The sequence below is a fragment of the Streptomyces sp. CB02923 genome (assembly GCF_001905005.1).
Classification (GTDB): Bacteria; Actinomycetota; Actinomycetes; order Streptomycetales; family Streptomycetaceae; genus Streptomyces.
The window spans coordinates 1,096,092-1,210,684 of the sequence record NZ_LWKZ01000012.1 but is presented as its reverse complement, the minus strand read 5'-3'; the positions used below and the strand labels follow the sequence as shown (position 1 = coordinate 1,210,684).

Sequence of the window (114,593 nt, the reverse complement as noted above, 5' to 3'; positions counted from 1 at the left end):
GGAAGCCCGCGGCGGCCAGCCCGCCGATGACGGTCGTGCCCGTCCAGCCGGGGCTCGGGTGCGCGGCGACGCCGACCGGCTTGACGATGACCACGATGTCGTCGTCGTCATGGACGATCTCCATGCCCTCGACGGGCTCGGCGACGATCTCCACCGGCGGCGCGGCCTGCGGCATCTCCACTTCCAGCCAGGCGCCGCCGTGCACCCGCTCGGACTTCATGACTTCGGCGCCGTCCACCCGGACCTTCCCGCCGGCCGCCAGCTCGGCGGCCTTCGTACGGGAGAAGCCGAACATACGGGCCAGCGCGGCGTCTACGCGCTCGCCCTCCAGGCCGTCCGGTACGGGCAGGGTGCGGATCTCGGGAATCGTGCTCACATCACCGAGTATGTCAGCCCGCTGTGACACTCCCGCCGGCCCCGGTCGCCCGGCCGGCCCCGTACCCGTCCGTCAGTCCTTGTGGACCGTGCCGTCCGGGTCCAGGCCGCGGAAGGACAGGATCACGATCAGGATGCCACCGCAGACGATCGCCGAGTCCGCGAGATTGAAGACCGCGAAATGGGCGGGTGCGATGAAGTCCACCACCGCGCCCTCGAAGACGCCCGGCGTACGGAAGATCCGGTCGGTGAGGTTGCCGAAGGCGCCGCCCAGCAGCAGGCCGAGCGCGATGCCCCACGGGAGGCTGTACAGCTTGCGGGCGATCCGGATGATCACCACGATCACGATCGCCGCGATGATGGTGAGGAAGATCGTCAACGCCTCGCCGATGCTGAAGGCGGCACCGCGGTTGCGGATCACCTCCAGGCGCAGCAGCGAACCGATCACCTCGATGGGGGCGTGGTGCTCCAGCTTCGCGACCACCAGCGCCTTGCTGCCCAGGTCGAGGAGGTAGACGAAGGCCGCGACCAGGAACAGCGTGCCGATCCGCCGCTTGCCCCTGCCCTTGGCCCCGGCCGCGGTGGCGCCCGCCTCGCCGCCGGCCGCGTCCTCGCCCCGGGGCTCGTCGCCCCGGGCCCCGTCCCGCTCGCGCGGCGCCGTCCCCTCGGCGTTCCCCCCGGATCCCGGTACCGCCGCCGTCCCCGGCTCGGAATCCGGCCCGGTCTCCGGCGTACCGGTGATGCGCTCCGCCTCTGCCACGTTGTGAGCCCCTCAGCCCGTAGAATCCCGCACGCCAGGCCGCCCCCGGCTGAGCACGAGGGTACGGCACAGGCGTACGGATGCTGCGGGGACGGGTGCCACCGCCCACGGGCGATTCTCCCGCCCGACGGCCGGGCCTGCCCGCCTGACCGCCACACGTGCTACCTGCGTTCCTGCCGCTGCTTGCACTCCACACACAGCGTCGCCCGGGGGAACGCCTGCATCCGGGCCTTGCCGATCGGCTTGCCGCAGTTCTCGCACAGGCCGTACGTGCCCGCGTCCAGCCGCTCCAGCGCGCGCTCGGTCTGCAGCAGCATCTCGCGCGCGTTGGAGGCCAGCGCCATCTCGTGTTCGCGGGTGATGTTCTTGCTGCCGGTGTCCGCCTCGTCGCCGGTGCCTTCGCCGGAATCCCGCATCAGCCCGGCGAGCGCGTCCTCGGACGCCTCGATCTCCGTACGCAGCCGGGCGACCTCCGCGTGCAGTTCCGTACGGGCCTCGGCGACCTCACCCGGCGTCCACGGGTCCTCGCCGGGCCGTACGGCCAGCTCGCCGGGGGCCGCGGCACGCGCCTTGGGCACCGCGCCCGTCGTCCCGTCCTGCTCCGCCTCGGCGGCCGGTGCCCCGCCCGGAGTCTGCTTCTCCACCACCGTCTTGGCTCCCGTCTTCTTCGCGGGCACCGCCTTCTCGGCAGGTGCGGTCTTCCTGGCCGCCTTCCGGGGCGCGGCCTTCCGGGCCGCGGGTCCGCCGTCCGGAGGGGACTCCCCGGCCTCCTCCACCGCCTTCTTCGCCGCGGCCTTCTTCCCGGTCGCCTTCTTGGCCGTCTTCTTCGCCGTCTTCTTCGCCGTCTTCTCGGCCGACTTCTCGGCCGCGGGCGGATGCTCCGGCTCCGTGGCCGGGGTGTCCGGCGCGGCCTGCGCACTCATCGCCGTGGCGGCGGACACCCGCTTCTTCGCCGCGGTTCCCGGCTTCCCGGCCGCGGCCTTCCCGGCATCCGCCGTGCTCTTCTTCGCGGCGGTCTTCTTCGCCACCATGGCCGCGGCCCCTTCACGATGTGATCATGCTCGCGAATCGTGACCGGAACGATAAATCGCCTCAAGGCACGCGGCAACGGGACGCACCGCCCTTTCCGGCCCGGTCTCCCCCACGGCAGCCGGGTCTGCATCCGTTGTGCCCCCTGCTCGCGCGGTGAACCGCCAGCCCACGGCCCGCGCGGACCCCGTCACCGGCCGCCCGCCCCCCGCGCGCCGACTCCCGCGCCCTGCGTATCGCCATTCGGGTCACGCCCTCGGCACCCGCTACCTCACTCGGCGCAGCCCGCAAAACCGGTCGGCCCGCACCGCCGGTGCCCCGTACACTGTGGGGGTCCCCCTGCTCCGGGACACCTCCCGGCCTCGGGCCGGGGGAGAAGCCGGGAGCGCGGGGCCAGCGAAAGGCGCGGATGGGACGAGTAGCGTCGTACGCAGCCATGAGCGAGCCGGGGACGGTGCGAGCCCGGAGGCGTGCGCGACGTGAAGATCAGCCCGGAGCCGCCGGAAGAAAGCCCACGGGCGGCCCGCGAGCGGCCCGCAGGCGAGTAGAACCGGCCTCGCGACCCCAATGAGGGGGCGGTGGAGCACGCACCGCCAAGGAGGGTGGTACCGCGGGAGCCCAGGCTCTCGTCCCTCCGGACGGAGAACGCAGCAGGTGTCCGCCGGAGGAACGCCCCGATGTCACAGTCTCAGTACCGCCAGGTACCCGCCCAGGTAGACCTGCCCGCCCTTGAGCACGCGGTGCTCGATTTCTGGCGCGAGCAGAAGGTCTTCGCCCGTACCCTCCAGCAGTCCGAGGGCCGGCCCGAATGGGTCTTCTACGAAGGCCCGCCGACCGCCAACGGCATGCCCGGTGCCCACCACATCGAGGCCCGCGTCTTCAAGGACGTCTTCCCCCGCTTCCGCACGATGCGGGGCTACCACGTCGGCCGCAAGGCCGGCTGGGACTGCCACGGCCTGCCGGTCGAGCTGGCCGTCGAGAAGGAACTGGGCTTCAACGGCAAGAAGGACATCGAGGCGTACGGCATCGCCGAGTTCAACGCCAAGTGCCGCGAGTCGGTGACCCGCCACACCGACGCCTTCGCCGACCTCACCACCCGGATGGGGTACTGGACGGACCTGGACGACCCGTACCGCACCATGGACCCCGACTACATCCAGTCGGTCTGGTGGTCCCTCAAGCAGATCTTCGACAAGGGCCTGCTCGCGCAGGACCACCGCGTCGCCCCCTGGTGCCCCCGCTGCGGCACCGGCCTGTCCGACCACGAACTGGCCCAGGGCTACGAAACGGTCGTGGACCCCTCCGTCTTCGTCCGCCTCCCCCTCACCTCGGGCCCGCTGGCCGGCGAAGCGGCCCTCCTCATCTGGACGACCACCCCCTGGACGCTGGTCTCCAACACGGCGGTCGCCGCCCACCCCGACGTCACCTACGTCGTCGCCACCGACGGCCGGGAAAACCTCGTCGTCGCCGAGCCCCTGCTCGAAAAGGCCCTCGGCGAGGGCTGGACCGCGACCGGCCGGACCTTCACCGGCCGCGACATGGAGCGCTGGGCCTACCGCCGCCCCTTCGACCTCGTCGAGCTGGAAGACGCCAACTTCGTCGTCAACGCCGACTACGTCACCACCGAGGACGGTACGGGCCTGGTCCACCAGGCCCCGGCCTTCGGTGAGGACGACCTCAAGACCTGCCGCGGCTACGGCCTGCCGGTCGTCAACCCGGTGCGCCCCGACGGCACCTTCGAGGAGGACCTCGCCCTCGTCGGCGGCCAGTTCTTCAAGAAGGCCGACGAGCACCTCGTCACGGACCTCGACGCCCGCGGCCTGCTCTTCCGCCACGTCGCCTACGAGCACAGCTACCCGCACTGCTGGCGCTGCCACACCGCCCTGCTCTACTACGCCCAGCCGTCCTGGTACATCCGCACCACCGCGGTCAAGGACGCCCTGCTGCGCGAGAACGAGCACACCAACTGGTTCCCCGAGTCGGTCAAGCACGGCCGCTTCGGCGACTGGCTCAACAACAACATCGACTGGGCCCTCTCCCGCAACCGCTACTGGGGCACCCCGCTCCCCATCTGGCGCTGCGCCGAAGACCACCTCACCTGCGTGGGCTCCCTCGCCGAGCTCACCGACCTCACCGGCACCGACCAGTCCGGCCTCGACCCCCACCGCCCCTACATCGACGCCGTCACCTTCCCCTGCCCCACGTGCCAGGGCACCGCGACGCGCGTCCCCGAGGTCATCGACGCCTGGTACGACTCCGGCTCCATGCCCTTCGCGCAGTGGGGCTACCCGTACAAGAACAAGGAACTGTTCGAGAAGCGCTACCCCGCGCAGTTCATCTCCGAGGCGATCGACCAGACCCGCGGCTGGTTCTACACCCTCATGGCCGTCGGCACCCTCGTCTTCGACAAGTCGTCCTACGAGAACGTCGTCTGCCTGGGCCACATCCTCGCCGAGGACGGCCGCAAGATGTCCAAGCACCTGGGCAACACCCTGGACCCGATCCCGCTGATGGACCAGCACGGCGCCGACGCCGTCCGCTGGTTCATGGCGGCCGGCGGCTCCCCCTGGGCGGCCCGCCGCGTAGGCCACGGCACCATCCAGGAAGTGGTCCGCAAGACCCTCCTCACCTACTGGAACACGGTCGCCTTCCAGGCCCTGTACGCCCGCACCTCCAGCTGGGTCCCCAGCGCCGAAGACCCCACCCCGGCCGACCGCCCGCTCCTCGACCGCTGGCTCCTGTCCGAACTCCACGCCCTCACCGAAGGCGTCACCGAAGCCCTCGAAACCTTCGACACCCAGCGCGCCGGCAAGCTCCTCTCCTCCTTCGTCGACGACCTCTCCAACTGGTACGTACGCCGCTCCCGCCGCCGCTTCTGGCAGGGCGACAAGGCGGCCCTGCGCACGCTCCACGAGGTCATCGAAACGGTCACCCGCCTGATGGCCCCCATCACCCCGTTCATCACCGAACGCGTGTGGCAGGACCTGGTCGTCCCGGTCACCCCCGACGCCCCCGACTCGGTCCACCTCTCCACCTGGCCCGAAGCCGACCCCACTCTCATCGACCCGGCTCTCTCCACGCACATGCAGCTGGTGCGCCGCCTGGTCGAACTGGGCCGCGCCACCCGCGCGGAATCCGGCGTCAAGACCCGCCAGCCCCTCTCCCGCGCCCTGGTCGCCGCAGCCGGCTTCGAAGCCCTCTCCCCCGAACTGCGCACCCAGATCACCGAGGAACTGAACGTCTCCACCCTCGCCACCCTCTCCGAGGTGGGCGGCTCCCTGGTCGACACCACGGCCAAGGCCAACTTCCGGGCCCTGGGCAAGCGCTTCGGCAAGGGCGTCCAGGCAGTGGCCAAGGCCATCGCCGCCACCGACGCGGCAGCCCTCTCCCTCGCCCTGCGCGAGGGCACGGCGACCATCACCGTCGACGACGAGACGCTTCCCCTCTCCCCCGACGAGGTCATCATCACCGAGACCCCGCGCGAGGGCTGGTCGGTGGCCTCCGACGCAGGCGCCACCGTGGCCCTCGACCTGGAGATCACCCCCGACCTGCGCCGCGCGGGCCTGGCCCGCGACGCCATCCGCCTCATCCAGGAGGCCCGCAAGAACAGCGGCCTGGACGTGGCCGACCGTATCGCTCTGCGCTGGCAGACCACCGACGAAGAGGTCCGCACAGCACTGACCGACCACCACACCCTCATCTCGGACGAGGTCCTGGCCACGGACTTCGCCTACGGCGAGGCCGACGCCACATACGGCCCGGCCTTCGAGGACGAGGCCCTCAACCTCACCTTCCACCTCCGAAAGACCGAGGCGTAAGCCCCAAGCGCGAACAACACCGAGCGGCCCCCGACGCACCAGGCGTCGGGGGCCGTTCGCGTACAAGCCGGTCAGCAATCCCGTAGCACACCAACCCAAAACGCACGGATAGCCGCAATCCGGCCGGGCTCGGGTCCACGCAGGGGTCTCCCCGCAGAGCAGCCGGGTATCTGGGTTCACAATGTGGTCACCGTTGACGTACACGGTGTCGAGGAGTGACCCCTGCGGGGGCCCGAGCCCACCACCCACCGGACAGACGGCGCAGAACGCGCACCCCAACCGGGCCAACCGGGCCCACGCAAAAGACCGGGCCCCCGGGGATAACCCCAGGGGCCCAGCCCTGATTGCCGACTACGCACTACGCGCGACGACTACGCGCGAAGCGCGGCTCCGCTCAGTTGTCGTCCTCGTCGATGAGGAACCCACGCATCGGCGACGGCGCCTGCTGCATCGGCTGCTGCCCCTGCGGCCGCACCGGAGCCATCGGCTGCGTCATCGCCGGCGACATCTGCTGCTGCCCGCCGTAGGACGGAGCACTCGCGGAGCCACCACCGTGACCACCCATCGACTGCCCGCCACCCATGGTGTGGTTGCCCCCCATGGACCCGGCACCGGCCGACGCCATCGACGGCGACGGCGGCAGCGAGGCGGTCGCCGGCGTCCGCGGCGGCGCCAGCGAGTCGTCGGCCTGGTTCTCCAGCTGGCGCAGCTGGCTCTCCAGGTAGGACTTCAGCCGCGTACGGTACTCGCGCTCGAAGCCGCGCAGGTCCTCGACCTTGCGCTCCAGCGTGGCGCGGGCCGACTCCAGCGACCCCATCGCGACGCGGTGCTTCTCCTGCGCGTCCCGCTCCAGCGCATCCGCCTTGGCGCGGGCATCCCGCTCCAGACCCTCGGCCCGGCTGCGCGCCTCACCAACGATCTTGTTGGCTTCGGAGCGGGCCTCCGCAATCGCCTGGTCGGCGGTCTGCTGCGCGAGCGAGAGCACACGAGCGGCGCTGTCGCCGCCCGGACCCTGACCCGGCTGCGGCAGCTGCGGGCCGCCGTGACCACCGGGGCCACCGGGACCGCCCATCGGGCCGCCGAGCGGACCGCCGGGCCCCATCGGGCCGGGGCCGTGCGGGCCCTGCGGACCAGGACCGTGGCCACCGGGGCCGGCCGGCAGCTGCGGGGCCCCTCCGGTCAGCTGCGGCGGGCCGCCCAACTGCTGCTGTTGCTGCTGTTGCTGCGGCGGCACCGGCTGCGGACCGGATATGGCGGCGGGCACGGGAGCCCCGGGCCTGCCCTGCTGGTGCTGTTGCTGCTGGTCCTGCTGCTGCTGGTCCTGCTGCTTGCGCATGTTCTGCTGCTGGTTCTGCGCGGCGGCTCGCGTCGCGGCGGCCAGCTTGGCGCGCAGGTCCTCGTTCTCCCGCAGCAGACGGGTCAGTTCGGCTTCGACCTCATCGAGGAAGGCATCGACCTCGTCCTCGTCATAGCCTTCTCGGAGGCGGACGGTCGTGAACTGCTTGTTCCGCACGTCCTCGGGGGTCAACGGCATCTCTACTTCACCTCAACGTAGTCGTCGGCAATCGGCAAGACCGTATCGTTCACACCAACAACACCGACCTCACGACGGTGATCAGGATGTAGACGATGATCATCAATACGAAGAAGGACAGGTCGAGCGCCACGCCCCCGAGACGCAGCGGCGGAATGACCCGCCGCAAGAGCTTGAGTGGCGGATCAGTGACAGTGTAGGTGGCCTCCAGAACGACCACCATTGGCTTGCCGGGTTGCCATGAACGGGCGAACTGGAAGACATAGTCCATCACCAGCCGGAAGATCAACACGATCAGGAAGCAGTACAACGCGATGTAGATCACCTGTCCAGCGATACTCATCCGCGCTGTCCTCTCCCCTTGCCATGCTGTCGTGTTGGGCGTTTCGGCCCGGTGTGCCCGGTGTTGCGTCTCAGCTCTGGTTGAAGAACCCGCCCTCTGCGATACGGGCCTTGTCCTCCGCCGTGACATCGACGTTAGCAGGCGACAACAGGAACACCTTCTGCGTCACCCGCTCGATGCTGCCGTGCAGGCCGAAGACGAGACCGGCCGCAAAGTCGACAAGTCGCTTCGCGTCCGTGTCGTCCATCTCCGTGAGATTCATGATCACCGGAGTGCCCTCACGGAAGTGTTCCCCGATGGTACGGGCTTCGTTGTAGGTCCGGGGGTGCAGCGTGGTGATGCGGTAGGGCTCCCGCTCGGACACAACCTTGGGCATGATCACCGGTGCGTTCTTCTCCAGATTCGGACGGTCGGGTGTGATGGACGCCACGGGGGCGATTCGGGCGGGTCGTCCGCTTTCGGCGGCCAGGGGCGCGGACTCACGCTGAGCGGGTGGCTGGGCGACTCGGACGGGTTCGTCCCGTTCCGGGTGCGGCTCGGTGGGTACTTGGGTCTGCGGTCGCCGCCCCCGTTCGGGCTCCGGGTCAAGCTCGGGCTCGAACTCGTCGTCGGGGTCGAACCCCCGGCCGTCGTACCCATCGTCCTCCACGAGGCCGAGGTAGACCGCCATCTTGCGCATCGCGCCGGCCATTCTCTGCGTCCTCCGCTCTGTGGTGGATCGGCTCCGTCACCGGGTGCCTTGGATCCACGCGGTCTGCCCTCCTTTTGGGGGCAATGACCATATTTTGTGCTGTGGTCCGACTTGCTTGGCGACGTTACCCGAGCCGTGGTCGGACTCCGAGTACCGCAGTGCCGACGCGCACATGTGTCGCCCCGGCAGCCACGGCTTCATCGAGGTCCGCGCTCATCCCTGCTGACACCATGTTCGCAGCAGGATGGTTCACGCGCAGGCCGGATGAGATTTCCATCAAACGCTCGAAAGCGGCACCGGGCCGCCCGGCGAACGGGCCGGTCAGCGGAGCCACCGTCATCAGACCGCCCAGGCGCAGACCTTCGGCGTCCGCGATGGCGTCGGCCAGCGCGGCGACCCCGGCCGGGGCCACCCCGCCACGCTCCCCCGTCTCCCCCCGGGTGTCACCCGACTCGGCGTCAAGTGCCACCTGGAGCAGGCAGCGGAGCTCGCGGCCGGCCCGTACCGCTTCCTTCGACAGTGCGGTGACCAGCTTGGCGCGGTCGACCGACTGCACAATATCGGCGTAATTGGCCACAGACCGCACTTTGTTGGTCTGCAACTGACCGACGAAGTGCCAGGTAAGGGGCAGATCCGAGCAGGCGGCGGCCTTCGGCGCCGCGTCCTGGTCGCGGTTCTCCGCCACCTGCCGGACGCCGAGTTCGGCGAGCAGCCGGACGTCGCTCGCCGGGTAGGTCTTCGTGACCACGATGAGCGTCACGTCTTCACGCTTGCGGCCGGCCTTGTCGCACGCGGTGGAGATTCGTTCCTCCACGCGCGCCAGGTTGTCCGCCAGTTCGGTCCTACGATCCGTCACAGCTCAGCATCCCAGCCATACATAGCTCGCGAGCCGCCCGGTGGTGCGGTCGCGCCGGTACGAGAAGTGGTCCGCCGACTCCAGCGTGCAGATGTGGGAATGTTCACGCATCTGCACGCCGTACGCGGCGAGTTGGGCACGGACCCCGGCGGCCATGTCCACCGCGGGGGTGCCCCACGAGGTGGTGGCCCACGCCGCGGGCACCACCGCGGCGACCTCGTCGCGCATCGCCGCGGGCACCTCGTAGCAGCGTCCGCAGACCGCGGGCCCGGTACGGGCGGTGATACGGGCCGGGTCGGCGCCCAGCGCGGTCATCGCCTCGACGGTGGCCGGAACCACTCCGGCCACCAGGCCCGGACGCCCCGCGTGCGCGGCGCCGGTGACTCCGGCGACCGGGTCGGCGAGGAGCACCGGGGTGCAGTCGGCGGTCAGGACCGCGAGGGCCAGGCCCCGCCGGGCCGTCACCACCGCGTCCACACAGGGGACCTCGGTGTCGTCGCGCCACGGCCCGTCGACCACGGCCACGTCCCGGCCGTGCACCTGGTTCATCCACACGACCGAGGCTGGGTCCAGGCCCAGCGCCTTGGCCGCCAGTTCGCGATTGGTCCGTACCGCTCCGGGGTCGTCGCCGACGGCGCCCCCGAGGTTGAGCTCGGCATACGGAGCGGCGCTCACCCCGCCCCACCGGTCGGTGAAGGCGAAGTGCGCGCCGCTCGTGTCGTTCGTCAGCACCGGGTGCTGTTGCCCTATCACGTCGGGACTTCGGTCACTTCAGGAAGTCGGGGACGTCCAGTTCCTCGGCCGCGGTGTCCGAGTACGGACGGGCCGGCGGAACCTGCGGCGAGGCGGTCGGGGGCGGCGGCACCTCGCCGAGCGGGGACGGGTCGGCCGGGGCCGGCTCCTCGTCCCGTACGGGCACCGAACCCAGGCCGCCGAAGGACGACGACCGGGGCTCGGCCTGCGGGGCCGGGCGGCTGGCGGCCGGAGCCGGTTCCTCGCGCTTGCCGTTGTTCTGGTTACCGAGCACGGTCTGCTGACGGGCCGGCGGCTGGCCGCCGTCGAAGCCCGCGGCGATGACGGTCACCCGGACCTCGTCGCCGAGCGCGTCGTCGATGACGGCGCCGAAGATGATGTTCGCCTCGGGGTGAGCCGCCTCGCTGACCAGTTGCGCGGCCTCGTTGATCTCGAAGAGACCGAGGTCGGAGCCGCCGGAGATGGAGAGCAGCACGCCGCGGGCGCCGTCGATGGACGCCTCCAGGAGCGGCGAGGAGATCGCCATCTCCGCGGCGGCCACCGCGCGGTCGTCGCCGCGCGCCGAGCCGATGCCCATGAGGGCCGAGCCGGCCTCCGACATCACGGACTTGACGTCGGCGAAGTCGAGGTTGATCAGACCCGGGGTGGTGATCAGGTCGGTGATGCCCTGGACACCCGACAGCAGTACCTGGTCCGCGGACTTGAACGCGTCGAGCACGCTCACCTGGCGGTCCGAGATGGACAGCAGTCGGTCATTGGGGATCACGATGAGGGTGTCGACCTCGTCGCGGAGGCCGGCGATGCCGTCCTCGGCCTGGTTCGCGCGGCGACGGCCCTCGAAGGTGAACGGTCGGGTGACCACACCGATCGTCAGGGCGCCGAGCGAGCGGGCGATGTTGGCGACGACGGGGGCGCCGCCGGTGCCGGTGCCGCCGCCCTCTCCCGCGGTCACGAAGACCATGTCGGCCCCCTTGAGGACCTCCTCGATCTCCTCGCGGTGGTCTTCGGCCGCCTTGCGGCCGACATCGGGGTTGGCGCCTGCGCCCAGACCACGCGTGAGTTCCCGGCCGACGTCCAGTTTGACGTCGGCGTCGCTCATCAGCAGGGCCTGTGCATCGGTGTTGATCGCGATGAACTCGACGCCCTTGAGCCCGACCTCGATCATCCGGTTGATGGCGTTCACGCCACCGCCGCCGATGCCGACGACCTTGATGACTGCGAGGTAGTTCTGCGGTGCTGCCACGTCGAAGGCCTCTCGCCTCGAGTTACGTGTCGTCGCCGCACCGGGGGGTGCGGTCGCCGACTGATGCCGATGGGACGGTTCGTAGTGCCGACCCGAACCCTAACGCTGAAGTTTAGGGTTACCAGTGCCTGTGTTCCTGGGACTCTTTGGAACGAGACACTAAGTCGACAAGTGGCGCACGTTCAACGAACACGCCGAACCTCCCGTTTTTCTTTTCACCCTATGTGATCACCCATAGTGGTAGCCATCCAGGGTGCTGGCCTGCGGGTACACACGTCAACTCCCGGACACCGCGGGTGCGGTGGGGACACTCACATCGAAGTGGCGCGCGTCACGCGCCGCTTTCAGCGCCGCGGCGAGCACCTTGGCCTTCGCCGTACTGCGTTCGTCACTCCCCCATACGACGGTACGGCCGCCCGTCAGCTTCAGGGTGATGGCGTCGAAGGAACGCACCTCGACGGTACGAACCTCCTGGTGGAGCGGTTTCGGGAGGGCGGTGACGACGGTGCCGGCCGCGCGCCGGAGGCGGTCGGCGCCGAACCGCCGCAGACCCGGGCTGTCCCGTACGGCCATTTCCAGAAGCGGAACGCCCTTCGGAGCGGTGGCGACCGTGGCGAAACGCGTCCCTTCGGCGTCCACTTCGACGAACTTTCCGCCCGTTTGAATAACGAGTTCCGGCTGCCTTTCGGTCACTTTCAGGCTGACCGTGTGCGGCCAGGAGCGCATGACGGCAACGGACTTGATACGCGGAAGTTTCGCGCGCAAGCGGCCGGCGACGGCCCCCTTGTCCATGGAGGCGAGGGGTGTGTCCATCGGTACCGCGGCGGCCCGTACGACCTCATCGGCCGTCAGCACACCGATACCGCTCACCTCTACGTGTTCCGTGCGCAGCCAGGTGGAGCCGTACAGGGCCCAGGTACCGAAACCGGCCAGCAGTACGGCGCCCGCCGATGTGATGATCAGGCTGCGGCGGGGCGGTACGCGGAACCGGGCCCGCAGGCCGGACCAGCCGCCCGACGGGCCGGACGCGCCCCGCTTTCCGGGCTCATCGGCTCCGCCTCCGGCACCGGACCCGCCGGACTTCCCGGACCTTCCGGGTTTCCAGGACTTCTCGGGCTTTCCGGAAGAGGGCGGGCCGGAGCGCGCGGACTTCTTCTCACCGCGCCGGGCGGTCGTCGGTCCGGCCACACTCCCTCTCCTTCCGGCCGCCGCCCCGGGGTACGCCCCGGGGCAGCACGGCCGCACCGTCCGTCAGCGGCCCGCGACCGCCTCGTACACCATGCCGACCAGAAGCTCGTCCGCGTCCCTGCGGCCGAACTCGGATGCCGCGCGGGACATCTCGTACAGCCGGTGCGGGTCGGCGAGCACCGGCAGCACCTGGCCCTGCACCCACTCCGGCGTCAGCTGCGCGTCGTCGACGAGCAGCCCGCCGCCGGCGTTGACCAGCGGCTGGGCGTTCAGCCGCTGTTCGCCGTTGCCGATGGGCAGCGGTACGTAGGCGGCCGGCAGCCCGACGGCGGACAGTTCGGCGACGGTCATCGCGCCCGCGCGGCAGAGCATCATGTCGGCCGCGGCGTACGCGAGGTCCATCCGGTCCACGTACGGTACCGGCACATACGGGGGCATCCCCGGCATGTTGTCCACATGCGGCATTTCGTTCTTCGGGCCGACCGCGTGCAGCACCTGGATTCCGGAGCGCTGAAGAGCGGGTACGGCGGCCTGGATGACCTCGTTGAGCCGCCGGGCCCCCTGCGAGCCGCCGGAGACCAGCAGCGTCGGCAGGTTGGGGTCCAGCCCGAAGGCGGCCCGCGCCTCGGGGCGGACCGCCGCCCGGTCGAGGGTCGCGATCGTGCGGCGCAGCGGGATGCCCACGTACCGGGCGTCCCGCAGCTTGCTGTCCGGGGTGCTGACCGCGACGTACTTGGCGTAGCGCGAGCCGATCTTGTTGGCCAGCCCGGGGCGGGCATTGGCCTCGTGCACGATGATCGGCACCCCGCGCCGCTTGGCGGCCAGGTAACCGGGCAGCGCGACATAGCCGCCGAACCCGACGACGCAGTCCGCCTTCGTGCGCTCCAGGATCTGCTCGGCGGCCTTGATCGTGCCGCGCAGCCGCCCGGGGACGGTGATCAGTTCGGGCGTGGGCTTGCGCGGCAGCGGTACGGCCGGGATCAGCCCGAGCTCGTAGCCCCGCTCCGGCACCAGCCGGGTCTCCAGCCCCTTCTCCGTGCCGAGTGCCGTGATCCCCACGGTCGGGTCCTGCCTGCGCAGGGCGTCCGCGAGGGCGAGCGCGGGCTCGATGTGGCCGGCGGTCCCCCCACCGGCGAGTACGACATGCACCGAAATTCACCGCTCTCCGGACGGTCGCTTCTTGACGCGCCGTCTCATCGTCTTCCGTCTCACCCCAGCCGGTTTCCTTCCGAAAACAGGCTGCCGCATGGCCAGTGCCGCCCGTGCAGCGGGCTCGTCACGCGCGAAGGCGATCAGCAGACCGATGGCGAACATCGTCGGCAGCAGGGCGGAGCCCCCGAAGGAGAACAGCGGCAGCGGGACCCCGGCGATCGGCAACAGACCGAGCACCGCACCGATATTGATCACGGCCTGGGCCGTGATCCAGGTGGTCACGCCTCCCGCTGCGTACCTCACGAAGGGATCCTCCGTGCGTCCGGCCACGCGGATACCCGCATAGCCTAGAGCCGCGAAGAGGGCGAGCACCGACAGCGTCCCCGCAAGCCCCAGTTCCTCCCCGGTGATGGCGAAGATGAAGTCGGTGTGCGGTTCAGGGAGTTCACCCCATTTTTCCATACTGGCGCCGAGTCCCGAACCGAAGAAGCCGCCGGAGGCCAGTGCGTAGATGCCGTGCACGGCCTGCCAGCACTGGTCCTGCGGTCCGGGATCGGTCGCGCCGATGCAGGCGAGCCGGGCCATCCGGTTGGCGCTGGTCTTGATCAGCAGCGCCCCTATGACGACCGCCGCGCCGAGCACGCCCACGAAGAGCCGGGTCGGGGCGCCGGCCAGCCACAGCAGACCGAAGAGGATCGCGGTGAGAATGATCGCGGTGCCCATGTCGCCGCCGAGCATGATCAGGCCGAGCAGCAGGAAGGCCACCGGGATCAGCGGCACCAGCAGGTGCTTCCACTGCATGAGCAGCTTCTTGTCCTGTTTGCGCGCCAGCAGGTCGGCCCCCCACAGGACCAGCGCCAGCTTGCCGAACTCGCTGGGCTGCATCTGGAAGGGGCCGCCCAGGTTGATCCAGTTCTGGTTGCCGTTGACCGCGACCCCTATCCCGGGGATCTGCACCAGGGTCATCAGGAAGACGGAGACGGCCAGCAGCGGGTAGGACAGCGTCCGGTGGACCCGTACCGTCATCCGGGCCGCCACCAGCATCAGGATGCCGCCGAGCACCGCCGCGAACAGCTGCTTGCGGAAGAAGTACGTCGGTGCCAGGCCGAGCTGGAGCGCCTTGATCTGGGAGGCCGAGTAGACCATCACCAGACCGAGCACGGTGATCAGCAGGCTGCCGCCGACCACCAGGTAGTAGGCGGTCAGCGGCCGGTCCCAGGCCCGGCGGACCTGGGTGTACAGGCCGCGCGGGCCGCGGGTGGCGCCGCCGCGCTGCGGGCGCGGGGCGGGACCGGTGCGCCGCGGGCGCGGCGGCGCGGCCTTCGCCGGTCGGGCCGTCATCCTCGTCCCCTCCACGGGTGCGCTGCGCCGTGCGTCCTCGACGGCGGCGGGGACGTACGGACTACTGTTCCCGGTCGGCCAGCGTGCGGACCGCGTCGGCGAAGGCCTCGCCCCGCTTGTTGTAGTTCAGGTACATGTCCATCGAGGCGCAGGCCGGGGCCAGCAGGACCGTATCGCCCGGCCGGGCCAGGCGCGCCGCTTCCCGTACGGCCTCGGACATCGCCCCAGTGTCGGTCCGGTCGAGGTCGACCACCGGGACATCCGGGGCGTGTCGCGCCAGGGCCTCCCGAATGAGCGCCCGGTCGGCGCCGATGAGGACCGCGCCGCGCAGCCGGTCAGCGGACTTCCGGACGAGTTCGTCGAAGGTGGCGCCCTTGGCCAGGCCGCCGGCGATCCAGACGATGTGCTCGTACGCCGCCAACGACGCCTCGGTGGCGTGGGTGTTGGTGGCCTTGGAGTCGTCGACGTAGGCGACCCCGGCGACGTCCGCGACGTGTTCGATGCGGTGCGCGTCCGGGTGGAAGGCGCGCAGGCCGTCGCGTACGGACTGGGGGCGCACGCCGAAGGCGCGGGCCAGGGCCGCGGCGGCGAGCGCGTTGGCGATGTTGTGCGGGGCGGCGGGCGTCACGTCCGAGATCTCGGCGAGTTCCTGCGCGTGCTGCTGCCGGTTCTCGACGAAGGCGCGGTCGACGAGGATGCCCTCGACGACGCCCAGCTGGGACGGGCCCGGGGTGCCGAGGGTGAAGCCGATGGCCCGGCAGCCCTCCTCGACGTCGGCCTCGCGCACCAGGTCCTCGGTCGCCGGGTCCGCGGCGTTGTAGACGCAGGCCACGGTGTTGCCCTCGTAGATGCGGCCCTTGTCGGCGGCGTACGCCTCCATGGAGCCGTGCCAGTCGAGGTGGTCCGGGGCGAGGTTGAGGACCACGGCGGAGTGGGCGCGTACGGAGGGCGCCCAGTGCAGCTGGTAGCTGGAGAGTTCGACGGCGAGCACGTCGTACGTGCCGCCCGGCTCCAGCACCACGTCCACCAGCGGCACGCCGATGTTGCCGACGGCCGCGGTGCGCAGCCCTTCGGCCTCCAGGATGGCGGCCAGCATCCGTACGGTCGTGGTCTTGCCGTTGGTGCCGGTGACCGCGAGCCAGGGCGGGGAGTCCGGGCCGCGCATCCGCCAGGCCAGCTCCACGTCGCCCCACACGGGGACGCCGGCCGCCTCGGCGGCCTCGAAGAGCGGGCTGGTGGGCTTCCAGCCGGGGGTGGTGACGACGAGGTCGGTGCCCGCGGGGAGGGTGTCGCCGTCGCCGAGGCGGACGGTGATGCCCAGCTCCCGGAGGGGCGCCGCCTGGGCACGCTCGCGTTCGCCGTCGCTGCCGTTAACGACGGTGACGACGGCGCCGAGGCCGGCCAGGGCGCGGGCGGCGGGTACGCCGCTCACGCCGAGACCGGCGACGGTCACGTGCTGTCCGGCGAGGTCGGGGCCGGTCACTTGGCGGCCTGCCAGCCGCCGTAGAAGAGGCCCAGGCCGACGATCACACACATGCCCTGGATGATCCAGAACCGGACCACGACAAGGACTTCGGACCACCCCTTGAGTTCGAAGTGGTGCTGGAGTGGCGCCATCCGGAAGACCCGCTTGCCGGTGAGCCGGAAGGATCCGACCTGGATGACCACGGACATGGTGATCAGGACGAACAGACCGCCGAGGACGGCCATCAGCAGCTCCGTGCGGGAGCAGATGGCCAGGCCCGCCAGCGCGCCGCCCAGGGCCAGCGAGCCGGTGTCGCCCATGAAGATCTTGGCGGGCGAGGTGTTCCACCACAGGAAGCCGAAGCAGGCGCCCATCAGGGCGGAGGCGACGACCGCGAGGTCGAGCGGGTCGCGGACCTCGTAACAGGCGGGTCCGGCGCTGATCGCGTTGGCGCAGGACTCCTGGTACTGCCAGATGCCGATGAAGGTGTACGCGCCGAAGACCATCACCGAGGCGCCGGTGGCCAGGCCGTCGAGGCCGTCGGTGAGGTTCACGCCGTTGGACATCGCCAGGATCATGAACAGTGCCCAGATGACGAAGAGCACCGGGCCGATCTGCCAGCCGAAGTCCTGGGTGAAGGACAGCCGGTCGGAGGCCGGGGTCTGGCCGCGCATGTCGGCGAACTGGAGCGAGAGCACCGCGAAGGCGATGCCGACGATCAGCTGGCCGGCCATCTTGGCCTTGGCCCGCAGGCCCAGCGAACGCTGCTTGACGATCTTGATGTAGTCGTCGAGGAAGCCCACCAGGCCCATGCCGGCCATCAGGAACAGCACCAGGACGCCGGAGAAGCTCGGGTCGCTGCTGGTGATGACCTTGGTCAGCGCGTAGGCGATGAGCGTGGCCAGGATGAAGGCGATGCCACCCATGGTGGGCGTACCGCGCTTGCTGTGGTGGTCGCGCGGGCCGTCGTCACGGATGAACTGCCCGTAGCCCTTCCTGGCCAGCAGCTTGATCAGCAGCGGGGTGCCGATCAGCGTCAGGAAGAGACCGATCATTCCGGAGAAGAGGATCTGCTTCATCGGGTGGCGGCCCCGCCCTCGACACCGTCGTCGCTCAGCAATGCCGCGGCGACCCGCTCCAGGCCGACCGACCTGGACGCCTTCACCAGCACGACGTCACCCGGGCGCAGCTCGCTGCGCAACAGGTCGACCGCCGCCTGCGCGTCGGACACGTGCACCGACTCCTCACCCCACGAACCCTCGTTCTTGGCGCCCATGTCGAGCCAGGCCGCTTCCCTGCCGCCGACCGCCACGAGCTTGCTGACGTTGAGCCGGACGACCAGGCGTCCGACCGCGTCGTGTTCGGCGAGTGACTCCCCGCCGAGCTCGGCCATCTCACCGAGCACCGCCCACGTACGGCCTCCCGTTCCCTTGGAGGCTTCGCCCATCGCCACGAGCGCGCGAAGCGCCGCCCGCGTGGATTCCGGGTTCGCGTTGTAGGCGTCGTTGACGACCGTCACACCGTCCGCGCGCTCGGTGACCTCCATCCGCCAGCGGGAGAGCGTGCCGGCTTCGGAGAGCGCGACGGCGATCTCGTCCACGGACATGCCCAACTCATGGGCGACGGCGGCCGCGGCAAGCGCGTTCGACACGTGGTGCTCACCGTACAGCCGCATGGTCACGTCGCTGCACCCGGAGGGTGTGTGAAGCGTGAAGGAGGGCTGCCCGAGCGCGGTGAGCCGGACATTCTCGGCACGTACGGCGGCCTCGGCGGACTCGCCGAAGAAGACCGTGCGGGCCTTCGTACGGGAGGCCATGGCACGTACGTACGGGTCGTCCGCGTTGAGCACGGCGATGCCGCCCTCCTCCGCGGTGGGCAGCGACTCGACCAGCTCGCCCTTGGCCTGGGCGATCTGCTCGCGGCCGCCGAACTCGCCGATGTGCGCGGAGCCGACGTTGAGCACCACGCCGACGCGCGGCGGAACCAGGTCGGCGAGGTAGCGGATGTGGCCGATACCGCGGGCGCCCATCTCCAGGACGAGGAACTTCGTGCCGTCGTCCGCGCGCAGCGCGGTCACCGGCAGCCCGATCTCGTTGTTGAGGTTGCCCACCGGGCACACGGTCGGCCCCCGGCGTTCCAGGAGCTGGCCGATCAGGTCCTTGGTGCTGGTCTTGCCGGCCGAGCCGGTCAGCCCGACGACGCTGGTGCCCAGGCGGCCGACGACGGCGCGGGCCAGCGCGCCGAGGGCGGCGACCACGTCGTCCACGACGATCGCGGGGACGCCGACGGGGCGGGCGGCGAGGACCGCCGCCGCGCCCGCCTCTACGGCGCGCTCCGCGTAGTCGTGGCCGTCCACGCGTTCGCCGGCGAAGGCGGCGAAGAGGCTGCCGGGGCGCACCTCACGGGAGTCGAACACGACCGGGCCGGTGACCTGGGCCGCCGGGTCCGGTATGTCGTGCTGCTGCCCGCCGACGATGCTCGCGATCTCGGCGAGGGACAGAGAGATCACTTCTCACCCCCGGCCGTGGGCAGGAAGTGCCGTTCGAAGGGTTTTGCGCGCATGGCGGTGTGTCATCCCTGGTGGTTCGGCTGCTGCGGTGTCAACGAAGCCTCGATGGCCCGGCGCAGCACCTGACGGTCGTCGAAGGAGCGGACCACTCCGGCGATGTCCTGGCCCTGCTCGTGGCCCTTGCCCGCGACGATCACGGTGTCGCCGGGCTCGGCGCGGGCGACGGCGGCCGCGATGGCGGTGGCCCGCTCCTCCTCGACCAGCACGGTGCCACGCTCGTGGACGGGCACCTCGGCGGCGCCCGCGAGCATGGTGGCGAGAATCGCGAGGGGGTCCTCGCCACGAGGGTTGTCGGAGGTCAGTACGGCGGTGTCGGCGAGACGGGCGATGGCCGCGCCCATCGGCTTGCGCTTGTGCGGGTCGCGGTCGCCGCCGCAGCCCAGCACGGCGTGGATGCGGCCCTCGGTGACCTTGCGCAGGGCGCGCAGGACCGATTCGACCGCGTCGGTCTTGTGGGCGTAGTCGACGACCGCCAGGTAGTCCTGGCCAGCATCGACGCGCTCCAGGCGGCCGGGAACGCCGGGCACCGCGGCGACGCCGTCGGCGGCGGTCTGCGGGTCCACGCCGGCCACGACCAGCGCCGTGACGGCGGCCAGCGCGTTGGCGACGTTGAACGGGCCCGGGAGGGGCGAGGCGGCCCGTACGGACACGCCGTCGGGGCCCAGCACGGTGAAGGTGGAGCCGAGCGTGCCGACCTCGACGTCGGCGGCGCGCCAGTCGGCGTCCGGGTGCCCCTCGGCGGAGAACGTGGTGACCGGCACCTCGGACTCGCCGGCGGCCAGCCGCTTGCCGTACTCGTCGTCGAGGTTGACCACGCCGGCCTTGCTGCGCGCCTTGGTGAACAGCTGCGCCTTGGCCTGGAAGTAGTCCTCCATCCCGGAGTGGAACTCCATGTGCTCCGGGCTGAGGTTGTTGAAGATCGCCACGTCGAAGACGCAGCCGTCGACACGGCCGAGGACCAGCGCGTGGCTGGAGACCTCCATCGTCACCGCGCGCACATCGCGCTCGCGCATGACGGAGAACAGTGCCTGGAGGTCGGTGGCCTCGGGGGTGGTGCGCTCCGACTTCAGGCGCTCGTCGCCGATCCGGGACTCGACCGTACCGATCAGGCCGGTCAGGCCCGCCCGTCGCCCACCACCGTCCTTCAGTGGGTGCGCTTCGCGCAGCTCCTCCTGAGCGGACTTCTCGGCCGCGGCACGCAGGCCGCCGTCGACGAGGTACGCGGTGGTGGTCTTGCCGGAGGTGCCGGTGATACCGATCTGGAGGAGGTCCTTGCCCGGGTCCCCGTAGATCGAGACGGCGAGCGCCCCCATCCGGGCCCGCGGCTCGTCCACGACCAGGACGGGCAGGCCCGTCGCGGCGGCGCGCTCGTGGCCCGCCGGGTCGGTCAGGACCGCCGCGGCGCCGAGGTCGGCGGCCTGGTTGGCGAAGTCGGCACCGTGGAAGCGGGCGCCGGGCAGCGCGGCGTAGACGTCGCCGGGGCGCACGGCCCGGGAGTCGTGGGTGATGCCGGTGACGGCGGCGTCGGCCGCGGCCGGCACCGTGGTGCCCAACTGCTCGGCGAGGTCCGCGACGGGGGTGGCGCGTACCCACTCTGGGCGGGGCGCTCCCGGAAATTTCCCGGGGGCGTCCTTCTGGGCGTTGTGGGACTGATCAGCGTGTGACACGGCGGTGAGCGTACCGGGCGCGGCGGCCTCGGGGCGAAGTGAGGGCCGCGAGCTGGAGCGGTTCCCGGGGTCGGGGGTGATGGTCGTCACGGCGGTGCTGCCTCGTTTTCATTCGCCTGGCTTGAAGGTGACGGGCAGGCGCGGGGGCTGGGCGCCGCTCGGCGGGACCTGCAGCGTCTTGAGCGCGAACTCCATGACCTGCTGGTAGATGGGGCCGCACACCTGGCCGCCGAAGTAGCTTCCCTTGGTCGGGTTCTGGACGGCGCAGTAGACGGTGATACGGGGCTGGTCGGCGGGGGCGAACCCGGCGAAGGAGGCGGTGTACCCGTGGTAACGGCCGGTCTTGGGGTCCACCCGGTTGGACGTGCCGGTCTTGCCGCCGACCCGGTATCCGTCGATCTTCGCCTTGGCTCCGGTGCCCTCCTTGTCGTCGACCACCGATTCGAGCATGGTGGCCAGCGTTTTGGCGGTCTTCTCGCTCACCACCCGGTTCTTCTTCGGCTTCGGCGCCGGCTGGTAGTGGCCGTCCGGCCCCGTACTGCCGCGTACGAGCGTGGGGGCGACGCGCTCGCCGCCGTTGGCGATGGCCGAGTAGACCGAGGCGGCCTGGACGGCGTTCAGCGACAGGCCCTGCCCGAAGGGGATCGTGTACTGCTGCGAGGTGCTCCACTTCTGCGGCTGTGCGAGCAGTCCCGCCGTCTCGCCGGGGAAGCCGAGCCCGGTGGGCTGTCCGATCCCGAATCTGCGCAGGTAGGAATAGAGCACCTGGTTGGCTTCCGGACGAGTTTTGCCGAGCTGTTCGGTGGCCAGGATGGTGCCGATGTTGCTGGATTTGGCCAGGACGCCGTTGAGGGTCAGGTGCCAGGTGGGGTGGTCGATGTCGTCCGAGAAGAGGCGGTCGCCGCGGTGCAGCCGGTTGGGGACGGTGACGCGGGTGGCCGGGGTCGCCGCGCCCTCCTCCAGGACGGCGGCCATCGACATGAGCTTGCTGGTGGAGCCGGGTTCGAAGGCGTCGGTGACGGCGGCGTTGCCCAGCGCGTCCGGGTCGGCCTTCGCGATGTCGTTGGGGTCGAAGCCGGGGGCGTTGGCCAGGGCCAGGATCTCGCCGGTCCTCGTGTCCTGGACGACGACGTAGCCCCGGTCCGCCTGCGACGCGGCGACCTGCTTGGTGATGGCCTGCTGGGCCATCCACTGGATGTCGCGGTCCAGCGTCAGCTCGATGTCGGTGCCCGGGACGGCCGGGTGCTCCTGGGCGCCCGCGGTGGGCACGCGCCGCCCGCCGGACTGGGCGTAGACGAGTTTGCCGTCCTTGCCCGCCAGCTGCCGGTCGAGCCGGGCCTCCAGGCCGCCGCCGCCCCGGCCCTCGTTGTTGACGAAACCGAGGACCCCGGAGGCGAGGTCCTTGTTCGGATAGACGCGCTTGCTGTGCTTGTCCGCGAAGATCCCGACCAGGACGTTGGGGCGCGGCTCGCTCTTGGGGGCCTTGGCCGCCTTGGCGTCCAGGGTCTTGCGCAGGTCCTTGATCTGCTTCCAGACCTGCGGGGTCTGCTGCCGGGACAGCCGTACGTAGCGCGAGCCGGGCGTGGCCAGCTTCTTGGCCAGGGCGGCCCGGTCCTCGTGCAGGACCGGCGCGAGCAGCGCGGCGGCCTGCTGCGGGGCGTCCTTCACCTTGATCTTGTCGGGCGCGAGCAGGCTGGGGTCGGCGGTGATGTCGTACGCGTCGACCGTGGTCGCCAGGTCCACGCCGTCCCGGTCGGTGATGGCGCCGCGCTCGGCGGCCAGCTTGACCGGGACGTACCGGTTGACGTTGGCCTTGGCCGCGTACGCGCCGGCGTCCACGGCCTGCACCTGGAACAGCCGGACGACGAAGACCAGCATGATCAGGGTCAGGGCGAGGGAGACCAGGCGCAGCCGGGGGCGCGGACTGCCGAGGCGCAGGGCCGGCGCGGCGGGACGGCGGCGGGGGGCGCGCTTGGTGGTGGTGGGGCGCGCGGAGGCCGGACTGCTCTTGGAGGCAGGGCGGCTCTGGGCCGTACCGCGCTGGGACTGCCCCGCACGGCCGCCGGCCGGGGCGGGGCGGGGGACACGGCGGCGGGGGGCGGGGGGGCTGGTGGTCTTGGTGCCCGGGGTCTTGGCGGTGGTGGTCTTGGCGGTGGGGGCCTTGGCGCCGGTGGTCTTGGTGCCCGGGGCTTTGGCGCCGGTGGCTTTGGCGGCTGTGCCGGGGCGGGAAGCGGGGGTGGAGGCCTTCGGGCCGGAGGCTGCCGGTTTGGAGCCTGTCGGCTTGGAGGCTGCCGGTTTCTTGGAATCTGCCGGTTTGGAGCCTTTCGGCCCGGCGCCGGAGCCGCTGCCGGAGCGCGGGCCCTTGGGGTCGGTCATGCGGCGTCCTCCTCCGGTGCTGCCATGCGGGCGGGGCTCCCGGAGGCGGCCGGGGGCACGAGGGCCGGGAGTCCGGAGGCGGCCGGGAGCACGGGCTCAGCGGGTGCGGATGCGGGCGCCGTGGCGGGTCCCGTGGCGGCCCCCGGAGCGGCCCCCGGCAGTGGCAGGGCTTCGGCGTTCTCGTACGTCATTGGGTCACCTGCCGGAAGTCGTCGGGGCGGGCAGCGGGCGGCCGGGGGCGGACACAGCGGGCATCGGGTGGTCGGGCAGCGGACGATCGGGGAGCGGATGGCCGGGGAGCGGATGGCCGGGCGGCGCCGCGGCCGGGGCGGCGGGCGCGCTCATCGGCCCCGCGCCGCCCGGAGCCGCGCTCGGCCTGCCGCGTACCGTGCCGTCCGGCTCCAGGAACGCCGGGCTGCCGCCCGGGACCATGCCCAGCTCGCGGGCGCGCTCGTCCAGCGCGCCCGGCGCCGAGTAGGCGTCCACCTCCTGCTGGAGTGCCTGCTGCTCGTCCGTCAGCTCGTTGGTCCGCTTCTCCAGCTTGCTCAGTTCGAAGGAGCCCTGGTTGAGCGCGGAATTGAGCAGCAGCAGCGCGATCAGGCCGGAGCCGAGCAGCACCACGACGAGGAGCACGAACGGCGTACGCGCCGCCGTGCCCCCCGTCCCGGGGGCGAACAGGCCCGAGAGCCGTCCAGGCCCCCCGCGCGTCCGCCCCGGCCGGTTCACGCGATGTCCTCGCGGATGCGCTCGGCGCCACGCAGCCTGGCGGGGGCCGCGCGCCGGTTCTCGGCGATCTCCTCCTCGGTCGGCAGCTCGGCGCCGCGGGTGAGCAGCTTCAGGCGCGGCTGGTACTGCTCGGGGACGACGGGCAGGCCGGGCGGCGCGGTGTTGGCCGCGCCCGCCGCGAAGACCTGCTTGACGATCCGGTCCTCCAGCGACTGGTACGCGAGCACGGCGATCCGGCCGCCCACCGCGAGGGCCCGTACGGCGGCGGGCACGGCGTTCTCCACGGCGGCCAGTTCGGCGTTGACCTCGATGCGCAGCGCCTGGAACGTGCGCTTGGCGGGGTTGCCGCCGGTGCGCTTGGCGGCCTGCGGCAGGGCGTCGCGGATCAGCTCCACCAGCCGCGCGCTGTGGGTGAAGGGCTCCTTGGCGCGCTCCTTCACGACGGCCTCGACGATCCGCTTGGCCTGCTTCTCCTCGCCGTACGCACGCAGGATGCGGACCAGTTCGCCGGGCGGGTAGGTGTTGAGGACCTCGGCGGCGCTCATGCCGGTCGTCTGGTCCATGCGCATGTCGAGCGGCGCGTCCTGCGCGTACGCGAAGCCGCGGTCGGTCTCGTCGAGCTGCATCGAGGAGACACCGAGGTCGAACAGGACGCCCTGGACGCGCGCGACACCGAGGCGCTCCAGGACCTGCGGGAGCTCGTCGTAGACGGCGTGTACGAGGGTCGCGCGGTCCCCGTAGGGGGCCAGGCGCTCCCCCGCCAGCTTCAGTGCCGACGGGTCGCGGTCGAGGGCGATCAGACGTGCTGCCGGGAACGTGGCGAGCAGCGCCTCACTGTGCCCTCCGAGGCCGAGCGTGCAGTCGACGACGACCGCGCCGGGCTCGGCGAGCGAGGGGGCGAGCATGTCCAGACACCGCTGGAGCATGACGGGTACGTGGCGATCGTTGCTGCTCATGCGCCTTCCGATGGGGTGGGCGGCAGGTGGGTCCCCCCGGCCGCTGGCTGGGGGAATGCCGCACGTACCGCTTGGTCCCCGCCCGCTCTGAAGGGGAAGTGGCCCTCCGACGACGGGGAAGTGCCGTCGGCGGACCGGTTGGAGCGGGAGGAGGCCGAGCCGTACGTGCAGATCGCACGCGAAAGATTCGGGATCCAAGGAGAGCGTCACGCCTCCCACTTCGCGCCACTTTAGTCCACTGCCGCGCGGGGTCAATCAACCGGTTCCGCGCGTCCCGCACCGGCCGCCGGGGCGTTTTCGACGAATTTTCGAGGGGCTCCGGAGAGCCGTGGGACGGCCGGGGCCGAGGCCCACAGCGAGGGTGAAATGACCGCTTTCACCCGTTCGGCGGCGGCCGGTGGGGCGTGTGGAAAACCTCACAGGGCGCCGTAGTGCCCCCTATGCCCGCCCCGACGTGCAGCCTTACCCGCCGGTGCCCCTTACCGTGTTGCTATGTCGATACCTGCCTCGAAGCCGCTGCCCCCGTCCACCGACAGCGCCGCGGCCCCCGCGGGCGACACGGTCACCGACCGCCTCGTCGAAGCGAACCAGCAGTACGCCGCCGCCTTCACCGACCCGGGCATGGACGCCCGGCCCGTCCTCAAGGTCGCCGTCGTGGCGTGCATGGACGCGCGCCTGGACCTGCACGACGCGCTGGGCCTGGAGCTCGGCGACTGCCACACCATCCGCAACGCGGGCGGCGTCGTCACCGACGACATCATCCGCTCCCTGACGATCAGCCAGCGGGCGCTGGGCACCCGCTCGGTCGTGCTCATCCACCACACGGGCTGCGGGCTGCTCAGCCTGACCGAGGACTTCCGCCACGACCTGGCGGCCGAGGTCGGACAGCGGCCCACCTGGGCCGTCGAGGCGTTCAAGGACCTCGACGAGGACGTCCGGCAGTCCATGCAGCGGGTCCGGACCTCGCCCTTCCTCCTGCACAAGGACGACATCCGGGGCTTCGTCTTCGATGTGACGACGGGTCTGCTGCGGGAGATCGACCCGCAGTAAGCGCCGTGGGTGCCGAGGGTGCCGCATGCCGACGTGGGGCCGGGCGGGCCGTCCGCCCGGCTCTGCGGCGTTCCCGGGCGGCGTTCCCGGGCGGCGCGGCCGGGTGGCGTTCCCGGGCGGTGCGGCCTGTCGGCACGGCTTCCTGCGCGCGGTGCGGCGGGCTGCCGCCGGGCGCGGAGCCCGGCCGGGGTGGGGCCCCGGGTGCGGGGTACCCGGGACGGGGACCGCGAGGCGGATGCGCCGCAGTCATCGAGGTGGCGGGCGGCGCGCGAGTTATCCACAGGCCATGACGCGAAGCCGCGTGGGCGGCGAGAATGCGTGAGTGACGTTGCCACGGCCGGGCGGCCGGGCGGCACATGACGGGGAGGGCCGGTCCGTACGGAGGACATGTGCCCGCAAAGGGGTGTCCCGTGCTCTGCGGAGCGCTGGATAAGGGCCGAGGAGGGCCGGGTGACGACCTATGACAAGCGAGCGAGCCTTGGAGGTCCCCTCGCGCGAGCGGAACCAGGCGCAAGGGGAGATCTGACCGCCACCGCGGAGCGGGTCCGCAGGTCGGTGGAGGGGGTGATCGAGGGCAAGCCGGAGGTCGTGCGGCTCTCGCTGACCGTGCTGCTCGCGGAGGGCCATCTGCTCATCGAGGACGTGCCGGGCGTGGGCAAGACGATGCTCGCCAAGGCGCTGGCCCGGTCCATCGACTGTTCGGTGCGGCGTATCCAGTTCACTCCCGACCTGCTGCCGTCGGACATCACCGGCGTGAGCGTCTTCGACCAGCAGCGGCGGGACTTCGAGTTCAAGCCCGGCGCGGTCTTCGCCCAGATCGTCATCGGTGACGAGATCAACCGCGCCTCGCCCAAGACCCAGTCGGCGCTGCTGGAGTCGATGGAGGAGCGCCAGGTCACGATGGACGGGCAGACCTACGAGCTGCCCGCGCCGTTCATGGTCGTCGCCACCCAGAACCCGGTCGAGATGGAGGGCACGTACCCCCTGCCGGAGGCGCAGCGGGACCGTTTCATGGCGCGGGTCTCGATCGGGTACCCGAGCCCGGACGCCGAGCTGCAGATGCTGGACGTGCACGGCGCCGCCTCCCCCCTGGAAGACCTCCAGCCGGTCGCGCACGCCGACGAGATACTGAAGCTGATCGACGCGGTGCGCACGGTCCATGTCGCCGAACCGGTGCGCAGATACGCGGTGGATCTGGTGGGTGCCACCCGCAACCACCCCGAGCTGCGGCTGGGCGCCTCGCCGCGGGCGACGCTGCATCTGCTGCGCGCGGCGAAGGCCTCGGCGGCGCTGGCCGGCCGGGAGTACGCCCTCCCGGACGATGTGCAGGCACTCGCCGTGGCGGTGCTGGCCCACCGGCTGCTGCCGACCGCGCAGGCCCAGTTGAACCGCCGTACGGCCGAGCAGGTCGTCGCCGAGATCCTGCGCCGTACGCCGGTTCCCGACCCCTCGGCGCAGCAGTGGCCCCGGCCGCCCGCGCACCAGCCGCCCGGCGTCCGGGGGTACTGATGACGGCCGGGGGGATCGAGGAGGCGCCGGACCGCGGCGGGCTGCGGGTCGCCTTCGCGGGGCTCACGACGCGCGGCCGGTCCTTCCTGGCGGCGGGCATGGCGGCCGCCGTGTGCGCGTACGCCCTCGGGCAGACGGATCTGCTCCGGGTCGGGCTGCTGCTGGCCGCGCTGCCCCTGGTGTGCGCGGTCGTGCTGCACCGCACCCGCTACCAGGTCGCGGGCAGCCGCACCCTCTCCCCCGCCCGGGTGCCGGCGGCCGCCGAGTCGCGCGTACTGCTGCGCGTGGAGAACGTCTCGCGGCTGCCCACCGGAGTCCTGATGCTCCAGGACCGGGTGCCGTACGTGCTCGGCCCGCGGCCGCGGTTCGTGCTGGACCGGGTCGAGGCGGGCGGGCGCCGGGAGGTGTCCTACCGGGTCCGTTCCGACCTGCGTGGGCGCTACCCCCTGGGGCCCTTGCAGCTGCGGCTGTCCGATCCGTTCGGCATGTGCGAGCTGACCCGCTCCTTCAGCGACCACGACACGCTGACGGTCGTGCCGCGGGTCGAACCGCTGCCGCCGGTGGGCCTGACGGGCGAGGCTTCCGGGTACGGCGACGGGCGGCAGCGCGCGCTCGCGCTGGCCGGTGAGGACGACGTCATCCCGCGCGGCTACCGGCACGGCGACGACCTGCGCCGTGTCCACTGGCGCTCCACCGCGCGCTACGGCGAACTGATGGTCCGCAGGGAGGAGCAGCCGCAGAAGGCGCGCTGCACCGTTCTTCTGGACACCCGGCGCACGGCTTACCAGGGCTCCGGGCCGGATTCGGCGTTCGAATGGGCGGTGACGGGCGCCGCGTCGGCGGCGGTCCATCTGCTGGAGCGTGGCTTCTCGGTGCGCTTCCTGACCGACACCGGCACGTCCGTACCGGGCGCCGACGGGGCCGGCGGCTGGGCGGGCGGCACCGAGTCCGCCGACACCGCCGGGCTGCTGCTGGACACCCTGGCCGTGGTGGAGCAGTCCGGCGAAGCGGGCCTGGCCCGCGCGTACGACGTCCTGCGCAACGGCAACGAGGGGCTGCTCGTCGCGTTCTTCGGCGACCTGGACGAGGAACAGGCCGCGGTGGCCGGACGGATGCGGCAGCGCAGCGGCACGGCGGTCGCGTTCGTCCTGGACGACGACGCCTGGTCGCGCGGCCCCGGCGGGCCGCGGGCCGCCGGCGGCGAGGCCCGGCCGGCGCTCGACGCGCGTCTGCGCATGCTGCGCGAGGCGGGCTGGAAGGCGCTGCCGGTGTCGCCGGGCGATGCGCTGGCGGCGCTGTGGCGGCAGGCGGACCAGGTGGCCGGGGTACGGCAAGGCCCCGCGGGCGGCGGCGGGCCGGCCCCCATGGGTGGGACTTCCGCGGGGTCCGGGGCTGCCGGGCCGGTCGCGGCACCGGGAAGCGGAGCGATGACATGAGCGGGCGGGCACGGCTGACGGTGTGCGCGGCGGTGGCGACGCTGTGCGCGTCCAGCGCGCTGCTGCCGCTGGTGGAGCCGGTCGGCTGGATGATGCAGGCGGCGGTTCTGCTGGTGGTCGTGTCCGGAGCGGGCGCGCTGGCCCGCCGGGTGCCGTTGGCGCGGCCGCTGACCGTCGTGGCGCAGGCCGTCGTGGCGCTGCTGCTGCTCACCGTGCTCTTCGCGCACGACGAGGCGACAGCCGGCGTGCTGCCCGGCCCTGACGTGTTCCGGGAGCTCGGCGAGCTGGCACAGGAGGGCGTCGCCGACGTCAGCCGCTATGCCATACCGGCTCCGGTGACGGCGGGTATCCGCCTGCTGATGGTCGGCGGGGTGCTGCTGGTCGGCCTCGTGGTGGACACGCTGGCCGTGACGTACCGCAGTGCGGCGCCCGCCGGGCTGCCGCTGCTCGCGCTGTATTCGGTGGCGGCGGGCCTCTCCCAAGGCGGCGCGGGCTGGCTGTGGTTCCTGGTGGCGGGAGCGGGTTATCTGCTGCTGCTCCTGGCCGAGGGGCGGGACCGGCTCTCGCAGTGGGGCCGGGTGTTCGGCGGTCGGAGCCCTGGACGCCCGCCGGTCGCCGACGGGCAGAGGTACGCCTCCGCGGCGGGCGGACCGGCACACGCCCCGGTCCGTACGGGCCGCCGGATCGGCGCGCTGGTGCTGGGCGTCTCCCTGGTGGTGCCCGCGGTGCTGCCCTCCCTCGGCGGCGGGCTGCTGGGCCCGGCCGTGGCCGGCCGCGGGCCGGGCGGCGGTGGCACGATCTCCGCGGTGAACCCGCTGGTGTCCCTGCAGAACAGCCTGAACCAGCCGGAGGACAGGCAGGTCCTCAACTACCGCACCACCTCGTCGGACACCCGTGACCTGTATCTGCGGATCGTCGCACTCGACCAGTTCGACGGTACGGCGTGGAAGCCGTCCGAGCGCTCCGTCAAAGACGTGCCCGACCGGCTGCCCGACCCCGCGGGGCTGAGCCCGGAGGTGGACGTCACCGCCGTCAACACCTCGATCTCCACCGCTCCTTGGTACGCGCAGAACTGGCTGCCGCTCCCCTACCCCGCCTCCCGGGTGGACATCGGCGGGCGCTGGCGCTTCGAGCCCGAGGGCCGCACGCTGGTCGGCGACCGCGGGCAGAACACCCGTGGCGCGCAGTACCAGGTCGAGAGCCTGCTGGTGCGGCCCACCGCCCGGCAGCTCGACGCGTCGCCCGCGCCGCCCGCCGAACTGACGCGGGAGTACACGAAGGTGCCCGACTCGCTGCCCCCGGTGGTACGCGAGACCGCGCGGCAGGTGACGCGGGACGCCAGGACGGCGTACGACAAGGCGGTCCGCCTCCAGGACTGGTTCTCGCTCAACGGCGGCTTCACCTACAACACGGAGGTGCGGGCCGGCAGCGGCACCGAAGCCATCTCCCGGTTCCTGGAGCAGAAGGAGGGTTTCTGCGTGCACTTCGCCTTCTCGATGGCGGCGATGGCACGCACGCTGGGCATACCGGCCCGGGTCGCGGTCGGCTTCACCCCCGGCACCCGGCAGAGCGACGGCTCCACCTCGGTGGGCCTCAAGGACGCCCACGCCTGGCCCGAGCTGTACTTCGAGGGCGTCGGCTGGACGCGTTTTGAACCGACTCCGAGCCGTGGCACGCCGCCCGACTACACCCTCGCCGACACCCCGTCCACCGGCGGGACCAACGCCCCGGCGCCGCAGCCGTCGCGTTCGGCGGCGGTGCCCGCCGGGCCGTCGCCCTCGCAGAGCTGCGCCCCCGCCGAGCGGCGCTTGGGCCCCTGCTGGACGCCGCCCGCGCAGTCGGCGAGCGGCCCGGCCGACGACGGTCTCTCGCCCTGGGCCGTCACGGCCCTCAGCGTCGGCGCACTGGTCCTGCTCCTGGTGCCGGTGCTGCCGCTGCTGTGGCGGATGCGGGCCCGTTCCCGGCGCCTTCACGGCGGCCGTCCGGCACGGGGCGGCCCGGCCCGCACGCTCGCGGCCGATGTGGAGCCGGGCGACTCCGCCGCCTGGCACTCCGGCGGCCCGCCGCAGTCCCAGGGCGGCGTGCACCCCGGGCAGTTCGGCACCGCCCGTACGCTCGCGGCCTGGCGGGAGCTGGTCGACTCCGGCTGGGACTACGGCATCCTGCCGGACGACTCGCTGACCCCGCGCAAGGCGGCGGAGCGCATCGTACGCATAGGTGAGCTGCACGGCACGGCGGCGGACGCGGCCCACCGCGTCGCGGCCTCGGTGGAGCAGGTCCTGTACGCACCGGACCCGCGCCCGGAGCCCGGCCTCGCCGACGAGGTGCGCCGTGTCCGTACCGGCCTGCGGGACGCCGCGTCCCGACGCCTGCGTCTGCGCGCCCTCCTGGCGCCGCGCTCCGCCGCACGGGCCCTGTGGGCCTTGTCGTCCCGCTGGTCCGCCTTCGTGACCCGCTGCACGGCAAGTCCACCGGCCACCGCGGTGCGCCGCGTGGCAGGTGCGGTGGGGCTCTCCAGGGGCAGGCCTTAGTCCCGGCCCCTGGGTAAGGGGAAGGGGGCGTCTTCGCTCTCGCGGTAGCAAAGAGCAAAGACGACCGGGGGGCGGGCCGTACGAGGCCCTCGGCGCGAAGGCTCTCCGGGCGAGTGCGGACAGCGGACGGGCGGCTGCCGGTGGTGGTGCGGGTCCGGGCCCTACAGACTCCGTCCTCCGGTCCCGCACCCTCCGGTACGTGTCTGCCTGCCGCGGCGTGGGTGGGGGGACGCCTGCCCCCACCGGCCGTCGGTCGCCACTCCGCCGGAAGGGGCCGGGCCGGAGGACGAAGTCTGGAGGACCGGACCCGTACCCAGCTGCGGACCGGACCCGTAACCGGCCGCGGCGGACCGGGACCCGTATCGGGCTGCGGGCCGGGCCAGCAACCGGCCGCGGACCAGACCCGGACCCGGCTGCGGACCGGGCCCCCTATCGGGCTGCGGACCGGACCCGGACTCGGCCCCGGACCCTGGACCCGGACCCGGCTGCGGAATCGCGGCTATCGGCCGGTGGTCGCCGTGCGGCGGAGGGAGGGCCGGGCGCAGTTGGCTCGGCTCGGTGCGGGTGCTGCGCGCACGAAAAGCGGCCGTCCGGGTCCGGACGGCCGCGTCGTGGGGTGGGGACGCGGAGAAGGAGGAGATCTCCGCGGGACGGTCAGTGGCCCTGTTCGTCGCGGCGGCGCTGCCAGCGGCTCTCGATCCGGTCCATCATCGAGCGGCGCTGCCTGGCCTGGCGGCGGGCCGTTGTGCCGCCGGGGCTCGCGCGGCCGCCGGCGGCGGCCTGCTGCTCGCCCGGCTTGGGAGCCTTGCGCCATCCGGTGACCGCGAGCACCGCGCAGCCCAGCATGACGAGGAAGCCCACCACGCTGACCCAGATCTGCTGTGCGACCATTCCGGCCATGAGGAGCGCGATACCTACCAGGAAGCCCGCGACCGCTTGGTAGACCCGTCGCCGGGTGTACGTACGCAGCCCGCTTCCCTCAAGCGCTGTCGCGAACTTGGGATCTTCGGCGTACAGCGCTCGCTCCATTTGCTCGAGCATGCGCTGCTCGTGCTCCGAGAGCGGCACGGAGTCCTCCTACTCGTCGGTCGCGGGGGGCGACCGGGTGCGACCCTTTCAGGATAGGCAGGGAATCGCCCCCGTGAAACCCGCCCCTCTACGCCAAAATTCACTGTCCGGGCCGCCACGGCGGTCGGTGGTGCTTGCAGGCTGCATTCCCCACCCGCCGATCCGTCATGCCGGACGCTGTACCCCGATCATACGGGGCGAAGCGGCTGATCGGGTGGCCTGTGGCCGACTGCACGCGCGGGGTGAGCAGGCCGGGGGCGTCAGCCGCGCTCGGCGAGCACGTGCAGCTGGGTGGCGACCGAGTGGAAGGCGGGCTGCTCGGCGGCGGCTGCCTCCAGTTTCAGCAGGGCGTCCATGGCGCCGGGCTCGGTGTCCACGAGCACGCCGGGCACCAGGTCGGCGAAGACCCGTACCCCGTGTACGGCGCCGACCTGCAGGCCGGTGTCCGCGACCAGCCCGGTGAGCTGCTCGGCGGTGAACCGGCGGGGCACCGGGTCACCGTTGCCCCAGCGGCCCGCCGGGTCCGTCAGGGCGTTCCTGGCCTCGGTGAAGTGGCCCGCCAGGGCGCGGGCGAGGACGGCGCCGCCGAGTCCGGCCGCGAGCAGGCTCAGGGTGCCGGCCGGGCGCAGCGCGCCGACCGCGTTGCGTACGCCCTCGGCGGGGTCGTCGACGTACTCCAGCACGCCGTGGCAGAGCACGGCGTCGTAGCCGCCGGGCTCGATCACGTCGAACAGCCCGTGGGCGTCGCCCTGCACGGCGCGCACCCGGTCGGCGACGCCTGCTTCGGCGGCCCGCCGCTCCAGGGCGAACAGGGCGTTGGGGCTGGGGTCCACCACTGTGACGCGGTGGCCCAGGCGGGCGACCGGCACGGCGAAGTTGCCCGTGCCGCCGCCGGTGTCCAGGACGTCGAGGGCGTCCTGCCCGGCGGCCTCGACCCGGCGCTCCAGGGCGTCTTTGAGAACCTCCCAGACCACGGCGGTACGAAGGGATGCGCGCGGGCGCAGCGGGTCAGACACGGCGGGTGGCTCCTCGACGGGGGCATGAACTGATGGGTACCACCCTATTGCGTTCCGCGCCGGACCCCCGCCGCGGTGCGGGTGCGCCGCGGCAGGTGGGGGCGGCTCCCCGGGCCGGACCGGCCCCGTTCCGGACAGAGCCGGACCGCCTCCCTCCACCCACGCCGAACCCGGACCGGACAGCCCCCGGGCCTTCCCCCTCCACCCATGCCGGACCCGGACCGAACGGACCCGGACCGAACGGAGCCGGACCGAACGGCCCCAGGCCGGACGGGGCCGGACCGGACGACCCTGGATCAGACGCCCCCGGACCGCCGCTCTCCACCCGGCCGTTCCCCGCCCGCGCCTCACCCCGCCCGCTGCGACGGCAGCACGGGCTGGAGGAGCAGCATCCGCTCCACCAGTCGCAGGAACATCGCCACGTCGCGGATCAGGTCGTCGGCATCGCGCGGACCGGCCGCGCCGGCTATGCCCGCTTCGGCGCGGGCGCGGCGCCGGGCGCCGGAGGCGAACAGGGCGCTCCATTCGGCGAGTTCGGGAGCGACTTCGGGGAGGACCTCCCAGGCGCTGCGGATGCGCTGCCTGCGGCGGAGGCTGGTCTCCGGGCGGCCGCGCACGGCGAGGACGGCGGCGGCCGTGCGCAGCGCGGCGAGGTGGGCGGTGGCATAGCGCTCGTTGGGGGTTTCCAGGCCGCGGGCTTCGTCGATGCCGCGCTGCGCCTGGGCGAGCAGGTCGAGGGCGGCGGGCGGCGCGGCCGCCCGGCGCAGGACGGGGTGGACATCGCCCGGAGGGCCGTACGCCGCGGAGCTGCCCGCGGCCGAACTGGCTGCCATGACGAACCTCCTGTCGTCGCATGACGGTTCAGGACCGTATGGGGCCATCGTGAGGCACACCACTGACAATCGGCTCTGACCTGCTCTTTCCCCGGAACGGCGGGGTAATTCGGGGAGATCCTTCCTTTCGCCGGAAAGCGGGCGGACTCCCCCGCCCCCCTTGCGGAGACATGACAAGACTGCGCATACTTTTTTGCACTGACTGGTCAGTTCAAGGGAGGGGATCGTGCACAGCACCCCGCACGGGGCGGCCGTCACCGCCACGGGATACGGCCTCGAAGGCCCGCGCGGCTGGGCCTTCCGGGACGTCGGGCTCACGGCTCAGCCGGGTTCGCTGATCGCCGTCGAGGGCCCGTCCGGCTCCGGACGCACCTGCCTGCTGCTCGCGCTCACCGGCCGGATGGCGGCCACCGCCGGTACGGCCGAGGTCGCGGGCCTGCCGCTGCCGAAGAAGAAGGCAGCGGTACGAGCGGTCACCGCACTGGCGCACGTACCCGGTGTCACCGATCTCGAACCCGCACTGACCGTGGCCGAGCACCTGCGCGAACGCGCCCTGCTGCAACGCAGGTTCGGCGACTCCCTCCCAGCTGCCGCCGGAGGTGCCCTCAGCGCACTGCTGCGCCCGCGCCGGGAGCGTACAGCGGCAGCCCGCGCCCGGACCGACGCGGCCCTGGAGGCGGCCGGGCTGGACCTGGCCACCCTGCCCAAGGGCGACCGGACGTCCGTCCGCGACCTGGAGCGGCCGCAAGCGCTGCGCCTGTCGATCGCCCTGGCGCTGTTCGGCCGGCCCCGCCTGCTCGCCGTCGACGACACCGACATGAAGCTCTCCGACGCCGAACGCGCGGACGTCTGGGCGACGCTGCGCGCCCTGGCGGAGTCCGGGACGACCGTGCTCGCGGTGTGCAACCAGGCGCCGGACGGCGCGGTCGTGGCGCGCACCGCCCCGCGCACGGGCGAAGAGGGCCCGGCGGCCGGCCGCGACGGCCAGGGCGGCAGCGACGACGGGAAGGGGGCGGCGGATGCGCTCGCCGAGGCTGGCCGCGCTTGAACTGAAGCGGTTCGGGAGGGGCAAGCTGCCGATGGCGGCGCTGATCGCCCTCCTCCTGCTGCCGCTCCTGTACGGCGCGCTGTACCTGTTCTCCTTCTGGGACCCGTACGGGCGCCTGGACAAGATCCCCGTCGCGCTCGTCAACGAGGACGCGGGCGCCGAGGCCAAGGGCAAGAAGATCACGGCCGGTGACAGCATCGTCAGCGGCCTGCGCGACAGCCACACCTTCGACTGGCACGAGGTGAGTGCCGAGGAGGCGGGCCAGGGCGTCGAGGACGGCTCGTACTACCTGTCGCTGACGGTCCCCGCGGACTTCAGCAAGCGGATCGCGTCCAGTTCCGGTGACCACCCGGAGACCGGCGCCCTCCGGGTCCGTACGAACGACGCCAACAACTACATCGTCGGGCAGATCTCCCGCACGGTCTTCTCCGAGGTGCGCTCGGCGGCCTCGGTGAAGTCCTCACGCAGTTTCTACGACAACATCTTCGTCTCCTTCTCGACGCTGCACGACAAGACGCAGCAGGCCGCGGACGGCGCCGGGAAGCTGAAGGACGGCATCGGGCAGGCCCGGGACGGCACCGGCAAGCTCAAGGACGGACTGGGTACGGCGAAGGACGGCAGCGGCACCCTGGCCACCGGTCTGAAGGACCTGGACGCGGGCGCCGGGAAGCTCTCCGCGGGCACCGCCGACCTCGCCCGGGGCGCGTCCGCCGCGTCCCGCGGTGCGGACCGGCTGGCCGGCGGCTCCGGCCAGGTCGCCCAGGGCACCCAGCAGCTGGCCGACAAGGTCAACGGCGTGGTGGCCGACGTGGGCCCCTTCATCCGGGCGCACGGCAAGGAGATCGGCCGGGTCGCGCAGGTGGTGGCCGACGGCTCCCGGGCCGTACGGGACAACCTGGACAAGCTGCCGCGCGCGGCCGACACGGGCGCCCGGCTCTCCCGGGGGATGTCCGACCACCTCGCGGCGTTCTACCGGCAGCGCTGCGGCGCCGGGGCGCTGCCCGACGCCTCCTGCGCCGAGCTCGGGCAGCTCAAGGAGCAGGCGGCCACCGCCGCGGACAAGGCCGAGGAGATCAGCGGCTACGTCCACGACCGGAAGAACCTCGACCGGCTCGGCCGCGATCTCGACTCGCTGCACCGGCTGGCGGGCGAACTGGCGCGGCGCGGCCCGACCCTCGGTGCCGACATGGACGCCGCGGTCGCGAAGATCAACCAGCTCAACGCGGGCGCCCACCAGGTCTCCGCGGGCGCCGGCCAGCTGGCCGCCGGGACCGGGAAGCTGGCGGACGGCGCGGAGCAGGCGGCCGGCGGGGCCCGGCAGCTGCACGAGGGAGCCGGCCGTGCCGCGTCCGGCGCGGGCGACCTCGACCGGGGCATCGGCACGCTGCAGGACGGCGCGCAGAGCCTCTACGGCGGCATGTTCAAGCTCTCCGACGGGTCGCAGAAACTGGCGGGCGGGCTGCACGACGGCGTGCGGCGGATTCCCGACTACGGCAAGGAGGACCGGGACGCCCGTACGCGGGTGATGTCCGACCCGGTGCAGCTCGCCTCGCAGGCGGCGCACCGCGCGCCCAACTACGGCACCGGCTTCGCCCCGTACTTCATCCCGCTGTCCCTCTGGGTCGGCGCGATGGTCGCGTACATGCTGATCCCGCCGCTCAACCGGCGCGCGCTCGCCATGGGCGCGGGCGCCTGGCGGACCGCGGTCTCCGGATGGCTGCCGGTCTTCGCCCTCGGGGTGCTCCAGACCGCCGCACTGATGTCCGTACTGCGCTTCGGGCTCGGCCTCCGGATGGAACGGCCCGCCGGCACGGTCGGGTTCCTTGTGCTGGCCACGGCGTGCTTCGCGGCGATCGTGCAGTGGCTGAACGCCCGCTTCGGACCGGCCGGCCGCATCCTGGTGCTGGCGCTGCTGATGCTCCAGCTGACGTCGGCGGGCGGTACGTACCCGGTGCAGACCAGTCCCGGTTTCTTCAACGCCATCCACCCGTACCTGCCGATGAGTTACATCGTCGAGGGGCTGCGGCGGCTCATCACGGGCGGTGACCTCGCGCCGGTGTGGCAGGGCGGCGCCGTCCTGCTCGCCTTCACCGCGGCCGCGCTCGCGCTGACCTCCTGGGCGGCACGCGGGAAGCAGGTCCTCCGGATGAAGGACCTCCATCCGGAGCTGCGCCTGTGAGCGCGCGGTCCGCCGGGGGCGGCACAATCTCCCCCATGGACAGCTCCAGCACACGGCGCCGGACCACCCGGCGCAAGCTCTTCGAGGCCGCCGTCACGCTCATCGCCGAACAGGGCTTCTCCTCGACGACGGTGGACGAGATCGCCGAGCGCGCCGGTGTCGCGAAGGGCACCGTGTACTACAACTTCGCGAGCAAGAACGAACTCTTCGAGGAGCTGCTGCGGCACGGCATCGAGCTGCTGGCCACCTCCCTCCAGGAGGCCGCGGACGCGGCCACGGGCCGGGGCGGCACCCGGGTGGACGCACTGGACGCGATGATCCGGGCCGGACTGGACTTCATCGCCCGCTACCCGGCGCTGACCCAGCTCTACGTCGCCGAGCTGTGGCGCACGAACCGGGCCTGGCAGTCGACGCTCATGGTGGTGCGGGAGCGGGCGATCACGGTCGTGGAGTGCGTGCTGCGGGAGGCGGTGGCGGCCGGCGAGCTGAGCGAGGAGATCGACATCCCGCTGACGGCGTCCGCGCTGTTCGGGATGGTGCTGGTGGCGGCGCTGGACTGGCAGTCCTACCAGCCGCACCGGACGATCGACGACGTGCACGCGTCCCTGTCGCGCCTGCTGCAGGGCCGGGTGAGCGGACACCCGTAGGCGCCCGTGCGCGCGCCCCGGGGCGCATACAGCGGCGGCGGCCGGCATCGTGTGCCGGCCGCCGCCGCTGTCCGTAACAGACGCGCTGCCCCGGACCGGATCGTTCCCCCGGCGATCCGTCCAGGACAGCGCCTCCCCCGTGGGGCCCCGTACCCCCGTACTTTCCCCCGTGGAGCCCCCATACTTCCCCCGTGCTCCCCCGTCACGTCCGGGCTGCCGTGCCGTTCCGCCGCCCCGTGCCGGCGGTGCCGGCCCGGCGTCCCTTCCGTGGTCCCCACTCTTTCGTCCTCGCAGGTCGCAGCCCATCCGCGTACCTACTCATCTCGGCGACTGAGTACGGATACTCAAACCTGAGCACCGGCGCGCAGCGGCTGGATACGATCTCCTGCGTGTCTGTACTTCCCCTTGTCTTCACCAGCGGATGGGCCAGCGGAATCAACGCCTACGCCGTCGTGCTGCTCCTCGGCGTGCTCGGTGCCACCGGGGCCGCCGACGAGGTGCCCGCCTCGTTGCAGCGCACCGACGTGCTGATCGTCGCGGGGGTGCTCTTCCTGTGTGAGGCGGTCGCCGACAAGATCCCGTACGTGGACTCCGTCTGGGACGCCGTGCACACGGTCGTCCGGCCGGTGTCCGGCGGGGTCGTGGCGGCGCTGCTGGCGGGCCACGACGGGTCACTGCCGCAGCTCGCGGCGGGCGCGGTGGGCGGCACCAGCGCGCTGGTCAGCCACCTCGTCAAGGCGGGCACGCGGATGGCGGTGAACACCTCGCCCGAACCGGCCAGCAACTTCGTGCTGAGCACGCTGGAGGACCTCGGGGTCGCGGGCATCATCGTCTTCGCGGTGTTCCATCCCGTGGCCGCGGCGGTCGTCGCCGGTGTGCTGCTGGTCGGCGGGATCGTACTGGTGGTGTTCCTGTGGTCGCGGGTACGGCGCTTCCTGCGGCGCAGGCGGCAGCGGCGCGAGGAGCGGCAGGTGGCTGCGCGCGAGGGCGCGGCGCCGGCGGGCTGAGCCGGGAGCCCGGCCGCCGCGGTACGGGGCCGGGCGGCGGACTCAGCCGGGCCGGGCGGGAGCGGCGTTGTCAGTGGTGCCGGATAAAGTCGCAGGCATGGCACGGATTGCGGTGATCGGCGCCGGGATGGGCGCGATGGCGGCCGCCGCCCGGCTGGCCGTCGCGGGCCACCGGGTGGCGGTGTACGAGCGCGGGGCGACGTACGGCGGCGCGGTGCGCCGCTTCGAGCGCGCGGGGTTCGGTTTCGACACGGGCCCCGGGCTGCTGCATCTGCCCGCCGTCTACCGCGACCTGTTCGTCAAGACCGGCCGCGAGCCGCTGGAGAGCGTCGTCGAGCTGTCCCAGGTCGACCCGGCCGCCCGCCATGTGTTCCCCGACGGCACGGCCGTCCTTCTGCCGAACGCGTCGCGGGCCGGTGTCCTCGCGGCGCTGGACGGCGCGCTGGGCGACGGGGCGGGTGAGCGCTGGAGCGCGTTCCTGGGCCGCGCCCGCGAAGCCTGGGACCGTACGCGCCGGCCGCTGCTGGAGGAGCCGCTGTGGCCCGACTGGCAGGTGCTCGGGCGCGATCCGTATCCGGCGCTGCCCCGGCGCGGGCTGTTCGGGCGGCGCAAGCCGGTGACGGACGCCTCCCTCGCCGAGGTCGCCGGCCATGAGCTGAAGGACCCCCGGCTGACCGCCCTCCTGGAGAGCTACGCCCTGGCGTACGGCTACGACCCGCGCACCGCCCCCGCGAGCGCCGCCGTCCTGCCGTACATGGAGCAGACTTTCGGAAGTTGGTATCCGCGCGGCGGCATCCGGGCGCTGGCCGACGCGCTGTACGAGCGCTGCCTGGCGCGGAAGGTGGAGTTCTCCTTCGGCGCCGAGGTGACGCGCATCGTCTCCGCGGACGGCCGGGCGGCGGGCGTGGAGCTGCGCGACGGCGGGCGCGTCGAGGCGGACACGGTGGTCGCGGGCGTGGCTCCGGACCAGCTGGCGGCGCTCCTGGAGGGCACGGAGCCGTGGGGCGGGGAGCCATGCAGCGGGGAGCCGTGGGGTGGGGACGACGTCCGGCCCGACGCCGACGCGCGCCGCCGGACGCCCGGACGGTTCACGGTCGCTCTCGCGCTGCGCGGGCCCCGCCCGGCGGACGCGGCGCACCGCACCGTGGTCCACGCGGCCGACCGGGCGGCGGAGTTGGCGACGCTCTTCGGAGCCGGAGCCGGAGCCGGGGAGGGCGCGGGTGGGCTGTGCGACCGCCCGACGGTGACGGTGCTCCGCCCGGACGATCCGGAGTCCCGGCCCGACGACGGCCACGAGGCCGTGACGCTGAGCGCGGCGGTCGCGCCGTACGGAGAGTTGGCCCTGCCGACCGCCGGGGCGACTTCTCCGGAGCCGGCCGCGCAGGAGACGGCCGCGCAGGCCGCAGCCGCCGACCGGCTGATGGCGGCCGCCGAGGCGGCGATACCTGGGCTGCGGGAGCGGGTGCTGTGGCGGGCCGTGCTGCCACCCGACGCGGGCGGTTCGGTGCCGGGTCCGGCGCTGGCCGGTGCCGGGGGTCGCTTCCTGCGCCCCGGCAACCGCACCCGCATACCCGGGCTCTACGCGGTCGGCGGCTGGACGCATCCGGGCGGCGGCCTGGCGCACGCCGGGATGTCCGGCGCCCTCGTCGCGGGCCTGATCGTGAACGGGGACGGCTGGCGCGGCTCCGAGTGAGCCGACGGCGCCCGCCCGGCCGCCGGAGCGGGACGCGCCCGGCCGTGCCGGGCCGGGGCGCTCAGTAGCGGTAGTTCTGCCCGTCGAAGCCCTGGTTCTGCGGGGGCTGGTAGGGCGGGTACGGCTGGTCCGCGTCGGGTTCGTTGCCGCGCTGCTGCGGGACCCACACTCCGCCGGGCGGCGTCTCGCCGTAGGAGGGCTGCGCCTGCCCCTGTGACGGGTCCTGTACGCCGGTGTACTGCTGCGCCGGGTAGGCCTGCGTGCCGCCGAAGGCGTCGGGCTGGTCGTACGGGTCGTACTGCTGGGCGTACTGCTGCGTGCCCAGGTACGGGTCGGAGTAGGGCGCCTGCTGACCGAAGCCTTGGTCCTGACCGAAGCCGTGGTCCTGACCGAGACCTTGATCCTGGCCGAGACCTTGATCCTGGCCGAAGCCCTGTTCCTGGCCCTGGCCCTGATGCTGGCCCTGCCCTTGGTCCGCGCCGTAAGCGCTGTAGTGGTCGGAGTAGGCGTCCTGCCCGCCCTGGGCGGCAGCGCCGTAACCGCCGCCGTAGCCATAGGCGTCCTGCCCGTATCCGCCGTAGCCGTCGTACGCGGCGTAGCCGGGCTGCTGCGAGCGCGCGTCGGAGCTGTATATGCCGTACTGCCCGGTCTCCTCGGGGATCGGCTGCGGGGCGTACACGTCGGTGGAGTCCCCGCTCCCGTAACCGCCCTGGGTGCCCTGGCCGTTCTCGAAGCCGTGGTGGGGGGCGAAGGCGTCCTGCGGAGCGAAAGGGTCCTGCGCGGCATCCGGGGCAGCGGCATCCGGTGCAGGGGCCTCCGCGGCCGGGGCCTCCGAGCCCGCGCTCTCCGGGGCCGGGACCTCTTCCACGCCGGAGACCTCAAGGGTGGGCCCGGCGGCGGCCGCGGCCCGGCCGCTGCCCCGGGCCCGGCGCCGCCGGTTGTCGCCGCGCTTGCCGCTGTCACGGCGCTTGCCACGCAGCGACCAGCCCGACGAGAAGCCGCTCCGGAAGGAGAGCGTGACGAAAGTCTGTCCGACGGCGAAGGCGATGGCGCCCACGCCGATCACGATCACCGACGGGATGACGACGCCGACGACCACGCCGAGGAAGCCGGTGAAGGCGAGCAGCCGCCACTTCAGCGGGGCCTTGTGCTGGAGCAGCACTTCGCCGAGGAGCCACAGCGCAACACAGCCGAATGCGATGTAGAGGACCACCCAGCCCATGTACGCCCCTCTTCCGCCGCCCCACCACAGCCGCCGTGGTGCGGCAAACCACTCTCAGGACTGCTGGTGCAGACCCAGATTCTCGTAGATTTCCAGCGTCGCCGTGGAGTGGTTCAGGGTAATGAAGTGCAACCCGGGACTTTCCTCGGCCATCAAGCGCGCACACAGCTCCGTCGCATACTCGATGCCAATGGAGCGTACAGCCGCCGGGTCGTCCTTGACCGCGAGGATGCGCTCGGCCAGTTCGGGCGGGAAGGCGGCATTGCTGAGCTGCGCGAACCGCTCGATCTGACGGACGTTGGTGACCGGCATGATCTCCGGGATGACGGGCGTCTCGCAACCCGCCGCCGCGACCCGGTCGCGCAGCCGGAAGTAGTCCTCGGCGTAGAAGAACATCTGGGTGATGGCGAAGTCCGCGCCGGCCCGGCACTTGTCGACGAAGTGCCGTACGTCGGTGTCCCAGTCCGAGGAGCGCGGGTGCATCTCGGGGAAGGCGGCCACGCCGACGCAGAAGTCTCCCGACTCCTTGATGAGCCGGACCAGTTCGGCGGCGTACATGACGCCTTCGGGGTGCCGGACCCAGTCGCCCATCGGGTCGCCGGGCGGGTCGCCGCGCAGCGCGAGCATGTTGCGGATGCCGGCGTCGGCGTACTGCCCGATGATGTTGCGCAGGTCGGCCAGGGAGTGGTTGACGGCGGTGAGGTGGGCCACCGGGGTCAGGGTGGTGTCGGTGGCGATCCGCTCGGTCGCGCGTACCGTGCCCTCGCGCGAGGTGCCGCCCGCGCCGTACGTCACGGAGACGAAGGTCGGCGCGACCGCCTCGATCCGGCGAATGGCGTTCCACAACGTCCGCTCGCCCTTCTCCGTCTTCGGGGCGGCGAACTCGAACGAATACGACTGCTTGCCGGAAGCGAGCAGGTCACGCACGGTCCGTGCGCGATCAGTCCTGGTGGAAGCTGTGCCTAGGGCCATACGTGCAGATTATCCACCGGCTTCGCGCACACCAACCGGCTCCGCCGAAATGCCCGGATAGCCGCGTTCCGGTCCACACCTTGGACATCGGCCGGCCATCCGGCGTCCAGACGGCCCGCTGCGGGGCGGCCCAGGCGTTCCCTCCCCGGTCCGGCACACGGGCGGCCGCATGGGCCGCTCACTCTCCGTGAGCGTGTATCCGCTTCGCCAGGCCGGCGGCCGCGGCCCCCGGGTCCTCGGCCTCGGTGATCGCCCGGACGACGACCACCCGGCGGGCGCCCGCCTCCAGCACCTGGTCCAGGTTGCCCGCGTCGATGCCGCCGATGGCGAACCAGGGGCGCTCGGGCCGGCGCGCGGCGGCGTAGCGGACCAGGTCGAGGCCGGGGGCGTGGCGGCCGGGTTTGGTCGGGGTGGGCCAGCAGGGGCCGGTGCAGAAGTAGTCCACGCCGGGCTCGGCCAGCGCGGCGTCCACCTCCGCCTCGGCGTGGGTGGAGCGGCCGATCAGCACGTCGTCGCCGAGGACGGCGCGGGCGGCGGGCACCGGAAGGTCGCCCTGGCCCAGGTGCAGGACGTCCGAGCCGATGGCATGGGCCACGTCGGCGCGGTCGTTGACCGCCAGCAGCTTGCCGTGCCGGCGGCAGGCGTCCGCGAAGACTTCCAGGTGGGCCAGCTCCTCGGCGGCCTCCATGCCCTTGTCCCGCAGCTGCACGATGTCCACACCCGCGGCGAGCACCGCGTCGAGGAACTGCGGGAGGTCGCCCTGGCGCTTGCGGGCGTCCGTGCACAGGTACAGGCGGGCGTCGGACAGGGCGTGGCGTGCGGTGGTCATCGGACGGATCCCCCAGGTCTGCGGCGTACGGGCCGGGCCTTCCGGCCCGTACGCCAGTGGTGCGAAGACAGTCGCGGCCGCGGGTGCGAGCGCGACGGCGATGCGGCTGCGGGCGTGGTCACGGCCCTGCCCGCAGCCGGCGCAGGCGCGTCTAGACGGCGAGCGCCTGCGCTCGGCGCTTCACCTCCGTACCGCGATTCTCACGCAGGGCCTGGGCAGGGGTTCCGGGCAGGGTCTCGTCTGCGGTGAAGAGCCACTCCAGCATTTCCTCGTCCACGAAGCCGTCGTCCCGAAGGAGCGTCAGCGTCCCGACGAGGCCCTTGACGACCTTGCCGTCCTTGATGAAGTCGGCCGGTACGTGAAGGGCACGGTTCTCGCCACGGCGCACCGCGATCAGCTGGCCCTCCTTCACCAGCTGCCGCACACGCGTCACCTCGACGCCGATCATCTCGGCGATGTCGGGGAGGGTGAGCCAGGCGGGGACGAGTCCATCGATCTTTGCGTCAATCTCGGTCACGGGACAAGCCTGCCACCTCGCACTGACAGCCGGTAGCGGGGCATCGCCATCGGGGCGCTCCACGGACCCCGGACGCACCGCGCTCCGCGCCGTCCGCCGGGCCCCGGACCGCTCCCGGGCCCCCCGCCCCGCCGGGAAAAACTTCTCAGAGAGCCGCCGACTTCAGCGGCACGGACGCGTCCGCGGCCAGCTTCCGGTCCAGCACCGCGCCCCGCTCGATGAGCTTGCGCCCCTGGGCCAGGTCGCGGGGCCGGCCGACCGCCAGCAGCGCGACGAGCACGCCCTCGCGCAGCCAGATCACCGACCAGGCGGCGCTCTGCGGGTCGCCGCGCCACACCGTCTCGTCGGCGCCGGCGTGGTGGCCCGCGTACTGCACGAAGCGGCCGAACTGCTCGGACCAGAAGTACGGGACCGGGTCGTAGGCCGGGCCCTCCGTCACGCCGTGGACGATGGTGGCGGCGACCGCGCGCGGCCCGTGCAGGGCGTTGTCCCAGTGGTGGACCAGCAGGCGGCTGCCGTAGCGGGCGGACGGGAAGGAGGCGCAGTCGCCGACCGCGTACACGTCGGGCAGGGAGGTGCGCAGCCGCTCGTCGGCCAGGATGGAGCGGTCCTCGGGCGACAGCTCGACGCCGGAGCCGGCCAGCCAGGCGGTCGAGGGCCGGGCACCGATGCCGACGACGACCGCGTCGGCGGCGAGCGTCGTGCCGTCGGCGAGCGTGACCACGCCCTCGGTGAGGGCGGCGACGCGGGCTCCGGTGCGCAGCTCGGCGCCGCTGTCCTTGTACCAGGCCGCCATGGGAGCGGCGACCTCGGCGGGCAGCGCGCCGGCCAGCGGCCGGTCGGCGGCCTCGACGACGGTCACCCGGCAGCCCGCCTCGCGCGCCGCGGTGGTGAACTCCGCGCCGATCCAGCCCGCGCCGACGACCACGACCTCGCGCTGGTCGGTCAGCACGGGCCGCAGCCGCTCGGCGTCGTCGAGGGTGCGCAGGACGTGGACGTCCGGCAGTCCGTCGCAGCCGGGCAGTGTGATCGGCTCGGCGCCGGTGGCGATCACGAGGTGGTCGTACGGGAGCGGCCCGGCATCCGTCTCGACCACCCGCGAGGCGGCGGCCAGCCCTATGGCGTGCCGGCCCAGGAGCAGGTCGATGCCGAGCGCCTCGAAGTCCACGTCGAAGGTGGACCCGTCGGCCTTGCCGAGCAGGACGGCCTTGGAGAGCGGCGGGCGGTCGTACGGCTGGTGCGGCTCGTCGCCGACCACCGCGATGGCTCCGCGCCAGCCCTGTTCGCGCAGGGCGAGGGCGGTCTGCACACCGGCCAGGCCGGCGCCGACGATGACGACGCGCCGGGCGCGTTCGGCGGCGCGATCGGCCGGATCGCCGTCCTGGGGCGCGCGGTCAGGGTCCTGGGGCTGGGTCAGCTCGGTCACCCGATCACTCTAGGACGGGGGGTCTCGCCTCCATCAGCACCGCGCAACGAGATCTATGACACAACGTCACGGCCCGTCACCCGCCGGACGCGGGGTCCGCGGCCCGTGTCCGGGGCCCGGCGCTCCCTTACGGGGTGTCGGCGGCCCGTACTAGGGTTGCCGGTGAACGCACTCGCGGGAGCCCGGACGCGACCGGGCTGAGAGGGAGGCTGACGCGGCCTCCGACCGTACGAACCTGATCCGGGTCATGCCGGCGAAGGGAGGGGCTGGACGCCCATGCATCCCCCTGCACAGACATCCGTACAGCCGTCCGCGCAGCCGTCCGTACAACCACCGATACGACCGTCCGTACAGCCATCGGCACCACCGTCCGTACAGCCGTCGCCGCAACCCTCCGTACAGGCATCCGTACAGGCATCCGTACAGGCATCCGTACAGGCATCCGCTGTGTCCGGCCCCGCCCCGCACCCGGACGTGCTCGTCATCGGCGGCGGCATCATCGGCCTGGTCACCGCCTGGCGTTCGGCGCGGCTCGGGCTGCTTACCGCCGTGGCCGACCCGGCTCCCGGCGGCGGCGCCGCGCAGGTCGCGGCCGGGATGCTGGCCGCCGTCACCGAGCTGCACTACGGCGAGCAGACCCTGCTCGGCCTCAATCTGGCCTCCGCCCGCCGCTATCCGGAGTTCGCCGCCGAGCTGGCGGAGGCGAGCGGCGTGGACCTCGGCTACCGCCGCTGCGGCACCCTGGCCGTCGCGCTGGACGCCGACGACCGGGCGCACCTGCGCGATCTGCACGCCCTCCAGCGCCGCAGCGGGCTGGAGTCCGAGTGGCTGAGCGGGCGTGAGTGCCGGCGCCTGGAGCCGATGCTCGCGCCGGGCGTGCGCGGCGGGCTGCGCGTGGACGGGGACCACCAGGTCGATCCGCGCCGGCTGGCCGCCGCGCTGCTCGCCGCCTGCGAGCGGGCCGGGGTCGTCTTCCACCACGCCGTCGCCGAGCGGCTGCTGGTCGAGCGGGGGCGCGCCACCGGCGCCGAGCTGGCCGGCGGCAGCCGGGTCGCGGCGGGCCGGGTCGTGCTCGCCGCGGGCAGCCGGAGCGGGCAGCTGGCGGGCGTGCCCGCGGACGTGCTGCCGCCGGTCCGCCCGGTCAAGGGCCAGGTGCTGCGGCTGCGGATGCCGGACGGTCTGCCCGGCGGCGTGCCGTTCCTGTCCCGCACCGTACGGGCGGTGGTGCGCGGCGGCCCGCTCTATCTCGTGCCGCGCGAGAACGGCGAGCTGGTCGTCGGCGCCACCAGCGAGGAGCTGGGCTGGGACACCACGGTCACCGCGGGCGGGGTCTACGAACTGCTGCGGGACGCCCACGAACTGGTCCCCGGCATCACCGAACTGCCCCTGGTCGAGACCCGCGCCGGGCTGCGCCCCGGCTCGCCCGACAACGCGCCGCTGCTCGGCCCGACCGCGCTGCCCGGCCTGCTGGTGGCGACCGGCCACCACCGCAACGGGGTGCTGCTGACGCCCGTCACGGGCGACGCGATGGCGGCGGCGCTGGCCGGCGGCCCGCTGCCGGAGGAGGCCCTGCCGTTCACCCCGGACCGCTTCGCGCCGCAGCCGTCCGGCCCCTTCCCGGCTTTCGGTGCCCGGCCGGGTTCCGCGCCCGCCCCCGCCCCTCAGGAGCAGCCCGTATGACCGTCACCACGTCCATCACCGTCTCCGTGAACGGCGAGCCCCGCGAGTTCCCCGGCGGGCTCACCCTGGACCGGCTCGTCGCCGGTCTCACCACGGCACCCAGCGGCGTGGCCGCCGCCCTCAACGAGGCCGTGGTGCCGCGCGGCCAGTGGCCCGCCACCCCGCTCGGCGACGGCGACCGCGTCGAGGTCCTCACCGCAGTCCAGGGAGGCTGATCCGCACACCATGGCCGATGATCTGTTCACCATCGCCGACACCACCTTCGACTCCCGTCTGATCATGGGGACCGGCGGGGCGACCAGCCTCGACATCCTGGAACGGGCCCTGCTCGCCTCCGGTACGCAGCTGACGACGGTCGCCATGCGCCGTCTGGACCCGACCGTGCAGGGCTCGGTGCTGTCCGTACTGGAGCGGCACGGCATCCGCGTGCTGCCGAACACCGCGGGCTGCTTCACCGCGGGCGAAGCCGTCCTCACGGCCCGGCTGGCCCGTGAGGCGCTGGGCACCGACTGGATCAAGGTGGAGGTGGTCGCCGACGAGCGCACGCTGCTGCCGGACCCGGTCGAGCTGCTGGACGCGGCCGAGACCCTGGTGGACGACGGGTTCACCGTGCTGCCCTACACCAACGACGATCCGGTGCTGGCCCGCAAGCTGGAGGACGTGGGCTGCGCCGCGATCCTGCCGCTGGGCTCCCCCATCGGCTCCGGGCTGGGCATCCGCAATCCGCACAACTTCCAGCTGATCACCGAGCGGGCCGGGGTCCCGGTGATCCTGGACGCGGGCGCGGGCACCGCCTCCGACGCCGCGCTGGCCATGGAGCTGGGCTGCGCCGCGGTGATGCTGGCGTCGGCGGTGACCCGCGCGCAGGAGCCCGTCCTGATGGCGGAGGCGATGCGGCACGCCGTCGAGGGCGGCCGGCTGGCGTACCGGGCGGGGCGGATTCCGCGCCGCCACCACGCGGAGGCCTCCTCGCCCACGGAGGGCGTCGCCGCCCTGGACCCGGAGCGGCCCGCCTTCTGAGGCGCGGCGGGCGGCGTCCCGGTGCGGCCGCCGCCCGCCCTTCCCGGTGCGGCCGCCGCCCGCCCTTCGCGAAAAAAGGGGCATCCCGCCCATCCCGGTCCGCCCAGCAGCACGGCCCTGTCACTGTTCGGATGCAGATTCCCGCAGGTTGCGGGCAGGGCGTCCGGGGCCGCCGCGACGGCTCGTAGACTCGTCTGCCGTGGATACGACCCTTCAGGACCCCCTGGTCGGGCAGCTGCTCGACGGCCGCTACCAGGTGCAGGCGCGCGTCGCCGCCGGCGGCATGGCCACGGTCTACCGGGCCTTGGACACCCGGCTGGACCGGGTGCTCGCCCTGAAGGTGATGCACCCGTCGCTGGCGGCCGACGCCGCGTTCGTCGACCGCTTCATCCGCGAGGCCAAGTCCGCCGCCCGGCTCGACCACCCCAACGTGGTCGGCGTCTACGACCAGGGCACCGACGGCACGTACGTGTACCTGGCGATGGAGTACGTCGCCGGCTGCACGCTGCGCGATGTCCTGCGGGAGCGCGGCGCCCTCCAGCCCCGGGCCGCGCTGGACATCGTGGAGCCGATCCTGGCCGCGCTGGGCGCCGCCCACCGGGCCGGGCTGGTGCACCGCGACATGAAGCCGGAGAACGTGCTGATCGGTGACGACGGCCGGGTCAAGGTCGCCGACTTCGGCCTCGTACGGACCGTGGGCACGCACTCCACCGCCTCGACCGGCTCGGTCCTGGGCACGGTCTCCTACCTGGCGCCCGAGCAGATCGAGGACGGGTCGGCCGGCCCGCCCGCGGATGTCTACGCCTGCGGTGTCGTGCTGTTCGAGATGCTGACCGGCGGCAAACCGCACTCCGGCGGCAGTGCGGCCCAGGTGCTCTACCAGCACCTGCACGAGGACGTACCGGCCCCTTCCGTGTACGCGCCCGAGCTGGCGCCCCAGCTGGACGACCTGGTCGCCGCGGCCACCGCCCGCCGCCCCGAGCTGCGCCCTCAGGACGCGGTGACACTGCTCGCGCAGGTCCGCACTGTACGGGCGGAGCTGACCGACGCGCAGCTGGACGCGGTGCCGCCGCAGGCCAATGAGGCACCGGAAGGCGGTTCGGGGGTGGGCCCGGAGGACCGTACGAGCGTGCTGCCGCGGGTCGCCGTGCAGCCGCCGCTGCCGCTGGAGGAGCCGCTGAACCACACCAGCAGGCTGCCGACGCCGCCACCCGAGCCGGGGTTGGCGGCCGAGCAGACCGCGCGGCTGAGGCCGGTGGCGGGCGCGCCGCGCGGCGGGGCGTGGGCCGGGCTGCTGCGGGCCCGGCGCAAGACGGTCACGGTGGTCGCGGCCGTGCTGCTGTTGCTGGTGGTGGGTGCGGGCGTCTGGTACATCAACTTCGGGCAGTTCACCACCGTCCCGGCCGTGCTGGACATGACGCAGGCGAAGGCGGAGCAGACGCTGCGCGCCGAGGGCCTGGACGTGAAGGTGCGGCGCGACTTCAGTCCGAACGTGGAGCGCGGCCACGTCATGTCCACGGCCCCGGAGAACGGCAAGCGCATCCGCGGTACGGGCACGGTCACCATCACCCTGTCCAAGGGGCCCGAGATCGTCCAGGTGCCCGACCTGGCGGGCACCCCGGTCGCCGACGCCAAGCGCAAGCTGCGCGACCTGGGGCTGACGGTCGGCACGGTGCACCGGGCGTTCTCCGACGAGGTCGCCAAGGGCTCGGTGATCCGCACCGACCCGGCGGCGGGCAGCAAGCGCCGCCCGGACACCGCCGTCGCGCTCACCGTCAGCCGGGGCGCCGAGGTCGACGTACCGGATGTGACCGGCCGGGACCGGGCGGACGCGGAGGCCACGCTGCGCGGCGCGGGCTTCGAGGTGAAGATCGCAGACGCCACGGTGCACTCCCCGCACGACAAGGGCAAGGTCGCCCAGCAGTCGCCGGGGCAGGGCAGCAAGCAGGGCCGGGGCGACACCGTCACCCTCACCCTCTCCGAGGGCCCCGAGATGGTCGCCGTGCCGGATGTGACGGGCCGGAGCGAGGCCGACGCGCGGCAGGCCCTGTCCGACGCGGGCTTCGGGGTCGAGGTCAAGAAGCCGTTCCTGTTCCCGAAGGACAAGGTCGAGAGCCAGTCGGTCGCGGGCGGGGAGCAGGCGGCGAAGGGCAGCAAGATCACTATCCGGCTGGAGAGCGCGCTGTGAGCCGCGCGCCGGGGCGTGCGGTGCGCTCCGGCGTGCGGAACGCCCCGCCGCGCCGTGCGCTCCGGCGTGCGGCGCCGACGGCTCCCGGACGCGCTGTGAGCAAGGACGCCCGCCCGCGCGCCGGGCGGCCGCCGCGCACCTGGCACCCTTGACGGGTGAGCATCTCCCCTCCCCAGCAGCACGCCCGTGAGCGCAACCCGGTCGGCGGCCACGTGCCGGTGGCCGGCGGCCTGGCCAAGGTCGGCGTCCCGTACGCCCGTGACATCGGCGGCGAGGCCGTGCAGGTCTTCGTCGCCAACCCGCGCGGCTGGGCGACGCCGCCCGGCACGCCGCAGCAGGACGAGGCGTTCCGGGAGGCGTGCGAGCGGGAGTCGCTCCCGGCGTACGTGCACGCCCCTTACCTGATCAACTTCGGCTCGCACACCGAGGCGACCGTCGAGAAGTCCGTGCTCTCGCTGCGCCACTCGCTGCTGCGCGGCCGGGCGATCGGCGCGCGGGGCGTGGTGGTGCACACCGGCTCGGCGACCGGCGGGCGGCCCCGCGCCGAGGCGCTGGCCCAGGTACGCGAGCGGATGCGCCCGCTGCTGGAGGAGCTGACGCACGACGACGATCCGTGGCTGCTGCTGGAGCCGACGGCGGGGCAGGGCGCTTCGCTGTGCGCGCTGGCCGAGGACCTGGGCCCGTACTTCGACGCGCTGGACCGGCATCCGAAGCTGGGCATCTGCCTGGACACCTGCCACGCCTTCGCGGCCGGGCACGACATGGCGGCGCCCGGCGGGATGAAGGCGCTGCTGGACGAGCTGGTCGACGTCGCGGGCGAGGGGCGGCTGAAACTGATCCACGCCAACGACTCCAAGGACGTCGTCGGCGCGCACAAGGACCGCCACGAGAACATCGGCGCAGGGCACATCGGCGCCGACCCGTTCGGTGAGCTGTTCCGGCACCCGGCCACGCTGGGGGTGCCGCTGGTGATCGAGACGCCGGGCGGCAAGGAGGGCCATGCGGCGGACGTGGCGCGCCTGAAGGAGCTGCGGAACCCGGCCTGAGGACGAGAGCCCGGACCCGAGGCGAGAGCCCGGCCGTGCCGGCGCGCCGGGCTACAGCTCCGGGCCGTCGCCCGGTTCCTCCTGGTAGGAGTAGCGCTGTTCCCGCCAGGGGTCACCGAGATTGTGGTATCCGCGCTCTTCCCAGAAACCGCGGCGGTCCGCCCTCATGTACTCGATGCCGCGCACCCATTTGGGGCCCTTCCAGGCGTACAGGTGCGGGACGATCAGCCGGACCGGGAAGCCGTGCTCGGCGGTGAGGAGTTCGCCGGAACGGTGGGTGGCGAACAGCGATTTCGTATCGGCGAAATCGGCCAGTTTGAGGTTCGAACTGAATCCGTATTCGGCCCACACCATCACATGGGTGACGTCCGGGGCCGGCGGCGCGAGGTCGAGGATCGTACGGGTCGAGATTCCGCCCCATTCGGCGCCGAGCATGCTGAACTTCGTCACGCAGTGCATGTCGCCCACCACGGTCGTATAAGGCAGCGCGGTGAATTCCTCGTGCGTCCAGCAGCGTTTGTCGCCGTCCGCGGTGGCGCCGAAAGCGCGGAACTCCCAGCGTTCGGGCCGGAACTTCGGCACCGGGCCGTAGTGCGTGACCGGCCATCCCCGTTGCAGCCGCTGCCCCGGAGGCAGCTGAGGATGCTCCGCTTCGCGGCTTTCGGGCTGACCCATGCCGTCCATGGTGTCAGACCGCCGGGGGTGCCGGTGACCAGGGCGGCAGCGATTCGGGCAACTCGTACTAAGCGTGCACTTACTGGACGCCCAGCTCACGACGGTGCAAGGATGCGCGGCACCTGCCAGTACTCGCGTGGAAGGAGCCCGCTGCCATGCAGGGCGACCCCGAGGTCATCGAATTCCTCAACGAGCAGCTGACCGCCGAGCTGACCGCCATCAATCAGTACTTCCTGCACGCGAAGATGCAGGAGAACTTCGGCTGGACCAAGCTGGCCAAGTACACCCGGGCCGAGTCGTTCGACGAGATGAAGCATGCGGAGATCCTCACGGACCGCATTCTCTTCCTCGACGGTCTGCCCAACTATCAGCGGCTCTTCCACGTCCGGGTGGGCCAGACCGTCACCGAGATGTTCCAGTCGGACCGGCAGGTCGAGGTGGAGGCCATCGACCGCCTCAAGCGGGGTATCGAGGTGATGCGAGGCAAGGGGGACATCACCTCGGCCAACATCTTCGAGAGCATCCTGGCCGACGAGGAGCACCACATCGACTACCTGGACACCCAGCTGGATCTGATCGAGAAGCTCGGTGAGCCGCTGTACATCGCCCAGGTGATCGAGCAGCCGGAAAGCTGAGCCGGTCCGCCAAGCGAACCGTTCCTTCAGCGTTCCCGCACCGAAAGCGCTCCGGATCCGCGCCCCACGAAGGCGCATCGCGTCCGGGGTCGGTTCAGGCTGCTTCGGGCAGGGCGCCGGGCATCGCGTCCGGCGTCGCGTGGGGCGTGATGTCGTACGGCACGCGCGTCCCGGCGTCCGTCCCGGCGGCCGCCTCGTCGGACGGCTCGGCACCGAGCGGTTCGGGAGCGCCCTGGTCGATCAGCTCGCGCCGGGGGCACGTGCCCCGGCCGAGCAGCGCCTGGATGCGGCGGACGCAGCCGCCGCAGTCGGTGCCGGCCTTGCTGGCGGAGGCGATCTGGCGCGGGGTGCAGGCACCGGACTCCGCGTGCTCACGGACCTGCTGCTCCGTGATGCCGAAGCACGAGCAGACGTACACGCGGGTCACCTCCGTCGACCTGTTCCGCGGTGAGGTTACCCTTACCTTACCCGGGACGAAAGTCCGCTAACAACGCCGATGGGGCACGGATCCTGTGATCCGCGCCCCATCGGCGTGTAAGTACGGCCCGGCCGGGCCGGTGGCTCACTGGTCCCGGTACATCTCCGCCACCAGGAACGCCAGGTCCAGCGACTGGCTGCGGTTGAGCCGCGGGTCGCAGGCGGTCTCGTAGCGCTGGTGCAGGTCGTCGACGAAGATCTCGTCGCCGCCGCCCACGCACTCGGTGACGTCGTCGCCGGTCAGCTCCACGTGGATGCCGCCCGGGTGCGTACCGAGGCTCTTGTGGACCTCGAAGAAGCCCTTGACCTCGTCCAGCACGTCGTCGAAGCGCCGGGTCTTGTGCCCGGAGGCGGCCTCGAAGGTGTTGCCGTGCATCGGGTCGCAGATCCAGGCGACCTGCGCGCCGGAGGCGGTGACCTTCTCGACCAGCTCGGGCAGCTTCTCGCGGATCTTGTCCGCGCCCATGCGGGTGATGAAGGTCAGCCGGCCCGGCTCGCGGTCCGGGTCGAGGCGCTCGATGAGCGTGAGCGCGTCCTCGACGGTCGACGTCGGGCCCAGCTTGACGCCGATCGGGTTGCGGATGCGCGAGGCGAACTCCAGGTGCGCGCCGTCCAGTTGGCGGGTGCGCTCACCGATCCAGACCATGTGGCCCGAGACGTCGTACAGGTCGCCGGTACGGGAGTCCGTACGGGTCAGCGCCGACTCGTAGTCCAGCACGAGCGCCTCGTGGGAGGCGTAGAACTCGACCGTCTTGAACTCCTCCGGGTCCACCCCGCAGGCGTTCATGAAGTTCAGCGCCCGGTCGATCTCGCGCGCCAGCGCCTCGTAGCGCTGCCCGGACGGGGAGGACTTCACGAAGTCCTGGTTCCAGGCGTGCACCTGGCGCAGGTCGGCGTAGCCGCCGGTGCTGAAGGCCCGTACGAGGTTCAGCGTCGCGGCGGAGGCGTGGTACATCCGCTTCAGGCGCTGCGGGTCCGGGATGCGGGCCGCCTCGGTGAACTCGAAGCCGTTGACGGAGTCGCCGCGGTAGGTCGGCAGCGTCACGCCGTCGCGGGTCTCGGTGGGCTTGGAGCGCGGCTTGCTGTACTGGCCCGCGATCCGGCCGACCTTGACGACCGGGACCGACCCGGCGTAGGTGAGGACCGCGCCCATCTGGAGCAGGGTCTTGAGCTTGTTGCGGATGTGCTCGGCCGAGACGGCGTCGAACGCTTCCGCGCAGTCGCCGCCCTGGAGCAGGAACGCCTCACCGCGGGCGACCTCTCCCAGACGCTCGCGCAGCTGGTCGCACTCGCCGGCGAAGACGAGCGGCGGATAGGACTCCAGCTCCGCGATCACATCGCGCAGAGCCTCTTGGTCCGGCCATTCAGGCTGCTGCGCCGCGGGCAGGTCTCGCCAGGTGTTGCCACCGGCGTGGGTTTCAGCGTTCACGGTCACACGGCAACTTTACGGGGTCCGGAGGGGGGTCCAGTTCGCCGACCGGGATGTGAGACGAAGGTCCCACTCCGGCGGCACGCCCGGAGCGGGGCCCGGACACCGGCTCTCAGTCCGGTACGGAGTCCTCCGGGGTGCCGCGGGCGATGGCGGCCAGCGTGCCCAGCGCGTACGCCAGGTCGTCGGGGGCGGGGCCGGCGAGGGCGACGCGGACGGCATGGGGCGCGGGTGCGGCACCGTGGGTGCCCTCCGGACCGACGGCGAACGCGGCGGCCGGGGTGACCGCGATGCCGTGCCGGGCGGCGGCCGCGAGGAAGGTCTCGGCCCGCCACCCTTCGGGCAGCTGCCACCAGGCGAAGTAGGAGGCCGGGTCGGCCCGTACCCGGAAGCCCGCGAGGTGCTCGCGCAGCAGCGCCTGGCGGTCGGCGGCGTCCCGGCGCTTGGCCTCGGCGATCGTCGCCACCGTGCCGTCGTGGATCCAGCGGACCGTCGCGTTCAGGGCGAAGGCACCGGCCGTCCAGCCGCCGGAGCGCAGGGCGGCGGCGACCCGGCCGGTGTGCGCGGGCGGCGCCAGGAGCAGGCCGGTGGTCAGGCCGGGCGCCAGGCGCTTGGAGAGGCTGTCGACCAGGAGGGTGCGTTCGGGGGCGAGGGCGGCCAGCGGCGGGAGGCCGGTCTGCCGCTCGTCGTCGAGGAGGAAGGACCAGACGGCGTCCTCGACGGCCCACAGGTCCAGCGCGCGCAGCGTCTCGGCCAGCTCGGCACGGCGCCCGGCGGGCATGGTCACGCCGAGCGGGTTGTGCAGCGTCGGCTGGAGGTAGACGGCGTGCAGCGGGGCACCGCGATGGGCGGCCCGTACGGCGTCCGGGCGCAGGCCGCACCCGTCGCCCGCCAGCGGTACGAGGGTGATGCCGAGCCGGGCGGCGATGGACTTGACCAGCGGGTACGTGAGCGCTTCGACGCCCAGGCGCCCGCCGGCCGGCACCAGTGCGGCGAGCGCGCCCGCGATGGCCTGCCGGCCGTTGCCCGCGAACAGCAGGCCCGCCGGGTCGGGGCGGAAGTCCGCACCGGCGAGGAGGGCGGCGCAGGCCTCACGGGCGGGCGCGGAGCCGGTGGCGGGGGCCACGGTCAGGGCCGCGCTCAGCGCGTCGGGGCGGAGCAGGGGCTCCAGCCCGCGGGCGAGGAGGGCGGCCTGGCCGTGGACTTCGGGGTAGTTGAGTTCGAGGTTGATGCGGGTGCGGCGGGCGGGGTCGGCGGGTTCGGCGAGGGCGGGTCCGGGGGCGTGCTGGGCGGCGCGTACGTACGTACCGCGGCCGACCTCGCCGACGGTCAGTCCGCGGCGGGTCAGTTCGCGGTAGACGCGGGTGGCGGTGGAGTTGGCGATGCCGTGCGCGCGGGCGAAGGCGCGCTGGGTGGCGAGCCGGTCGCCGGGGCGCAGGCGCCCGTCGGCGACGTCGGCCGCGACGGCGTCGGCGATGCGCTGGTAGTCCTCCACGGGCCCTCCCGGCCGTAGTGCCGTACGCGGTGTGCGGCAGTGCGGGCATTGCAGATATTGCACCGAGTGCAATGTTTTTATTGCACCGAGATGATGCCCGCCCTAGCATCGGACCGTCAACAGGCCGGCCGCCAGGAACCGACGAACAGGGGCGAGTTGTGCTGCTCACAGCTACCGTCAACGGCATCACCACCGGATACGAGGACACCGGCGACACCGGCGAGGCGGGCGGAGAAACGATTCTTCTGGTGCATGGGCACCCCTTCGACCACACGATGTGGGCCCCGCAGACCGCCGCGCTGGCCGCGGCCGGCCACCGCGTCCTCGTACCGGACCTGCGCGGCTACGGCGCCACCCAGGTCGTACCGGGCATGACACGCCTGGAGACCTTCGCGGCCGACCTCGCCGCGCTCCTGGACCACCTGGGCGTCACGGACCGGATCGTCCTCGGCGGCCTGTCGATGGGCGGCCAGATCGCCATGGAGTGCGCCCGCCGCTTCCCCGGGCGGCTGCGCGCCCTCGTCCTCGCGGACACCTTCGCCCACGCCGAGACCCCCGAAGGCCGCCGCAACCGCAACGCCATGGCGGACCGGCTGCTGCGCGAGGGGATGCGCGGCTATACGGAAGAGGTCCTGGACAAGATGGTCTCGCCACGCACCATCGCCACCCGACCCGCCGCCGCGGCGCACGTACGGCGCATGATGCTCGGCGCACCGCCCGAGGGCGCCGCCGCCGCACTCCGGGGACGCGCGGAACGCCCGGACTACGCCGACTCGCTGGCCCGGCTCGCCGTACCGGCCCTCGTGCTGACCGGCCGCGACGACACCTACACCCCGGTGGCCGACGCCGAATTCCTGCGCGACCGCATCCCGGACGCGCGCCTGACGGTCATCGAGGACGCCGCCCACCTGCCCAACCTGGAACAGCCCGGCGCCTTCAACACCGCGCTGACCGGGTTCCTGGCGGCGCTTCCCGCCGTCCGGCACACCGCCGCCCCGGCCCCGTGTCGGGTAGGGTGACCGCCATGCACGCGCAACCGGCCAGGAACATGAACTGGTGGTGGACCGCTCAACCGGCGGCCCACTGATCGCGCGTACCCACCGACACCGCGAAGGCCGCCCGAGGGGCGGCCTTCCGTGTTGCAGCGGGCCGTTCCTCCCCTCCCGGAAGGAACCGCCGACATGCCTCGCTCCACCACCGACGTCCTGCGACGTCTGCTGTCCCCCGGCTGCCCGCCGTTCGCCCTGCTGCACCGCCGTACGCCCGGCCGTCCCGCCGCCGACACCGTCGAGGTGCTGCTCGGCGAGGTGACCGAGGTGCCGCGGCTCGCCGACATCCCGCTCGGCGACGGTGTGCCGGACGGCGGCGCGGCGACCACCGACGCGCTGGCGCTCGTACCGTTCCGGCAGATCCGCGAGCGCGGGTTCGACGCCCGCGACGACGGCACGCCGCTGGCGGTCCTGCGCCCGCACGAGGCGTACGAACTGCCGCTGGACGAGGTGCTGGCGCAACTCCCCGCCCACGCGGTGCGGGTGGAGGGCGGCGCCTTCGACGTCGGCGACGACGCGTACGCCGGGATCGTCGAGCGCGTCCTGCGGGACGAGATCGGGACCGGCGAGGGCGCCAACTTCGTCATCCGGCGCACCTTCCAGGGCGACCTCCCCGGCTTCGGCGCGGCCGACGCGCTGGCGCTGTTCCGGCGGCTGCTGGCCGGTGAGCGCGGCGCGTACTGGACGTACGTCGTGCACCGGCCGGGCGTGCGCACGCTGGTCGGCGCCAGCCCCGAGGTGCACGTAAGGATGTCCGGCGGCACGGTCGTGATGAACCCGATCAGCGGCACCTACCGCTACCCGGCCGGGGGCCCGAGCGCGGAGCACCTGCTGGAATTCCTGGGCGACCGCAAGGAGGTGGAGGAGCTGTCCATGGTCGTCGACGAGGAGCTGAAGATGATGTGCACCGTCGGCGACAAGGGCGGCGTGGTGGTCGGGCCGCGGCTCAAGGAGATGGCGCACCTCGCGCACACGGAGTACGAGCTGCGCGGGCGCTCCTCGCTCGACGTGCGGGAGGTGCTGAAGGAGACGATGTTCGCCGCGACCGTCGTCGGTTCGCCGGTGCAGAACGCCTGCCGGGTGATCGGGCGCCACGAGGTGGGCGGGCGCGGCTACTACGCGGGCGCGCTGGCCCTGATCGGGCGGGACGCGGGCGGTGCGCAGACCCTGGACTCGCCGATCCTGATCCGTACGGCGGACATCGACGCGGACGGCGGGCTGCGCGTCGGGGTCGGCGCCACGCTCGTACGGGCCTCCGATCCGCACGGCGAGGTCGCCGAGACCCACGCCAAGGCCGCCGGGGTGCTGACCGCGCTCGGCGTGCGCCCCGCGCCGGACCGTACGGAGGAGTCCGCCGGGCGGCCGCGGCTGGCCGACGACCCGCGGGTGCGCGCCGCGCTCGACGCCCGCCGCGCGGACCTCGCGCCCTTCTGGCTGCGGATGCAGAGCACCGCGCCGACCGCCGCGCTGTCCGGCCACGCGCTGGTGATCGACGCGGAGGACACCTTCACGGCGATGCTGGCGCACCTGCTGCGCACGTCCGGGCTGACGGTGACCGTGCGCCGGTACGACGAGCCGGGGCTGCGGGAGGCCGCGGCGGCCCACCGGGGGCCGGTCGTGCTCGGCCCCGGCCCCGGCGACCCGTCGGACGCCGCCGACCCGAAGATGTGCCTGCTGCGCGTGCTGACCGCGGAGCTGGTCCGCGACCACCGGCACGGCCTGCTCGGTGTCTGCCTCGGCCATGAGCTGATCGCCGCGGAGCTGGGGCTGGAGATCGTGCGCAAGGAGGTCCCGTTCCAGGGCGCCCAGGAGCACATCGACTTCTTCGGCCGTCCGGAGACCGTCGGCTTCTACAACACCTTCACGGCCCGCTGCGACGAGGCGGCGGCGGCCGAACTGGCCATGCACCGGGTCGAGCTGAGCCGGGACGCGGGCACCGGCGAGGTGCACGCGCTGCGCGGTCCGGGCTTCGCGGGGGTGCAGTTCCACCCGGAGTCCGTGCTGACGCTGGACGGGGCGGCGATCACCGCGCAGCTGCTGGCCGCTGTCCTGGTGTGACGAGGAGGTTCTCGTTGACGCGGCCGGCCAGGTAGTCCTCGACGTTGCGTACGGTGGCGTCGAGGATCTGGCCGACCGCGTCCTCGGTGAAGTACGCCTGGTGCGAGGTGACCAGCACGTTCCCGAAGGTCATCAGGCGGGCGAGGGTGTCGTCGTGGATGACTTCGAGGGACTTGTCGAAGAAGAAGAGCCCGGCCTCCTCCTCGTAGACGTCCAGGCCGACGCCGGAGAGGCGGCCGGCCTTGAGGGTCTCCACGAGCGCCGCGGTGTCGACGAGGCCGCCGCGGCTGGAGTTGACGAGGATCGCGTCGTCCTTCATGGCGGCCAGGGCGGCGGCGCCGATGAGGTGGCGGGTCGAGTCCATCAGCGGCACGTGCAGGCTGATCAGGTCCGACTCGGCGAACAGCCGGTCCTGCCCGACGTACTCCATGCCCAGCTCGGCGCAGCGGGGGTTCTCGGTGATGTCCCAGCCCAGCAGGTTCATCCCGAAGCCGTGGGCGATCCGGGTGAACGCCTCGCCGATCTTGCCGGTGCCGAGCACGCCGGCGGTGCGGCCGTGCAGGTCGCGGCCCATCAGCCCGTCCAGGCGGAAGTCGAAGTTGCGGGTGCGGTTGGCGGCCCGGACGATCCGGCGGTCGACGGCCATGGCCAGGCCCCAGGCGAACTCCGCGACCGAGTACGGCGAGTAGGAGGAGACCCGGCCGACGGTCAGACCCAGGTCGGCCGCGGCCTGAAGATCGATGTTGTTGTAGCCGGTGGCGCGCTGGGCGATCATCTTGGTGCCGCCGACCGACAGCTCCTGGATCACCTCGGCGTTCAGGTCGGCGTTGACGCTGACGCTGACCACCTCGTAGCCCGCGGCGATGGGGGCGGTGTCGCGGTTGAGGAAGACGTCGAGGCAGCGGACCTGGTGGCGGCCGTCGAAGGCCTTCACCAGCAGCGGCCGCTCGTCCGCCTGCACGCCGAACGCGATGATCTCCACGGTGTCTCCCGACGTTGCCGGTCATGCGGTCCGGTCACCGGCGCCCGCTTTGGGGCATATGCGGCGACAGGGCCGAATATACGGCGCGGGGCGCGGCCGGGCCGTCCACCCGGCGCGCGCGGCGACGTGCGGTGGCGCGGCGCGGTGGGCGACCGTGCCCGGCGACGTGCGGCGGGACCGCGAGGCGCGGGCCCGGACGCGCCCCGCCGGACGCGCCCTGCCGACGGCGCCCCGCCCGCCGCACGCCGCCCGCCGGTTCACCCGAAGAAGACCCCGGCCTCCGCGTACAGCCGCGGGTCGACGGTCTTGAGCTTCGCGGTCGCCTCCGCCAGCGGCACCCGGACGATGTCCGTGCCGCGCAGGGCGACCATCTTCCCGTAGTCGCCGTCGCGCACCGCGTCGATCGCGTGCAGGCCGAAGCGCGTGGCCAGCCAGCGGTCGAAGGCGCTGGGCGTGCCGCCGCGCTGGGTGTGGCCGAGCACCGTCGTACGGGCCTCCTTGCCCGTACGGCTCTCGATCTCCTTGGCCAGCCACTCGCCCACGCCGGTCAGCCGCACGTGCCCGAAGGAGTCCTTGCCTCCGTGCTTGAGGACCAGCTCGCCGTCCTTGGGCATGGCGCCCTCGGCGACCACCACGATCGGCGCGTACCGGACCTTGAAGCGGGACTCGATCCAGGCGCAGACCTGGTCGACGTCGAAGCGCTGCTCGGGGATGAGGATGACGTTGGCGCCGCCGGCCAGGCCGGAGTGCAGCGCGATCCAGCCCGCGTGCCGCCCCATGACCTCGACGACCAGGACGCGCATGTGCGACTCGGCGGTGGTGTGCAGCCGGTCGATGGCCTCGGTGGCGACGCCGACGGCGGTGTCGAAGCCGAAGGTGTAGTCGGTGGCGGACAGGTCGTTGTCGATGGTCTTGGGCACGCCGACGCAGGGCACGCCGTACTCGCCGGAGAGCCGCGCGGCGACACCGAGGGTGTCCTCGCCGCCGATCGTGATCAGTGCCTCGACCTCCTCCTTGGCCAGGGTGTCCTTGATCCGGCGGACGCCGTCCTGCTGCTTGAGAGGGTTGGTCCGCGAGGAGCCGAGGACCGTGCCGCCGCGGGGCAGGATGCCGCGTACGGCGGGGATGTCGAGCGGTACCGTGTCTCCTTCCAGGGGCCCGCGCCAGCCGTCCCGGAAGCCGACGAAGTCGTAGCCGTACTCCTGGACCCCCTTGCGCACCACGCCTCGGATGACCGCGTTGAGACCGGGGCAGTCACCGCCGCCGGTCAGTACTCCGACCCGCATCGCTTCTTCACCTTCATCCCGTGAGGGGCCGCGCACCCGCCGGTGGCCGCGCGCGGCCGTGCTGTACCGACGCCGGTCACGCTAATGGTGATGTGCGTCACCCAGGGATGGGGAGGAAAGCGAATTCCCCGGAAATGCCGGGGGCTTGACGCGATGCGTTCACTCGTACGAGCGCATTGCGCGCAGACGACCGGTGCCCCATGGGGCGCAGCCGCGGTGCCACGGCCGGGACGGGCCGGACCTCAGACCTCGTCCAGGCCTCGTTCTATCGCATACCGGACCAGTTCAACGCGGTTGTGCAGTTGGAGCTTGCCCAGGGTGTTCTGCACGTGGTTCTGGACCGTGCGGTGCGAGATGACCAGCCGCTCGGCGATCTGCTTGTACGACAGTCCCTTGGCGACCAGGCGCAGTACCTCGGTCTCCCGGTCGGTCAGCTGCGGCGCGCCCGGCTCGTCCTCGGCGGCCGGGACGGGCTCGGTCGCCAGCCGGCGGTACTCCCCCAGCACCAGCCCGGCCAGCCCCGGTGTGAACACGGGATCGCCGGCCGCCGTACTGCGCACCGCGTCCAGCAGCTCCTCCGTGCTGGCCGACTTGAGCAGATAGCCCGTCGCGCCGGACTTGACGGCCTCCAGCACGTCGGCGTGCTCGCCGCTGGCGGAGAGCACCAGCACCCGCAGCGCGGGGTTGGCGCCGACCAGCTCCCGGCAGACCTCCACACCGGGCAGGCCCGGCAGGTTCAGGTCCAGCACGAGGACGTCGGGCGACGCGGCCTGCGCGCGGCGCACCGCCTGCGGCCCGTCCCCGGCCGTCGCCACCACGTCGAATCCGGCCTCGGCCAGGTCGCGGGCGACCGCGTCCCGCCACATCGGGTGGTCGTCGACCACCATCACCTTCACGCTCTGCGACTCGCTCACGCTGTGCTCCTCCCCCGTTTCCGGCCCGCGGGCGCACCGCCCTTGGGGACTTTCAGCTCCACTTCCGTGCCCTGGCCGGGGACCGAGATCCAGTCGGCGCTGCCGCCCAGATCCCGCAGCCGGCCGCGGATCGACAGGGCCACCCCCAGGCGGCCCTCCCGCTCGGCGTCCGCGAGGCGCCCGTCGGGGATGCCGGGACCGTCGTCCCGCACCGTCACGACCACCTCTCCGGGCTCGTCCTCCACCAGGATCCACGCCTGTGCCTCAGCACCCGCGTGCACCCTGACATTGTCCAACGCGGCACTGACAGCGGCCGCCAGCTCGGCGGCGGCCGCCGCCGGGAGCACGACGGGCGCGCCCGGCTCGGAGAACGTGACGCGCGCACCGGCGTGCGGCGCCAGCAGGGCCCGTATGTCGCAGGGCCCGGCGTCGGGCCCGTCCTCGGCGCACGGCACCGGCGCGGCCAGTGCCTCCTCCGGGGTGCGGACCGCGTCGTCCCCGGCGCCGGAAGCGGCCGTGCGGAGCGGCAGGACCAGCCCGCTGGAGACCAGCGCGCGCAGCGCGACCTCCTGCTCGCCCGCCATCCGGCCCAGCTCGGCGGCCTCGCCGCCGATCGCCGCGCCACGCCGCTGCACCATCGCCAGGACCTGCAGGACGCTGTCGTGGATGTCCCGGGCCAGCCGTTCCCGCTCGCGCGTCGCGGCCTCGATCTGGAGGGCGCGGGCGAGGGTGCGCTCACTGGCGCGGGCCACCTCGACCACGTAGCCGATGGCGACGCTGGCCACCCATACGAGCACCACGTTGTGGATGGTGTCGCGGGCGAGCTCCTGGCGCTCGACCAGGTTGACGACGGCGACCAGCGCGGAGGCCACCGCGGCCCAGCGCCAGCCGCCCTTGATCGCGAAGCCGAGCACCGCGCCCGCCGTCCAGATGGAGGGCAGGGTCGCCGCGCCGTCCATGATCCGTTCGTGGCTGTCCACCAGGAGGGTGAGCAGGATGCCGCCGAGCGCGAAGGACAGGTCGCCGATGAGGAAGGCGCGGGTGCAACGTTCCGCCGAGGTCGTACGGCGCCAGGTGAAGCCCATCCACACGGTCAGCGCCGCCATGTAGGCGGCGGCGCCGAGCGGGTGCTCGTACTGCTCGTAGGAGACCGCGGACAGGACCAGGACGTAGACGAGGGTCAGGACGCGGTAGCCGGTCAGCGCCCGCCACAGCGGGAGCTCCACGGACATCCGGACCACGCGCTGCGGCCGTCCCCTGCCCTTGCCCGCCGCCGTGCCGGCCGCGGGCCGTATCTCTGCCTCTGCCATTTCGCCCCCACCCCTGTGCCGGGGCGCGACTACGCCCCGGTTCCGGTCCGGCCCGGCTGCTCGGACGTTCCGGCGGCCTGCCCCTTGCCGGCCTTGGCCGCCTTCTCCGCCTTCTCCGCCTCGGCCTTCTTCTTGGCCGCGTCCGCGATCTGCCGCTTGGCGGCGGTCGCGTAGATGTCCACGTACTCCTGGCCCGACAGCTTCATGATCTCGTACATGACCTCGTCGGTCACCGAGCGCAGGATGAAGCGGTCGCCCTCCATGCCGTGGTAGCGGCTGAAGTCCAGCGGCTTGCCGATGCGGATGCCGGGCCGGATCATCTTCGGCATCACCTTGCCCGGCGGCTGCACCTTCTCCGTGTCGATCATCGCGACGGGGACGACCGGGGCGCCGGTGGCCAGCGCCACCCGGGCCAGGCCGCCCGGCTTGCCGCGGTAGAGCCGGCCGTCCGGCGAGCGGGTGCCCTCCGGGTAGATGCCGAACAGCTCACCGCGCTCCAGCACCTCGATACCGCTCTTGATCGCCGCCTCGCCCGCGCCGCGCGCGCCCGAGCGGTCCACCGGCAGCTGGCCCACCCCCTTGAAGAAGGCGGCGGTCAGCTTGCCCTTGACGCCCGGAGAGGTGAAGTACTCGGCCTTGGCGATGAAGGTGACCTTGCGGTCGAGCACCGCGGGCAGGAAGAAGGAGTCCGAGAAGGACAGATGGTTGCTCGCCAGGATCGCGGGTCCCGTTGCGGGGATGTTCTCCAGGCCCTCCACCCAGGGACGGAAAGCCAGCTTCAGCGATCCGCCGATGGAAAACTTCATTGCGCCGTAGATCAACCCACTGCCTCCTGTGTGTGACGCAAAGACCTTAACCTGCCCCGGCGCCCCCCTCTTCTCGGCGGGCCACCCGCCGGCGCACGGGCGGCGCGCACGACCGCGGCGCGCAGGGCGCACCGGCGGTCCCCGCGGGAGCCTTTGGACCTATCCGCCCGGCGCCGCTCCGCGTAGGCTTTCAGTAACCCGCGCAACCCGTTGCCGCCCGGCCCCTCATCGATCGGAGTCCCCCGGTGCCGCTGCTTCCCGGAACCGAGCCGTTCCGCCGCGACGGAGGCCGGACCGGCGTCCTCGTCTGCCACGGTTTCACCGGCTCCCCCCAGTCCGTACGCCCCTGGGCGGAATATCTGGCCGACCGCGGCCTGACGGTCTCCCTCCCGCTGCTGCCCGGTCACGGCACCCGCTGGCAGGACATGCAGCTCACCACCTGGCAGGACTGGTACGCCGAGGTCGACCGCGAGCTGCGCACCCTCTCCGTGCGGTGCGACCAGGTCTTCGTGTGCGGCCTGTCGATGGGCGGCGCGCTGGCGCTGCGGCTGGCCGAGCTGCACGGCCCCGCCGTGAGCGGCCTGGTGCTGGTCAACCCGGGCAACAAGGTGCACGACGCGGCGGCCCCGCTGCTGCCGGTGCTGCGGTACCTGGTCCGTACGACCAAGGGCCTGGTCGGCGACATCGCCAAGCCCGGTTCCCACGAGGTCGGCTACGAACGGGTGCCGCTGCACGCCGCGCACTCGCTGCGCCGCTTCTTCCGGCTCGTCGACGCCGAACTTCCGCGGGTCACCCAGCCGTTGCTGGTGATGACCAGCCCGCAGGACCACGTCGTACGGCCGGCCGACTCCGAGCGCGTCCTGAGCCGGGTGTCCTCGAAGGACGTACGGCAGACCCTGCTGGAGCGCAGCTACCACGTCGCCACGCTCGACCACGACGCCGAGCAGATCTTCGAGGACACCTACGACTTCATCGCCCGTCTCGCGCCGAGCGTGCGCGCGGGCGTGAAGAGTGAGGAGACGGCTTCCGGTGGAGGAGCGTAGCCCCCGCGATCCCCGCGACCCGCTGGACGAGGAAGCCGCCTGGGCCGAGATCGTGGCCGGGTACGGCGAGGCACCCGACTTCCCGGACGAGGACGGGCCCGTCTCCAGTACGGACACGAAGACGGCCGGACCGTCCGGCAGCGGCGGTACGGGTACGACGGGTACGGGTACGGGTACGGGTACGGGTACGGGTACGGGTACGGGTACGGGTACGGGTACGGATAGCGAACCGCCGCGCGCGGACCTGGGCAAGGCGGACGGGGACGGCGCCGGCGGCGGGCAGCGGACCGACGGCAAGCCCCCGGAGAAGGCCGGCCAGGACCGGCCGGACCGCACCGACCGCCCCACCCCCACCGACCCCACCGACCGGGACGACGGCGGCCTGACCGTCGAGGAGCGGCCGCGCAGCGAGCCCTCCCCCGGTGCGCCGGACCGGCCCGGCGGCCCTTCCGTCGGCAGCTTCGTGGTCTTCGCGCCCGGCGTCGGCCCGCGCGACTGGTCCGCCGCCGAGCCGTCCGACGGCGACCTCGACGGGACGGACGAGGGGCACTTCGTGCCGCCCGAGCCGCCCCCGCTGCCGCAAGCCGACGTGACCGCCAAGTTCGCCTGGCTCGCGGTGCTCGGCGGGCCGCTGCTGCTGGTCCTGATGGTGCTGCTGCAGCAGCCCGTCACCTGGTGGATCACGCTGCTGGGCATCGGCGGTTTCCTGGGCGGCTTCGCCACCCTCGTGGCCCGGATGAAGCACGACGACGAGGACGACGAGGACCTGCCGGGCGGCGGCGCGGTCGTATGACCGCACCTGCCGCCGCCCGCGGCCGGGCCCGCGTCCCCCGTTCACCCTCGCGTGCCGGGTGTCCTTGACGGACGGTGACCGTACGACCGGAGATGATCACACGGAGTATCCGGCCGTGTCTCCGGGAGGACCCCCGTGCGCCATCCGCTCTCGTCGTCATGCCCCCGTCCACGCCGTCGCATCCGGCTGGCCGCGGCCGCCGCGACCGCCGCCGCGGTCACCGGCCTGCTGGCCACCGCCCCCGCCGCGACCGGCTCACCGCAGACGCGGCAGGCCGCCCCGGGGCCGGGCGCGGTGGTCTCCCTCGGTGACTCCTACATCTCCGGCGAGGCCGGGCGCTGGGCCGGCAACAGCGACGCCAACCCCGTCAACTTCCGGCGCATCGACGCGCTGGGCCCCACCGCGTATTTCGACAACGCGGGCCGCACCGCCGAACGCGTCCCGAAGTGCCACCGCTCACGCTCCGCCGAGATCCACCTGGGGCTGCCCCGTACCGAGAGCGAGAACCTGGCCTGCTCCGGCGCCCGTACCGACTCCTTCCTGGCGCCGAAGGGCGTCGCCAAGCCGGGGCTGGACTTCTCGGACGCGGCGGGCGTGCCCGGCCAGGCCAGGCAGTTGGAGGAGTACGCCCGCGACCACGCCGTGCGGATGGTCGCCGTCTCCGTCGGCGGCAACGACTTCCGCTTCAGCGACGTGGTCACGTCCTGCGTCCTGGCGTACCTGAGCCCGCTGCCCAAGGCGTGCAGCCAGGACCCGGCCAACCGCGCCCGGTTCACCGAGCAGGCGGTCGAGAAGCGGGCGGGCGACATCGCGGGCGGGCTGCGCAATATCCGGCAGGCGATGCTGCGGGCCGGTCACGAGTCCGACGAGTACGACGTGATCGTGCAGAACTACCCGGCCCCCATCCCGCACGGCCGCGACTTCCGCTACCCCGCGCCGCTGGGTGCGCGCCAGACGCTGGGCGGCTGCGCGTTCAACGACCGGGACGCCGACTGGGCAGTGGACAGCGTGCTGCCGACCGTCGGCCGGGCGGTGGAGCGGGGCATCGGCAAGAGCGGGCTGGACAACGTCCGCTTCCTCGACCTCACGCACAGCTTCGACGGGCACCGTCTGTGCGAACGCGGCGCCGGGCTGGTCGATCCGGTGCGCGGCACGGTGAACCGGTGGACCGACCCGGGAGCGGCCGACCGGACCGAGTGGATCAGCTGGGTGCGGACGGTCACCGCGGTGCTGCCGCCGTTCCAGGTGCAGGAGGCGCTGCACCCGAACCACTGGGGGCAGTTGGCGCTGCGGAACTGCCTGCGGCAGGCGTACATCTCGGCGGGCGGCTCCGCAGCGCCGACTGCCCCCAAGAGGCGGCTGACCTGCACCGGCGGCGGCCCCGGCCTCAACGGGCGCGGCGAACCGCAGATGAAGCTGTCCTGAGCCGCGGAGGAAACCGTCAGCCGCGGAGAAAGCCGTCCGGTCCGTGGAGGAAACCGTCCGGTCCGTGGAGGAAACCGTCCGGTCCGTGGAGGAAACTGTCCGATCCGTGGAGGAAACCGTCAACCACGGAGGAAACCGTCCTGATGCGCTTTCAGGACGTGGCGGCCGGCACCCGCAGGGCCGCCAGCACCGGCAGGTGGTCCGTGGCGGCGAGCAGGTCGCCGTGGCTGAGGCCCGGCAGGTCGCGCGGTACGCCGCAGCCCAGCACCTCGACGCCGCCGGTCGTGAAAACGGCGTCGATGCGCTGGTGCGGGTCGTGGGGCGTGGAGGTGAACTCCCCGCCCCACGGCGCCGCCGCCCAGGCGTCGGTGAGCGAGCCCGCCAGCCGCCGGAAGGCGCGCCCGTCGGGCCGGTCGTTCAGGTCACCGGCCGCGACGGCGTACGGGGTGTCCAGCGCGCGCAGCCGCTCCAGCAGCAGGCCCGCCTGGCCGTACCGTTCGTCCGCCTGAAGGCTGAGGTGGCAGCTGAGCAGGCCGACCCGGGCGCCCCCGATCCGTACCACCGCGGTCGCGAAACCGCGCTGGTGCAGGCCGGGGGTGCGGGGCAGCAGCACGTCCTCGGTGCGCTCCACGTGGGCGCGCAGCGAGGACAGGATCATCGGCCCGGCGGCGGAGGCGCCGCCCGTCACGTGCACCAGGTCCGTCGCCCGGCACAGCTTCGCCACGCTCTTGCGCCAGCGGAAGAACCGCGGCGCCTCCTGGACGAGGACGACGTCCGGGGCGCAGGCCCGGATCACCCGGGCCAGCGCCGCGCGGTCGTCGCGCAGGGAGCGGACGTTGTAGCTGAGCACACGGAGCACCGCCGAGCCGCTCCGCTTCGCTCCGCCTCCGCTCGATGCGAAGTCCTCGGAAGCGGAGCCCGGCTCGGGCCGGGCGGGGGGCAGCGCGGCCGGCACCGCGGTTCAGCCCTGGCGGGCCAGGTCGGCGGCGCCCACCAGTCCGGCCTTGCCGCCGAGCTGCGCGGCGAGCACCTGGGCGTGCGGCCGCCACTGGTTGCCGACCAGCCAGCGGCGGAAGGACTTGCGGATCGGGTCGAGGACCAGTTCGCCCTCGTCCGAGACGCCGCCGCCGACGATGAAGGCGGACGGGTCGAAGAGCGAGGCCAGGTCGGCGAGGCCCGCGCCGGCCCAGCGGGCCAGTTCGCGGAAGGAGTCGATGGCGACCGGGTCGCCCTGGCGGGCGGCCTCGCTGATGTGCCGGCCCTCGATGCCCTCGGAGGTGCCGTCGCCCAGCGACAGCAGCACCTCGGCGTTCTCGGGGGTGGCGAAGGCGCGCTGGCGGGCGTAGCGCAGCAGGGCGCGACCGGAGGCGTACTGCTCCCAGCAGCCCTGGCTGCCGCAGCCGCACAGCAGGCCGTCCGGTACGACGCGGATGTGGCCGAACTCGGCGGCGACGCCGAACCGGCCGCGGCGCAGCTTGTTGCCGATGATGATGCCGCCGCCCAGGCCGGTGCCCAGGGTGATGCAGATGACGTCGCTGTGGCCCTGGCCGGCGCCGAAGCGGTACTCGCCCCAGGCCGCCGCGTTGGCGTCGTTCTCGACCACGACGGGCAGGCCGACGCGCTGTTCGACCCGGTCCTTCAGCGGCTCGTGGCGCCAGTCGATGTTGGGCGCGAACAGGACCGTGGCCCGCTTCTCGTCCACGTAACCGGCGGCTCCGATGCCGACGGCCTCGACCTGGTGGTCGGCGCCGACGGTGCGGACCGCGTCGGCGATGGCCTCCGTCAGTTCGTCGGTGGCCTGCGGGGTCGGCACCTTGCACGTTTCGAGGATCGTGCCCTCTTCGTCGACCACGCCGGCCGCGATCTTCGTGCCGCCGATGTCGACGCCGATGGTGAGTCCCATGTGTCCCTCAGTTATTGGTCGTACCCCGCCGCGTACAACCGTACCGGAGTGGGGGGTGGCGCCCGTGCCCTCCGGCCGAGAGGGCCGGGTCAGTCGAGGTCGATCCGTTCGGTGCCCGCGGGGCCGTCGTCGTCCCGGCGGGGGCCCTGGTCGGCACGCTTGTCGCGGATGTCGCCGCCGTCGCCGTCGGCGGCCTCGCGCGCGTCGGACGGCGCGGTCTCGCCCGCGGCCTCGCGGGTCCAGCGGCGCTCGCTGTTCTCGACGGCCGAGCGGTAGGCGGCCATCAGCTCGGACCCGGCGGCGGCGAGGTGGTCGAAGACCTCCGGATTGCGCTCGACGACCGGTTCGACGACGGCCTTGGCCTGCCGGAAGAGCTGCTGCACGGCCCCCTGGGCGGCCATCCCGGCGAGCGCGCCCGGCAGCTGGATGCCGGCGAGCTTGTCGGTGACGGCCTCGGCGAGGCGGCGCAGTTCCTCGGCGGCGCTGCCCGGCGGCGGGCCGTACTGCGCGCGGCGGCGGGCCTTCTCGGCCGCCAGGTCCTCGGCGCAGGCCGTTTCCCAGGCATCGGCGTCCACCCGGTCCGTACGGTCGGCGGGGCGCTCGGTGGCATCGCTCATGGCGGACTCACTCCTGCGGCGAGGCGGATCTGAACCTGCCGCGTGTGCGGCCGGTTCGAGGCGGTGCTGCTTCTTCCGACGTTACCCGAACGGCGGTGTGCCGTTCAGTGACCGCGGGGCCAGAGATCCGGGTCCGGGGTGAAGCGGATGTGCAGCGCGCCGTCGCGCAGCCCCGCGCCGGAGACCGAGCAGCGGCGCAGGGCGGAGGGCAGGGTGCGTATCCGCCGGAAGCGGCCGGCGGTGACGACGACCTCGTCACCGCGCCGCAGCAGTCCGAGGCCGTCGCGTTCGGCGCCCGGCAGCGGCACCCGCCACACGAGGATGCCGTCCGGGGCGAGCCGGTCCTCCACGGTCCAGGGGTCCTCGGCGGCGCCGGGCGCGGCCGCCTCCCCCACCGTCCCGCGGACCAGTTCGTCCAGCTCCGCGGTGCCTTCGGGTTCGCGGCCCAGGTGGGGCACCTCGACGACCGGCACTTCGGGGAAGTCCTCGCGCAGCGCCTTGAGCGCGCTCTGCTGCTGCCCGGAGAGCGCCGCCAGGAAGGGGTCGGCCGACCCGGTGGGCAGCAGCCGGTTCGCGACGACCGCGTCGGTGCGGTGTCCGTGAAGGGCGAGGCCGCAGCGCACCTCCCGCAGGTCAGCGACGGCGGCCGGGCCCGCCTCGGTGACGATCCGGACGGTCGTGCCGGGGTGGTCGATGATCCGCTGTACGGCGGCGAGTTCACGCTCCCAGCGCTCGGCGGCCTCGTACAGCTTCTGGGTGGGCAGCTGCACGCCCGCGAGCTGTGCCAGCACCGGCCGCAGCGCGCGGGCGGCCTGCCGCTCGGGCGGCAGCAGGCGGCGCAGGTAGCGGCGGGCCTGTTCGGGCAGGGCGAGGAGGGCGACGGTGTCGGCGGCGGGCGGCATGTCGACGACGACGGTGTCCGGGCCGTCGGGCTCCCGGGACGCTTCGTGGGCCGCGCGCAGCTCGTGGAGCAGGGCGAACGCTTCCGCGCCGGGCAGCTCGGTCAGTTCGTCCTCGTCCAGGGGTGCGGCGCCGAGGAGGTCGAGGGCGGCTTCCGCGCGCTCCTGGAAGGCCAGGACCTCGCGGCGGAAGTGGTCGCCGGGGTCGACGCACCGGACGTGCAGGCCGGGGGCGACGGGCACCGGGCCGTCGCCGGGGCGGCCGAGCCGGGTGCCCAGGGCGCGTTCCGCCGCGCCGCCGCGGGCGGTGAGCAGCAGGACGCGCCCGCCGCGCCGGGCACCGGCCAGCGCGGTCGCGGCGGCGATCGTGGTGCGGCCGGCGCCGCCGGGGCCGGTGACGAGGACGGTACGCATGGTCAGAGGTTCTTGGCCTCGCCGGAGGGGGCCGCGGGGCCGCTCTCGACGCGCTTCTTCAGCCCGTCCAGCGCGCGGTCGATGATGACCTTCTCCGCCTTGCGCTTGATCATGCCGAGCATCGGGATCTTGACGTCCACGGTGAGCTGATACGTCACTTCGGTGTGCGCGCCGCCGGCCAGCGGAACCAGCCGGTAGGAGCCGTCGAGCGTGCGCAGCATCTGGGACTTCACCAGCGACCAGCTGACCTCGTGGTCGCTGATCCAGGTGTAGGCGAGGGTGTGGTCGTCCTTGATCGCGCCGGCGTCCAGCAGCAGGCGGACCTGTTCGGCACGGCCCCGGTCGTCCTTGCTGAGGATCTCGGCTTCCTTGACCTCGCCGGTCCAGTCCGGATAGCGGTCGAAGTCGGCGATCACTCCCATCACCTCGGCGGGCGCCGCCTCGATCGTGATGCTAGAGCTGGTGTGTTCGGCCATCGCCGTGACTCCTCCATGCCGATTCGTGCCGGTCCGCCAGACGCGTATCCCTGCTGCTGAAGGCTACCGCGCGGCGAAAGAGCCCCGGACAGGCTCCCCGGCCGATCCGGCCGATCGGGCCGGTCCCGGAGGAGACCGCCGGGCAGGCCGCCGGGAAGACACCGGGAAGACGCCGGGAAGTCTGTCACCACTCCAGGACGTACGGCGTCCCCGTCGCGTTGAAGTGCCCCACGTTGACGCACTCGGTGGCACCGACGCGTACCCGCCGGGCCAGCGGCTGATGCACGTGCCCGAAGAGCGCGTAGCGGGGGCGGGTGCGGCGGATGGCGGCCAGGAGGGCCGCGCTGCCGCGTTCGAAGCGGCGGGCGACGACGTCGTAGCAGAGCTCCGGGACGTCCGGCGGGATGTGTGTGCACAGCACGTCCACCTCGCCGACGGCCTCGATCTTGGCGGCGTACTCCTCGTCACTGATCTCGTACGGGGTGCGCATCGGCGTCGTCAGGCCGCCGCCGACGAACCCGAAGACCCGGCCGCCGATCTCCACCCGCTCGCCGTCCAGGACGGTGGTGCCGGGCCGCGCGTACTCGGACCACAGGTGGGGCAGGTCCACGTTGCCGTACGTGGCGTACGTCCCTTCCGGGAACGCGGCGAACAGTTCGGCGTACTGCCTGCGGACGGCTTCCTCGATGACGGCCATCCGGCCGCCGCCCTCGCGCTCGATGTCGCCCCACAGGCGGCGGCCCAGGGCGCGGGCCTCCTCGAAGCGGCGGGCGGTGCGCAGCTCGACCAGGCGGTGGGCGTTCTCGGTGCCGAAGAGGTCGGGGAAGATGCCGCGCGAGTGGTCGGCGTAGTCGAGGAAGAGCACCAGGTCCCCCAGGCAGACCAGGGCGTCGGCCCCGTCGCCCGCCGTGGCGAGGTCCCGCCCGTTGCCGTGTACGTCGCTGACCACATGCACTCGCATGACGGTCACCCTAGATCGAAAGGCGTACGGCCGGGAGGGGGGCCGGACGTACCGCCGGGAGAGGGGTCCGACCTGCGGTTACTTCCCGGTCACCGAAAGCCTGGTCTAGTCTGCGCGAAGCAGTCCCAAGGCGTGTCCGGACGCGTGTCACGCAGCGTGTGACGCATCGAACATCTGGGCGTAACCCCCTATCCCAAAAGCAATACCGGTGGGTAACGTCCGGGCAGTCCACCACCCCCCCTGCCTGATCATGGACCGCAGCCGGCCAGCACACAGCGTCGTGACGCCGGCGCCAATGAGGAGCAGCAGTCTTGCGCGAGTTCAGCCTTCCGGCCCTGTACGAGGTCCCAGCGGACGGCAACCTGACGGATCTGATCCGCCGCAATGCCGCGCAGCACCCCGATGTCGCCGTCATGGGCCGCAAGGTCGACGGGCAGTGGCAGGACGTGACCGCCACCGTCTTCCTCGCCGAGGTACGGGCCGCCGCCAAAGGCCTGATGGCCGCCGGTATCCGGCCCGGCGACCGGATCGGCCTGATGTCGCGCACCCGCTACGAGTGGACGCTGCTGGACTTCGCGATCTGGAGCGCGGGCGCCGTCACCGTCCCCGTGTACGAGACCAGCTCCCCGGAACAGGTGCAGTGGATCCTCGGCGACTCCGGCGCGGTGGCCTGCCTGGTGGAGACGCCCGCGCAGGAGGCCGCCGTCGAGTCCGTACGGGACCGGCTGCCCGCGCTGGAGAACATCTGGCAGATCGAGCGGGACGCGGTCGCCCGGCTGCGCGCGGCGGGCGCCGGCATCACCGACGCGGAGGTGGACGAGCGCAGCGCCACCGCCGACGCCGACTCCCCCGCCACCATCGTCTACACCTCCGGCACCACCGGCCGGCCCAAGGGCTGCGTGCTCACCCACCGCAGCTTCTTCGCCGAGTGCGGCAACGTCGTCGAGCGCCTCAAGCCGCTCTTCCGCACCGGCCAGTCCTCGGTCCTGCTCTTCCTGCCGGTGGCGCACGTCTTCGGCCGGCTGGTGCAGGTGGCCTCGGTCATGGCCCCCATAAAGCTGGGCCACGCCCCCGACATCAAGAACCTCACCGAAGACCTCGCCTCCTTCCGCCCCACGCTGATCCTCGGCGTCCCCCGGGTCTTCGAGAAGGTGTACAACTCGGCGCGGGCCAAGGCCCAGTCCGAGGGCAAGGGCAAGATCTTCGACCGGGCCGCCGACACGGCCATCGCCTACAGCCGCGCGCTGGACACCGGGGCCGGGCCCGCCCTCGGCCTGCGGCTCAAGCACAAGCTCTTCGACAAGCTGGTCTTCGGCAAGCTGCGCGCCGTGCTCGGCGGCCGGGCCACCCACGCGATCTCCGGCGGCGCGCCGCTGGGCGAGCGCCTGGGCCACTTCTACCGGGGCATCGGCTTCACGGCCCTGGAGGGCTACGGCCTGACGGAGTCCTGCGCGGCCACCGCCTTCAACCCGTGGGACCGGCAGAAGATCGGTACGGTCGGCCAGCCGCTGCCCGGCTCGGTGGTCCGCATCGCCGACGACGGCGAGGTGCTGCTGCACGGCGAGCACCTGTTCACCGAGTACTGGAACAACGAGGCGGGGACCAAGGAAGCGCTCTCCGACGGCTGGTTCCACACCGGTGACATCGGCACCCTCGACGAGGACGGCTACCTCGCGATCACCGGCCGCAAGAAGGAGATCCTGGTGACGGCGGGCGGCAAGAACGTCGCCCCGGCCGTCATCGAGGACCGCATCCGCGCGCACGCGCTGATCGCCGAGTGCATGGTCGTCGGCGACGGCCGCCCCTTCGTCGGCGCGCTGGTCACCCTCGACGAGGAGTTCCTGCCGCGCTGGGCCGCCGAGCACGGCCGCCCGGCCGGGCAGAGCGTCACCGAGCTGAGCGGGGACCCGGAGCTGCTGGCCGCGGTGCAGCGGGCGGTGGACGACGGCAACGCGGCCGTCTCCAAGGCCGAGTCGGTCCGCAAGTTCCGCATCCTGCCGACGCAGTTCACGGAGGAATCCGGCCACGTGACGCCGTCGCTGAAGCTCAAGCGCAACGTGGTGGCGAAGGACTTCGCCGAGGAGATCGAGGCGATCTACCGCACGTGACGCGACGCGGCGCCGCTGCTGACACCGCTGCTGACACCGCTTCGGATGCCGGGCGGGCCGGGGCGGGCCGGCCCGCCCGGCATCCGCGCGTACGGCTACCGCGACGCCACCGGCTACAGCAGTTCCTTGAGGCGCTCCGCCAGCAGGTCCCAGCGCCACTTCTCCTCCACCCAGGCCCGGCCGCGCTCGCCCATGCGGCGGCGCGCCGCGGGGTCCTTGAGGAGGGCGACGACGCGTTCGGCGGCGACGGTCGGTGAGCCGCCCGGAACGACGTACCCCGTCTCGCCGTCCAGCACGGCGTCCGGCGCGCCGCCGGAGTCGCCCGCGACGACCGGGAGCCCGGTGGCGGACGCCTCCAGGTAGACGATGCCCAGGCCCTCCACGTCCAGCCCGCCGCGCCGCGTGCGGCACGGCATCGCGAAGACGTCGCCCGCGCCGTAGTGGGCGGGCAGTTCCTCCCACGGGACGGCCCCGGTGAAGCGCACCGCGTCCGCGACGCCCTTCTCCTGGGCGAGCGCGTGCAGCTGCTTCTCGTACGGGCCGCCGCCGACGATCAGCAGCACCGCGTCCGGCACCTCGGCCAGGACCCGCGGCATCGCCTCGATCAAGGTGTCCTGCCCCTTGCGCGGCACCAGCCGGGAGACGCAGACGACGACCGGGCGCTCGGCGAGCCCGAGGCGGGCCCGTACCTCGTCGCCGCCCGAGTCGGGGTGGAAGGTCTTCTCGTCCACGCCGGGCGGCAGTTGCGCCATGCGTCCGGCGGCGGCCGGGGTCAGCGCGGCGGCGATCCGCGAGCGGGTGTACTCACCGAGATAGGTGATCGTGTCGGTGCCCTCGCCGATCCGCCGCAGCAGTTGACGGGAGGCGGGCAGCTGCGCCCAGCCCGCCTCGTGCCCGTGCGTGGTGGCCACGATGCGGCGCGCGCCCGCCCGGCGCAGCCCCGGCGCCATCAGGCCGAGCGGCGCCGCGGCCCCGAACCACACCGAGGAGCAGCCGTGCCGGCGCAGCAGGGCGGCGGCGGTCCGGGTCACCCGGGGCGTCGGCAGCAGCATCGTCGTACGGTCCCGGACGACCGGGAAGGGCTGCTCGGCGTCGAAGCGGGCGGTGGCGGCGATGCCTTCCCTGCTCCGCTTCCAGGTGGAGGCGTAGACCACGACCCGGTCCGGGTCCAGGCGCAGGGCCATGCTGTGCAGGAAGGCCTGGATGCCGCCGGGGCGGGGCGGGAAGTCGTTCGTGACGATCAGCGTCTTGTCCATTGCCCTGGCACAGTACCGGGTCACCCGACGCGTCCGGCGAGGGCCGCTCCGGCACGTGCGTGCCTCGTCTACGGTCGTGACACGGCGTCGTCCGCGGGTTCGGGCGGGGCGGCCGCGGAGACGGGACGAGGTGGCGATGACCAGGGCCAGCAGCCGGCCCCCCGGGGGCGCAGTGCGCGCCCTGGCGCCGCCGGTGGCGGTGTGGGCGGCGACCCGGGCGGTGCTCCTGCTGTGCGTGTTCAAGGTGCTGGTGCTGCCGGGTCCGGACGTGACCAGTGACATCGCGGGGATCTACCACGGCTGGTCCGAGGTCCTGAGGTCCGGCGCCTTCCCGCAGGACGACGTGACCTGGCAGTACCCGCCGGCCGCCGCGCTCGCCGTGCTCTCCCCCGGCCTGCTGCCCTTCCTGGACTACGCCCCGGCCTTCTTCGTCCTGGCCTGCGCCGCCGACGCGGCCGCTTTCGCGCTGCTCCTGTATGCGGGCCGCCGTCCGGGCAAACGCCTCACGGGCGCCTGGGTCTGGACCGCGGGGGTCGCTCTGCTCGGCCCGACCGCCTACGCCCGTTACGACCTGATGGTCACGGCGGTGGCCGTCGCCGCGCTCTTCGCCGCGGCCCGGCATCCGCGGGTCTCCGGCGCCCTGATCGCCTTCGGCGCGCTCCTGAAGGTGTGGCCGGTGCTGCTGCTGGCCGGTGCTCCCCTGCGCGGCCGCCGCGCGCGGGAGCTGTGGGGCGCGGCGGCCGCGGGTGCGCTGGCGATCACGCTGCTCTTCGTCCTCTGGGCTCCCGGCGCGCTGGACTTCCTCACGTCCCAGCGCGACCGGGGTACGGAGGTGGAGTCGCTCGGCGCGCTCGTCTTCCATCTCGCCCGGCAGTTCGGCTGGGACGGCCAGGTGCTGCTGAACTACGGGTCCGTGGAGTTCGTCGGCCCGTATGTGCCGCTGGTCAGCTCGCTGGCGCTGCTCCTGACCGTGGCGGCCTTCGGCTGGCTGCTGCTGTGGCGGCTGCGGGCACGGACGTTCACGTCCGCGACGCTCGCCGACGCCGCTTTCACCGCCGTGCTGCTCTCCGTCACCACCAGCCGGGTCATCAGCCCGCAGTACATGATCTGGCTGGTCGGCGCGGCGGCCGTGTGCACGGCGCTGCGGGCGAGCCGGATGGGGACGCCCGCCGTCCTGGTCCTGCTGGCGGCCGGCGCGACGCTCCTGGAGTTCCCCGTCTGGTTCGCGGACGTCGTGGCCAGTGAGGGGCGCGGCGTCGTGCTGCTGACCGTACGCAACGGTCTGCTGGTGGCCGCCTCGCTGACCGCCTGCCGTCGGCTGTGGCGCGCGACGGTCACCGGGGCCCGGCCCGTCAGCCCAGCTGCTCGGTCACGTACGACCGCCACCGCCGGGTGAACTCCGCCGGGCTCACCCCCAGGTGGTCCTGCATCGCCCGTCCGGCGCTCTCCTCGCCGCCCAGGCCCACCGCCCGGTAGAACGCGCCGAGCTTCTTCTCGCCCCAGGTGTCGGCGACCATGCGGCAGGCCAGCCAGCCGCCCTCGTACGCACGGGCCAGTTCGCGCGCGCTGCGGCTGAAGCGGAAGTCGTCGTCGGCCGGGAGCCGGGACGGCGGTGTGCCCTTCGCGACGGCGTGGGCGAGTTCGGGGGCGGTGGCCGCGGCCGGGCGGCCGCCGCCGCGGTAGGCGGCCCAGTCGGCGAAGCCCTCGGAGAGCCAGAGGGGGGTGGCGGAGGTGGTGGTCGTGCGCGTCGCGACGTGGGTGGCCTCGTGCGTCAGCACGATCTGGCGGCCGGTGGCGGACAGTTCGCCGTACGCCTCCGGGTTGACGACGACCCGGTCGGCGGGCGCCGCCGGTGCCGAGCCGGTCTCCCCGGTCGTGACGGCCGCTATGCCCCGGTAGCCGGAAGGGTCGGTGGCGTTCAGCAGCTCCGCCATCCGGTCCAGCGACTGCGGCGCCTCGACGACCACCCGGCCGGCCCACTTCCCGGGCCATGCCCTGCCGACGGCGGGCACGGCCTCGTCCGTACGGTCCGCCAGCTCGCGCAGCGCCGCGGTGCCGCGCCCGACCCCCAGGACCAGGCTGTGGCGTCCCCTGACGACCTGGACCGGCCCCTGGTCCCACAGTTGGCGCGTGCTGCGCCGCCCGCTCCCGGCGCCGTCCGAGTCGGAGGTGATCAGCCACCGGCCGCCGCGGTCGGTGAGCGTCAGGTACTGGACGGAGGTGACCGGCGCGGTGTCGTAGCCGGTCAGCCGGTAGCGCAGCCGTACCTCGGCGGCCACCCGGCGGCCCTGGGCCCCGACCACCGCGGGCAGGCCGAACGCGTCGGTCTTCACCAGCTCGTACGACCACGCGGCCAGCGGCACCTGCGCGAGGTTGGCGAACACCGCCCGCTGCCGCGTGCGGTAACCGGAGGCGTGCGGGTCGACCGAGGCGAGGAAGGCCCCGGCGTCCCGGTCGCGGACGGCGGCGGCGCGCCGGTCCAGCATCCGCTGGAGCCCCGGCGGGGCGTCCTGGGCACCGGCCCGGTCGCCGCAGCCCGCGAGCAGCGGGAACAGCAGCGCCGGCGCCAGGGCCGCGCGGAGCGCCGTCCTGATCCCCCTGGCGAACCGATGCTGCGCCTGTTGACCTGCCACGCGGCTGATCGTAAGCACCGTCCCTGCGTACCGACAGCGGTCAGGGTCGGGTTACGGACGAGATCGGCATCATGCCGACGGGGTCCGAGCGCACCCGCGCACCCGGATACGGCGCGTGCACCACCTGTCCGTTGCCCACATACATACCGACATGACTGGCGTCGTCCCGGTAGATGACCAGGTCTCCCGGCTTGGCCTGACTGACCTGAACCCGCTGCCCCGCGCCGCGCTGGGCTTGCGAGGTGCGCGGGATGGAGACTCCGGCGCGCGCGTAGGCCCACTGCATCAGCCCGGAGCAGTCGAAGGAGGCGGGCCCGGTCTGTCCCCAGGAGTACGGGGAGCCGATCGCCGCGCGCACCGCCTGGACGGCGGCCCCGGCGCGGCCGGAGGAGGGCGCCGCCCCGGACAGGTCGGGCAGGGAACGCCCGACCCCGCGGTTCGCCCGGTCGTAGGCCGCCCGGTCCGGGCCGGTCAGCGAGTTCAGCAGGCGCCGCGCCGCGGCCAGTTTGTGCTCGACGTCCTTCTTGTGGAGCGCGACGTCCTGCCGGCTCGCTTCCAGGTCCGCCAGCTTCCCGGTCGCCTCCCGGCGCTCCTGCTCCAGGCCGCGCTGGGCGCCCTGGAGTTCCCGCAGTTCCCCGGCCTGGCTGCCGTTGACGCGGTCCAGGGCGGCGGCCTTGTCGAGGTAGTGCGCCGGGTCCTCGGACAGGATCAGCTTCAGGGCCGGGTCCAGGCCGCCGGAGCGGTACTGGGCGGAGGCGACGGCGCCGAGCCGGCCGCGCAGCCGGTTGACGTTCCCCTGGCCGCGGGCCACCCGGTCCTGGAGGGCCGCCACTTCCGTACGCAGTTTCCGCGCCCGTTCGGTGGCCCCGTTGAACTCCTCGGTGGCCTTCTCGGCCTGCTCGTAGAGGGCGTCGACGCGCGAGGTGACCTCGGCGGGCGCCGGGACCGGAGCGGCGGTCGCCGCTCCCGCCGACAGGGCCGCGGCGGCGGTGACCGCGGCGGCGGACAGGACGGTTGCCCTGGTCGCACCGGCCAGGCCGGACTGTGAGACACGGCGGTGGGACGCCACTGAGGCCGCACTCCCTTCCGTGCAGCCCCTGCCGCCCGGGGCGGGCGGACGCAGACCGGCGGCTGCGAGGGCAGACAGTAACGGCGCCGGTGGCCCCCGGCCAAAGACCCGCAACGGCCGTCGCCGGTAGGGAAAAAGCCGCCCCGCCGGTGACTGCGCAGGTCACCGGCGGGGCGGGAAGTCAGCGGCACACGCTGTAATTCGCCCGATCGGGCGGCAGTCCGGGCCGGTCCCCGGGCGTGGGAACCGGCCGGGGACACGTCAGACGCGGACGCCGTACTGGAAGGGCATGTTGTTGATCGACTCGTAGCGCACGGACGCGCCCGGCTTCGGCGCGTGCAGCACCTGGCCGTTGCCCGCGTACAGGCCGATGTGGTGCAGGTCGCCGTAGAAGAGCACCAGGTCGCCCGGCTTGAGCGCGCTCTGCGAGCCGATCCGGGTACCGGCGCTGGCCTGCGCCTGCGAGGTGCGCGGCAGCGACTGGCCGGCCTGCTGGTACGCCCAGGAGGTCAGACCGGAGCAGTCGAAGGAGGAGGGGCCGGTGGCGCCCCACACGTAGGGCGAGCCGATCTTGGAGGCGGCGGCGGACAGGGCCGCGGCGCCGCGCTGCGAGGCCGGTACGTCGTTGCCGAGGTCGGGCCGCTCGTTGCTGCGGTTGGAGCGGTTCTTCTTGTCCTCCTCCTGCTGCAGCGCCGCCTTCTCCTTGGCGGTCAGCGTGTTGAGGAGTTCCTGCGCCTTGGCCAGCTTGCCCTTGATCTCGTCCTTCTTGTCACCCAGTGCCTTGCGGGTGTCCGAGAGGTCCTTGATCTTGGACGCGGCTGCCGAGCGCTCCTGGGCGAGCTGGCGCTGCTTGTCCGCGATGGTCTTCAGCTGCTCGGCCTGCTTGCCGCTCAACTGGTCGAGGGTGGCGGCCTTGTCGAGATAGGTGTCCGGGTCGCCGGAGAGGAACAGCTGCACGGAGGGGTCGATGCTGCCGCTGCGGTACTGGCCGGAGGCGACGGCCCCGAGGCCCTTGCGGAGCTGGTTCAGCTCACCCTGGCCGCGGGCGACCTTGTCCTGGAGGCTGTCCACCTCCTTCTGCAGCTTCTCCTGGTTCTCCTTGGCCCCGTTGTACTTCTCGGTGGCCTGCTCCGCCTGCTCGTAGAGCTTGTCGACCTCGGACTTGACGTCTTCCTTCTTCGGCTGCGGGTCGGCGTGGGCGGCCTGGGACGAGAGGGCGACGGCCGCCGCCGCGGTCGCGGTGAGAACGGTCACGCGCGTGCGGCTCGGCTGCTTGGGTCGACGGTGGGACGCCACGGAGGCGAGCTCCTTCTTCCTTCAGCCGCCTACCGGGCATGGGGGGACGGGGCCCCGGCTCCGCGTGAACACCACGGACTCGGCGGTTCCTTCACTGTTCATCCCGGGTGGATGATCAACTGCATGAAGGGTTGAGGCCTGACCTTAGTAACCGAGTTGTGATCGCTTCAAATCCTCAACGGAAAAAACTGCTGGATGGTCCTCATCCTTTACCAACATCACACAGGCAGTAATGGTCACTTGACACTCAGGCACGAACGGCAGGCATAACGTGTCTCGTTGATGGGTACACCTTTACCCCCGCCCCACGGCCACCGCGGCACACCTTCCGGACAAGCCGCACGGACGGTACGTACGACTCAGGTACGGGCAAGTCGCTTGAGCAGCAGGGCGGATGCGACCGGCCGCGCCCCCGCCTTCGCCACCCCGTCGGCCACCTCGCGGTCCGTGGAGACCACCACCACCGGGCGGCCGGGCGGCTCGGCCCGGACGAGCTGGCGGATCAGCTCGTCCGCCGTCACCCCCGGCTTGCTGAACAGGACGCGGACGCCGCGCGGCGGCGCGAGCAGCACCGGCGCGGCCAGCTCGGCACCGTCGAAGACACAGGTCATCTCCGCGCCGGTCTGGGCCGCCAGCACCGCGAGGCCGCCCAAGAGCCGCAGCCGCTGCTTGTCCAACGGCATCGTGGGATAGCCGGTCTTGGTGACGTTGTAGCCGTCCACCACCATGTGGGCCTGCGGCAGCGCCAGCAGCTGGTCCAGCAGGGCAGGGTCGGTCTCCGACAGCGCGCGCGTGGCGATGTCCTTGGGCGTCATCTTGCCCGGGGCCACCGCGTCGACGGTATCCGCCGGGTGGGTGTCGGCGGGCGGCAGCGCCAGTTCCCTGCGCAGCCCCTGCGCCGCGTCCAGAACGGTGTCCAGCAGCAGCCGCAGCCGCATGTCCTCGACGCTGCGGCCCTCGCGCGTGGCGCGGCGGCTGGCCTCCAGCGACGTCTCGGCCTCCGCGATACGGGCCTTGAGGCGGCGCGCCTCGCTGTCGGCCGCGGTCTTCTCCTGCGCGGCGGCGGCCCGTACGGACTCCACCTCGGCCGCGGCCTTGCGCGCCGCCGCCTCACCGCGCTTGATGTCGCTGTGCGCGCTGCGCAGCTTGCGCTGCAACGACTCGTTCTCCCTGCGCAGCGCGTCCGCGTCGCCGCGGGCACGCTCGGCCTCGGCACGGGCCTGCGCGCGGGCCTGGGCCAGCTCCTCGCGCAGCGCGGCCAGCTCGCGTTCGGCTTCCTCGCCGGCCTGTTCCGCGCGGGCGCGCTGCGCCTCCTCACCGGCCGCGGCGACCAGCTTCACCCAGCCCTCGGGGCGCAGCACATAGGCCGCCGCCGCGACATCGAGCGGGTCGGCGGCGGCGGGCGGGGTGCCGTTGTCCAGCGCCTCGGCCAGTTCCGGCTGGGCCTCGCGGAGCCGGCCCGCGATCCGCTGCCGGAAGACCGCGTCGTTCTCCAGCGCGGCGGCCATCGCGTTGCCCGCGAACTTGGCCCGGCGACTGGGGGTGAACCGGGCATACTGCCGCAGCGGCGGCGGGAGTTCGGCGACGGTCAGGCCGCCGAAGGACTCCGCGGTGAGCGCCACGACGCGGCGCCGCACGCCCTCGGGCAACGGACGGTCGAGCACCTCGTCCGCCTCGGCCGTACCGGCCTCGGCATCGTGCTCCGCCCCCGCAGGCCCTTCTGGACGCTCCACCACTGCTGCATCGCTCCGATCTCAGGCGCTCGACTCAGGCGCTCGCGCCCGGCCGGTCGACCAGCTCGATCTGGTCGACCGCGTTGCACCAGCGGCAGCGCACGGACTCGATGCTCTCACTGAGCACCTCGCGTTCCTCCACCTTCGGCTCCCCGGCGAGGTCGAGGTGGAGGTACTCCACGACCTCGGAGCGGCGGGTCACGTCGAAGCGCGTCAGGTTGCCGCACAGGGTGCAGCGCCACCGGGTCCCGTCCGTCGGCAGGGGAACAGCCATGGTGTCGTCCTCTTTCGTCACGCTCGGGCGAGCGGGGCTCGTGCTGTCGTTCGAGGGCTTCCCGCGGTGCGACGTCGGACTGCGGAAGTACGCGGGGTACTGCCCGTTACCCTACGGCCTGACGCCCGTGCGGCGCGGGCCCCGCCCAGGAGGCGGGACGCGGCGAGGCACTCTGTCCCGATTGCCCGCATTACGCCATGATCACTTCATGACGGCCCCGCCCCTGTCCCCCCGGACGCCCCGCGCCCGCTCGGTGCTGACCGTGTTCTCCCGCATGACGAACGTCCTGATCGCCCTGTGCTGCGTGGTCTTCGTCATCGGCCCCGCCTCGGGCCTCAACGGCATATACGGCACCGGCGACGCCGTCGTCCAGGCGCAGACCGCGTACTTCGAACGCTGGGGCGTCATCCCCCGCGACCTGTGGAGCGGCTCGCCCCACGCGCTGCTCACCCCGCTGACCGCCCTCTTCGTCCACGGCAGCTGGCTGCACCTGCTGGGCAACGTCCTGTTCCTGTACGTCTTCGGAGGCATGGCCGAGACCCGCATGGGCCGTCTGCCGTTCACCCTCTTCTACATCGTGACCGGCTACCTGGCACTGATGGGCTACGCGGCCGCGCACGCCACGTCGGGACAGACCCTGGTCGGCGCCTCCGGAGCGATCTCCGGGGTGCTGGGGGCGTTCCTGTACCTCTTCCCCAAGGCCCGGGTCACCAGCATCTACCCGTTCCTCTTCTTCCTGCCGCTGCGCTTCCCGGCCTGGATCGTGCTGCTGTTCTGGTTCGCCCTCCAGTGGATCGCCGCGCAGCGCGACCCCAGCACCCCGGGCGTGGCCTACCTCGCCCACGTCGTGGGCTTCGCGGTGGGCTTCGTGTACGCCTGGGTGCGGTACCGGCCGAGCCCCTGTCCGGCCGGGGCGGCCGCCCCGGCCCCCGGTAGTGTGGGTTCCGCCGGAACGGCGAAGCAGCAGGCGGCCGAGGGAGAGAGCCAACCGTGATCACTTCGATCGTGCTCATCAAGACCAGCGTGGACCAGATCCCGGAGATCGCGGAGAAGATCGCCGCCCTGGAGGGCGTCAGCGAGGTCTACTCGGTCACCGGCGCGCACGACCTGATCGCGATGGTGCGGGTGGCCCGGCACGACGACCTGGCGGACGTCATTCCCGGCCGGATCAGCAAGGTGCCGGGCGTGGCCTCCACCGAGACGCACATCGCGTTCCGTACGTACTCCCAGCACGACCTGGAAGCGGCCTTCGCCATCGGCCTGGACACCTGACCGCGGCCGGCGGCCGCCGGGGGCACGCGCGTCCGTGCCGCCCGTGCCGCTCACACCCGCGCCGCGGCGCCCGGACAGCGGAGCGCCGCGGCGGGGCGGTCCTCGGGGTTACGCGGCCGCCGCGGTGTCCGGCACGCAACGGCCGTCCTCGGTGCGGTAGCTCCACCGCGCGCCCTGCGTCACCAGCTCCTTGACGGCCCGTACGAAGCGGTCCACGTGCTCGTCGGGCGTACCGGCCCCGAAGCTGACCCGGATGGCGTTCAGGGACTTCTCCCCCGGTGCCCCCTCGGGCGCGCCGCACTCGCCCGGGTCCTGGGACTCGGCACCCAGCAGGGTCCGTACGAGGGGGTGGGCGCAGAACAGCCCGTCGCGCACGCCGATGCCGTACTCCGCCGAGAGCGCCGCCGCGAAGTGCGAGCTGTTCCAGCCCTCGACGACGAAGGACAGCACGCCCACCCGCGGGGCGTCGTCCCCGAACAGCGAGAGGACGGTCACCGCGGGCACCTCGGCGAGGCCCGCCCGTACCCGCTCGACGAGCTGCTGCTCCCGGTCGACCAGGCTCTCGAAGCCCGCCTCGGTGAGCGCCTTGCAGGCGGCGGCGATGGCGTAGACGCCGATGACGTTGGGCGAGCCGGCTTCGTGGCGGGCCGCCGTGGTGTGCCAGTCGACGTCCACCCCGCCGTCCGCGCGGCGCGCGACCGTACGGCTGGCGCCGCCGCCCGCCAGGTACGGCTCCGCCGCCTGGAGCCAGTCCGCGCGCCCGGCCAGCACGCCCGCCCCGAAGGGCGCGTACAGCTTGTGGCCGGAGAAGGCGACCCAGTCCACGTCCAGCTCGGCGATGTCGACCGGGTGGTGCGGGGCGAGCTGGGCGGCGTCGAGCACGATCCGCGCGCCGTGCGCGTGTGCCGCGGCGGCCAGTTCCCGTACGGGCCACAGCTCACCGGTCACGTTGGAAGCACCGGTCACGCAGACCAGCGCGTTGCTGTAGGGCTCACGCCCGGCCAGCGCCCGCTCCAGCGTGTCCACCGCCTGCCGCGGCGTCCGCGGCGCGTCCAGGTACGTCACCTCGACGTCCGCGCGCTGCTCCCAGGGCAGCAGCGAGGCGTGGTGCTCGGTCTCGAAGACGAACACCCGGGTGTCCGCGGGCAGGACCGCGGCCAGCAGGTTCAGCGAGTCGGTGGTGGAACGGGTGAAGACCACCTGGTCTCCGTCCCGGCACCCGAGGAACCCGGCGACCGCCGCGCGGCTGTTCTCGAACAGGTCGGTGGACAGCTGCGAGAGATAGCCGGCCCCGCGGTGCACGCTGCCGTAGTACGGGGCGTACGCGGCCACGTCGTCCCAGACCCGCTGGAGCGCCGGGGCGCTGGCGGCGATGTCCAGCGCCGCGTACTCGACCTCACCGCCGGTGACGAGCGGAACCAGGACGTCCCGGCCCAGCACGGGCAGCGGGGCACAGACGGCGGCATCGGTGGCGACAGCGGAAACAGGCATGGCGAACTCCCATGAGGGCAGAGCGAATTCGCTGTGGGGCACGCACGCCGAAGCGGGGCCGGCCGACAGCGGTGAAGGAAGAAAAAAGGGGGTGCGGAAAAGGGGCCCGTACGGCCCTAACGCATTCGCTGCATCATGAGAGATCTCCCTCAAGGACCAGGATCCCTGGCACGAGGGATCCGCGCTTGCCGCAGACCTCGCTGCCTGCGGCCTGGTCATCACCCGGGGCACCCCGCCACGGACGGAGGGTTGCCGGACAGCGGGCCGGGGCCGTAGTCGCTGTCACTCGTGACCTGGGCAGAATCATGCCACACGATCGGGAACGCGCAAGGCCCGGTCCGCATCCCGGACCGAGCCCTGCGTCACACTCCCCGCGCCGTCAGGCGTTGCTGGCCGCCACCCACCGCTCCAGCACCCGGCGGGCCGCACCGGAGTCGATGGCCTCGGCGGCCTTCGCGATGCCCGCCGTGATCTGCTCGGCCAGCGGAGCCGCGGACGGTTCCAGCGCGACCAGGGCCGCCGCCGAGTTGAGCAGCACCGCGTCCCGCACCGGTCCGGGCTCGCCGCCCAGCAGGCGGCGCGCGACGTCCGCGTTGTACGAGGCGTCGGCGCCGCGCAGCGCCTCCACGGGCACCAGGCCGATGCCCACGTCCCGCGGGTCGAAGGTCTCCTCGCGTACGCCGCCGTCCCGTACCACCCAGACCTTCGACGTGGCCGTGGTCGTCAGTTCGTCCAGCCCGTCGTCGCCGCGGAAGACCAGCGCGCTGGAGCCGCGTTCGGCGAGCACGCCGGCCAGGATCGGCGCCATCCGCGCGTCGGCGACGCCGGTGGCCTGGGCCCGTACCTTCGCCGGGTTGGTCAGCGGGCCCAGCACGTTGAAGGTCGTACGGATGCCCAGCTCGCGCCGGGCGGGCGCGACGTGCCGCAGCGAGGGGTGGAACTTGACCGCGAAGCAGAAGGTGATCCCGGCCTCCTCGGCGACCTCGACGACCCGGCGCGGCGTCAGGTCCAGGTTCACGCCCAGCTTCTCCAGCACGTCGGAGGCGCCGCTGGCCGACGAGGCGGCGCGGTTGCCGTGCTTGACGACCTTCGCGCCGGTGCCGGCCACCACGATCGAGGACATCGTGGAGATGTTGACGGTCTTGGCGCCGTCGCCGCCGGTGCCGACGATGTCCACGCTCGGGCCCGGTACGTCGATGAGGTTGGCGTGCGCGTACATCGCCCGTACCAGGCCGGAGATCTCCGCGACGGTCTCCCCCTTCGCCCGCAGCGCCACCGCGAACCCGGCGATCTGCGCGTCGGTGGCCTCGCCGCGCATGATCCGGTCCATCGCCCACGCGGTGTCGTCGGCGCCCAGGTCACGGCCCTGCAGGAGGGCGTCCAGTACGCCCGGCCAGGTCTGGGCCGCCACGCTGTCGCCGCCACCCGGGGTCACAACGTTCATGGTCCACACTCCTGGATTCGTGTCCTGCTGCTGCCGAAACCTTATCCGGCGCCCTGCCACGCCGAAGGGCCCCGTCCGATGTCCGGACGGGGCCCTCTGGGTGGCGTTGCTTACGCGGTGGTACAGCCGTGCGTCACACGGCGGGGATCAGTGGTGGCCGTGGCCGCTGGTGATCTCCTTGTACTCCTCGGCGGTGGGCTTCGGGATGACGTTGTCCTCGCCGTAGTAGCCCTTGGAGAGCTTGGCGCGGAGCTTGGTCGTCCGCTTGACCTTCCGCTCGACGCCGTTCTCGTCGACCTCCGGGCCGATCTCGAACACCTTGGGCTGCTCGTGCTGGGTGAGCGTGTGCAGCTGCTCCTGGTTGAGCGGCTCGTGCACCTCGATGAACTCACCGTGCGGCAGCCGCTTGATGATGCCGGACTCGCGTCCGTGCAGCACCTTGTCGCGGTCCCGGCGCTGCAGACCCAGGCAGATCCGCTTGGTGACGATGAAGGCGAGCACCGGCCCGACGAAGAAGCCGATCCGGACGAACCAGGTCAGCGAGTTCAGCGACAGGTGGAAGTGCGTGGCCCACAGGTCGTTGCCGCCGCCGATCAGCATGATGAAGTAGGCGGTCAGCCAGGCCACACCGAAGCCGGTACGGGTCGGGGCGTTGCGCGGGCGGTCCAGGATGTGGTGCTCGCGCTTGTCGCCGGTGACCCAGGACTCGACGAACGGGTAGACCGCGATGGCCACCAGCACCAGCGGGAAGATGAGGATCGGGATCAGCACACCGAAGTTGATGGTGTGGCCCCAGATGTCCCACTCCCAGCCGGGCATCACACGGACCAGACCCTCGGCGAAGCCCATGTACCAGTCGGGCTGGGCGCCGGTGGACACCTGGTCGGGCCGGTACGGGCCGATGGCCCACACCGGGTTGATGCTGGCGACCGCGGCGATCACCGAGATCACGCCGAAGACCAGGAAGAAGAAGCCTCCGGCCTTGGCCATGTAGACCGGCAGCAGCGGCATGCCGACGACGTTCTTGTTGGTCTTGCCGGCACCCGGGAACTGCGTGTGCTTGTGGTAGAAGACCAGGATCAGGTGCGCCACCAGCAGACCCAGCATGATGCCGGGCAGCAGCAGGACGTGCACCGTGAAGAACCGCGGGATGATGTCGTGCCCCGGGAACTCCCCGCCGAAGATGAACATCTGCAGGTACGAGCCGACCAGCGGCATCGCCAGGATGACACCCTCGATGAAGCGGACACCGGTGCCCGAGAGCAGGTCGTCCGGCAGCGAGTAGCCGGTGAAGCCGGTGAACATGCCCAGCACCAGCAGCAGGAAGCCGAACAGCCAGTTGACCTCGCGCGGCTTGCGGAAGGCGCCGGTGAAGAACACCCGCATCATGTGCACCATCATGGCGCCCAGGAAGACCAGGGCCGCCCAGTGGTGGATCTGCCGGATCAGCAGACCGCCGCGCACGTCGAAGCTGATGTCCAGCGTCGACTCGAACGCCTGCGTCATCCGGATCCCGTGCATGGGCACGTACGAGCCGTGGTAGGTCACCTCGGCCATGCTCGGGTGGAAGAACAGCGTCAGGTAGACGCCGGTCAGGATGATGATGATGAAGCTGTAGAGGCAGATCTCGCCCAGCATGAAGGACCAGTGGTCCGGGAAGATCTTGCGCATGTTGGACTTGGCGAGGCTGTAGATACCCAGCCGGCCGTCCGCCCAGTCGGCGATCCGCTCGCCCCGCGGCGCCGGGCCGCGGCGCGTGGTGGTCGCGCTCGTCTCGTTACTCATCCGCGCTCCCAGAAGCTCGGGCCGACGGGCTCCGCGAAGTCGCTGACGGCTTCGAGGAAGCCGTCCTTGACCGTGATGTGCAGCTGCGGCAGGGCGTGTCCGGCGGGGCCGAAGATGACACGGCCGCCGTCGGCCAGGTCGAAGGTCGACTGGTGGCAGGGGCACAGCACGTGGTGCGTCTGCTGCTCGTACAGGCTGATCGGGCAACCCACGTGGGTGCAGATCTTCGAGTAGGCGACGATGCCCTCGTGCGACCAGTCCAGTTCCTGCTTGTCCTTGATGTTCTGCGGCTGGATCCGCACGATCATCAGGGCGTCCTTGGCGATCTTCTGGTTGAACTCGTGGTCGTCCTCCTCCAGGCCCTCGGGCTTGGCGAAGGTCAGCGAGCCGACCGCGATGTCCTCGGGACGCAGCGGGAGGTTGGTCGACTGGTTGACCAGGCGGATGCCCTTCTTCCAGCCGGTCTTGCGGAGCTTGGTCTCCGGCAGCGGACCGAGGTCGCGCAGCAGCACCACACCGGAGAGCGGCACCAGGGCCAGCGCGCCGAACATGGTGTTGCGGACCAGCTTGCGGCGGCCGATCGCGGATTCCTTCGCGCCTGCGCGGAAGTCCTCCATGACCTTGGCCTTGACCTCGGGGGCCGCCTCGATCGGGTGCCGGTCGTCGGCGACCTCCTCGTCCGACATCAGCGTGCGGGCCCAGTGGACCGCGCCGGCGCCGATGCAGAAGAGCGCCACACCGAGCGTCAGGCCGAGCCAGAAGTTCAGCGCGCTGACGTGGCCGAACGGCCAGATGTAGGTGATCTCGTCGACCGGGAAGATCACGTACGCGGCGATGAAGCCGACCGTCGCGAGCATCGACAGGGCGAAGAGGAAGGCGACCGCGCGCTCGGAGCGCTTGGCGGCCCGCTCGTCGATGTCCTGGATGCGGTGCTCGTGGGGCGGCAGTCCCGGGTCGGCGAAGGGGTTGTCCGCCGTCTCGACCGCGCCGCCGTGAGCCGTGTCCCGCTCACCGGGGAGGTTCTTTTCTGGCACGTCTTCGTGTCGTCCAGTCTCACTCATGACTTCTTGGCCTTCGTAGTCCGGGCTGCGACCCAGATGGCGACCGCGATCAGCGCGCCCAGGCCGGCGATCCAACCGAAGAGGCCCTCACTGACCGGTCCGAGACCGCCCAGGCCCAGGCCACCGGGGCTGGGGGTGTCGTCGCTGTTGACGGCGCCGAGGTAGGACACGATGTCCTTCTTGTTCTGCGGGGACAGCGAGCCGTCACCGAAGGAAGGCATGTTCTGCGGGCCGGTTTCCATGGCCTCGTAGATGTGCTTCGGGTCCACGCCTTCGAGCGACGGTGCGAACTTGCCGTTGGTCAGGGCGCCGCCCTTACCGGTGAAGTTGTGGCACTGCGCGCAGTTCGTACGGAACAGCTCGCCGCCCTTGCCGATGTCGGCGCCGTCCGAGCCGTACTGGTCCTTGCCCGGCACGTTGGGACCGGCACCCAGCGACGCGACGTACGCCGCGAGCTGGTCGATCTCGGCCTGGCTGTAGATGTTCTTCTTCCGCGGCACCTGGGCGCCGGGCTGCTGCGCCGGCATCCGGCCGGTGCCGACCTGGAAGTCGACGGCGGCGGCGCCCACGCCGACCAGGCTCGGGCCGTCGGAGGTGCCCTGACCGCCGGTGCCGTGGCAGCTTGCGCAGCCGACGGCGAAGAGCTTCTTGCCCTCCTTGATGGCAAGAGACTGGGCGGTGTCATCGGCCTGAGCCTTGTCCGCAGGCGCGAACGCGGCGTACAGCCCCCCAGTGACCGCCAGCGCGAAGAGTAGGACGACGAGCGCCGCCAGCGGATGGCGCCGTCGTGCGGAGAGCTTTTTCACGGATTACCCCGGTGTCAGGATCTTCTGCGTCGATGCTTTGGCTATGTCTGTCTGAAGCGCGGTTCCGGTGCGGGACCGGTCAGCGGATCAGGTAGATCGTGGCGAAGAGGCCGATCCAGACGACATCGACGAAGTGCCAGTAGTAGGACACGACGATGGCCGCGGTGGCCTGTTCGTGGGTGAACCTCTTGGCCGCGTACGTCCTGCCCAGGACCAGCAGGAAGGCGATGAGTCCGCCCGTCACGTGCAGTCCGTGGAAGCCGGTGGTCAGGTAGAACACCGATCCGTACGGGCCGGACGAGAGCGAGAGGCCCTCTTCCTTGACCAGATCGGTGTACTCGAAGACCTGACCGCCGATGAAGATCGCACCCATGATGAAGGTGATCACGAACCAGGTCCGGAGCTTCTTGACATCGCCGCGCTCGGCGGCGAACACACCGAGCTGGCAGGTCAGAGAGCTGAGCACCAGGATGGTCGTGTTGGTCGCGGAGAACGGAAGATTCAGCGCATCGGCGGATTCCTTCCAATACTCGGTCCCGGTCACCGATCGGAGGGTGAAGTACATCGCGAAGAGGGCCGCGAAGAACATCAGCTCGGAACTCAGCCAGATGATGGTTCCGACGCTGGTGAGGTTCGGCCGATTGACCGACGGGTGCGCGTGCCCGGTTTCTACTGTCGTTGCTGTCGCCACGACCGACATTATGTCGGTCGCTTATCCCGCCCTCACTCCGGGGGGTGCCGTTCGGTGTGTCAAGGGCGTATGCCCTGCTCGTACGGCCCACTGAAGCAGTCGCCCGAAGGGAGGACCCGGCACCCGCCGTACGGCCCCACCGCCCCGCTCCGACCAGTCCTGACGGGGCGTCGGCGAGATCTTGGATCCCGTCGAACCCTCCTGCGCGCCGCCGTACGAGCAGTAGCATCCGCGCTGGAGGCACCTCCCGGCGGTGAGCGGGCGGGGCCCCGCCCGAAGCCGTACCGCCGAGATGTGTGGAGGAACGATGCAGGCGACTGCCACGGTGCTGGTCTACAGCGACAACACCGACACCCGCGAGCAGGTACGGCTCGCGACGGGCCGCCGGCCTGCCGCCGACGTGCCGCCGGTGGAGATCCTGGAGTGCGCGACCCTCCCCGCCGTCCTGGAGGCCCTGGAGCAGGGCGGCATCGACGTGTGCGTCCTGGACGGCGAGACGGCGCCCGCGGGCGGCATGGGCGTGTGCCGGCAGATCAAGGACGAGATCTTCCACTGCCCGCCGGTGCTGCTGCTCATCGGCCGCCCGCAGGACGCCTGGCTGGCGACGTGGAGCCGCGCCGACGCCGCTGTGACGCTCCCTGTGGACCCGGTGGCCTTCACGGACTCCCTGGCCGGACTGCTGCGCCGCAGGCTGCCCGCGGGGGCCTGAGCGGCCTCCTGAGGGGCTCTCAGGCCTGCGGGCGCAGCCGGGCGGCATTCTCGGGTCCCGGCCGCTGGTCCTGCTCGCCTGTGGTGCTGGGCTTGTTCTTGTCCAGCGCGCTGCCCGCGCGCCACTTCTTCCACGGCATGTTCCAGTCGCCGAAGCCGTTGTCGAAGGGCGTCATCGTCTCGCCGCCGCTGTTGACGACCGTGACGAGGTCGCCGACCCGCACGGTGTCGAAGAACCATTTGGCGTTGCCGGTGGACATGCCGGTACAGCCGTGGCTGACGTTGTCGGCGCCCTGCGACCCCACGGACCAGGGCGCCGCGTGCACGTATTCGCCGCTCCAGGTCACCCGGGTGGCCCAGTAGACCGGCAGGTCGTAGGAGTCCGAACTGCCCGACGGGATGCCGATGGTGTCGCCGCGCATCCGGACGAAGCCCTCCTTGCCCAGGACGACCTTGGTGCCGTTGCGGGTGGAGTAGCCGGGCTTGCCGGTGGTGACGGGGATCGTGTTGATCTCCGCACCGTTGCGGGTGACCGTCATGGTGTGCGCCGCGGCGTCCGTGACGGCCTCCACCCGGTCCCCCGTGCGCAGCTTCACGGGCTTGGCGGGGCCTCCGTACAGCCCGCCGGTGACCTTCAGGCCCTCCAGGTTGCTGCGCACCTCGATGTCGGCGTGGGTGGGCCAGTACTCACGCGGGCGGAAGTGCAGCGACTTGCTGTCGACCCAGTGCCAGGCGCCCTCGACGCGCGGGGTGGAGCGGACCTTGAGGGCGCCTTCCACGATCGCGCGTGCCTTGGGGTCCTTGACGGGCTTGCTGAGCGCCGCCGTGACGGGCTGCCCGACCCCGTACGTGCCGTTCTCGGGCCCGAAGGTGACGTTCAGCCGGTCGCCGGTGTCCTTGGTGTCGATCTGGAGGACCTTGCGGCCCGGCTCGCCGTCCTCGTCCTCGGTGCTCACCCGCACGGTGTAGCGCGTGCCGGAGGCCAGCGGGACGGTGGTGCGCCACTGCCTGCCGTCGGCGGCCAGCTCGCCCCGGATGTAGCGGCCGGAGGCGTCGGTGGCGGTCACATCCGTGATCCGGGCCTCGTCACCGGTGGTGGAGACCTCCAGCGGCTGCTCCGGGTCCGCCTTCGCGCCGCCGTCGGGCGCGTTGGCCGTGATCTGCCCGGCGGCGTCGTACGGCGCTGCCGAGAGCGGGTCCGACGACGAACCGCCGCAGGCGGTGGCGCCTGCCGCCAGGGGCGCCAGCAGGAAGGCGCAGCCGAGCGCCGTCCGGTGTCGTGGTCTGTGGGTCATGACCCCAAAGTATGAAAATCCCCCGGCCGCGGCTCGCTGGAGGACTGCAAACGGGCGGGCCCGGACACCTGGGGAGGTGTCCGGGCCCGCCCGGTCGTACGGGGACCGCGTTACTGCGTGCGGTTCTCGCCGCGGTAGTACTCGAAGACCCAGCCGAACAGGCCGATCAGGATGACCGGGGCCGAGAAGAAGAGCAGCCACCAGCCGAAGACGACGCCCAGGAAGGCGAGCGCGCCACCGACGCCGAGGGACAGCGGCTGCCAGCTGTGCGGGCTGAAGAAGCCCAGCTCACCGGCGTCGTCGGAGACCTCGGCCTCGTCGTTGTCCTGCGCTCCGGCGTCCACCCGGCGAGCCGTGAAGGCCAGGTAGTAGCCGATCATGATGCACAGGCCGAAGGCGAGGAACAGCGCGGTGGTGCCCGCCGGCTCCTTCGACCAGACGCCATAGACGATCGCCATGGCGAGGACGAAGACGGAGAGCCAGATGAACATCTTGCCCTGGATCTTCACTTGCCGACCTCCTTGCCACCGGCGAGCGCGGTGTCCTTCTGGCCCTCGTTCTCAAGGGCCTCCAGCGCCGCGATCTCCGGGTGGTGCAGATCGAACGCCGGGGATTCGCTGCGGATGCGCGGCAGCGTGAGGAAGTTGTGCCGCGGCGGCGGGCAGGAGGTCGCCCACTCCAGCGAGCGGCCGTAGCCCCACGGGTCGTCGACCTCGACCTTCTTGCCGTACTTGGCCGTCTTCCAGACGTTGTACATGAACGGCAGCATCGACAGGCCGAGCAGGAACGAGGCGATCGTCGAGATCGTGTTCAGCGTGGTGAAGCCGTCCGCGTTCAGGTAGTCCGCGTAGCGCCGCGGCATGCCCTCGGCGCCCAGCCAGTGCTGGACGAGGAAGGTGCCGTGGAAGCCGACGAACAGCGTCCAGAACGTGATCTTGCCGAGTCGCTCGTCCAGCATCTTGCCGGTGAACTTCGGCCACCAGAAGTGGAAGCCGGCGAACATCGCGAAGACGACCGTGCCGAAGATGACGTAGTGGAAGTGCGCCACGACGAAGTACGAGTCCGAGACGTGGAAGTCCATCGGCGGCGACGCCAGGATGACGCCGGTCAGACCGCCGAAGGTGAAGGTGATCAGGAAGCCGACCGCCCACAGCATCGGTGTCTCGAAGGACAGTGAGCCCTTCCACATCGTGCCGAGCCAGTTGAAGAACTTCACACCGGTCGGTACCGCGATGAGGAATGTCATGAACGAGAAGAACGGTAGGAGTACCCCGCCCGTCACGTACATGTGGTGCGCCCACACGGTGACCGAAAGGCCCGCGATCGAAATCGTCGCCGCGATCAGACCGATGTAACCGAACATCGGCTTCCGGGAGAAGACCGGAATGACCTCGGAAATGATGCCGAAGAACGGCAGCGCGATGATGTACACCTCTGGGTGTCCGAAGAACCAGAAGAGGTGCTGCCACAGCAATGCGCCGCCATTGGCCGCATCGAATACATGTGCCCCGAATTTACGGTCCGCCTCCAGGGCGAACAGCGCGGCGGCCAGGACCGGGAAGGCCAGCAGGACCAGCACACCGGTCAGCAGGACGTTCCAGGTGAAGATCGGCATCCGGAACATCGTCATGCCGGGGGCCCGCATGCAGATGATCGTGGTGATGAAGTTGACCGAGCCGAGGATCGTACCGAAGCCGGAGAAGGCCAGGCCCATGATCCACATGTCGGCGCCGACGCCCGGCGAGCGGACCGCGTCCGACAGCGGCGAGTAGGCGAACCAGCCGAAGTCCGCCGCACCCTGCGGGGTGAGGAAGCCGGCCACCGCGATCAGCGAGCCGAAGAGGTACAGCCAGTACGCGAACATGTTCAGCCGCGGGAACGCCACGTCGGGCGCGCCGATCTGCAGCGGCATGATCCAGTTCGCGAAGCCGGAGAACAGCGGCGTCGCGAACATCAGCAGCATGATCGTGCCGTGCATCGTGAACGCCTGGTTGAACTGCTCGTTCGACATGATCTGCGTGCCGGGGCGAGCGAGCTCGGCGCGCATCAGCAGCGCCATCAGGCCGCCGATGCAGAAGAACGCGAACGAAGTGACCAGGTACAGCGTGCCGATGGTCTTGTGGTCAGTGGTCGTCAGCCAGCTCACCACGACGGAGCCGGGAGACTTCTTACGGGCGGGTGGTGCTGCCGGAGCCGTTGCGGCGGCGGCACCCTGAGGTTCGTTGAGGATGCTCACTTGTTGTTGGTCTCCGCGTTCCTGGCGTGATCCGTCTGCTTGATGCCCGACGGCAGGTAACCGGTCTGGCCCTTCTTCGCCAGGTCCTTCAGGTGCTCCCGGTACTTGTCGGGAGAGACCACCTTGACGTTGAAGAGCATCCGGGAGTGGTCGACGCCGCAGAGCTCGGCGCACTTGCCCATGAAGGTGCCCTCCTTGTTGGGAGTCACCTCGAAGACGTTGGTGTGGCCGGGGATCACGTCCTGCTTCATCAGGAACGGCACCACCCAGAACGAGTGGATGACATCACGCGACGTCAGGACGAACTGAACCGTCTCGCCCTTCGGCAGCCACAGGGTCGGACCCGGGTTGCCGGTCTGCGGGTTCCGCGTGCCCGGGATGCCCTCGTCGTACACGCCGTCGGCGCCGGCGGGGACGTTCTTCTTCCACTTGTCCGGGATCGCGGAGAGTTCCTTGGAGTCGATATTCGTGGTGTCGGGCTTGCCGTCCACGTTCTCCAGGTAGTTGAACCCCCAGCTCCACTGATAACCCACCACGTTGATGACGTGGTCGGGCTTCTTCGAAGTCTTGAGGAGTTCGCTCTCATCGCGCGCGGTGAAGTAGAAGAGCACCGCGATGATGATGAACGGAACAATGGTGTACAACGCCTCGATGGGCATGTTGTACCGCGTCTGTGCGGGGACCTCCACCTTGGTCCGGCTGCGGCGGTGGAAGATCCAGCTCCAGATGATCAGGCCCCACACCAGCACGCCCACTGCGAGGGCGGCGGCCCAGGAGCCCTGCCAAAGGGAGAGGATCCGCGGCGCCTCTTCAGTAGCCGGATTGGGCATGCCGAGGTTGGGAAAGTCCTTGTATGTGCAACCGGTCGAGGTTGCCAGGACCAGTCCCGCAGCCAGCACCTGCGGCAGCTTCCGCCGCATCGGGCGCCGCGACGAGCGGTCGGAGCCGTTGGGACTCACGTAGCGCCTTCCCGAGAGTCTCGCCCGCGAGACCGGCTGCGGCCGTCTCGCTGGTCGGTCGCCGGCCCTGGCACGGGCAGGGGTTTGGATGTTTATGCGGACCAAACCCTACTGGACGCTATTTGGGGTCGCGCGGGGAGGGTGCCCAACGCGCCGCACGGCTCCCCGAAGGGGTGGCTGCGGCATCCGGAGGACGCTCCCGGAGCCCCGGAATGCCGGGCTCCGGCAGCCATCTGACGCCGCGCCCGGCACAGGTGTACGACGCGCTAGCGTCTCGGGTGTGTCCTACTTCGATGCCGCCTCGGCCGTTCCGCTGCACCCGGTCGCCCGCGAGGCCCTGCTCGCCTCGCTCGACGAGGGCTGGGCCGACCCGGCCCGCCCCTACCGGGAAGGCCGGCGCGCCCGCCTGCTGCTGGACGCCGCGCGGGAGGCCGCGGCGGAGGCCGTGGGCTGCCGCCCCGACGAGCTCGTATTCACTCCATCGGGGACGCAGGCGGTGCATTCGGCCATGTCCGGCACGCTCGCCGCGCGTCGGCGTGTCGGCCGCCATCTGGTCCACTCCGCGGTGGAGCACTCCTCCGTACTGCACGCCGCCGCGGTCCACGAGGCGGCGGGCGGCTCGGTCTCCGAGGTCGGCGTGGACCGTACGGGCCGGGCGGACGCCGGGGACCTCGCGGCCGCACTGCGCCCGGACACCGCGCTGACGGTCCTCCAGTCCGCGAACCACGAGGTGGGCACCGAGCAGCCGGTCGAGGAGGCCGCCGCGGCCTGCCGGGAAGCGGGCGTACCGCTGCTGGTGGACGCCGCCCAGTCGCTCCCCTGGGGCCCGGTCGGCGGCGCCTGGTCGCTGCTGACGGGCAGCGCGCACAAGTGGGGCGGCCCGCCGGGCGTGGGGCTGCTGGCCGTACGCAAGGGCACCCGGTTCGCGCCGCAGGGTCCGCAGGACGAGCGGGAGTCCGGCCGGGTGCCGGGCTTCGGGAACCTGCCCGCCGTGGTCGCCGCGGCGGCGTCGCTGCGCGCCGTACGGGCGGAGGCGGCTGCCGAGGCGGTCCGGCTGCGGGAACTGGTGGACCGTATCCGTGCGCGGGTGGCCGGGGCGGTGCCGGACACCGAGGTCGTCGGTGATCCCGTCCGCCGTCTCCCCCACCTGGTGACCTTCTCGTGTCTCTATGTCGACGGGGAGACCCTGCTGCACGCGCTGGACCGGGCGGGCTTCTCCGTCTCGTCCGGGTCGTCCTGCACCTCCAGCACGCTGACGCCGAGCCATGTGCTGCGGGCGATGGGTGTGCTGTCGGAGGGCAACGTCCGGGTCTCGCTGCCGCCGGGCACCGCCGAGGCCGACGTCGAACGCTTCCTGGACGTCCTCCCGGAGGCGGTCCGCTCCGTACGGGAGCAGCTGGGCGCCCCGGCCGCCGCGCGTCCGGAGGCCGCCCCCTCCCCCGCCGCCGGGCACGTCGTGGACGCGCTGGGCAAGCGCTGCCCGGTGCCCGTCATCGAGCTGGCGAAGGTGATCGGCGATGTCCCGGTGGGCGCCACGCTGACCGTCCTGGCGGACGACGAGGCGGCGCGGCTGGACATTCCCGCGTGGTGCGGGATGCGGGGCCAGGAGTACGTGGGCGAGCGGGCGGCGGAGCGGGGCGCCGCGTACGTGGTGCGGCGCCTCGTCTGACCGGTACGGCTCGCGGGCCGGATGCGGCGCCCCCGGTCCCCGACGGGTCGGGGCCGCCGCACCACGGCAACCGGATCAGGCCAGGTGCGCCCGGATCTCCCCGGCGGCGTCGTGTCCGTACGCCTTGGTGAAGCGGTCCATGAAGTGGCTGCGGTGCAGCTCGTACTCCTGGGTGCCGACGGTCTCGATGACCAGGGTCGCCAGCATGCAGCCGACCTGCGCGGCGCGCTCCAGGCCGACGCCCCAGGTCAGGCCGGACAGGAAGCCGGCGCGGAACGCGTCGCCCACGCCGGTCGGGTCGGCCTTGGCCTTCTCCTCGGCGGTGCCGACGACGATGTCCGGCTCGCCGGCCCGCTCGATGCGGACGCCGTCGGCGCCCAGCGTCGTCACCCGGGTGCCGACCTTGGCCAGGATCTCCTCGGAGGTCCAGCCGGTCTTGTTCTCGATCAGGCCCTTCTCGTACTCGTTCGAGAAGAGGTAGGCCGCGCCGTCCATCAGGGTGCGGATGTCCTCGCCGTCCATCCGGGCGATCTGCTGGGAGAAGTCGGCCGCGAAGGGGATGTCGCGGGTCCGGCACTCCTCGGTGTGGCGGACCATCGCCTCCGGGTCGTCCGCGCCGATCAGGACGAGGTCCAGGCCGCCGACGCGCTCGGCGACGGCGTGCAGCTCGATCAGCCGCGCCTCGCTCATCGCGCCGGTGTAGAAGGAGCCGATCTGGTTGTGGTCGGCGTCGGTGGTGCACACGAAGCGGGCGGTGTGCTTGACCTCGGAGATGCGGACCGAGCGGGTGTCCACACCGTGCCGGTCGAGCCACGCGCGGTATTCGTCGAAGTCGGCGCCTGCGGCGCCGACCAGGATCGGCGCGGTGCCGAGCTGGCCCATGCCGAAGCAGATGTTGGCGCCCACACCTCCGCGCCGGACGTCGAGTTCGTCGACCAGGAAGGAGAGGGAGACCGTGTGCAGCTGATCGGCGACCAGCTGGTCGGCGAAACGGCCGGGGAAGGTCATCAGGTGGTCGGTGGCGATGGAGCCGGTGACTGCGATACGCACGACGGGTCTGCTCCTGCGGAAGGCGGAAGGACGGGACGGACGTTGGTCAACGGTACCGGCTGTCCTGATCTCCTCCCACCAGTCGAAACTACCCAATAGTAGGGCTTTCTTCGCGAGGTTCGAGATGCGTACGGTGCCCGTATGACCAAGCATGTGAAGGGCGTCACACCCCGTTCGGCCGCCGTTTCCGGCGCCGCCTCCCGGTCCGTCCCCGGCACCCCGGCCGAACCGGAGTCGATGGACCAGTTGCTGGGCGACTGCGCGCGGATGGCACCGCACTGGCGCAGCGGCCCCCAGGCACCACCGTCCCCCGCCCGCGAACTGCACGGGATCAGCGTTCCCGCCTCCTCCGCGGCCCTGGTCAGCGGCATGTCCGAGTACGGGGACTGAGTCCGGGGGAACCGCGGACGCTCCGGCTCCGTCCAACCGGCGTCCTCCCCACGGAGGAGGGCATGTCAGTTGTTCAGCGGAGCCGAAGGAGCGAAGTGGTGAGCACCGAGGACACTCCCCCCGCGTCCGGCGGGGAGAATTCCAGCGACAACACCACCCAGGAGACCACCGCCCGGCGTCGGCGCAGCCCGCTGATCGCGGCCTCGGTGGCCGCGGCGGTGCTGCTGGCCGGCGGCGGCGCGGCGTACTGGGCCTCGACAGCCTCCGGCGGCGGGGAGAACGGCGCCGGCGCCCGTCCGGAGGGCGGCCCGCCGCCGCTCGCCCTGGACGGATACGCGAAGGAGACCGGCTCGCGCAGCGGGATCGCCCCCGGCGAGCCGAATCCGCAGGGCGCGGGCTACCGGGCGACGGGCAAGCTGCCCGAAGGCCCCTCCTCGGCCCCCGTCTACCAGCCGCGCGGCGAGGTGGGCCAGGAAGCGGTGGCCCGGCTGGCGAAGGCCCTGGGCCTGCCCGGCAAGGTCCGTTCCGACGGCAGTTCCTGGAAGGTGGGCGGCCTGACGCGGGACGCGCGCAGCCCCGTCCTCCAGGTGGCCAAGGGTGGTTCCGGCGCATGGACGTACTCGCAGTACGGCACGCCCGGCGGGACCGGCTGTGCGGAGCCCGCGCCGAAGGGCGGCGGCAGCGGTTCGCAGGCGAGCGGGCCCGGCTGCCCGTCGTACCGGGGCGGTGACGCCTCCACCCAGGACGACAGCAGCGGCAAGGACGCCGTCTCCCAGGAGAAGGCCAAGCAGGCGGCGCAGCCGGTGCTGGAGGCGCTCGGCCAGAAGGACGCCAAGCTGGACGCCAGTGGCCTGTCCGGCGCGGTACGGATCGTCAGCGCCAACCCGGTGGTGGGCGGGCTGCCCACGTACGGCTGGCAGAGCGACATCCAGATCGGCTCGGACGGCCAGGTCGTCGGGGGCAGCGGCCAGTTGGCGCAGCCCGTCAAGGGCGACACGTATCCGGTGCAGAGCGCCGAGAAGACGCTGGAGCGGCTCAACGCCGCACACGGCGGCGCGAACTCCGGCGCCCGCGACTGTGCGACGGCCGAGCCGCTGAAGAAGCAGGGCACCGACGTCGCGGGCGTCGAGCCGTGCGCGGGCAACGCGGCGGCGCGCAAGCCCGCCGAGGTGTCCGGCGCGGTCTTCGGCCTCTCGGTCCAGTACGTCAACGGCCGCCAGGCGCTGGTGCCCTCGTGGCTCTACAAGGTGCAGCAGACGGGCGCCGGCACGGTCACACACCCCGCCGTCGACCCGAAGTACGTCAAGGACGGCGACGGCGCCTCGTCCGGCCCCGCCCAGCCTCCCAACAGCGGCAAGCCGTCGGGCAAGGCCGGGGCGATGGGCCTGGAGTCCTACGAGGTCAGCGCGGACGGCACGTCCCTCAAGCTGCACTTCTGGGGCGGCGTGTGCAGCACGTACTCGGCGACCGCCGAGCAGACCGGCAAGGACATCAAGGCCGAGGTCATCGGCAAGGAGAAGAAGCCGAACCAGATCTGCGTGAAGATGGCGAAGGAATTCACGCAGACGGTGCCGCTGGAGAAGCCACTGGCCGGGCGGGACGTGATCGACGCGTCCACGGGCAAGGAGGTTCCGGCGAAATAGCGCCGTATAGATCCGGACAGTACATAACTTGATCTTGCGTTGAGGCCGACGCGGATCCGGAAACGACAACGGCGGCGCCCCCTGTGAAGGGGGGCGCCGCCGTCGTACGTTCTACTGTTCCCGCCTCGGCGGGTCAGTTGAAGGAGTCACCACAGGCGCAGGAGCCCGTGGCGTTCGGGTTGTCGATCGTGAAGCCCTGCTTCTCGATGGTGTCGACGAAGTCGATGGAGGCGCCGCCCAGGTACGGGGCGCTCATCCGGTCGGTGACGACCTTGACGCCGTCGAAGTCCTTGACGACATCTCCGTCGAGCGACCGCTCGTCGAAGAAGAGCTGGTAGCGCAGTCCGGAGCAGCCGCCGGGCTGGACGGCCACCCGCAGCGCGAGGTCGTCGCGGCCTTCCTGCTCCAGCAGGGCCTTCACCTTCGACGCGGCCGCGTCGGACAGGATGATGCCGTCGCTGACGGTGGTCTCGTCCTGAACGCTCATCTAGATCTCTCCCGGGTTGTACGGACCGCTTGCCCTCGGCTGCAACCGACGGGGCCCCGGATTAATTCCGGCTGGGCGCGACGTGTTGTCAGTCTTTCGCTTTTCATGCTCGCACATCGCGGGCGTATCGCGGGCAGCCCGTGCACCGGGGACGCGCGGGGATGCGTCACATCGACGCGATGGCCATCGTCAAAGTGACGTGAAGCAGCTATGATAGATAGCGTCAATTCGACGAAAAGGGGTCCGGTGTCAGCAGCACCGACTCCACTGGAGCGACCACGTCGCACCGGTGCAAGCACCGGCTCCACCGGAGCGACCACGTCGCACCGGTGCAAGCACCGGCTCCACCGGAGCGACTTCGTCGCGCCCATACATACGACAAGAGAGGGTGCGTGCCGTGACCACCGCCCAGCCCCTGGACGTCCAGCCGACCCCGCTCGCGCTGCTGCTCCTCGGCCGCGAGGCCGACCCCAAGAGCGAGCGCGGCGTGGACTGCCCCGGCGACCTGCCGGCCCCGTCCGACCCCCATCTCGTCGAGCGGGCCCGCGCCGCCAAGGAGAAGCTCGGCGAGAAGGTCTTCGTCCTCGGGCACCACTACCAGCGTGACGAGGTCATCGAGTTCGCGGACGTGACCGGCGACTCCTTCAAGCTGGCGCGTGACGCGGCGGCCCGGCCGGACGCCGAGTACATCGTCTTCTGCGGTGTGCACTTCATGGCCGAGTCCGCCGACATCCTGACCTCCGACGACCAGCGGGTCGTCCTGCCCGACCTGGCCGCCGGCTGCTCCATGGCCGACATGGCGACGGCCGAGCAGGTCGCGGAGTGCTGGGACGTGCTCACCGAGGCCGGCGTGGCCGAGCGGACCGTCCCCGTCTCGTACATGAACTCCTCCGCCGACATCAAGGCCTTCACCGGCAAGCACGGCGGCACCATCTGCACCTCCTCCAACGCGAAGCGCGCGCTGGACTGGGCCTTCGAGCAGGGCGAGAAGGTCCTGTTCCTGCCCGACCAGCACCTGGGCCGCAACACCGCCGTACGCGACATGGGCATGTCCCTGGACGACTGCGTCGTCTACAACCCCCACAAGCCGAACGGCGGCCTCACCGCCGAGCAGCTCCGCGCGGCGAAGATGATCCTCTGGCGGGGCCACTGCTCCGTGCACGGCCGGTTCTCGCTCGAATCCGTCGAGGACGTACGGGCCCGGATACCCGGCGTGAACGTCCTCGTCCACCCCGAGTGCAAGCACGAGGTCGTCGCCGCGGCGGACTACGTCGGCTCCACGGAATACATCATCAAAGCCCTGGAAGCCGCCCCGCCCGGCTCCAAGTGGGCCATCGGCACCGAACTGAACCTCGTCCGCCGCCTGGCCAATCGTTTCGCCGCGGAGGACAAGGAGATCGTCTTCCTCGACAAGACCGTCTGCTTCTGCTCCACCATGAACCGCATCGACCTCCCCCACCTGGTCTGGACCCTGGAGTCCCTGGCCGAGGGCAAGCTGGTCAACCGCATCCAGGTGGACCGTGAGACGGAAAGCTTCGCCAAGCTGGCCCTGGAGCGGATGCTGGCGCTGCCGTAGGCGGGGGCGTAGGGCGCGGAGTGTACTTTCCGCACATGAGTGACACTCTGCCGATCACGGAGGCGCGCGCCCGGTTCGGATCGCTGGTGCGCCGCGTTTCCCGCGCCCGCGAACGGATCACGATCACTGATCACGGCCGACCGGCGGCCGTGCTGATAAACCCCCAGGAGCTCGCCGACCTGGAGGACGCCCTGGCGCTGGCGCGATACCGCGCGCGGCAGGCGTCCGGTGAGTCCGCAGGCGTTCCGCACGACGAGGTACGCGCGCGGCTCGGCTGACGTAGAGGGCCGGGCACTCTCCGGCCCGTCCCGGAGACCTCCCGGGACGGGCCGGACCGGACCGGGCGCGGCGGGGGTCGGACGGCCACGGCCCGGGGCGGGCTCCGTTGCCGCTCGGGACCCGCTCACAGATAGATCTGCCGTCGGCAGCCGCAGCAGTACGTCTTGCCGTCGCACCGTTCGGTCGCCCCGTGCTCGCAGGGCCGCTCCTCCCGCACCAGGCGGGCACCCCGGCTGACCGCGATACGCAGTACGTCGCGCAGCGCGCGGCGCAGTTGCCGGAGGCCCGCGCCGGTCGTCACCAGTTCCTCCGCGCCCCGGAGGATCTCCTCCTCGGCCTCGTCGGCGATCAAGGACAGAAGGCTCTCCGGGTCATCCGTGCTGAGGTAGCACGCCCCGCCCTCAGGCGTGGTCCACGGCAGCAGCCGCAGCGGCCCACCGCACCGCTCCCCGGTCATCGCGCCGCCGCCCCGGCGCGGCACGACCGCCACGTACGGAACTCCTCCGGCGACAGGGCGTACGGCCGCACCAGCGCGCTCGCCTCCCCGGGCAGCATGACCTCGGGCCGCCGACGCGGCGCCCTGGCGACGGGCACGAACCGCCCGTCAAGGGTGACCGGCGGTGCCGAGGCCCGGTGACGGCCGCCCGCAGGCAGCAGGCCGCACATCAGCGCCACGGCGAACCGCGCGATGCGATGGAACATGGAATCCCGCCTTCTCCGACATCCACGAACACCCGGCGACTACCGTGTGCATCACCATCGTCACCGTGTGACATGGGCCTCAACAGGGGCGCCCCGTCCCATCGTTGAGAGTGGGACGGCAGAGAGGCGCATCCCGTGAAATTCACGCCCCGGAACCTGACCCCGTACGTATCCGCCCGCCACTACTTCGGCTCCGAACAGCGCCGCCACCGCGAGGCCGCGAAACTGTCGCTGGCGCAGTTGGCGACCGTGATCAACTCCAGCAAGAGCACACTGGCCCGCGTCGAGACGGCGGAGCTGATGCCACCCCCCGACCTGCCACCCAGGCTGGACGCGGCCTTCGGCACGGACGAGCACTTCCACGGGCTGTACCAGCTCGCGAAGCGGGAGGCGCATCCGGATCAGTACCGGAGGTTCATGGATCTGGAGGCGCAGGCCGAGACGATCGAGAACTATGAGCCGCAGGTGGTTCCCGGGCCGTTCCAGACGGAGGTGTACGCGCGGGAGTTGTTCCGCAGTCTCGACTGCTGGACCAGTGAGCAGATCGAGGAGCATGTAGCCGCCCGGATGTCACGTCAGGCAAGCCAACGTGCTGATGGATCTCCCTATCGGTGGGCCATCATCGACGAATCCGTGATCCGCAGGCAGGCCGGCAGCGCAGAATGCATGTACGAACAACTGGCTTCCCTGCTGGAGCAAGCGGATACTTCACACAGCAAGGTCCAGGTCGTTCCGTTCAGTGCAGGTCTGCACACCCTGATGAGCGGCGCACTGACTTTGCTGACGCTCCGCAACGGCTCCTCAGTGGCCTATGAAGAAGGCATCAAGGTCTGTCACCTCTACGAGGCGGCGGACGCGGTGAAACCGTGGCGGCGGCAGTACGAGGTGCTGCGTGCCATCGCTCTCTCGCCGGCGGAGTCGGCCAATCTGATCCGAAAAGCGATGGAGGCTTACCAGCCATGCGAAACACCCCCGAGCTGAGCACCGCTCGCTGGCGTAAGAGCAGTTACAGCAACGCCAATGGGGGCAACTGCGTCGAGATCGCCGACAACATCCCCGGCCTCGTCCCCGTACGCGACAGCAAAACCCCCCACGGGCCCATACTCACCTTCCCGACCGCCTCCTGGGCCGAGTTCGTCGCGGCCCTCAATACGACGGAGAGTTAGGGCCATGCGGCAGCCCACCACTCGCTGGCGCAAGAGCAGCTACAGCAACGCCGGTGGGGGCAACTGCGTAGAGATCGCCGACGAAACCCCCGGCGCCGTTCCCGTACGCGACAGCAAAACACCCCACGGCCCCACACTCACCTTCCCCGCCACCTCCTGGACCACGTTCATCACCGCCCTCAACGGCGGAGAGGTAGGGCTCATGCAGCAACCTCTCGACACCAACATCGCCCGCTGGCGCAAGAGCAGTTACAGCAACACCAACGGGGGGAGCTGCGTCGAGATCGCCGACAACACCCTCGGCATCATCCCCGTACGCGACAGCAAAACCCCCCATGGCCCCATACTCACCTTCCCGACCGCCTCCTGGGCCGAGTTCGTCGCGGCCCTCAATACGACGGAGAGTTAGGGCCATGCGGCAGCCCACCACTCGCTGGCGCAAGAGCAGCTACAGCAACACCAACGGGGGCAACTGCGTCGAGATCGCCGACAACACCCCCGGCGCCGTCCCCGTACGCGACAGCAAAACACCCCACGGCCCCACACTCACCTTCCCCACCACCTCCTGGACCGACTTCATCGCGGCCCTCAAGGCATCCTGACGCAGCTCAGCCCGTCCCAGATGGGCTCTGGGACGGGCTGATGTGTGCGTAGGTCAGACCCCCGCCGGCTCCGCCGTGCGGGGCTCGGGCTCCTCGGCTGCCTCGGCCCTTCGGGCCATCCGCTTGGCGGCTCGGCGTTCCTTCCGGAGTTCGATCATCGCGTACAGCGTCGGTACGAGCAGCAGCGTGAGCAGGGTGGACGTGATCAGGCCGCCGATGACGACCACGGCCAGCGGCTGGGAGATGAAGCCGCCGTCGCCGGTGATGGAGAGGGCCATCGGGAGCAGGGCCATGATCGTGGCCAGGGCCGTCATCAGGATCGGGCGGAGGCGGTGGCGGCCGCCCTCGATGACGGCTTCTACGACGCCGTAGCCCTGGGCGCGGTACTGGTTGATCAGATCGATGAGCACGATCGCGTTGGTGACGACGATGCCGATGAGCATCAGCATGCCGATCATCGCGGGGACGCCCATCGGGGTGCCCGTGGCGAGCAGCAGGCCGATCGCGCCGGTCGCCGCGAAGGGGATCGAGACGAGCAGGATCAGCGGCTGGATCAGGGACCGGAAGGTCGCCACGAGCAGCATGAAGACGATCGCGATGGCGGCCAGCATGGCCAGGCCGAGGGAGCCGAACGCATCGGACTGGTCGGCGGAGACGCCGCCGATCTCGGCGGTGGCGCCCTCCGGCAGCTTCAGGTCCTTGATCTTGGACTGGAGCTGGGCGGTGACCGCGCCGGTGTTGTCGCCGGTCGGCTTGGCGGTGACGGTGGCGGACCGGGCGCCGTCGATGCGGGTGCTCTGGACCGGACCCGCGACCGTACGGACGGTGGCGAGGTCACCGAGCTTCGCGGGGCCCGCCGGGGTCGGTACGGCGAGGTCGCGCAGGGTGGCCTCGGAGGTGACCGGGTGGGCGGACTTGATCACGACGTCGCGCTCGGTGCCGTCGATGACCGCCTTGCCGCTGGTCGTGCCGCGCACCGCCTGGGCGACGACCTGGCCGAGGGTGGCCTGGCTGTAACCGGCCGCCGCGGCCTTCGCGTTGGCCTGGACGGAGATGCGGGGCACGCTCTGCGCGAGGTCGCTCTGCACGTCGGTGACGTGGTCGAGCCCGGCGACGGTGGCCCGTACCTGCTCCGACGCCTTCTTCAGTACGTCCGCGTCCGCGGCCTTGACCACGACGCTCAGGTCCTGGTTGCCGAAGCCGCCCCCGCCGGAGGAGACCGTCGTCTCGCCGATGTCCTTGCCGAGCTTGCCGAGTTCGGCGCGGAGCTTGTCGGTGATCTTCGCGGAGTCCGCAGCGTCCTTCAGCTTGATCTGGTACGAGGCCTGGTTGGCGCCGCTGCCGCCGCCGAAGGCCGCCATGAAGCCGGAGGAGCCGACGGTGACCTGGTAGTCCTCGATCCCGTCGAGGCCGCCGAGGACCTTCTCCACCTTCTTGGCCTGGGCGTCGGCGGCCGTGAGGCTCGTACCGGGCTTCAGTTCCTGCTTGACGCCGAGGGTGTCCTGGTCGCCCTGGTCGAAGAAGTTGGTCTTGAGGAGGGGGGCCATGCCGAAGGTCCCCAGGAGGACGACGACGGCGATGACGACGCTGGTCACCCGGCGGCGGGTGGCGAAGCGCAGGACGGGCACGTACAGGCGCTGGAGCGGGCTGCCGCTCTCCTTGGCCTCGGCGGCCCGGCGCAGTTCCTCGGGGTCGGTGCCCTCGGGGATCTTCGGTGCGCGCAGGAACCAGTAGGAGAGGACCGGCACGACCGTGAGGGAGACGAGGAGGGAGGCGAGGAGGGCGACCGTCACGGTGATGGAGAACGAGCCGAACAGGGCGCCGACCATGCCGCCCACCACGCCGATGGGCAGGAAGACCGCCACGGTGGTGAGGGTGGAGGAGGTGATCGCGCCGGAGACCTCGCGGACGGCGGTCAGGATGGCCTCCCGGCGTTCCTCGCCGTAGCCGAGGTGCCGTTTGATGTTCTCCAGGACGACGATCGAGTCGTCGACGACGCGGCCGATGGCTATCGTCAGCGCGCCGAGGGTGAGCATGTTCAGCGACAGGTCGCCGGTCCACAGCACGATCAGCGTGATGACGACGGACAGCGGGATGGAGACCGCGGTGACCAGCGTCGAGCGCAGGCTGAGCAGGAAGACCAGGATCACGATCACGGCCATGAGCAGGCCGAGCAGTCCCTCGGTGGTCAGCGAATCGATGGACTTGGAGACCGCCGGGCCCTGGTCGGAGACGACCGTGACCTCGGTGCCCTTGCCGAGTGCCGTACGGATGCCGGGCAGCTTGTCCTTGACGGCATCGGAGATGTCGACGGCGCTGCCGTCCTGGCCCATGGTCACCATGACGGCGAGGCTGGGCTTGCCGTTGGTGCGGGTGAGGGAGGTCGGGGTGGCCTGCTCCTCCTTGACGGTGGCGACGTCACCGAGGCGTACCGGTTTGCCCGCCGAAGCGCCCCCGGAGGCACCGGCACCGCCGGGTCCCGCGGCGGGGGTCAGCGGCAGGTCGCGGATCTGCTGCGCGGAGGTGAAGCCGGAGCCGACCTGCACGGTGTGGCTGCGGCCCTGCTCGGCGAACGAACCGGCGGGTACGGACGCGCCGCCCGCCTCCAGCGCCTGGCCGAGCGCCGCGGCCGTCGTCCCGGCCTGCGCCAGCTTGGCGTCGTCGGGGGTGACGGCGACGATGCGGTCGCGGACGCCGTCCACGGTGACCTGGCCGACGCCGTCGATGTTCTTCAGGCCGGGCACCACGCTGCGGTCGAGCTGGTTGGCCAGCGTCTGCTGGTCTTTGCCGGTGCCGGAGACGGCGAGCACGACGGCCGGGATATCGTCCGTCGAGCCGGCCACGACCTGCGGGTCCACGTCCTTCGGCAGCTTGGCCCGGGACCGGTTGACGGCCTGCTGCACGTCGGCGACCAGCCGCTTGGAGTCGTTGCCGTAGTCGAACTGGGCCATGATGACGGCCGAGCCCTCGCTCGCCGTCGAGGTGACGCCCTTGATGCCGTCGACCGCCTGGATTCCGTCCTCCAGCGGCTCGATCACCTGCTTCTCGACGACGTCGGGCGAGGCGCCCTGGTAGGGCGCCAGGACGGACACCATGGGCAGTTCGATGGTGGGCAGGAGCTGCTGCTTGAGCTGGGGGATCGCGATGGCACCGAAGGCGACCGCGACGATCGACATCAGCGCTATCAGGCCCCGTTGTACGAGGCTGAGTCGGGACAGCCAGGACATGGGTGGGGTCTCTCTTCTGTTCTGTACGACGTTCAGGACGGCGATCGGGACGGCGTTCGGGTACGGCGGTCCGGTACGGCGCTCCGCTGCGTACGGCGTTCCGGCGGGCGGGCACCACAGGCCCGAATAAACGATCCGTCATGCCCCACGCGCTTTCCTCGCTCCCAGGTCGGTTTCCGCCCCACCCGCAATACAGCGTTCGGAGTACGGCGGTCTCCACCCCCCGCTGCACCCGTGGGCGGACCGGCCCCTACCGCACCCGCGGGCGGACCAGCCCCGACTCGTACGCGATGACGACGAGCTGCGCGCGGTCGCGGGCGCTCAGCTTGGCCATCGCACGGTTCACGTGCGTCTTGACGGTGAGCGGACTGACCGCGAGTTGCTCGGCGATCTCGTCGTTGGACAGGCCGCCCGCCACCAGCACGAGCACCTCGCGCTCGCGGCCGGTGAGAGCGGCCAGCTCGGCGACGCCGCGGCGGCCGGGCCCGGCGTCGGCCGTGGCGTCCCCCTGGGCGAGGAACTTGGCGATCAGCCCTTTGGTGGCGACCGGCGACAGCAGCGCCTCACCGGCCGCCGCGATCCGGATGGCGCCCAGCAGTTCGTCCGGCTCGGCCCCCTTGCCGAGAAAGCCACTGGCGCCCGCGCGCAGCGACTGCACCACGTAGTCGTCGACCTCGAAGGTGGTCAGGATGACCACGCGTACGGCGGTCAGTTCCGGGTCGGCGCTGATCATGCGGGTCGCGGCGAGGCCGTCCACGCCCGGCATCCGGATGTCCATGAGGACCACGTCGGCACCGGTGGCGCGGGTCAGCTCGTACGCCTGGGCGCCGTCGGACGCCTCCCCCACCACCTCCATGTCGGGCTCTGAGTCGACAAGAATGCGGAACGCGCTGCGCAGCAGGGCCTGGTCGTCGGCGAGCAGTACTTTGATGGTCATCCGGGCTCCCCCGTGCGGCAGATGCGGCCGGGCCCGGTGGCCCGTGTGGTCTGGGTTGGCTGGAGTGGCAGGCGTACGCGTACCTGGAAGCCGCCGGCCGGGCGGGGGCCGGTTTCGAGCGTGCCGCGCAGGGCGGCGACCCGTTCGCGCATGCCGATCAGGCCGTGGCCGCCGCCGGTGCCCTGCTCCCGGCCGTCCGGGCCGCTGTCGCCCTCGTCCGCGCCGTCGTCCAGGACCGTGACGGTCAGGTTGTCGGGGGAGCGCACGATGCGGACCGTCGCGCGGGCGCCCGCGCCGGCGTGTTTGTGCACGTTGGTCAGTGCTTCCTGGACGATCCGGTACGCGGTGAGGTCGATGGCGGCGGGCAGCGCGTCCGCCGACCCCGGGACGTCGAGGGCGACGGGCAGCCCGGCGCGTACGAAGCTGTCCACGAGCTGGTCCAGCACGCCGAGGCCCGGCGCGGGTTCGGTGGGTGCCTGCGGGTCGTCGGACTGGCGCAGCAGGCCGACGGTGGCGCGCAGTTCGTCGAGGGCGGAGCGGGACGCCTCGCGTACGTGCGCGAGCGCCTGTTTGGCCTGGTCGGGGCGGCTGTCCATGACGTGCGAGGCGACTCCGGCCTGCACGTTGACCAGGGCGATGTGGTGGGCGACCACGTCGTGCAGCTCGCGGGCGATGCGCATCCGCTCCTCGGCGACGCGGCGCCGGGCCTCCTCCTCGCGGGTGCGCTCGGCGCGTTCGGCCCGTTCCCGGATGGCGGTGACGAAGGCGCGCCGGCTGCGGACCGCGTCACCGGCCGCGGCGGCCATGCCGGTCCACGCGAAGATCGCGAGGTTCTCCTGTGCGTACCAGGGGCGGGACCCCAGGCACATCGCGACGGCGGTGAGCACGACGGCGGTCAGCGCGCCGACGCGCCAGGTGGTGGAGCGGTCCGTACGGGCGGCGAGGGTGCACAGCGCGACGACCACGGAGCAGGCGACCGGGGCGCGCGGCGTCCCGGTCTCCAGGACCAGGGCGAGGACGGTGCAGATGCCGGTGGCCGCCAGGACGCTGCGCGGGTAGCGGCGGCGCAGGACCAGGGCGGCACCGGCGAGAACGGCGAGGACCGCGGTGGTGATGGTCAGTTCGCGGTGGCCGAACCGGGGGCCGTGCGGTCCGTGCGGGTCGGCCACCGAGCCGACCAGGATCGCCACGGCGACGGCGGAGGCCAGCGCGGTGTCGAAGGCGAGCGGGTGGGCGCGTATCCAGGCGAGCGGGCCGCCGCCCGGACGCGGACCGGGCTGCCCGGAGGCGAGGAGGGTCACGGGAAAACGGTAGCGCCCCGGTCCCGTGCCGGGTCCGGGGCGCTGCCTGCGCTGGAGGTGGTGCGGCCGCCCGGCGGGCCGGGCGGCGGATCAGCCCGGGATCAGGCCGTCGTCGCTGAGCATCTGCCGGACCTCGTCGAGACTCGCGTCCCCGGAGGGCAGGATCAGCTCGGACGGTTCCAGGGAGTCGTCCGGCAGCGGGGTGCCGAGGCGGCGCACCGCGTCCAGAAGAGCCCCGAGGGTGCGGCGGAAGCCTTCCTGGTCGCCGCTCTCCATCTCTTCGAGCAGCTCGTCGTCCAGCTTGTTCAGCTCGACGAAGTGCGCGTCGTCGAGCTTCACCTGCCCCTCCCCCATGATCCGTACGATCACGACGGTCTCCTTCTGGTCCGGTGCGACGACCTGGTCCGATGCGACAACCGGGCCCGATGCGACGACCGGGTCCGGTGCGGCGGTTGCGACGAGGCTAACCGCCGCCGGCCGTCACTGCTTGTCGAAACGCGGCTGACCGGGCTGCGCCTGCGGGGCCTGCTGTCCCTGGCCCGCCTGACCGCCCTCGATGGCCTGCTTGTCGGCGCCCGGACCGGCCAGCTCGGCCTTCATCCGCTGGAGCTCCAGCTCGACGTCCGTACCGCCGGAGAGGCGGTCCAGCTCGGCGGTGATGTCGTCCTTGGCCATGCCGGTCGGGTCGTCGAGCGCGCCGGAGGCGAGCAGTTCGTCGATGGCGCCGGCCCTGGCCTGCATCTGCGCGGTCTTGTCCTCCGCGCGCTCGATGGCCATGCCGACGTCGCCCATCTCCTCGGAGATGCCGGAGAAGGCCTCGCCGATCCGGGTCTGCGCCTGGGCGGCGGTGTACGTCGCCTTGATCGTCTCCTTCTTCGTACGGAAGGCGTCGACCTTGGCCTGCAGGCGCTGGGCGGCGAGGGTGAGCTTCTCCTCCTCGCCCTGCAGGGTCTGGTGCTGCGTCTGCAGGTCCGTGACCTGCTGCTGGAGGGCTGCCCGGCGGGACAGCGCCTCGCGGGCGAGGTCCTCACGGCCGAGCGAGAGGGCCTTGCGGCCCTGGTCCTCCAACTTGGAGGACTGGTTCTGGAGCTGGTTGAGCTGCAGCTCCAGGCGCTTGCGGGAGGTCGCCACGTCGGCGACGCCGCGGCGGACCTTCTGCAGCAGCTCCAGCTGCTTCTGGTACGAGTAGTCAAGGGTCTCGCGCGGATCCTCGGCCCGGTCCAGGGCCTTGTTGGCCTTCGCGCGGAAGATCATCCCCATCCGCTTCATGACACCGCTCATGGGCCTCGCGCGCCCCCTTCTGACCGAGTTACATCGGGCTTAGGCTCCAGCACATCTACAGACCCCACAGTACGGGCCTCGGTTCCATTACCGCACTGTTCGGGCCCGGATGCGCTCCTCCTGCAGGACGATCAGGGTGCCGTCTTTATCCCGCGCAAGGAGTAGGGACTGCCCCGGGGAGCCATGCTGTGCCCCATTCACCCCGCTATGTCTCCGACGCAACGTCAACCACAGGCCCGCGCCGTTGCCGGATCGTTCCCCATGCCGCTGTGGTCCATGCGCCGTCACCCCGTACTCTTGCGTGTGTGTTCCGAAGCCGTTCGAAGGATGAGCAGGCCGCGACCACCAAGGTGACCGCGTCCCAGCCCCAGCAGCCCCGCGACCCGCAGGCCCCGAAGGGCCGCCCGACGCCCAAGCGCAGCCAGGCGCAGTCGCAGCGCCGTACGCGCGCGCAGACGCCGGCCAACCGCAAGGAGGCGACGAAGGCGTCGCGTGAGGCGCGGCGCGCCGACATGGCCCGGCAGCGCGAGGCGCTGGCCAACGGCGACGAGCGGTTCCTGCCGGTGCGCGACAAGGGCCCGGTGCGCCGGTTCGCGCGCGACTTCGTCGACTCGCGCTGGTGCGTGGCGGAGTTCTTCCTGCCGATGGCCGTGATCATCCTGGTGCTGACGATGCTGCGTCAGCCGGGCATCCAGAACATCGCGCTGCTGCTGTGGCTGTTCATCATCGTGCTGATCGTCGTCGACTCGCTCGTGCTGTG

The 114,593-nt window shown here is 72.1% G+C and carries 104 protein-coding genes and 2 riboswitches (2 of these 106 cut by a window edge); of the genes, 36 read left to right on the top strand and 68 right to left on the bottom strand.

The features are described 5' to 3' along the window. The 3 genes from A6A06_RS16975 to A6A06_RS41720 all read right to left on the bottom strand — a co-directional run. Window positions 1-376, bottom strand: the start of a protein-coding gene (locus tag A6A06_RS16975) for an RluA family pseudouridine synthase (RefSeq protein WP_073761991.1). It extends 566 nt beyond the left edge of the window; 376 of the gene's 942 nt are visible here — the first part of the coding sequence; the start codon lies at window positions 374-376; the stop codon falls past the left edge of the window. A 72-nt stretch (window positions 377-448) separates the two neighbouring features. Beyond that, entirely contained in the window at window positions 449-1,135 is a 687-nt protein-coding gene (gene lspA, locus A6A06_RS16970) for a signal peptidase II (protein WP_073761990.1), read from the bottom strand. A 161-nt stretch (window positions 1,136-1,296) separates the two neighbouring features. Further along, on the bottom strand, window positions 1,297-2,166 hold the full coding sequence (locus A6A06_RS41720; protein ID WP_073761989.1) for a TraR/DksA family transcriptional regulator: 870 nt from the start codon (window positions 2,164-2,166) through the stop codon (window positions 1,297-1,299). 675 nt (window positions 2,167-2,841) lie between these two features. On the opposite strand from A6A06_RS41720, the gene ileS reads away from it, so the two are divergent. Then, on the top strand, window positions 2,842-5,982 hold the full coding sequence (ileS, locus tag A6A06_RS16960) for an isoleucine--tRNA ligase (RefSeq protein WP_073761988.1): 3,141 nt from the start codon (window positions 2,842-2,844) through the stop codon (window positions 5,980-5,982). Window positions 5,983-6,376: 394 nt separating this feature from the next. Here ileS and A6A06_RS16955 read toward each other — a convergent pair whose 3' ends face one another. The 17 genes from A6A06_RS16955 to rsmH form a co-directional block, all read right to left on the bottom strand. Further along, window positions 6,377-7,516, bottom strand: coding sequence for a DivIVA domain-containing protein (locus A6A06_RS16955; RefSeq protein ID WP_073761987.1), 1,140 nt, complete (start codon window positions 7,514-7,516; stop codon window positions 6,377-6,379). A gap of 49 nt (window positions 7,517-7,565) precedes the next feature. Then, the gene (locus tag A6A06_RS16950; protein WP_030676138.1) at window positions 7,566-7,859 is read right to left on the bottom strand and encodes a YggT family protein; all 294 of its coding nucleotides are present in this window, start codon (window positions 7,857-7,859) and stop codon (window positions 7,566-7,568) included. Between the two features lie 70 nt (window positions 7,860-7,929). Next, window positions 7,930-8,550, bottom strand: a complete 621-nt coding sequence (locus A6A06_RS16945) for a cell division protein SepF (protein WP_073761986.1) — start codon at window positions 8,548-8,550, stop codon at window positions 7,930-7,932. A 124-nt stretch (window positions 8,551-8,674) separates the two neighbouring features. After that, window positions 8,675-9,406, bottom strand: coding sequence for a YggS family pyridoxal phosphate-dependent enzyme (locus A6A06_RS16940; RefSeq protein WP_073761985.1), 732 nt, complete (start codon window positions 9,404-9,406; stop codon window positions 8,675-8,677). Window positions 9,407-9,409: 3 nt separating this feature from the next. Next, the gene (gene pgeF / locus A6A06_RS16935; protein WP_073761984.1) at window positions 9,410-10,159 is read right to left on the bottom strand and encodes a peptidoglycan editing factor PgeF; all 750 of its coding nucleotides are present in this window, start codon (window positions 10,157-10,159) and stop codon (window positions 9,410-9,412) included. Window positions 10,160-10,172: 13 nt separating this feature from the next. After that, the gene (gene ftsZ, locus A6A06_RS16930) at window positions 10,173-11,402 is read right to left on the bottom strand and encodes a cell division protein FtsZ (protein WP_073761983.1); all 1,230 of its coding nucleotides are present in this window, start codon (window positions 11,400-11,402) and stop codon (window positions 10,173-10,175) included. 276 nt (window positions 11,403-11,678) lie between these two features. Beyond that, window positions 11,679-12,590 carry a cell division protein FtsQ/DivIB gene (locus A6A06_RS16925; RefSeq protein ID WP_242440766.1) on the bottom strand — a complete coding sequence of 304 codons (912 nt, stop codon included), beginning with the start codon at window positions 12,588-12,590 and terminating at the stop codon, window positions 11,679-11,681. A 63-nt stretch (window positions 12,591-12,653) separates the two neighbouring features. Beyond that, window positions 12,654-13,739 carry an undecaprenyldiphospho-muramoylpentapeptide beta-N-acetylglucosaminyltransferase gene (gene murG, locus A6A06_RS16920; protein WP_073761982.1) on the bottom strand — a complete coding sequence of 362 codons (1,086 nt, stop codon included), beginning with the start codon at window positions 13,737-13,739 and terminating at the stop codon, window positions 12,654-12,656. Window positions 13,740-13,745: 6 nt separating this feature from the next. After that, on the bottom strand, window positions 13,746-15,083 hold the full coding sequence (ftsW, locus tag A6A06_RS16915; RefSeq protein ID WP_073761981.1) for a putative lipid II flippase FtsW: 1,338 nt from the start codon (window positions 15,081-15,083) through the stop codon (window positions 13,746-13,748). A gap of 61 nt (window positions 15,084-15,144) precedes the next feature. Further along, window positions 15,145-16,566 carry a UDP-N-acetylmuramoyl-L-alanine--D-glutamate ligase gene (murD, locus tag A6A06_RS16910; RefSeq protein WP_073761980.1) on the bottom strand — a complete coding sequence of 474 codons (1,422 nt, stop codon included), beginning with the start codon at window positions 16,564-16,566 and terminating at the stop codon, window positions 15,145-15,147. Further along, window positions 16,563-17,627 carry a phospho-N-acetylmuramoyl-pentapeptide-transferase gene (gene mraY, locus A6A06_RS16905; protein WP_073761979.1) on the bottom strand — a complete coding sequence of 355 codons (1,065 nt, stop codon included), beginning with the start codon at window positions 17,625-17,627 and terminating at the stop codon, window positions 16,563-16,565. Before mraY ends, murD begins: the two co-directional genes overlap by 4 nt. Next, complete coding sequence (locus A6A06_RS16900; protein WP_073761978.1) at window positions 17,624-19,057, bottom strand: UDP-N-acetylmuramoyl-tripeptide--D-alanyl-D-alanine ligase; 1,434 nt, start codon at window positions 19,055-19,057, stop codon at window positions 17,624-17,626. Before A6A06_RS16900 ends, mraY begins: the two co-directional genes overlap by 4 nt. Window positions 19,058-19,119: 62 nt before the next feature. Beyond that, window positions 19,120-20,874, bottom strand: coding sequence for a Mur ligase family protein (locus tag A6A06_RS16895; RefSeq protein WP_073761977.1), 1,755 nt, complete (start codon window positions 20,872-20,874; stop codon window positions 19,120-19,122). Window positions 20,875-20,892: 18 nt separating this feature from the next. Beyond that, window positions 20,893-23,160, bottom strand: coding sequence for a peptidoglycan D,D-transpeptidase FtsI family protein (locus A6A06_RS16890; RefSeq protein WP_242440765.1), 2,268 nt, complete (start codon window positions 23,158-23,160; stop codon window positions 20,893-20,895). Continuing rightward, window positions 23,157-23,351: a hypothetical protein gene (locus tag A6A06_RS16885; RefSeq protein ID WP_073761976.1), complete on the bottom strand. Its 195-nt coding sequence runs from the start codon at window positions 23,349-23,351 to the stop codon at window positions 23,157-23,159. Before A6A06_RS16885 ends, A6A06_RS16890 begins: the two co-directional genes overlap by 4 nt. Before the next feature lie 4 nt (window positions 23,352-23,355). Then, on the bottom strand, window positions 23,356-23,886 hold the full coding sequence (locus A6A06_RS16880; RefSeq protein WP_079194044.1) for an FtsB family cell division protein: 531 nt from the start codon (window positions 23,884-23,886) through the stop codon (window positions 23,356-23,358). Next, window positions 23,883-24,842, bottom strand: a complete 960-nt coding sequence (rsmH, locus tag A6A06_RS16875; RefSeq protein ID WP_073761975.1) for a 16S rRNA (cytosine(1402)-N(4))-methyltransferase RsmH — start codon at window positions 24,840-24,842, stop codon at window positions 23,883-23,885. The genes A6A06_RS16880 and rsmH overlap by 4 nt, the downstream gene beginning before the upstream one ends. A gap of 492 nt (window positions 24,843-25,334) precedes the next feature. Between rsmH and A6A06_RS16870 the strand changes: the two genes are divergently transcribed. From A6A06_RS16870 to A6A06_RS16855, 4 genes are all read left to right on the top strand, one after another. Continuing rightward, a complete protein-coding gene (locus A6A06_RS16870) occupies window positions 25,335-25,892 on the top strand; it encodes a beta-class carbonic anhydrase (protein ID WP_073761974.1) in 558 nt (185 codons plus the stop codon). A 450-nt stretch (window positions 25,893-26,342) separates the two neighbouring features. Next, window positions 26,343-27,401, top strand: coding sequence for an AAA family ATPase (locus tag A6A06_RS16865; RefSeq protein WP_073761973.1), 1,059 nt, complete (start codon window positions 26,343-26,345; stop codon window positions 27,399-27,401). Next, window positions 27,401-28,837 (top strand): DUF58 domain-containing protein, encoded by a 1,437-nt coding sequence (locus A6A06_RS16860; protein ID WP_073762221.1) that lies wholly within the window; start codon window positions 27,401-27,403, stop codon window positions 28,835-28,837. Before A6A06_RS16865 ends, A6A06_RS16860 begins: the two co-directional genes overlap by 1 nt. After that, a complete protein-coding gene (locus A6A06_RS16855; RefSeq protein WP_073761972.1) occupies window positions 28,834-31,368 on the top strand; it encodes a transglutaminase family protein in 2,535 nt (844 codons plus the stop codon). The genes A6A06_RS16860 and A6A06_RS16855 overlap by 4 nt, the downstream gene beginning before the upstream one ends. A gap of 654 nt (window positions 31,369-32,022) precedes the next feature. Here the strand turns inward: A6A06_RS16855 and A6A06_RS16850 are convergent. The 3 genes from A6A06_RS16850 to A6A06_RS16840 all read right to left on the bottom strand — a co-directional run bounded on the left by A6A06_RS16850 (window position 32,023) and on the right by A6A06_RS16840 (window position 34,285). Further along, entirely contained in the window at window positions 32,023-32,436 is a 414-nt protein-coding gene (locus A6A06_RS16850; RefSeq protein ID WP_073761971.1) for a DUF3040 domain-containing protein, read from the bottom strand. Between the two features lie 260 nt (window positions 32,437-32,696). Further along, on the bottom strand, window positions 32,697-33,452 hold the full coding sequence (locus tag A6A06_RS16845; protein WP_073761970.1) for a methyltransferase: 756 nt from the start codon (window positions 33,450-33,452) through the stop codon (window positions 32,697-32,699). 347 nt (window positions 33,453-33,799) lie between these two features. Continuing rightward, the gene (locus tag A6A06_RS16840; protein WP_073761969.1) at window positions 33,800-34,285 is read right to left on the bottom strand and encodes an SAV_6107 family HEPN domain-containing protein; all 486 of its coding nucleotides are present in this window, start codon (window positions 34,283-34,285) and stop codon (window positions 33,800-33,802) included. A 226-nt stretch (window positions 34,286-34,511) separates the two neighbouring features. Between A6A06_RS16840 and A6A06_RS16835 the strand changes: the two genes are divergently transcribed. From A6A06_RS16835 to A6A06_RS16815, 5 genes are all read left to right on the top strand, one after another. Next, entirely contained in the window at window positions 34,512-35,333 is an 822-nt protein-coding gene (locus A6A06_RS16835; RefSeq protein ID WP_073761968.1) for an ATP-binding cassette domain-containing protein, read from the top strand. After that, on the top strand, window positions 35,305-37,512 hold the full coding sequence (locus A6A06_RS16830; RefSeq protein ID WP_073761967.1) for a YhgE/Pip domain-containing protein: 2,208 nt from the start codon (window positions 35,305-35,307) through the stop codon (window positions 37,510-37,512). Before A6A06_RS16835 ends, A6A06_RS16830 begins: the two co-directional genes overlap by 29 nt. A gap of 35 nt (window positions 37,513-37,547) precedes the next feature. Beyond that, window positions 37,548-38,159: a TetR/AcrR family transcriptional regulator gene (locus A6A06_RS16825; protein WP_073762220.1), complete on the top strand. Its 612-nt coding sequence runs from the start codon at window positions 37,548-37,550 to the stop codon at window positions 38,157-38,159. Between the two features lie 389 nt (window positions 38,160-38,548). Then, window positions 38,549-39,166: a DUF4126 domain-containing protein gene (locus A6A06_RS16820; RefSeq protein WP_073761966.1), complete on the top strand. Its 618-nt coding sequence runs from the start codon at window positions 38,549-38,551 to the stop codon at window positions 39,164-39,166. A gap of 97 nt (window positions 39,167-39,263) precedes the next feature. Beyond that, complete coding sequence (locus A6A06_RS16815; protein ID WP_073761965.1) at window positions 39,264-40,859, top strand: phytoene desaturase family protein; 1,596 nt, start codon at window positions 39,264-39,266, stop codon at window positions 40,857-40,859. Between the two features lie 61 nt (window positions 40,860-40,920). Here the strand turns inward: A6A06_RS16815 and A6A06_RS16810 are convergent, their stop codons facing one another. The 5 genes from A6A06_RS16810 to A6A06_RS16790 all read right to left on the bottom strand — a co-directional run bounded on the left by A6A06_RS16810 (window position 40,921) and on the right by A6A06_RS16790 (window position 45,825). Beyond that, window positions 40,921-42,081, bottom strand: a complete 1,161-nt coding sequence (locus tag A6A06_RS16810; protein WP_073761964.1) for a hypothetical protein — start codon at window positions 42,079-42,081, stop codon at window positions 40,921-40,923. Window positions 42,082-42,135: 54 nt separating this feature from the next. Further along, entirely contained in the window at window positions 42,136-43,053 is a 918-nt protein-coding gene (gene metF, locus A6A06_RS16805; RefSeq protein WP_073761963.1) for a methylenetetrahydrofolate reductase [NAD(P)H], read from the bottom strand. Window positions 43,054-43,231: 178 nt separating this feature from the next. After that, on the bottom strand, window positions 43,232-43,882 hold the full coding sequence (gene thiE / locus A6A06_RS16800) for a thiamine phosphate synthase (protein WP_073761962.1): 651 nt from the start codon (window positions 43,880-43,882) through the stop codon (window positions 43,232-43,234). Between the two features lie 151 nt (window positions 43,883-44,033). Next, complete coding sequence (locus A6A06_RS16795) at window positions 44,034-44,399, bottom strand: Rv2175c family DNA-binding protein (protein ID WP_073761961.1); 366 nt, start codon at window positions 44,397-44,399, stop codon at window positions 44,034-44,036. Window positions 44,400-44,544: 145 nt separating this feature from the next. Beyond that, window positions 44,545-45,825, bottom strand: a complete 1,281-nt coding sequence (locus tag A6A06_RS16790) for an FAD-dependent oxidoreductase (RefSeq protein WP_079194043.1) — start codon at window positions 45,823-45,825, stop codon at window positions 44,545-44,547. A gap of 164 nt (window positions 45,826-45,989) precedes the next feature. Next, window positions 45,990-46,104: riboswitch (TPP riboswitch) on the top strand. 195 nt (window positions 46,105-46,299) lie between these two features. Between A6A06_RS16790 and thiO the strand changes: the two genes are divergently transcribed. The 5 genes from thiO (at window position 46,300) to A6A06_RS16765 (ending at window position 51,759) form a co-directional block, all read left to right on the top strand. Further along, window positions 46,300-47,505: a glycine oxidase ThiO gene (gene thiO, locus A6A06_RS16785; RefSeq protein ID WP_073762218.1), complete on the top strand. Its 1,206-nt coding sequence runs from the start codon at window positions 46,300-46,302 to the stop codon at window positions 47,503-47,505. Next, window positions 47,502-47,720, top strand: a complete 219-nt coding sequence (gene thiS / locus A6A06_RS16780) for a sulfur carrier protein ThiS (protein ID WP_073761960.1) — start codon at window positions 47,502-47,504, stop codon at window positions 47,718-47,720. Before thiO ends, thiS begins: the two co-directional genes overlap by 4 nt. A gap of 10 nt (window positions 47,721-47,730) precedes the next feature. Next, a complete protein-coding gene (locus A6A06_RS16775; RefSeq protein WP_073761959.1) occupies window positions 47,731-48,525 on the top strand; it encodes a thiazole synthase in 795 nt (264 codons plus the stop codon). A gap of 199 nt (window positions 48,526-48,724) precedes the next feature. After that, a complete protein-coding gene (pknB, locus tag A6A06_RS16770; protein WP_073761958.1) occupies window positions 48,725-50,713 on the top strand; it encodes a Stk1 family PASTA domain-containing Ser/Thr kinase in 1,989 nt (662 codons plus the stop codon). A gap of 161 nt (window positions 50,714-50,874) precedes the next feature. Next, the gene (locus A6A06_RS16765; protein WP_199930939.1) at window positions 50,875-51,759 is read left to right on the top strand and encodes a deoxyribonuclease IV; all 885 of its coding nucleotides are present in this window, start codon (window positions 50,875-50,877) and stop codon (window positions 51,757-51,759) included. A 51-nt stretch (window positions 51,760-51,810) separates the two neighbouring features. Here the strand turns inward: A6A06_RS16765 and A6A06_RS16760 are convergent, their stop codons facing one another. Then, complete coding sequence (locus tag A6A06_RS16760) at window positions 51,811-52,434, bottom strand: sulfite oxidase-like oxidoreductase (protein ID WP_073762217.1); 624 nt, start codon at window positions 52,432-52,434, stop codon at window positions 51,811-51,813. A gap of 155 nt (window positions 52,435-52,589) precedes the next feature. Here A6A06_RS16760 and bfr point away from each other — a divergent pair, with 155 nt between their 5' ends. Further along, the gene (bfr, locus tag A6A06_RS16755) at window positions 52,590-53,069 is read left to right on the top strand and encodes a bacterioferritin (RefSeq protein WP_073761956.1); all 480 of its coding nucleotides are present in this window, start codon (window positions 52,590-52,592) and stop codon (window positions 53,067-53,069) included. A 94-nt stretch (window positions 53,070-53,163) separates the two neighbouring features. Here the strand turns inward: bfr and A6A06_RS16750 are convergent, their stop codons facing one another. The 3 genes from A6A06_RS16750 to A6A06_RS16740 form a co-directional block, all read right to left on the bottom strand. Continuing rightward, window positions 53,164-53,487: a (2Fe-2S)-binding protein gene (locus A6A06_RS16750; RefSeq protein WP_073762216.1), complete on the bottom strand. Its 324-nt coding sequence runs from the start codon at window positions 53,485-53,487 to the stop codon at window positions 53,164-53,166. A 144-nt stretch (window positions 53,488-53,631) separates the two neighbouring features. Further along, on the bottom strand, window positions 53,632-54,975 hold the full coding sequence (locus A6A06_RS16745; RefSeq protein WP_199930938.1) for a class II 3-deoxy-7-phosphoheptulonate synthase: 1,344 nt from the start codon (window positions 54,973-54,975) through the stop codon (window positions 53,632-53,634). Between the two features lie 112 nt (window positions 54,976-55,087). Continuing rightward, on the bottom strand, window positions 55,088-56,470 hold the full coding sequence (locus A6A06_RS16740; RefSeq protein ID WP_073761954.1) for an aminotransferase-like domain-containing protein: 1,383 nt from the start codon (window positions 56,468-56,470) through the stop codon (window positions 55,088-55,090). Window positions 56,471-56,628: 158 nt separating this feature from the next. Here A6A06_RS16740 and A6A06_RS16735 point away from each other — a divergent pair, with 158 nt between their 5' ends. Both A6A06_RS16735 and A6A06_RS16730 read left to right on the top strand, forming a co-directional pair. Continuing rightward, a complete protein-coding gene (locus A6A06_RS16735; RefSeq protein WP_242440764.1) occupies window positions 56,629-57,489 on the top strand; it encodes an alpha/beta fold hydrolase in 861 nt (286 codons plus the stop codon). Window positions 57,490-57,651: 162 nt separating this feature from the next. Beyond that, window positions 57,652-59,577, top strand: coding sequence for an anthranilate synthase family protein (locus A6A06_RS16730; RefSeq protein ID WP_073761953.1), 1,926 nt, complete (start codon window positions 57,652-57,654; stop codon window positions 59,575-59,577). Here the strand turns inward: A6A06_RS16730 and A6A06_RS16725 are convergent. The 5 genes from A6A06_RS16725 to A6A06_RS16705 form a co-directional block, all read right to left on the bottom strand. Further along, window positions 59,543-60,559, bottom strand: coding sequence for a 2-hydroxyacid dehydrogenase (locus A6A06_RS16725; RefSeq protein WP_073761952.1), 1,017 nt, complete (start codon window positions 60,557-60,559; stop codon window positions 59,543-59,545). The two genes, A6A06_RS16730 and A6A06_RS16725, sit on opposite strands and share 35 nt — an antisense overlap. Before the next feature lie 257 nt (window positions 60,560-60,816). Next, a complete protein-coding gene (locus tag A6A06_RS16720) occupies window positions 60,817-61,845 on the bottom strand; it encodes a 6-phosphofructokinase (RefSeq protein WP_073761951.1) in 1,029 nt (342 codons plus the stop codon). Window positions 61,846-62,087: 242 nt separating this feature from the next. Further along, on the bottom strand, window positions 62,088-62,732 hold the full coding sequence (locus tag A6A06_RS16715; protein ID WP_443333754.1) for a response regulator: 645 nt from the start codon (window positions 62,730-62,732) through the stop codon (window positions 62,088-62,090). A gap of 23 nt (window positions 62,733-62,755) precedes the next feature. Next, the gene (macS, locus tag A6A06_RS16710; protein ID WP_073761949.1) at window positions 62,756-64,069 is read right to left on the bottom strand and encodes a MacS family sensor histidine kinase; all 1,314 of its coding nucleotides are present in this window, start codon (window positions 64,067-64,069) and stop codon (window positions 62,756-62,758) included. Between the two features lie 29 nt (window positions 64,070-64,098). After that, window positions 64,099-64,875, bottom strand: coding sequence for a lysophospholipid acyltransferase family protein (locus A6A06_RS16705; RefSeq protein WP_073761948.1), 777 nt, complete (start codon window positions 64,873-64,875; stop codon window positions 64,099-64,101). Window positions 64,876-65,120: 245 nt separating this feature from the next. Here A6A06_RS16705 and A6A06_RS16700 point away from each other — a divergent pair, with 245 nt between their 5' ends. From A6A06_RS16700 to A6A06_RS16690, 3 genes are all read left to right on the top strand, one after another. Then, window positions 65,121-65,918 (top strand): alpha/beta hydrolase, encoded by a 798-nt coding sequence (locus A6A06_RS16700; protein ID WP_073761947.1) that lies wholly within the window; start codon window positions 65,121-65,123, stop codon window positions 65,916-65,918. Then, window positions 65,905-66,711: a hypothetical protein gene (locus A6A06_RS16695; RefSeq protein ID WP_073761946.1), complete on the top strand. Its 807-nt coding sequence runs from the start codon at window positions 65,905-65,907 to the stop codon at window positions 66,709-66,711. Before A6A06_RS16700 ends, A6A06_RS16695 begins: the two co-directional genes overlap by 14 nt. Window positions 66,712-66,846: 135 nt before the next feature. After that, window positions 66,847-68,136: a hypothetical protein gene (locus tag A6A06_RS16690; protein WP_199930895.1), complete on the top strand. Its 1,290-nt coding sequence runs from the start codon at window positions 66,847-66,849 to the stop codon at window positions 68,134-68,136. Between the two features lie 151 nt (window positions 68,137-68,287). Here A6A06_RS16690 and A6A06_RS16685 read toward each other — a convergent pair whose 3' ends face one another. From A6A06_RS16685 to A6A06_RS16660, 6 genes are all read right to left on the bottom strand, one after another. Further along, a complete protein-coding gene (locus tag A6A06_RS16685; protein WP_073762213.1) occupies window positions 68,288-68,995 on the bottom strand; it encodes an endonuclease/exonuclease/phosphatase family protein in 708 nt (235 codons plus the stop codon). Between the two features lie 102 nt (window positions 68,996-69,097). Next, window positions 69,098-70,039: an ROK family glucokinase gene (locus A6A06_RS16680; protein ID WP_073761945.1), complete on the bottom strand. Its 942-nt coding sequence runs from the start codon at window positions 70,037-70,039 to the stop codon at window positions 69,098-69,100. Window positions 70,040-70,128: 89 nt separating this feature from the next. Next, window positions 70,129-70,656 carry a DUF5304 domain-containing protein gene (locus tag A6A06_RS16675; protein ID WP_073761944.1) on the bottom strand — a complete coding sequence of 176 codons (528 nt, stop codon included), beginning with the start codon at window positions 70,654-70,656 and terminating at the stop codon, window positions 70,129-70,131. Between the two features lie 104 nt (window positions 70,657-70,760). Further along, complete coding sequence (locus tag A6A06_RS16670) at window positions 70,761-71,969, bottom strand: ArsA family ATPase (RefSeq protein WP_073761943.1); 1,209 nt, start codon at window positions 71,967-71,969, stop codon at window positions 70,761-70,763. Window positions 71,970-71,971: 2 nt separating this feature from the next. Further along, a complete protein-coding gene (locus A6A06_RS16665; protein ID WP_073761942.1) occupies window positions 71,972-72,445 on the bottom strand; it encodes an SRPBCC family protein in 474 nt (157 codons plus the stop codon). Between the two features lie 184 nt (window positions 72,446-72,629). Beyond that, on the bottom strand, window positions 72,630-73,406 hold the full coding sequence (locus tag A6A06_RS16660) for a metallophosphoesterase family protein (RefSeq protein WP_199930894.1): 777 nt from the start codon (window positions 73,404-73,406) through the stop codon (window positions 72,630-72,632). A gap of 311 nt (window positions 73,407-73,717) precedes the next feature. Between A6A06_RS16660 and A6A06_RS16655 the strand changes: the two genes are divergently transcribed. Continuing rightward, entirely contained in the window at window positions 73,718-75,514 is a 1,797-nt protein-coding gene (locus A6A06_RS16655) for an AMP-dependent synthetase/ligase (RefSeq protein WP_073761940.1), read from the top strand. A 113-nt stretch (window positions 75,515-75,627) separates the two neighbouring features. Here the strand turns inward: A6A06_RS16655 and A6A06_RS16650 are convergent, their stop codons facing one another. Beyond that, entirely contained in the window at window positions 75,628-76,770 is a 1,143-nt protein-coding gene (locus tag A6A06_RS16650; RefSeq protein ID WP_073761939.1) for a glycosyltransferase family 4 protein, read from the bottom strand. Window positions 76,771-76,906: 136 nt separating this feature from the next. Between A6A06_RS16650 and A6A06_RS16645 the strand changes: the two genes are divergently transcribed. Then, window positions 76,907-78,166: a glycosyltransferase 87 family protein gene (locus A6A06_RS16645; protein ID WP_073761938.1), complete on the top strand. Its 1,260-nt coding sequence runs from the start codon at window positions 76,907-76,909 to the stop codon at window positions 78,164-78,166. Here the strand turns inward: A6A06_RS16645 and A6A06_RS16640 are convergent. The 5 genes from A6A06_RS16640 to A6A06_RS16620 all read right to left on the bottom strand — a co-directional run bounded on the left by A6A06_RS16640 (window position 78,123) and on the right by A6A06_RS16620 (window position 83,775). Further along, the gene (locus A6A06_RS16640) at window positions 78,123-79,403 is read right to left on the bottom strand and encodes a hypothetical protein (protein ID WP_073761937.1); all 1,281 of its coding nucleotides are present in this window, start codon (window positions 79,401-79,403) and stop codon (window positions 78,123-78,125) included. The genes A6A06_RS16645 and A6A06_RS16640 overlap by 44 nt on opposite strands. Window positions 79,404-79,443: 40 nt before the next feature. After that, window positions 79,444-80,472 carry a C40 family peptidase gene (locus A6A06_RS16635; RefSeq protein ID WP_073761936.1) on the bottom strand — a complete coding sequence of 343 codons (1,029 nt, stop codon included), beginning with the start codon at window positions 80,470-80,472 and terminating at the stop codon, window positions 79,444-79,446. 261 nt (window positions 80,473-80,733) lie between these two features. Continuing rightward, entirely contained in the window at window positions 80,734-81,768 is a 1,035-nt protein-coding gene (locus A6A06_RS16630) for a C40 family peptidase (protein WP_073761935.1), read from the bottom strand. Window positions 81,769-82,127: 359 nt separating this feature from the next. After that, window positions 82,128-83,501, bottom strand: a complete 1,374-nt coding sequence (locus A6A06_RS16625) for an NYN domain-containing protein (RefSeq protein WP_073762212.1) — start codon at window positions 83,499-83,501, stop codon at window positions 82,128-82,130. 34 nt (window positions 83,502-83,535) lie between these two features. After that, window positions 83,536-83,775, bottom strand: coding sequence for a hypothetical protein (locus A6A06_RS16620; protein WP_031004082.1), 240 nt, complete (start codon window positions 83,773-83,775; stop codon window positions 83,536-83,538). Between the two features lie 208 nt (window positions 83,776-83,983). Here A6A06_RS16620 and A6A06_RS16615 point away from each other — a divergent pair, with 208 nt between their 5' ends. Together A6A06_RS16615 and A6A06_RS16610 are read left to right on the top strand one after the other, a co-directional pair. Further along, a complete protein-coding gene (locus tag A6A06_RS16615; RefSeq protein ID WP_073761934.1) occupies window positions 83,984-84,769 on the top strand; it encodes a rhomboid family intramembrane serine protease in 786 nt (261 codons plus the stop codon). Beyond that, on the top strand, window positions 84,766-85,047 hold the full coding sequence (locus A6A06_RS16610; RefSeq protein WP_073761933.1) for an Lrp/AsnC ligand binding domain-containing protein: 282 nt from the start codon (window positions 84,766-84,768) through the stop codon (window positions 85,045-85,047). Before A6A06_RS16615 ends, A6A06_RS16610 begins: the two co-directional genes overlap by 4 nt. 108 nt (window positions 85,048-85,155) lie before the next feature. Here A6A06_RS16610 and A6A06_RS16605 read toward each other — a convergent pair whose 3' ends face one another. The 6 genes from A6A06_RS16605 to ctaE form a co-directional block, all read right to left on the bottom strand. Next, window positions 85,156-86,538 carry an aminotransferase class V-fold PLP-dependent enzyme gene (locus A6A06_RS16605; protein WP_073761932.1) on the bottom strand — a complete coding sequence of 461 codons (1,383 nt, stop codon included), beginning with the start codon at window positions 86,536-86,538 and terminating at the stop codon, window positions 85,156-85,158. A gap of 176 nt (window positions 86,539-86,714) precedes the next feature. After that, window positions 86,715-86,832, bottom strand: a riboswitch (SAM riboswitch). Window positions 86,833-86,917: 85 nt separating this feature from the next. Continuing rightward, the gene (gene trpD / locus A6A06_RS16600; protein ID WP_073761931.1) at window positions 86,918-87,982 is read right to left on the bottom strand and encodes an anthranilate phosphoribosyltransferase; all 1,065 of its coding nucleotides are present in this window, start codon (window positions 87,980-87,982) and stop codon (window positions 86,918-86,920) included. A 147-nt stretch (window positions 87,983-88,129) separates the two neighbouring features. Further along, the gene (gene qcrB / locus A6A06_RS16595; protein ID WP_073761930.1) at window positions 88,130-89,767 is read right to left on the bottom strand and encodes a cytochrome bc1 complex cytochrome b subunit; all 1,638 of its coding nucleotides are present in this window, start codon (window positions 89,765-89,767) and stop codon (window positions 88,130-88,132) included. After that, a complete protein-coding gene (gene qcrA / locus A6A06_RS16590) occupies window positions 89,764-90,828 on the bottom strand; it encodes a cytochrome bc1 complex Rieske iron-sulfur subunit (protein ID WP_073761929.1) in 1,065 nt (354 codons plus the stop codon). Before qcrA ends, qcrB begins: the two co-directional genes overlap by 4 nt. Beyond that, window positions 90,825-91,634 (bottom strand): cytochrome bc1 complex diheme cytochrome c subunit, encoded by an 810-nt coding sequence (gene qcrC / locus A6A06_RS16585; RefSeq protein WP_073761928.1) that lies wholly within the window; start codon window positions 91,632-91,634, stop codon window positions 90,825-90,827. Before qcrC ends, qcrA begins: the two co-directional genes overlap by 4 nt. 79 nt (window positions 91,635-91,713) lie before the next feature. Then, window positions 91,714-92,334, bottom strand: coding sequence for an aa3-type cytochrome oxidase subunit III (gene ctaE, locus A6A06_RS16580; RefSeq protein ID WP_030020850.1), 621 nt, complete (start codon window positions 92,332-92,334; stop codon window positions 91,714-91,716). A gap of 298 nt (window positions 92,335-92,632) precedes the next feature. Here ctaE and A6A06_RS16575 point away from each other — a divergent pair, with 298 nt between their 5' ends. Next, window positions 92,633-93,034, top strand: coding sequence for a hypothetical protein (locus tag A6A06_RS16575; RefSeq protein WP_073761927.1), 402 nt, complete (start codon window positions 92,633-92,635; stop codon window positions 93,032-93,034). Between the two features lie 19 nt (window positions 93,035-93,053). On the opposite strand, the gene A6A06_RS16570 is transcribed toward A6A06_RS16575, so the two are convergent. The 4 genes from A6A06_RS16570 to ctaC all read right to left on the bottom strand — a co-directional run bounded on the left by A6A06_RS16570 (window position 93,054) and on the right by ctaC (window position 97,523). Further along, the gene (locus tag A6A06_RS16570; RefSeq protein ID WP_073761926.1) at window positions 93,054-94,328 is read right to left on the bottom strand and encodes a L,D-transpeptidase; all 1,275 of its coding nucleotides are present in this window, start codon (window positions 94,326-94,328) and stop codon (window positions 93,054-93,056) included. 110 nt (window positions 94,329-94,438) lie between these two features. Further along, window positions 94,439-94,837, bottom strand: a complete 399-nt coding sequence (locus tag A6A06_RS16565; protein WP_030020847.1) for a cytochrome c oxidase subunit 4 — start codon at window positions 94,835-94,837, stop codon at window positions 94,439-94,441. Next, the gene (gene ctaD, locus A6A06_RS16560) at window positions 94,834-96,564 is read right to left on the bottom strand and encodes an aa3-type cytochrome oxidase subunit I (RefSeq protein WP_073761925.1); all 1,731 of its coding nucleotides are present in this window, start codon (window positions 96,562-96,564) and stop codon (window positions 94,834-94,836) included. The genes A6A06_RS16565 and ctaD overlap by 4 nt, the downstream gene beginning before the upstream one ends. Continuing rightward, window positions 96,561-97,523 carry an aa3-type cytochrome oxidase subunit II gene (ctaC, locus tag A6A06_RS16555; RefSeq protein ID WP_073761924.1) on the bottom strand — a complete coding sequence of 321 codons (963 nt, stop codon included), beginning with the start codon at window positions 97,521-97,523 and terminating at the stop codon, window positions 96,561-96,563. Before ctaC ends, ctaD begins: the two co-directional genes overlap by 4 nt. A 280-nt stretch (window positions 97,524-97,803) precedes the next feature. Here ctaC and A6A06_RS16550 point away from each other — a divergent pair, with 280 nt between their 5' ends. Further along, complete coding sequence (locus tag A6A06_RS16550) at window positions 97,804-99,192, top strand: cysteine desulfurase/sulfurtransferase TusA family protein (protein WP_073761923.1); 1,389 nt, start codon at window positions 97,804-97,806, stop codon at window positions 99,190-99,192. 75 nt (window positions 99,193-99,267) lie between these two features. On the opposite strand, the gene A6A06_RS16545 is transcribed toward A6A06_RS16550, so the two are convergent. Continuing rightward, window positions 99,268-100,242, bottom strand: coding sequence for a carbohydrate kinase family protein (locus tag A6A06_RS16545; protein WP_073761922.1), 975 nt, complete (start codon window positions 100,240-100,242; stop codon window positions 99,268-99,270). A gap of 141 nt (window positions 100,243-100,383) precedes the next feature. Here A6A06_RS16545 and A6A06_RS16540 point away from each other — a divergent pair, with 141 nt between their 5' ends. Further along, complete coding sequence (locus tag A6A06_RS16540; RefSeq protein ID WP_073761921.1) at window positions 100,384-100,632, top strand: hypothetical protein; 249 nt, start codon at window positions 100,384-100,386, stop codon at window positions 100,630-100,632. Window positions 100,633-100,730: 98 nt separating this feature from the next. Beyond that, window positions 100,731-102,275 carry a hypothetical protein gene (locus A6A06_RS16535; RefSeq protein WP_073761920.1) on the top strand — a complete coding sequence of 515 codons (1,545 nt, stop codon included), beginning with the start codon at window positions 100,731-100,733 and terminating at the stop codon, window positions 102,273-102,275. Window positions 102,276-102,408: 133 nt separating this feature from the next. Here A6A06_RS16535 and A6A06_RS16530 read toward each other — a convergent pair whose 3' ends face one another. Next, window positions 102,409-102,762, bottom strand: coding sequence for a HesB/IscA family protein (locus A6A06_RS16530; RefSeq protein WP_030022062.1), 354 nt, complete (start codon window positions 102,760-102,762; stop codon window positions 102,409-102,411). A 388-nt stretch (window positions 102,763-103,150) separates the two neighbouring features. Here A6A06_RS16530 and nadA point away from each other — a divergent pair, with 388 nt between their 5' ends. After that, window positions 103,151-104,338 (top strand): quinolinate synthase NadA, encoded by a 1,188-nt coding sequence (gene nadA / locus A6A06_RS16525; RefSeq protein ID WP_073761919.1) that lies wholly within the window; start codon window positions 103,151-103,153, stop codon window positions 104,336-104,338. A gap of 35 nt (window positions 104,339-104,373) precedes the next feature. After that, window positions 104,374-104,616 carry a type II toxin-antitoxin system Phd/YefM family antitoxin gene (locus A6A06_RS16520; RefSeq protein WP_073761918.1) on the top strand — a complete coding sequence of 81 codons (243 nt, stop codon included), beginning with the start codon at window positions 104,374-104,376 and terminating at the stop codon, window positions 104,614-104,616. Window positions 104,617-104,741: 125 nt separating this feature from the next. Here A6A06_RS16520 and A6A06_RS16515 read toward each other — a convergent pair whose 3' ends face one another. Together A6A06_RS16515 and A6A06_RS16510 are read right to left on the bottom strand one after the other, a co-directional pair. Continuing rightward, a complete protein-coding gene (locus tag A6A06_RS16515) occupies window positions 104,742-105,107 on the bottom strand; it encodes a hypothetical protein (protein WP_073761917.1) in 366 nt (121 codons plus the stop codon). Further along, on the bottom strand, window positions 105,071-105,319 hold the full coding sequence (locus tag A6A06_RS16510) for a hypothetical protein (RefSeq protein ID WP_073761916.1): 249 nt from the start codon (window positions 105,317-105,319) through the stop codon (window positions 105,071-105,073). The genes A6A06_RS16515 and A6A06_RS16510 overlap by 37 nt, the downstream gene beginning before the upstream one ends. Window positions 105,320-105,454: 135 nt before the next feature. Here A6A06_RS16510 and A6A06_RS16505 point away from each other — a divergent pair, with 135 nt between their 5' ends. Genes A6A06_RS16505 through A6A06_RS16490 form a run of 4 tightly spaced genes read left to right on the top strand, consistent with a single transcriptional unit; the run spans window position 105,455 to window position 107,087 of the window. After that, window positions 105,455-106,300 carry a helix-turn-helix domain-containing protein gene (locus tag A6A06_RS16505; RefSeq protein ID WP_073761915.1) on the top strand — a complete coding sequence of 282 codons (846 nt, stop codon included), beginning with the start codon at window positions 105,455-105,457 and terminating at the stop codon, window positions 106,298-106,300. Then, window positions 106,279-106,485: a DUF397 domain-containing protein gene (locus A6A06_RS16500; RefSeq protein WP_073761914.1), complete on the top strand. Its 207-nt coding sequence runs from the start codon at window positions 106,279-106,281 to the stop codon at window positions 106,483-106,485. Before A6A06_RS16505 ends, A6A06_RS16500 begins: the two co-directional genes overlap by 22 nt. A 4-nt stretch (window positions 106,486-106,489) precedes the next feature. After that, window positions 106,490-106,894 carry a DUF397 domain-containing protein gene (locus A6A06_RS43730; protein ID WP_073761913.1) on the top strand — a complete coding sequence of 135 codons (405 nt, stop codon included), beginning with the start codon at window positions 106,490-106,492 and terminating at the stop codon, window positions 106,892-106,894. Window positions 106,895-106,898: 4 nt separating this feature from the next. Continuing rightward, complete coding sequence (locus A6A06_RS16490; RefSeq protein ID WP_073761912.1) at window positions 106,899-107,087, top strand: DUF397 domain-containing protein; 189 nt, start codon at window positions 106,899-106,901, stop codon at window positions 107,085-107,087. Window positions 107,088-107,140: 53 nt separating this feature from the next. Here A6A06_RS16490 and A6A06_RS16485 read toward each other — a convergent pair whose 3' ends face one another. The 5 genes from A6A06_RS16485 to A6A06_RS16465 form a co-directional block, all read right to left on the bottom strand. After that, complete coding sequence (locus A6A06_RS16485) at window positions 107,141-110,314, bottom strand: efflux RND transporter permease subunit (RefSeq protein WP_073761911.1); 3,174 nt, start codon at window positions 110,312-110,314, stop codon at window positions 107,141-107,143. Between the two features lie 250 nt (window positions 110,315-110,564). Next, window positions 110,565-111,251, bottom strand: coding sequence for a response regulator (locus A6A06_RS16480; RefSeq protein WP_073761910.1), 687 nt, complete (start codon window positions 111,249-111,251; stop codon window positions 110,565-110,567). After that, the gene (locus tag A6A06_RS16475) at window positions 111,248-112,552 is read right to left on the bottom strand and encodes a sensor histidine kinase (protein WP_073761909.1); all 1,305 of its coding nucleotides are present in this window, start codon (window positions 112,550-112,552) and stop codon (window positions 111,248-111,250) included. Before A6A06_RS16475 ends, A6A06_RS16480 begins: the two co-directional genes overlap by 4 nt. Window positions 112,553-112,642: 90 nt before the next feature. Beyond that, window positions 112,643-112,921, bottom strand: a complete 279-nt coding sequence (pspAA, locus tag A6A06_RS16470; protein ID WP_073761908.1) for a PspA-associated protein PspAA — start codon at window positions 112,919-112,921, stop codon at window positions 112,643-112,645. 111 nt (window positions 112,922-113,032) lie between these two features. Then, a complete protein-coding gene (locus A6A06_RS16465) occupies window positions 113,033-113,833 on the bottom strand; it encodes a PspA/IM30 family protein (protein ID WP_073761907.1) in 801 nt (266 codons plus the stop codon). A 305-nt stretch (window positions 113,834-114,138) separates the two neighbouring features. Here A6A06_RS16465 and A6A06_RS16460 point away from each other — a divergent pair, with 305 nt between their 5' ends. After that, window positions 114,139-114,593, top strand: the 5' portion of a protein-coding gene (locus A6A06_RS16460) for a DUF3043 domain-containing protein (protein ID WP_073761906.1). It continues 142 nt past the right edge of the window; only the first 455 of its 597 coding nucleotides appear in the window; the start codon lies at window positions 114,139-114,141; its stop codon lies off the right edge, out of view.

Coding starts and splice junctions, on each gene's coding strand:
- A6A06_RS41720 (WP_073761989.1), bottom strand. CDS start 2,166: ATGGTGGCGAAGAAGACCGCCGCGAAGAAGAGCACGGCGGATGCCGGG.
- ileS (WP_073761988.1), top strand. CDS start 2,842: ATGTCACAGTCTCAGTACCGCCAGGTACCCGCCCAGGTAGACCTGCCC.
- A6A06_RS16955 (WP_073761987.1), bottom strand. CDS start 7,516: ATGCCGTTGACCCCCGAGGACGTGCGGAACAAGCAGTTCACGACCGTC.
- A6A06_RS16950 (WP_030676138.1), bottom strand. CDS start 7,859: ATGAGTATCGCTGGACAGGTGATCTACATCGCGTTGTACTGCTTCCTG.
- A6A06_RS16945 (WP_073761986.1), bottom strand. CDS start 8,550: ATGGCCGGCGCGATGCGCAAGATGGCGGTCTACCTCGGCCTCGTGGAG.
- ftsW (WP_073761981.1), bottom strand. CDS start 15,083: ATGACGGCCCGACCGGCGAAGGCCGCGCCGCCGCGCCCGCGGCGCACC.
- mraY (WP_073761979.1), bottom strand. CDS start 17,627: ATGAAGCAGATCCTCTTCTCCGGAATGATCGGTCTCTTCCTGACGCTG.
- A6A06_RS16890 (WP_242440765.1), bottom strand. CDS start 23,160: ATGACCGACCCCAAGGGCCCGCGCTCCGGCAGCGGCTCCGGCGCCGGG.
- A6A06_RS16885 (WP_073761976.1), bottom strand. CDS start 23,351: ATGACGTACGAGAACGCCGAAGCCCTGCCACTGCCGGGGGCCGCTCCG.
- rsmH (WP_073761975.1), bottom strand. CDS start 24,842: ATGAGCAGCAACGATCGCCACGTACCCGTCATGCTCCAGCGGTGTCTG.
- A6A06_RS16870 (WP_073761974.1), top strand. CDS start 25,335: ATGTCGATACCTGCCTCGAAGCCGCTGCCCCCGTCCACCGACAGCGCC.
- A6A06_RS16860 (WP_073762221.1), top strand. CDS start 27,401: ATGACGGCCGGGGGGATCGAGGAGGCGCCGGACCGCGGCGGGCTGCGG.
- A6A06_RS16855 (WP_073761972.1), top strand. CDS start 28,834: ATGAGCGGGCGGGCACGGCTGACGGTGTGCGCGGCGGTGGCGACGCTG.
- A6A06_RS16840 (WP_073761969.1), bottom strand. CDS start 34,285: ATGGCAGCCAGTTCGGCCGCGGGCAGCTCCGCGGCGTACGGCCCTCCG.
- A6A06_RS16830 (WP_073761967.1), top strand. CDS start 35,305: ATGCGCTCGCCGAGGCTGGCCGCGCTTGAACTGAAGCGGTTCGGGAGG.
- A6A06_RS16825 (WP_073762220.1), top strand. CDS start 37,548: ATGGACAGCTCCAGCACACGGCGCCGGACCACCCGGCGCAAGCTCTTC.
- A6A06_RS16815 (WP_073761965.1), top strand. CDS start 39,264: ATGGCACGGATTGCGGTGATCGGCGCCGGGATGGGCGCGATGGCGGCC.
- A6A06_RS16810 (WP_073761964.1), bottom strand. CDS start 42,081: ATGGGCTGGGTGGTCCTCTACATCGCATTCGGCTGTGTTGCGCTGTGG.
- metF (WP_073761963.1), bottom strand. CDS start 43,053: ATGGCCCTAGGCACAGCTTCCACCAGGACTGATCGCGCACGGACCGTG.
- thiE (WP_073761962.1), bottom strand. CDS start 43,882: ATGACCACCGCACGCCACGCCCTGTCCGACGCCCGCCTGTACCTGTGC.
- thiS (WP_073761960.1), top strand. CDS start 47,502: ATGACCGTCACCACGTCCATCACCGTCTCCGTGAACGGCGAGCCCCGC.
- A6A06_RS16775 (WP_073761959.1), top strand. CDS start 47,731: ATGGCCGATGATCTGTTCACCATCGCCGACACCACCTTCGACTCCCGT.
- A6A06_RS16760 (WP_073762217.1), bottom strand. CDS start 52,434: ATGGGTCAGCCCGAAAGCCGCGAAGCGGAGCATCCTCAGCTGCCTCCG.
- bfr (WP_073761956.1), top strand. CDS start 52,590: ATGCAGGGCGACCCCGAGGTCATCGAATTCCTCAACGAGCAGCTGACC.
- A6A06_RS16730 (WP_073761953.1), top strand. CDS start 57,652: ATGCCTCGCTCCACCACCGACGTCCTGCGACGTCTGCTGTCCCCCGGC.
- A6A06_RS16720 (WP_073761951.1), bottom strand. CDS start 61,845: ATGCGGGTCGGAGTACTGACCGGCGGCGGTGACTGCCCCGGTCTCAAC.
- A6A06_RS16715 (WP_443333754.1), bottom strand. CDS start 62,732: ATGGTGGTCGACGACCACCCGATGTGGCGGGACGCGGTCGCCCGCGAC.
- macS (WP_073761949.1), bottom strand. CDS start 64,069: ATGGCAGAGGCAGAGATACGGCCCGCGGCCGGCACGGCGGCGGGCAAG.
- A6A06_RS16705 (WP_073761948.1), bottom strand. CDS start 64,875: ATGAAGTTTTCCATCGGCGGATCGCTGAAGCTGGCTTTCCGTCCCTGG.
- A6A06_RS16680 (WP_073761945.1), bottom strand. CDS start 70,039: ATGGGACTCACCATCGGCGTCGACATCGGCGGCACGAAGATCGCGGCC.
- A6A06_RS16675 (WP_073761944.1), bottom strand. CDS start 70,656: ATGAGCGATGCCACCGAGCGCCCCGCCGACCGTACGGACCGGGTGGAC.
- A6A06_RS16670 (WP_073761943.1), bottom strand. CDS start 71,969: ATGCGTACCGTCCTCGTCACCGGCCCCGGCGGCGCCGGCCGCACCACG.
- A6A06_RS16665 (WP_073761942.1), bottom strand. CDS start 72,445: ATGGCCGAACACACCAGCTCTAGCATCACGATCGAGGCGGCGCCCGCC.
- A6A06_RS16660 (WP_199930894.1), bottom strand. CDS start 73,406: ATGCGAGTGCATGTGGTCAGCGACGTACACGGCAACGGGCGGGACCTC.
- A6A06_RS16650 (WP_073761939.1), bottom strand. CDS start 76,770: ATGGACAAGACGCTGATCGTCACGAACGACTTCCCGCCCCGCCCCGGC.
- A6A06_RS16645 (WP_073761938.1), top strand. CDS start 76,907: ATGACCAGGGCCAGCAGCCGGCCCCCCGGGGGCGCAGTGCGCGCCCTG.
- A6A06_RS16620 (WP_031004082.1), bottom strand. CDS start 83,775: ATGGCTGTTCCCCTGCCGACGGACGGGACCCGGTGGCGCTGCACCCTG.
- A6A06_RS16615 (WP_073761934.1), top strand. CDS start 83,984: ATGACGGCCCCGCCCCTGTCCCCCCGGACGCCCCGCGCCCGCTCGGTG.
- A6A06_RS16605 (WP_073761932.1), bottom strand. CDS start 86,538: ATGCCTGTTTCCGCTGTCGCCACCGATGCCGCCGTCTGTGCCCCGCTG.
- trpD (WP_073761931.1), bottom strand. CDS start 87,982: ATGAACGTTGTGACCCCGGGTGGCGGCGACAGCGTGGCGGCCCAGACC.
- qcrB (WP_073761930.1), bottom strand. CDS start 89,767: ATGAGTAACGAGACGAGCGCGACCACCACGCGCCGCGGCCCGGCGCCG.
- qcrA (WP_073761929.1), bottom strand. CDS start 90,828: ATGAGTGAGACTGGACGACACGAAGACGTGCCAGAAAAGAACCTCCCC.
- ctaE (WP_030020850.1), bottom strand. CDS start 92,334: ATGTCGGTCGTGGCGACAGCAACGACAGTAGAAACCGGGCACGCGCAC.
- A6A06_RS16575 (WP_073761927.1), top strand. CDS start 92,633: ATGCAGGCGACTGCCACGGTGCTGGTCTACAGCGACAACACCGACACC.
- A6A06_RS16570 (WP_073761926.1), bottom strand. CDS start 94,328: ATGACCCACAGACCACGACACCGGACGGCGCTCGGCTGCGCCTTCCTG.
- A6A06_RS16540 (WP_073761921.1), top strand. CDS start 100,384: ATGACCAAGCATGTGAAGGGCGTCACACCCCGTTCGGCCGCCGTTTCC.
- A6A06_RS16530 (WP_030022062.1), bottom strand. CDS start 102,762: ATGAGCGTTCAGGACGAGACCACCGTCAGCGACGGCATCATCCTGTCC.
- A6A06_RS16520 (WP_073761918.1), top strand. CDS start 104,374: ATGAGTGACACTCTGCCGATCACGGAGGCGCGCGCCCGGTTCGGATCG.
- A6A06_RS16510 (WP_073761916.1), bottom strand. CDS start 105,319: ATGTTCCATCGCATCGCGCGGTTCGCCGTGGCGCTGATGTGCGGCCTG.
- A6A06_RS16500 (WP_073761914.1), top strand. CDS start 106,279: ATGCGAAACACCCCCGAGCTGAGCACCGCTCGCTGGCGTAAGAGCAGT.
- A6A06_RS43730 (WP_073761913.1), top strand. CDS start 106,490: ATGCGGCAGCCCACCACTCGCTGGCGCAAGAGCAGCTACAGCAACGCC.
- A6A06_RS16490 (WP_073761912.1), top strand. CDS start 106,899: ATGCGGCAGCCCACCACTCGCTGGCGCAAGAGCAGCTACAGCAACACC.
- A6A06_RS16485 (WP_073761911.1), bottom strand. CDS start 110,314: ATGTCCTGGCTGTCCCGACTCAGCCTCGTACAACGGGGCCTGATAGCG.
- A6A06_RS16480 (WP_073761910.1), bottom strand. CDS start 111,251: ATGACCATCAAAGTACTGCTCGCCGACGACCAGGCCCTGCTGCGCAGC.
- A6A06_RS16465 (WP_073761907.1), bottom strand. CDS start 113,833: ATGAGCGGTGTCATGAAGCGGATGGGGATGATCTTCCGCGCGAAGGCC.